Source organism: Allonocardiopsis opalescens, from assembly GCF_003002095.1.
Classification (GTDB): domain Bacteria; phylum Actinomycetota; class Actinomycetes; order Streptosporangiales; family Streptosporangiaceae; genus Allonocardiopsis; species Allonocardiopsis opalescens.
The window spans coordinates 55,844-171,186 of the sequence record NZ_PVZC01000002.1 but is presented as its reverse complement, the minus strand read 5'-3'; the positions used below and the strand labels follow the sequence as shown (position 1 = coordinate 171,186).

The window sequence follows — 115,343 nt, the reverse complement described above, 5'->3', positions numbered from 1 at the left end:
CTTCGTTCGGGGTCGGCGTCACCGGCGACCGTCTCGGCGTCGGTGGCGGGCACGGCGCCGTCCATCCGGCACCGCGGGGCACACGGTGCCCGGCCGGAGCGTTGTGATGTTGGAAGAGCACCGCACGCGGGAAGCATGAGGGCCGGACCGCCACCGGCCCCCACGGCGGCGCCGAGGCGCGTTCCCGCCCCCGGCAGCCGTACCCCGGGGCGGGCACGCACACGAGGGAGGCCCCATGAGCGACCACCAGGAGATCGAGACGAAGTTCGAGGTGGACGCCGAGTTCAACCTGCCCGGCCTCGGCGACCTCCCCGGCTGCGCCGCCGTCACCCTCAGCGACGTGCAGCTGCTCGGCGCCACCTACTACGACGCCCCCGGCCTGCCGCTCGCCGCGCACGGCGTCACCCTGCGGCGGCGCACCGGCGGCACCGACGAGGGCTGGCACCTCAAGCTGCCGGTCAGCGCCGGAGTGCGCCGCGAGCTGGGCGAGCCGCTGACGCCCGCCGCCGACGGCCCGCCGCGCCGACTCCTCGACCTCGCCGCCCACCGGCTGCGCGGCGCCCGCCCCGAACCGGTGGCCACCCTCACCACCCGCCGCTCGGTGCGGCGGCTGCTCGACGGCGACGGCCGGACGCTGGCCGAGATCGCCGACGACTCCGTCGTCGGCACCACGGGGCCCGACGCGCCCGCCGTGTCCTGGCGCGAGGTCGAGGTCGAACTCGGCACCGGCTCCGCCGAACTGCTCGCGGCCGTTGGGGAGCGGCTGCTGACCGCGGGCGCCCGTCCGGCCGCGTCAGCGTCCAAGCTGGCCCGCGTCCTCGGCGACCCGCGCCCGGAGCCGGACCGGTGGCCGAAGGACTCCACCGCGGCGGGCGTGGTCCTCCCAGCGCTGCGCCGCCACTACGAGAAGCTGGTGACCAACGATCCGCTGGTCCGGCTGCGCGGCGCGGACGCCGTCCACCAGATGCGCGTCTCGGCCCGCCGCTCGCGCGCCCTGCTGCGCGCCTACAGTTCGCTGTTCGACCCCGCCGCCGCCCGCCAGGTCGCCGACGAGCTGCGCTGGCTCGGCCGCGCCCTCGCCCCGGCGCGCGACGCCGAGGTGATGCGGGCGCGCATCGCGCACCGCGTCGCGGCGCTGCCCGGCCCGCCACCCGGAGCCGAGGCGCTCGCCGCCGAACTGGACGCCGAACTCGCCGAGCGCGAACGCGACGCGTACGCCGTGGCGGACGAGGTGCTGGCCGGTGACCGCTACCGCGAGCTCCTCGACCGCCTCGACGCACTGATCGCCGACCCGCCGCTCACCCCGCGCGGCCGCGCCAAGGCGCGCCCGGAGCTGGCCCGCGCCGTCGCCGACTCCTGGAAGCGCGTCGAACGTGCCGAGAAGCGCGCCAAGCGCGCCGACACCCAGGACGCCGCCGACACCGCCCGCCACGACGTCCGCAAGGCCGCCAAGCGCGCCCGCTACGCCGCCGACGCCGCCTCGGGCGCCCTCGGCAAGCCCGCCCGCCGCCTCGCCAAACTCGCCAAGCGCGTCCAGACCGCGCTCGGCGACCAGCAGGACGGCGTCGTCGCCCGCGACGAGCTGACCGCGATCGCCGGACACCGCGCCGACTCCCCGAACGGCTTCGCCCTCGGCCTGCTCACCGGCACCGAGTACGTCGAGATCGAACGCGCCCGCACCCACTACCTGGAGGTCCGGCGCCCCAAGCGCGCCAGGAAGCTGGTCGCCAAGATGAAGCGCTGACGGGCGGTGCGCGGCGTCACGGCGCACCGCTGAGGCCCGGCCGGGCGTAGGGGCGGCTCCGGCCACGGCGGCGATCGGTCGCGTACGGGGGGAGGACCAGCACCCGGCGGACACCTACCGGAGCGAGCCGCGCCGCGGTGGGCCGAGCCGACTCAGCGGCCACCATGCCACTGTGGCGGGAGCCGACGACGAGCGGCCAAGGCCGCTCCAAGGGCCGGAACAGCAAGGAGAGGCGCGGCCGGGCGGCGATACCCGCGGGCCGAGTACGGCGATCGCCGCCGGGCCGCAGCCGCTCACGGCGAAACTCTGCGGTGCGCCGCGCCGGGCACGCGTCGACCCGGGCAGCGTCAGGCGTCGGCTCTTCGGGGCGCCTGTCGGCGCGCGAATCCGCTCGCGGAGCCGCCATGCCGCGAAGCGAGCGGCACGGCCGCGACGATCCGGCGCCCACAGCGCGGCTCGGCGCAGGCATGAGACACATCGGGCCGCGCCGTGGGCAGGGCCTCCGCCAGCTCAGGGGGCGGGCAGTGGCGGACTGCCACCCACTATGCGATCCCGATGCCGCCCGCAACGGCGTATGCGCGCCCGTCGCACCAGGCACCGGCGGCCCCGCTCAGCCCTCCGGCACCGGTTGCGTACCAGCCACCCGACCGACGACCTTCACCACCGCCCGCGCCCGGACGCCCGCCGATCACTCGCCCTGCCAGCCGGAAACGTAGGCGATCCTGAACCCACAGGTCAGCCCGTCAGCGGCTGGAGTGCCGCCGTCATGCTCGGCCAATGTTCCATCCCAACGGACAATCAACACAGACCGCCTCCGCCAAGCCCGTCGAGCGCTCCACCGAAAACAGCGCCAACCACTCCTTCCCCCGCCCTCCCTGGGGGCAGCAGATGGGATCACGCTTCGCCTGCGGCGCTCACCGTGTCTTGGACTACGGACGTGTAGGTGCGTGCTGTCCGGCGTGGGTTGGCCCTGGCTGGTCCACGCCGGTCGGCGGAATGTTGGACGGGGGGTTGTTGGGGTGGGGTTCGTGGCCGTTGGTGGTCAGGCCCGGTGCCGAGGTGGCTCGTGGTGTTGTGATGCGGACTATGCGGAGTTTCCTACAGCGGTGGTTCCAGCGTGTTCGGGGCGTTGGCGGGCGGGTCGGTGGGTGGATCGGGGGGCGTCGGGTCTGGTTGTGGGTTCCGGTAGGTGTGGGCTTGGCGGTGGCGGTGCTGTGGTTGGTGCTGGGGCCGGTGACGGATTGGGCGGCCGGGGACAGGGTGTGGACGCTGCCGCCTGATCAGGAGGCGGCGGCGGTCAACGCGGTTCGTCAGACGTTGTTGCAGGCGGTGGGCGGGACGGCGGCGCTGTCGGCGCTGGTGTTCACCGCGACGAACTACCTGCTGAACCGGCGGGGCCAGTTCACCGAGCGCTACGCGGTGGCGATCGGGCAGCTGGCCTCCGAACAGCTGGCCGAACGCATCGGCGGGATCTACGCGCTGGAACATCTGATGCGCGAGTCCGAGCGCGACCACACCACCGTGGTGGAGGTGCTGGCCGCCTTCGTCCGCGAGAACGCCCCCGTGGACGACACCGCCGCACCCGCCCCGAAAGGGGACCGGGACCGGTGGATGCACCCACCGGCGGGAACACCTGATGACCCGTCCGCCGAACGGTCCGCGGCACGGGTGGCCACGGATGTGCAGACCGCGCTCACCGTCCTCGCCCGCCGCCCCAACCGCCCCGAACCCAACCCGGTGGACCTACGAAGCACCGACCTACGCGGTGCGAACCTGGTGGGCGCTCGCCTCGAAGCCGTGCTCCTGGTGGGCGCTCACCTCGAACACGCGTACCTGGGGGGCGCTCGCCTCGAACACGCGTACCTGGGGGGCGCTCACCTCGAACACGCGCGGCTGGGGGGCGCTCACCTCGAACAAGCAAACCTGTGGGGCGCTCGCCTCGAACACGCGTACCTGGGGGGCGCTCACCTCGAACACGCGCATCTGGGGGGCGCTCACCTCGAACACGCGTACCTGGGGGGCGCTCACCTCGAACACGCGTACCTGGGGGGCGCTCACCTCGAACACGCGAACCTGGGGGACGCTCACCTCGAACAAGCAAACCTAGGGGGCGCTGACCTCGCATGGGCGGATCTGTGGAGCGCTCACCTCGCAGGGGCGGATCTGCGGATGGCTCGCCTTGAAGGTGTGCGTGGTTTGACTGCTGAGCAGTTGGCGTCCGCGATCACGGGTGAGGTGTCGGGCGGCGGCGCTGGATAGTAGGGGGAAGTTGTCACACGGTCAAGGCCGGTCCCTGGCGTGAGTGTGCGCCTGGTGGCGTCTCCTCCGCCGGGGCGGGGCCCGGCCGCCGCCCGTGCGGACGGTGCGCATGGCGCGGTCGTACAGCCAGATGTCGAGTCGGGCCGCCGGGCGCGCCCACTATGGGATGTGCGCCCATTCCGGGGTGCCGGGGCGGATCACCGTGATGACGGGGGCGTACTCGGCGACCTTGGTCGCCCAGTGGGCGGCCGCCTCGAACACGAACCGCTCGCCCAACTGGTGATCGTCGGCGACGTGGGCGATCGCGGCGATGCCCGCCAGCTGCTCGCCGGGGGGCGCGCCGGTCAGCGCGTAGTCAAGGGCGGTGTCCAGCAAGCCGCGCAAATGGGCGGTGCCGTAGCGCTCGTTCGGCCACAGCGGCGCCCCGGCTTCACTGGCGCGCTCCAACCGGTCGTCCAGCTCTCGCGCTGCGTCGGGCAGCCGCACGGCGTCCGTGGCGGCGTCGGTCAGTGCGGCGGTGAACGCCCACGTGAGATCTAGGGTGCTGTCGTCGGTCATGACTGGGCCTCCTGGTCGGCCTGGGCGAACACGGTCTTGGTCATCGCGGCGGGGTCGGGGACGGGGCGGAGCCGGGCGGGCTGCGGTTCGGGCTCGGTGGAGTCGTCGTGGCGCTGCTCGTCGTCGTCCTGGTCGTCCTGCTCGGCTTCGATCTGCGCGAGGAAGTAGGCGGCGGCGACCAGGGCGTCATGCCTGAACGCCCGGTCCAGCGACAACAGCAGACGGACGCCGCTCATGATCTCGCCGGGGTCGGCGCTGGTGACGAGGAAGGCGGCTCGGCGCGCGCTGGCCTGTCCGGCTGCGCGCGCACGTGCGGTGATCTGGGCCAGATGACGCTGCTCTAGACGCCCTGCCGCACGACGCCCTGGGCCGACTACTGGACTCGCTGAACCTGCGGGTGGACTTCGACCGCCGGACCCGACGCGCCAAGATCACAGCGACCCTCACCAGCGACCGCCTAGACGAGACATGGTCAGCGAGCAACGTCCTGACCAGGCGCAACGCTAAGAAGAACTGCACCCATCTGCGAACCCCGCCCTCCCTGGGGGGCTCCCCTACAACCATCCTTGCGCTCCAGGGTGCGCCGCGTGCGGGTTACCCACGGGTTGTGGACAACGAAGGGCCAAGGCCGCCGCCTGTGGACGGTCGGCTTGCGCCGCCACCATCCCGCGCCCGGGCACGGAATCGCGGCCCCCGCCCGCCGTGTTGACCTGGGCGGACCTCGACGGACCGGCCCGGTCGGCGGCCGCCGTCCACCGGGCACGCGGACGCCGCCCGCGCACCGTCGCGCCCGGCCCGGCACCAGGGCGGCAGCGGGAATCGGCGCCCGGAGCGGCCGCCACCGCCAGGTCCGATTTCCGCGAGCACGGACCCGGAAGCTGCGGGTTGAATGGGGGCATGGACATCGCGACCGCTGCCGAACCGAGCGCCGCCACGGCGGCCGCCACCCCCGGCGGCACACGCGGCAACGGCCAGGAGCACCTGCTCCGCGACCTGGACTTCGACACCTGCTACCGCGCCATCGTGGCGCGCGACGCGCGCTTCGACGGCCGCTTCTACATCGGCGTCACCAGCACCGGCATCTACTGCCGGCCGATCTGCCCCTCGCGCACCCCCGCCCGCCGCAACGTGCGCTTCTACCCGCACGCCGCGGCCGCCGAGGTGGCGGGCTTCCGCGCCTGCCGCCGCTGCCGCCCGGAGACCAGCCCCGGCTCACCCGACTGGGACGTCCGCAAGGACCTCATCGGCCGCGCGCTGCGGCTGATCGAGAACGGCACCGTCGACGCCGAGGGCGTCGGCGGCCTCGCCGGACGGCTGGCCGTCACCGAGCGCCACCTGCACCGCCTGTTCATCGCCGAGGTCGGCGCCGGGCCGCTCGCACTCGCCCGCACCCGCCGCCTCCAGCTCGCCCGCCGACTGCTCGCCGAATCCGACCTCCCCATCACCGATATCGCCTTCGCCAGCGGATTCGGCAGCGTCCGACGGTTCAACGAGAGCGTCAAGGACGCCTACGGCCTACCGCCGGGGGCGCTGCGCGGCCACCGGACGGGTCGGCCGCTCCGGGCCGCCCAGCCCGGCGGGCCGCTGTCGCTGCGGCTGGCCTACCGCCCGCCCTTCGACGCGGCCGCCCTGCTGGACTTCCTGGCCGCCCGCGCGATCCCCGGCGTGGAGGAGGTGAGCCCGAACCGCTACGCCCGCACCATCGCCACCCCGGGCGGCCCCGGCACCCTCGAACTGCTGCCCGACCCCGGAGCGCCGCAGATCGTGCTGCGCCTCGCCGTGCCCGACCTGCGCGGCACCCCGCAGGTCGTGGCGGCCTGCCGGGCGCTGTTCGACCTGTGCGCCGACCCCGCCACCGTCGCGGGCGTCCTCGGCGCCGACCCGGCGCTCGCGCCGCTCGTCGCGGCCCGGCCCGGGCTGCGGGTGCCCGGCGCCTATGACGGCTTCGAACTCGCGGTCCGCGCGGTACTCGGCCAGCAGGTGTCCGTCGCGGCCGCCCGCACCCTGGCCGGACGGCTGGTCGCCGCCACCGGCACCCCGCTGCCGGAGCCCGTCGGTACCCTCACCCACGTGTTCCCGACCGCCGACGCGCTGGCAGGGGCCGACCTGGACCATGTCGGACTCACCGGGGCGCGCCGCCGCACCCTGCGCGCGCTAGCCGAGGCCGTGGCGGACGGCGGCCTCCACCTCGACTCCGGCGCCGACGTCGCGGCCACCACCGCGGCACTGGAGGAGCTTCCCGGCATCGGCCCGTGGACCTCCGGCTACATCGCGATGCGCGCCCTGCGCGACCCCGACGCGTTCCCCGGCACCGACCTGGTGCTGCGGCGCGCGATGGAGTCAGCGGGCATCACCACCACCGAGCCGTGGCGTCCGTGGCGGGCCTATGCCGCACTGCACCTGTGGACGGCGCCGCCCGAGCAGATCCAGCGGATTCCGCAGCACCACCAGACAGGGAAGACATCATGATCCGATCGCTCGTCATGCCCACCCCGATCGGGCGGCTCAGCCTGCTCGAACTCGACGGCGCCCTCATCGGCGCGGGCTTCTACGACGACCCGGCCGAGCTGCACAACCGGTTGCACAGCTCCATGCGCCCGCTGCCGATGACCCCGGCCGACGACCTCGGCGAGCTGAGCGCCGCCGTCGAACGCTACTTCGCGGGCGAGGCCACCGCCCTCGACGACCTGCCCGTCCACCAGCCCTCCACCCCGGTGCGCGAGCGGATGTGGCAAGCCATGCGCGAGGTCAAGGCCGGGAGCACGGTCACCTACGCCGAACTGGCCGCCAATGCCGGCCACCCCGGCAGCGCCCGGGTCGCGGGCAACGCCTGCGCCGCGAACCTGGTCGCCCCGATCGTGCCCTGCCACCGCATCCTCGGCGCCGGCAACCGGTTGAACCACTACGGCTACGGCCTGGACGCCAAGCTGTGGCTGCTGCGCAACGAGGGCGCGATGATCTGAGCCCGCCCGCCGGACGGCATCGTGCGCGGTGCCGTCCGAGCGGCGCGCAGCGGGTCCGGCGAGCCGTTGACTTTTTTGTTGCCGAGCCATACAAATAGCGGGAGCAGCGATCACGCGCTCTCGACGGAAGGTTCGGCCAGGCCATGCTCGTCGCCGGCATCGACTCATCGACCCAGTCCACCAAGATCGTTCTGTGCCGGGCGGACGACGGCGGAATCGTCGGCGAGGCCACCGCCCCGCACCCCGACGGCACCGAGTGCGACCCCGCCGAATGGTGGCACGCGCTCACCAAGGCGGGTGAGCACCTGCTGGAGCGGGCCGACGCCGTCGCGGTCGCCGCCCAGCAGCACGGCATGGTCGCCCTCGACGCCGACGGCGAGGTCGTCCGGCCCGCCCTGCTGTGGAACGACGTCCGCTCCGCACCCCAGACCCGCGCCCTCACCGCCGAACTCGGCGGGCCCGGGGCGTGGGCCGAGCGCACCGGCAGCGTGCCCGCCGTGTCGTTCACCGTCACCAAGCTGCGCTGGATGGCCGAGCACGAACCCGGCAACGCGGCCAGAACCGCCGGCGTCCTCCTCCCGCACGACTGGCTCACCTGGCGCCTCGGCGGCAAGCGCGAGCGCACCACCGACCGCGGCGACGCATCGGGCACCGGCTACTGGAGCCCCGCCACCGGCGAGTGGCTGCCCGAGTTCCTGACCGCCGCCCTCGGCCACTCCGCCGACACGCCCCGGGTCGCCGCCCCCGGCGAAGTCGTCGGCGAGACCTCCTGGGGCGCGAAGCTCGCCCCCGGCACCGGCGACAACATGGGCGCCGCCCTCGGCCTCGGCCTGCGCACCGGCGACGTCGCCGTCTCCGTCGGCACCTCGGGCACCGCCTTCGCCGTCGCCGAACACCCCACCGCCGATCCCACCGGCATCGTCGCCGGCTTCGCCGACGCGACCGGCCGCCACCTTCCGCTGGTGTGCACCCTCAACGCCGCCCGCATCCTCACCTACACCGCCGGCCTGCTCGGCGTCGACGTGGACGAACTGTCCCGACTGACCCTGGCCGCCGAACCCGGCGCGGGCGGCGTCACCCTGCTGCCGTACTTCGACGGCGAGCGCACCCCCGCCCGGCCCGAGGCGAACGCCGTCATGCGCGGCCTCACCGGCGCCTCGGCCACCCGCGAGAACCTGGCCAGAGCCGCCGTCGAAGCCCTCGCGTGCAGCCTGGCCGACGCCGTCGACGCCCTGGTCGAGCACGGCGTCACCGTCAACCGCGTCCTGCTCATCGGCGGCGGCGCCCGCTCCGACGCCTTCCGCCGCATCGCCCCGGCCGTGTTCGGGCGGCCGCTGGAGGTCCCCGAACCGGCCGAATACGTCGCCCTCGGCGCAGCCCGCCAGGCCGCCTGGGCGCTCCGAGGCGGCCCCACTCCGCCCGAGTGGCCGAGCCCGCCGGCGCTGACCTGCACCGCCGACCCCACCCCGCACGTGCGCGACCGCTACGCGGAGCTGCGCGAGGACACCCGACCCTGGCACGAGAATCGAGAGGCCCGATGAGCGACCGCTACACACCCACCCCGCAGGACCGCTTCTCCTTCGGCATCTGGACGGTCGGGTGGGCCGCCCAGGACGTCTTCGGCGGCCCGTCGCGCGCCCCCATGGCCGCCGACCGCGCCGTGCGCAAGCTCGCCGAACTCGGCGCGTACGGAGTCAACTTCCACGACAACGACGTGTTCCCGTTCGAGGCCGACGACAGCGAACGCAAACGCCTCATCGACGCCTTCCGCACCGCCCTGGACGAGACCGGCCTGGTGGTGACCACGGCCACCACGAACCTGTTCGGCCACCCGGTTTTCAAGGACGGCGCGTTCACCGCAAACGACCGCGACGTGCGCCGCTTCGCGCTGCGCAAGGTGATGGCCAACATCGACCTGGCCGCCGAACTCGGTGCCCGGACCTACGTGTGCTGGGGCGGTCGCGAGGGCGCCGAGTCCGGCGCCGCCAAGGACGTGCGCGCCGCCCTGGACCGCTACAAGGAGGCCTTCGACCTCCTCGGCCAGTACGTGCTCGACCAGGGCTACGACCTGCGCTTCGCCATCGAGCCCAAGCCGAACGAGCCGCGCGGCGACATCCTGCTGCCGACCGTCGGCCACGCCCTCGCCTTCATCAACGAGCTGGAGCACCCCGAACTGGTCGGCCTGAACCCGGAGGTGGGCCACGAGGAGATGGCCGGCCTCAACTACGCGCACGGCATCGCGCAGGCGCTGTGGCACGGCAAGCTCTTCCACATCGACCTCAACGGTCAGCACGGCCCGCGCTTCGACCAGGACCTGCGCTTCGGCGCGGGCAACGTGGGCGGCGCCTTCTGGGTCGTGGACGCGGTCGAGTCGGGCGGCTATGAGGGCCCGATCCACTTCGACTACAAGCCGCCGCGGACCGAGGACGACGAAGGCGTCTGGGAGTCGGCGCGCGCGTGCATGCGCAACTACCTCATCCTGCGCGAGAAGGCCCGCGCCTTCCGTGCCGACCCGGAGGTGGCCGAGGCCCTGGCGGCGGCACGGGTGCCCGAGCTGAGCACGCCGACCGTCGCGGAGGGTGAGACCTGGCGCGAGTTGCGCGAGGTGGAGGTGGACGTCACCGGTCTGGCCGAGCGAGGGATGGCCTTCGAGCGGCTGGACCAGCTTGCCCTGGAGCATCTTTACGGGGTTCGGTGAGGCTCACTTCCTTTCCGTGTTCGGGGGGCGGTCGGATGGATCGCCCTGGTTGAGGTTGAGAGGATCGTCCTTTCCGTCGGCCGTCCTGGGCTCTGTCCCAGGACGGCCGTCTCTCGGTTGGTGTGGTCGGTCACGTTGCCGCGGTCACGCCGCCGGCCGTCGTTCTCGTTGTCGGAACGGGCTGGAACGGTGCTAACCGCTCCGGCCCGTGCTTCCCGTGAAGCCCCGCCGACCCGCGTCGACGGCTTCCGTGGCGTCTGGCCAGCGGGGTGCTTGACGGGAGCGCCAGCGCGCATCGGCACTCCCTCCCCTCGACTGACCAGTGGTGGCGGCAACGTGACCGCCACGGGGAGAGCATCTCCCGAAGGGGGGAGAGCGGTCCATGTGGAGGTGTGCGGCTTGTGGATAAGGTCGCCGGCCGCTTGGGTTGTCCACAGTTCGGGCTGGGAGCTTGCGTGGTCTTGCAGGAGTGGCACGGCCTTTCGGGGTGATCCTCGGGCTGCGGAGTCAGCGCACCACCTGCCCGCCGTTCGGTGCGCGTGCGTCCCGCCCAGGCGCCTTTTCCCCGGACCTTGAAGGTCCGGAGGCTTCTGGTGCCTGCGGTGCTGGCGGGAGGGGCCGACCGCTGAGAATGACGGTCGAGAGGCGTCGGCGCGGGCGGCCTGGACGAGTGGCCGTCGGAGATCTCCGCCACCCGGCGCGGGCGGGTTCGCGGGTTCTGCCGCGGATGATGACGCTCGTCTCGCCTCGGCGGGCGCGGCCTGCGATCACATGACGGTCGTGCCGTCGGCGGCCGGTGGCGGTGGTGAGGCCGGGCGGCGCAGGGTCTGGATCAGGAGGCCGACCAAAGCGTCGGGGGTGGGATCGGCGCCGGACTTGGACATGTGGCCGGTCTGGGAGAGGTCGACGGCGCCGTGGGCGAGTGTCCAGATGAGCGCGGCGGTGGGGGCTGGCTCGCCGGGGAAGGTGCCGTTGTCGCAGGCGGCGGCCACGAGATCGTGCAGGACCTGGCGGGCGGCGGCCGCGGCCTGGCCGAGTTCGTCGGATTCGCCCTCCCAGGGGCCGAAGGTGAGCGTGAAGCGGGCCGGATGCCGCTGCGCCCAGTCCAGGTAGGCGGTGATGGCGGCCTTGACGGCGTCCACTCCCGCGGGGTGGTCGGCCGCGGCCGCTCGCATGCGGTCGGTGAGCGTGCGCAGTTGGTCGGCGGCGATGGCGGCGAGCAGGTCCTGCTTGCCGGCGAAGTGCTTGTACGGGGCGTTGTGGGAGACGCCGGCGCGCCGGCCGACCTCGCGCAGCGTGACCGCGGCCGGACCGCCGGCGTCCAGGAGTCGGGTGGCGGCGTCGATCAGCCTGGTACGGGTCGGATTCATCGGCCTCCTCTAGGTTGACGATGTCAACCTAGGCGGCTAACGTGGTTGACGGCGTCAACCTACCAGTGTGCGCAAGGAGTAGCCAACATGCCCCCCGACTCACTCCCCGCCTCCGCCCGCGGGCGAGCCGTGGTCACCGGCGCAAGCGGTGGCCTCGGCGAGGCGGTCGCCCGCCCCCGCGCGGCCCGGCGGATCCGCACCGCCCTCCCCGGCGCCGGCCTGCCGCTGCCGGCGCGGGTCCTTCGTCGCTCGCGAGCGGTTCCCGAGGGTGCCGCCCACCGCTGACGGTCCGCGGCGACCGGACGGGCGATGAAAGCGCCTGTCTGACCGGCCGCGGTGAGAACCCGCAGATCCGGCCGTAGCCGGCAGAACACGCCCGAGACGACGCCGGTGCCCCCTTCTCGGCGCGGCGCTCATACCGGCGTCGCGCCGCATCCCGGCACGGAGACCGACCTCCCGCAGGGGGACGCACTCAAACCCGCCCGTCGAGGAGGTCGGCCGCCACAGCATCCTATCATTCCTACCTGTTTAATGGAGTTTATCCCTATGTTCATACGGCTGGGGCGCCTCGCCCATGCGCGAAGGCGCGTGATCTTGATCGCGGCGGCCCTGTTCATGGTGCTCGCCGGCGCCTGGGGCGGCGGCGTATTCGGCGCGATGAGCACCGGAGGGCTCGAGCCGCCGAACGCGGAGTCCAGCCGCGCCTCCGAGCTGCTGGAGAGCCACTTCGGGCACCAGCCCGGCGATCGGGACACGGTGGCGCTCTACACCGACCCCACCGGCGAGCTGACCGTCGACGACCCGGCCTTCGAACAGGCGGTGACGGCGGCGCTCGACCGGCTGCCGGAGTCCGAGGTCCTCTCCTGGACCGGCTACTGGAGCCCGGGACTCACCGAGGAGGAGCGCGCCGCCTACGTCTCCGGGGACGGGTCCGCCACGATCGCCACGCTCACCCTGAACGGCGCGGACACCACCGAGCGCCTGGAGTCCTACGGCGAGATCGAGCAGGCGGTCCGGGCCGACGACGGCCGGCTGGAGACCTACCTCGCGGGCGGGCCCACGAGCCTGCACCACCTCCAGGCGGAGGCCCAGCGGAGCCTCGCCGCCGCCCAGCTGATCTCGCTGCCGATCCTGCTGGTCCTGCTGCTGATCACCTTCCGCGGCCTGGTGGCCGCCGCCCTCCCCGTCGCCCTGGGGATCATGGCGATCCTCGGCTCGATGGCGCTGCTGCGCTGGCTGACCCACGTCACGGAGATCTCGATCTTCGCGCTGGAGATCACCATGCTGCTCGGCCTCGGCCTCGCCATCGACTACGGGCTCTTCATCGTCACCCGCTTCCGCGGCGAACTGGACCGCCACGGCGGCGACGTGGGCGCGGCGCTGGCGGCGACGGTGAACACGACCGGACGCACGGTCGCCTTCTCGGGCCTGGTCGTCGTGATCGGCCTCTGCGGGCTGCTGTTCTTCCCGCAGCCGATCTCCCAGTCCTTCGCCTGGGCGGGCATCACGGTGGTCCTCTTCGACATCATCGCCGCGCTCGTGGTGCTGCCCGCCGCGCTGGCCGCACTCGGCCCCCGGATCAACGCGCTCAGCCCCCGATGGCTGCGCCGCCGGCCCGGCACCGTCACCCGCGAGGACCGGGCCTGGGGCGCGCTGGCCGCCTCCGTCACCCGGCGGCCGGTGCCGTGGCTGGCCGGCGGTCTGCTGGTGCTCCTGGCCGCCGCGGCCCCGCTGTTCTGGCTGGAGCCGGGCCTGACCAACCACCGCTACCTGCCCGCGGACAACGAGGCCCAGGTGGTGCCGAGGATCCTGGACGAGCAGTTCGCCGCGGGCCACGCGGGCGAGGCCCGGCTCGACATCGCGATCTCCGGCCCGGTGGAGGAGCGGGCCCTGACGGACTACCTGCGGAGCGTGGACGGTATAGCGGGGGCGCACGACCCTGCCGTCCACCGCGCCGACACCGAGCTGACCTGGGTGAACGTCGGCTACCGGGGCGAGGTCGACGATCCGCGCAATCTGGCGCTGGTGCGCGAGATCAGGGCGCTGGGCGCCCCGGCCGGCGCTGAGGCGGTCCTCGTCGGCGGCGACGGCAGCCCCGCGGTCAGCCTCGACAACAACGAGGCGACGACCGGCGCGCTGCCGTGGGCGCTCGCCTTCGTCGGCCTGTCGACCCTGGTGCTGCTCTTCGTCTGCTTCCGCTCGGTGCTCGTGCCGCTCAAGGCGGTCGCCGTCGCCTTCCTCTCACTGGGGGCCTCGCTCGGCCTGATCGTGTGGGGCTTCCAGGAGGGCGGTTTCCAGGGCCCGCTCGACTTCTACGTGGTGGGCACGACCGACGTGTGGGCCCTGGCGGTCATCATCACCATCGCCTTCGGGCTGGTGACCGACTACGAGATGTTCCTGGTGGGCCGCGTCTACGAGGAGTACCAGGCGACGGGCGACAACCGGCGCGCCATCCGGGTGGGACTGAGCGGCACCGGTTCGGTCATCACCCGGGCCGGACTGCTGATGGTCGTCGTGCTCGCCGCCATGGGCCTCAGCGCCACCTCGCTGTTCGTCATGACCATTGGGGTCGGGCTGGCGCTGTCGGTGGTGATCGACGCGACCCTGGTCCGCTCGGTCATCGTGCCCGCCGCGATGCGGCTGCTCGGCCGGGCGAACTGGTGGCCGGGCGGGCCCCGGTCGTCCAGCGGCCGGCCGGAGCTGCCCGAGGCGGCGAGCGAACCGGCCGGCTACGTGTGACCGCCCGTGACCCCCGGCCGCGGCCGGGGGTCACGGCGTGGCGGGCGCCGAGGGCGGCGCCCACGGTGCCCAGGGCCTGGCCGCCCGGTCCGTCGACGATCGCGGGGCCCGGCCCGCTACGCCGCCGACGGAGCCAGCGGGTCCTCAAGGAGGTCCGTGAAGACCAGTTCGGCGGCGCCCAGCAGAGTGGAGTCCTCGCCGAAGGCGGGGAGGGCGATACGGGCCTGCTCGCGCGGGGCGGGAAGCGCGGCCTCGGTGTAGGCGGCGGTGACGGTGTCCGTCGCCGCGCGGTAGAGGGCGCCGAGCGGGCCGCCGACCAGAACCAGGGCGGGGTTGAAGGTGTTCACCAGCAGGGCGAGCCCGCGGCCGAGCCAGCCGGCGACGCGGGCCACCGCCATCCGGGCGCCGGCCTCGCCCTGGCGGGCCGCGGCCAGCACCCCGGCGGCCGCGACCGCGCCGCCGCCCGGCGGGCGTCCGGCCGCCCGCAGCAGCGCCTCGGCGCCGATCTCGGTCTCCAGGCAGCCGCGCGAGCCGCACCGGCACGGCACCCCGCGCGGGTTCACCATGATGTGCCCGATCTCGCCCGCGTAGCCGCCGACGCCGCGCAGCGGCCGGCCGCCGCTGATCACCCCGGCGCCCACGCCGACCTCGCCGGACAGGTAGACGACGTAGTCGGCGCCGACCGCCGCCCCGCGCAACTGCTCGGCCAGCACCCCGAGGTCGGCCTCGTTGTCGATCCGCACCGGCAGGCCGAGCCGGCGGGTGAGTTCGTCGGCCAGCGGCACGTCCACCCAGCCGAGGTTCGGGGTGAGCCGGGCCACCCCGCCGCCGACCATGCCGGGCACCGCGACGCCCACCCCCACGCAAGCGGCCGCGGGCGGCGCCGCCTCGCGCAGCCGCGCGCAGGCCTGCGCGACGACCGCGACGGCGCGGTCGATGCCGCCGTCGGGCGCGGGGAGTTCGAGCCGCTGCTGGACCCCGCCGCCGAGCCCTACCCGCGCCGCCACCACCTGGCGCACCCGCAGGTCGACGGCGAGGGCGTACCGGGCGTCGGCGCGTGCGGTGACGACCTGGGAGGGCCGGCCGGCCCGCCCGCTGCCGGCGCCGGGCTGCTCGCCGACCAGCCCGGCCTCGGCGAGGGTCGCCACCAGCACGCCGATGGTGCTGCGGTTGACGCCGATCAGCTCGGTGAGTTCGCTGCGGGAGCGCGGGCCGTGCAGGTGGACGGTGCGCAGCAGCGCCGAGAGGTTGCGGGCGCGGATCCCCGCGCGTGAGGCGGCGCGCAGCCCGGGGGGCACGGGCGCCGAGGGGGCGGCCGGTGGTGCCGGAACCGCCGTGCCGAGCCGCGGCCCGGCGACCTCGCCGCCCATGCCCACCAGTGTAGAGGGCCGAGCGGATCGGCCCTGGTCGCGTCGGCGGACGGCCCTGCCTCAGGGCAGCAGGATGCCGCGCAGCCGGCCGACGGACGCCATGCGCCGCTCGGCGATCCGGTCGGCGGCGTCGACGGGGAGCAGGTTCTCCTCGGCCGCGATCCGGTAGACGTCGAGGGTGGTGTCGAAGATCCGCGCCGCCTTGGCCTTGGCGCGCTCGAAGGAGAAGCCGTGGATCTCGTCCTCGACCTGGATCACGCCGCCCGCGTTCACCAGGTAGTCGGGCGCGTACAGCACGCCGTGCTCGGCGAGCTGCTTGCCGACGGCATGGTCGGCGAGCTGGTTGTTGGCCGCGCCGCAGACCAGGCGGGCGCGCAGCGCCGCGGCCGTCTCGCCGTCGAGGACCCCGCCGAGCGCGCACGGGGAGTAGATGTCGAGGTCGGAGCGGACCAGGGTGTCGTTGTCGTCGACCACGTCGACCGCCGGGTACTCGGCGGTGATCCTGTCGACGGCCTGCTCGGACACGTCGGTGACGACGACCTCCGCGCCGTCGTCCAGCAGCAGGCCGACGAGGTGGCGGCCGACCTTGCCCACCCCGGCGACGCCCACCCGCCGCCCGCTGAGGCTCGGGCCGCCCCAAAGATGCTGGGCGGAGGCGCGCATGCCCTGGTAGACGCCGTAGGCGGTGAGGACGGAGGAGTCTCCGGCGCCGCCCGCCTCGACGGAGCGGCCGGTGGTCCAGCGGCACTCGCGGGCGATGACGTCCATGTCGGGGACGTAGGTGCCGACGTCGCAGGCGGTGTAGTAGCGGCCGCCGAGCGAGGCGACGAAGCGCCCGTAGGCGCGCAGCAGCGCCTCGGTCTTGTGGACGGCGGGGTCGCCGATGATGACGGCCTTGCCGCCGCCGAGGTCGAGCCCGGCCAGGGCGTTCTTGTAGGCCATGCCCTTGCTGAGGGCGAGGACGTCGTCGATGGCGTCGTCCTCGTCGGCGTAGGGGTAGAAGCGGGTGCCGCCGAGCGCGGGGCCCAGCGCGGTGGAGTAGATGGCGATGATCGCCCGGAGACCGCTGGGTTCGTCGTGGCAGAAGACGACTTGCTCGTGCCCGGTGTGCCGGCTGAACACGGCTCCTGCACCCGAGCCACGGGTCGCGTGCTCGCTCACGGTGCGCTCCGTTCTTCTTGGTCGTTGCGATGCGGGCGAGATCGTCGCCCACGACCAGGGTGACACAGTCCGGCCGCTTCGCGCCGGATCGGGTGGCACGGGCGCACGCGGCGGCGCGCGGAGCGGGGGCGGGGAACAGCACCTGTGGCGGGGGCGTTTGAATAGAGTCTGACGTATACCGTCACGGCCGGGTCGAACGGAGGTGGCGCCGGTGTCGGACCGTACGGCGCAGGTGCGCGCGGCGCTGAGCGACTGCGATGAGTTCCGCAGCGCCCAGGAGGTGTACGCGCGGCTGCGCGAGAGCGGCAAGCGGGTGGGGCTGGCCACCGTCTACCGGTCGCTGCAGGCGCTGACGGTGGCCGGTGAGGTCGACACCGTGCGCAATGCGCGCGGCGAGGCCGTGTACCGGGCGTGCCGCAGCGACGAGCACCACCACCACCTCGTCTGCCGCGACTGCGGCACCGCGATCGAGGCGGCCAATCCGGCGCTGGAGCGGTGGGCCGACGAGGTGGCGGCGGCGCACGGCTTCGTGGACGTGGAGCACACGGTGGAGGTGTTCGGCACCTGCCCGGCGTGCGCGGCGGCCAAGGCGGCGGCCCAGGCCGATGCCGCCGCGGCGGAGCGGCGCGGCTGAGCTCCGCCCAGAGCATGGGGGCGCCCGGCGGCCCCGCGGTCTCCACCGCGGGCCGCCGGGCGCTCGCGCGTCAGCCGCAGTCCAGGGCGCCGGTGAGGGCGGCGAGGTTCTCGCGCATGGTCGACAGGTAGTCGCCCCCCTCGGTGGGGCCGCCTTCGAGGGTGTTCAGCACGGCCGTGCTGACGCCGATCTCGTCGGCGAGGGTCTGGGCGACCTCGGGGCTCACCGTGGTCTCGGTGAAGACGGTGGAGACGCCCTCGTGCTCGGCGATCTCGGCGACCTCCGCCATCCGGGCCGGGGAGGGCTCGGTGTCGGGGCTCAGCCCGGCGATGCCCACCTGGTGCAGGCCGTAGCGGTCCGCGAGGTAGCCGAAGGCGGTGTGGCTGGTGACGATCGTGTCGGCCGCGCAGCCCTCCAGGGCGGTGGTGAACTCCTCGTCCAGGGCGGTGGTTTCGTCGGCGACCGCCTGGGCGTTGGCCGCGTAGGTCTCGGCGCCCTCGGGGTCGGCCTCGCTGAGGCGCTCGGCCAGGCCCTCGGCGAGCGGGCCCATCCGGGTGGGGTCGAGCCACAGGTGCGGGTCGGCGCCCTCGTGCGCGTGGTCGTGCCCGGCCTCGCCCTCGCCCTCGTGGGCGTGCTCCGCCTCGCCCTCGTGGGCGTGCTCCGCCTCGCCCTCGTGGGCGTGCTCGGCCTCGTCGGTGTGGCCCTCTTCGTGGGCGGGCTCCTCGCCCTCGTGGGTGTGGCCCTCTTCTTCCGCGTGCTCGTCGGCGTGCTCGCCGCCCTCCTCCTCGGCGGGGGCGAGGGGGTCGGTGAGCGTCTGCGCGTCGAGGGCGGTGTCGGGCGCCTCCTGGGCGACGGCGTCGTCGACGGCGGGGGACATGCCCGCGATGTAGAACACGACCGCGGCCTGCCCCAGCTCGCCGACTTGGCGCGGGGTGAGCTCGACGTCGTGCGCCTCGACACCCGGCTCCACCAGGTTCGCGACCTCGGCGCGGTCTCCGGCGACCCGCTCGGCCAGCCACTGCAGGGGGTACACCGCGGTGACGACGGTGGGCCGCCCGTCGTCGGCCGATCCGTCCGCCCCGGTGCCGCAGGCGGCACCCGCCAGCAGCAGTGCGCCCGCGCCGACCAGCGCGAAGGCGTTACGCGCCATTCGTATGCTCATGTTGTTCAGTGTCCAGAAAATGAAAATCGTTGTCAAACTGGACCGGTGTCAAGTCGGCGTCCACAGGCGCGCTCCGATCGGGTGCCTTGTCCACAACGGTCCGCTCGTGGGTGCGCGGCGCATGGCGGGGCGGAAGAATTGACGCAGGGGAGTCCCCCTGGGAGGGCGGGGGACTGGGCTGAGGGCGGTTGTCCACAGCCCGCCGCCACCCCGGAGCCGTTGTCCACAACCGTCCGGTAGGGATCGCGCTGCGCACGGTGGGGCGCGAGGATCGTGTGCAGGGGAAGTCCCCCCAGGGTGGGCGGGGGACTGGGCTGGGGGCGGTCGGGGCGGCGCAGGGGTCCGGGGCAACACCGCTCACGCCTCCCGGAGGGCCGTTCGGAACGGGTCGGTGAGGTGGGTCCAGGCGTCCTCGCCCGCGTGGAGTTCGTCGTCGGTGAGCAGGCAGGAGTCGAGCAGGTCGGTCAGTGCCCGGGCGTCGAGCCCGGTGCCGGTGAAGGAGAGCTGCTGGAGGCGGTCGCCGGTACGGGGCGCCCAGTCCAGGGCGGCGGCCAGGCGCCTGGGCTCGGCCGCCAGTCCGCGGGCGGCGCCGGGCAGCGCCGCCAGCCAGGGCCCGGCCTCGTCCACCGCGAGCCGGTTGCCGGCCGCGTCCCACACCAGCATGGTCGCGGGCCGGCTCGCCAGCCAGAAGCGGCCCCGGCTGCGCAGGGAGCCGCCGACGACCTCGTCGAGCGCGGCGTAGAGGCGCCCGGGGTGCAGCGGCCGCCGGCGGCGCCAGGTCACGGTGGTGACGCCGTCGGCCGCGCAGCTGTCGGGGAACTGCCGGCCGGCCGGATCGGCGCGGGCCGCCGCCGCGTCGGCGTCGAAGCGGCCCCGGGCCAGCGGGAGCAGCCGCCCCCGGCCGGTGGGCAGCAGCATCGCCGCCGGGTTCAGCTGGCCCAGCAGGGCGGCGGCCTGGCGGCGGACGGCCGCGTCGCGGTCGGCGCCGTGCACGGCCAGCGCCGTCGGGTACTCGATCTGGTGCGCCAGCACCTCGGCGACGGGCCGGGAGTCCGTGGCGGAGCCGATGCCCCGTTCGGCGACGTCCTGCTCGCAGCAGAGGTCCGCGACGAGCCGGTCGGCGTCGACGGCGGTGATGACGGCCGCCACGGCGAGGTCGTGCGCGAGCGGGCGCCCGTCGAGGACGGCCCAGCACAGCGACTCGGCGAGGGCGCGCGGTTCCACGGAGTCCCACAGCTCGACCACCAGCAGGGTGTTCTCCGGCTGCTCGGCGAGGCGGAGCAGCACCCCGATCAGGTCCTCGCGCAGCGTGCAGGACGCGCAGCCGTGCGCCGGCTCGAGCGCGAGGTGCTCGCGCACCCCGAAGCGGTCGCGCACGGTCCGGTGCACGATGCCGTCGTCGACGCGCGACAGGTCGTGGCGGACCGCGACCGCGCCGGGGCCCAGGAGTTCGTGTACCGCGGCCGCGCGTGCCCGGCGGTGCAGCCCGCCGACGAGCACGACGGGGACCGGCCGATGACCGCTCATCCTTCTCCGCCTCTCGGAATGTTCTGGGAATGATTATCGTTATCGTAGCTGCCGGCGGATGAGCCCGGCGGTGAACACGGCGAAAGGGGGAGGCCATGGCGCGCGGCGAGACCAGGCCGGTGGTGAGGCTCCGGTCGACGGCCGGCACCGGCTACACCTACGTGACGCGCAAGAGCCGGCGCAACGACCCGGACCGGCTCGGACTGCGCAAGTACGACCCCGTGGCGCGCGGGCACCGGCTGTTCCGCGAGGAGCGCTGAGCCGGCGGCCCGCCGGCGCGAACGAGACGAGAGACGAGGCAGCGATGCAGCGCGACATCCATCCCGAGTACCGCCCGGTGGTCTTCCGCGACCGCTCCACCGGACACGCCTTCCTGACCCGGTCGACGGCCGTCAGCGAGCGCACGGTCGAATGGCGCGACGGCGCCGTCTACCCGGTGGTCGACGTGGACACCTCCTCGGCCAGCCACCCGTTCTACACCGGCCGCTCCCGCGTGCTGGACAGCGCGGGCCGCGTCGAGCGCTTCGAACGGCGCTACCGCCGGCCGAGCACCGGCTGACGGCACCGCGACCGGTGGCACGCGGCCCCGCGCCGCGTGCCACCGGCGTGTCCGGGCGGACGCGCACGGCGGCTCCGGCGCCGGAACGCTTTCGGCGGGCGCCCGGGTGCCCGCCGGCCGGTCGCCGCAGGACGTGACCAGCGCTTCGGCGCCCCGAATGGTCGCCGAACGTGCTCGCGCGGCTCCGTTCCGAAAGTTTTCGCAATTGACACGGCACGATCGCCGGTGTTACCAACTCTTTGGGAGCGCTCCCACGTCTTTCAAGATCACTTGATCGCGGCGTCCCGGCGTGGGAGCGCATCCCCCCGTTCCCCCTTCTGGTCCGTCTCCGGACCGTCCCGCGCCTGCGCCCTCCGGCGGCCTTGCACCTGACACCGTGTGAGGTCCTACACCTGGAGGGGTCATGTTCGGAATCGGAGAGTTCGCCAGGCTCGGCCTCGTCTCGGTGCGCATGCTGCGCCACTACGACGCGGTCGGGCTGCTGCGTCCCGCGCACGTCGACCCGGCCACCGGCCGCCGGTCCTACACGGCCGCGCAGTTGGCCCGGCTCAACCGGGTCATCGCGCTCAAGGACCTCGGCTTCACGCTGCAACAGGTCCGGTCGATCCTCGACGAGGAGGTCGGCGCGGCCGAGCTGCACGGCATGGTCCGGCTGCTGCGCGCGCAGCTCGAGGCGCGCATCGCCGAGGACGCCGTGCGGCTGCGCGGCATCGAGGCGAGGCTCCGGGCGATCGAGAGGGAAGGTCGGATGGACACCGAGGACGTCGTCGTCAAGGGCATCGCACCGGTGCTGGTGGCCGAGCTGCGGGGCACCGCGCCGGATCTCGAGTACGGGCACATCGGCCCGGTCGTGCAGGAGCTGTTCGGGCGGCTCGGCGAGTTGCTCGGCGCGGCCGGGGCCCGCCCGGCGTCAGACTGCGGCGGCATCGCCTGCTACGAGCCGCGGGAGGACGGCAGCGTCCTGATCCGCGCCGGGGTGCCCCTCGCCGGGGATCCGGGCGCCGGGCACCCGTTCGAGGTCGTCGCGCTGCCGCGGATCGAGCGCGCCGCCACCCTCGTGCACCAGGGCCCCATGGACGACGTGGGCCAGGCGCACCAGGCGCTCGCGCACTGGATCGAGCGGCACGGGCACCGGGCGAGCGGGCAGGCCCGCGAGGTGACCCTCCAGGCCGGCGCCGCGCCGGCCGACTGGGTGACGGAGCTCCAGTGGGAGATCGCCGGACCGGCCGAGCCCGCTTCGACGGCCTGACGGTGCGGGGGCGGAGCGGCGCGGCCGGACGCCGGGCGCGCCGCTCCGCGAACCGCCGCGGGCTTCCTGGTCCGTTAGGCCAGAACGATCATGTAATCACTCTTAGTATTTACCCAGTGATCGTATGTGGTTGACGCGCCGTTGAGGGAGTCCCATGGCGGATCGGCGGAACGGACGGCGCAGGCGGCGCGCGGCGCGGCTGGCCGTGCTGGTGGCGCTGCTGGCCTCGGTGGCGGGGCCGGCGCAGGCGGAGCCGGTCGGCGCCGAGCGCGGCGACGGGCACGACCACGACTGGCCGGGCTGGATCTGCTCGTGGTACCCGGACTGGTGGAACGACTCCGAGCTCGTGCAGGCCCACCCCTACCTGGAGCTGCCGCCGTGGTGCCACCAACCGCCCCCGCCGGAGCCCGAGCCCGAGCCGACGCTCCCGCCCCCGCCGGAGCCTGAGCCGGAGCCCGAGCCGCAGCCCGAGCCCGAGCGGCCCGAGCCGGCTCCCCCGGAGCCGGAGCCCGAACCCGAACCGGTGCCCGAAGAGCCCGCGCCCGAGCCGCCGGCCGAGGCGGTGGCCGAGCCGGTCGAAGCGGCCCCGCCGCCCTCGCCGGAGCCGGAACCCGAGCCCAGTCCCGAGCCCGTGGCCGCGGCGGACTACGTGCCGGTGATCGCCGAGGAGCCGGTGCGCGAGTCGGCCGCCTCGGGGCCGATGCGCAAGCCGGTCCTGGTGGTGCTGCTGGTCGTCGCGGTGATCATCGCCGGCACCGTCGGCGCGCGCTCGCGGGGCTGAGCCGGGCGAGCGCGCGCCGCGCCGCTCACTGGGCGCTGACGGCGGCGTCGATCGTGTCGAACCCGTCCAGTGAGTCCTGCAGCGGGCCGGGGCCGACCGGGAACATGCCCGCGTAGGGGTTGTCCAGCGACACCAGGATGACCAGGGTCGCGACGACCAGGACGAAGTTGACGGCGCACCAGAACATGTCGGCGCGCGACCGCCAGTTCCCGCTCGCGAAGGGCAGCACGGCCACGGCCAGGCCGAGCAGGGCGGTCACGATCACCAGGAAGACCGGGATGTTGCTCCCGGCGGTGTTGGCCCGCTCGGTCCGGATGTCGAGCAGTTCGCCGGTCTCCATGATCGCACTGGCGCGGTCGGCGGCGGCGTAGTCGTCGGGGGCGGCCTCGGGGGTCTCCGCGACGGTCGCCCGCAGCCCGGCCAGGACGGAGTCGCCCGCCTGGCTCATGTCGCCGTCGCGCATCCGCGGCCAGTCCTCGTTGACGACGGTGGACAGGTAGTCGCGCACCCCGGCCGCCGCCTCCTCGCGCTGGGGCTCGGGCAGGCGCTGGACGGCCCAGTAGGTGTCGGTGGCGGCCGTCGCCTCGGTGACGGTGAGGTCGCGGGCCGCGTTGTTGGACTCCCAGCCGATGACGATGGCCATGGCCGCGACGAGCAGGTAGACCGAGAGGACGGCGGGGGCCACCATCGTGCCGATGGACCCGCCGAGGTCGCGTTCGGAGATCCGCACCTTCCAGATCGCCAGCGCCCCGGCGAGGAGCAGCAGGACGACGAAACCGATCGTGAACAGCAAGTTGTCCGTCATGGAACTCCGCTTCGCTGTAGAGGGCCCGAGCCGTGGGCGGCGGCCGGGCGGCAGGTAGCTCAGGGTCAGCGTAAGTTGCGGAGGGTGATCATACGGGTTGATCGGCCAAAATGTTCCCGGGCCGGATCGACTGCGGTCCGGGCCTTGTCGGCTCTCCGGCGGCAACTGTAAAGTCTCTTTCCAGAAACGTACGGTAGTGGCACCGGACCCCTGTACTACACGAGCGTGCCCTGCCGTCCGCCCCTCCCCGCCCCCGCCGATCCCCTTCTCTCCCCCTCACCGCCGCAGGCGCCGGAGCCGTCGGCGGGCCGCGACGCGCCCGCCGAGCCGCCGCCCGCGGTGTCCCGCCCGGTGCTGCCCAAGCACCGCCTGTGCCGAAGACAGGTGGACCATGACCGCGACCCGATCCCCCCGCGCCCGCAGACCAAGACCCGTGCTCGCCGCCCTCGCCGCCCTCGCCGTCGCGCTCGGCACCCTGGCGGCCGGCCTCGCCCCCGCCGCGCCCGCGCGGGCCGACGAGCCCGCGGGCGCCATGCCGACCGCCATCGGCCCGCTGGTGTGGGCCGACGAGTTCAACGGCCCGGCCGGCCAGTCGCCCGACCCGTCCCGCTGGCAGATGGAGACCGGCGGCCACGGCTGGGGCAACAACGAAAGCCAGTACTACACGAACCGCCCGAGCAACGCGTCCCTCGACGGCTCCGGCAACCTGGTGATCACCGCCCGCCGGGAGAACCCCGGCGACTACCAGTGCCACTACGGGAGGTGCGAGTACACCTCGGCCCGGCTGAACACCTCCGGCCGCTTCACCCAGGCGTACGGGCGCTTCGAGGCGCGGATGCGGCTGCCGCGCGGGCAGGGCATCTGGCCGGCCTTCTGGATGCTCGGCGACAACTTCGGCCAGGTCGGCTGGCCCGCCAGCGGCGAGCTGGACATCATGGAGAACATCGGCCGCGAGCCGAGCACCGTGCACGGCACCCTGCACGGCCCCGGCTACTCCGGCGGCTCGGGCGTCACCGGCTCCTACACCCTGCCGGGCGGCCGGGTCTTCGCCGACGGCTTCCACACCTTCACCGTCGACTGGACCCCCACCTCGATCTCCTGGTACGTCGACGGCACGCTCTTCCAGACCCGCACCGCCGCCGACCTGCGCGGCAACCCGTGGGTCTTCGACCACCCGTTCTTCATGATCCTCAACGTCGCGGTCGGCGGGAACTGGCCCGGGTACCCCGACGGCAGCACCCAGTTCCCGCAGTCGCTCACCGTCGACTACGTGCGGGTCTACTCCTGGGTGAACGACGGCGGCACCGGCGGCGGCGCCATCACCGGCCTGGGCGGACGCTGCCTGGACGTCGCCGGCGCCAACACCGCCAACGGCACCACCGTGCAGATGTACGACTGCAACGGCACCAACGCCCAGCGGTGGACCCGTCCCGGCGACGGCACCGTGCGCGCCCTCGGCAAGTGCCTGGACATCTCCGGCGGCGCCACCAACGACGGCGCCCGCGTCCAGCTGTGGGACTGCAACGGCACCGCCGCCCAGCAGTGGGTCTACACCGCGGCCCGCGACCTGGTGAACCCCGCCGCCGACCGCTGCCTGGACGTCACCAACGGCACCGCCGCCAACGCCATCCCCGTCCAGCTGTGGACGTGCAACGGCACCGCCGCCCAGAAGTGGACCGTCACCTAGCACCGGTACCGGCCCCGCCCCGCCACCTCTCTGGCCCGGGTGCGCGGGGCGGGGCCGCTTCCGGCCGGGGGCGGGCGGTGCGGCCTGCGGCGGTGCCCGCATCACGGCGCGGGCAGGTCCGGTCCGCCGGCGCGCGGCCGGGCGCCGAGTTCCCGGCCGCCCAGCACGGCCCACCAGACCATGACCGGCAGGTGGAGCGCGTAGCCGAACTGCTCCTGCGCGGGGGACGGGCCGTCGAGCCCGGTCGGCCACGGCAGCGCGACGGCGACCAGGCCCGACAGGGCCGCGACCGCTCCGGCGCGCCGCATGCCGGTCGCCAGGGGGAGGTGGAGCGCGGCGGTCGCCGTCGCGGCCACCCACAGGAGTCCGGCCAGGTTGACGCCCCACTTGGCGGTGAGCAGGACCGCGCCGGCGACGGCCGTCGCCGCCGGGGCGGCCGGGTCGGCCGCCAGCTGGGTCAGGGCCAGGTTGCCGGCGTCGTGGAGCATGCCCGCGAGGCCGGCGGCGGCGAGCAGCCCGGCCGGGAGCAGCGCCGCGCGGGGGGCGGCCGCCGCCATCGTGAGCGCGCCGGCCGCGAGCGCGAGCCAGCCGGCGACGTCGAGGCCCAGGGCGAGCAGGTGCAGCCAGGGGCGTGCCCCGACCGCGGCCAGCGCGGCGGCCGGTTCGGACGGATTCAGGGTCAACCCCGATGGCACGACGATGACCGCCCCGGCGAACATGGTCGCGAACGCGGTCAGCAGCAGGACGCCCGTGAGCCGGGCCGCCGCGGTGCGGTGAGTGGAGTCCATGGCCCGTGACCGTAGGAAGTTGACGCAGGGGCAAGGTCAACCGCGAGGAGGCCGCGATGTGGCGCATCGGACAGCTGGCGCGGATGGCGGGGGTCTCCGGCCGCACCCTGCGCCACTACGACAGGATCGGGCTGCTGCCCCCGGCCGCCGTGGACAGCGCCACCGGCTACCGGTGGTACGGCGCGGCGGAGCTGGCCCGGCTGGAGCGCATCCGCGGACTCCAGCGCCTCGGCCTGCCCCTGCGCGCGATCGCCGAACTCGTCGACGCGCCCGAGCCGCAGGTCCGGCAGGCCCTGGCCGAGGCGCTGGCCGAGCTCCGCCGCGAGATCGCCGCCAGGTCCGCGGCCGTGGCCGCCGCCGAGGACCACCTCGCCGCGCAGAGCCCGATCCTGCCCCAGCGGACCACGGTGGGCCCGCGCCGCCTGCGCGTCCACCGCCTGCGGATCGCCCACCCGTCCGAACTGGGCACCCGCTGCCCGGCTCCCACCACCCTGCTGACCTGGCTGACCGGGCCGCCCGAGGGCCCCTTCGCCGCGGCCGCGGCCACCGCACACGGCGGCGAGCCCCTCACCCTGCCCGCCCGCACCGTGGTCCGCGCGCTGGTCCCCCCGGACCGGGGCGTGGTCCGCACCGGCCAGGACCTGTTCGCCTGGCTCGGCCGCCACGAACTCGCCGTCACCGGACCGACCCTGGAAGACCACCTGGTCGACGCGGACGGCAACGGCGTCACGGTGCTGGAGGTCCCGGTGGGGCCGGTCGCGCCTGATGAGCCGGTACCGGCGCACCGGCCAGGGCACGCGGCGGCCCGCCGACGACCGGCCGCAGCGGCTCGGCTCCCCGGTCAGGGCGAGCGCGGCTGATCCGCCGTGGGGTCGTCCCGCGCCGTGCCCGACGCGCGTGGGCCGGGCTCCAGCACCACCACCGCGGTCTCCGACGGCCGCCGCGCGGCGTAGCCGTCCAGGTTCGCGTCCATCTCGCGCCAGCGAGCCCACAGCCGCGACCGCTCGTCGCCGACCGCGGCGCGCGCTCGTACCGGCCGCCGCCCGTCGACCAGCTCGACGGTCGCGTCCGGGTCCGCCCGCAGGTTCAGCCACCAGGCGGGCTCCCCCTCACCCCACCCGTTCATCGTTAGCACCGCCAGGTTCGGGCCGTCCTCGATGTACGCGACGATGACGCCGCGCCGCCGACCGGTGCGACGCCCCGTCGTGGTCAGCCGGAGCGCGCCCCACCCCGCGCCGCGAGGCCGCCACAGCCCGACCCGCCCCCCGGTCAGCCGGTACACCCCCCGGTGCACCGACCAGGCCAACCGGACGAACCACCGCGGCGGCACCCTCGGCACTCCCGCCCGAACCCCGACCGACATCGCGACCCCCAACACGCCTACCCGGCACGACCGATGACAGGCCGCCAGGCTAGCCACGGCCCCCGGACGGCCACCATGGCCGAAAGGACTACTGGTACGGGGCCGATGGGACCTTGACCTGCCGTACGTCCGGAGTGGACGCCTCCGGGTGACGTGACCTTCGCCCTGCCCGCTCCTCTGGTCCGAGTAGGGGTGGGAGCCCGCGATGCCGGAGCCCTTCTGAGAAACGTCAGAAAACGACCTGAAAGGGGTGCACTGGAAATCCAGTTTCGGTCTGGACGTAGTGGCATTCCGTCGGCTTGTGTGGCCGGATGGTAAGTTGTGCGGAGAGGCGGCTATGAAATACGGTGTTTTCCGGGTTCCCCGAACGCGGACGGACGTGTTGCCATGGTGCGCCCCTGGGAAGTCGATCCGGCCGCCGATTTCAAAAGGCGTCTGGGAAAGTCAGCCGCCGAATTAGGAGAGAGTAGGACGACAAAGGACTGCCCGGACATTTGGGAACTCGACAATGGTGATATCGCGATCGTCGGGCGCGACGCCACCACCGCGTACTCCGGTCGACTGCCGTTGGGCGTGAGTATCGGTGCGGACGAGCGCCTGGTCGTCATTCCCGGGAGCATGCTCCGTGCGGCGAAGCCGGACATCGCGGATGCTTGAGCGGGTCCGTGCCGCACGCGGCGTCCGCCTGAGCCGCACCGAATACCACGCCGACTTCGATCGGGTGGCGGAGTCGGTGACCGGGGTGATGTGGAAACTCGAACGCTCCCAGACCTTCCGCGAACCGGACGATCCCGCGTGGCGCTCCTTCGTGGCCGGTGAATGGGACGAGGTGCTGAGCCTGTTCGACGCGGAGCGCGACGATATCGCGGCCGAGGTCGCCAAAGACGCCGAGCGCGGGGTCCGGTTGCGTCGGCTCCGGGTGGTCGAGGAGCCGGTGAGCGCATATCTGCAGTGGGAGATGCACAGCTTCAAGGTGCTCGCCGAATGCGGCGTGGACGTGCGTGTCGTCGGTGCGCAAGCGATCAGTGAATGGGAAGTCGGTGCTCCGGTTCCCGAAATGGTCGTTCTTGGTGATCGAGTTCTCTATGAGGTTCTCTACGACGAATCGTGGGCGCCGTGCGGGGCGAGGCGGATCGACGATCCGGAGGTCGTCGCCGGTGTGGTCGCCGACATCGGTCGCCTTTATGCCGGGGCCGAGCCGCTGATAGAGTACTTCGACCGTGAGATAGCGCCACTTCCTCCCCCGAAACGGACCGCGATTGGCAGTCAGGTGGAATCGTAGCGAGCGGCACGGTGCCGACCGGGGCGCGAGCCGTACGTCCGTTGTGGTGGCCTTCCTGGGTGTCGCCCTCGTGGGAATCGGGCTGACGGCGGCCTCGCCGCTCGCGCTGGACGCCATCGGCGGGGCCGTCGGGTACTGGGAGCGGCTGAGTCTCATCGGGCAGACCTATGGTGCGGCCGGCGCGTTCCTGTCGGTGCTGGCGCTCGTGGGTGTGGTCGTCACCCTGGTGTTCCAGGCGCAGGAGAATCGGCGGGCGCGCGAGGAGACCCGGCGGCAGGCGATGGCCGGGCTGCTGATGATGGCCATCGAGGATCCGGACCTCGATGCCTGCTGGGGGCCGGTCCCACCGGACGAGGATGTCCGGGAGCGCCGTCGGCAGCTCTACCTGAACATGATCGTCTCGCAGTGGGAGATGTCCTTCGAGACCCGGTCGCTGCCGGAGGCCAGGCTGCGCCCGATCGCCCGCGAGATGTTCGAGGGGGCTCCCGGGCGGCGGTTCTGGGAGAGGGCGGGCAAGGTGCGCCTGGAGACGTCGGACAGCCGTCTGACGCGGCGATTCCACGAGATCCTCGACGAGGAGTACCGCCGTGCGCGACTCGCCGTGCCGCCCGAGCCGGTTCCGTCCGAGCCGGGGCGGTCCGCCACGCCCGCGCTACGGCCCGCCGCAGTGGCGGGTGTGCTGGCCGGTGCCGCCGCGGCGGTCGGCGCCCTCGCTGTCGTGGTGCGGCGATTGCGGGGCGGGGCGGGGCGGGCCTAGGGGCGGAATCCGGTGCCGGGCCCGGCTGTTGCCGTTCGTGTGAGGGACGGGGTGCTGCGGGACGGGAGCCGGTCGGTGGACGCGCGGGTCGACGTCGTGGTGGTCGGGGCGGGGCAGGCCGGGCTGTCGAGCGGGTACTTCCTGCGGCGGGCGGGGTTCGAGCCAGGGGCCGGGTTCGTGGTGCTGGACCGGGGGGACGGGCCCGGTGGGGCGTGGCGGGAGCGGTGGCGGTCGCTGACACTGGGCGAGGTGCACGGGATATACGGGCTGCCCGGTATGGAGCTGGGCGGCGCGGATCCGGCGCGGCCCGCGGCCGAGGTGGTGGCCGGGTACTTCGGGCGGTACGAGCGCGAGTTCGGCCTGGACGTGCGGCGGCCGGTGGCGGTCGGGGCGGTGCGCGAGGCGGATGACGGGCTGCTGGCGGTGGAGACCTCGCGGGGGCGGTGGCTGGCGCGGGCGCTGATCAACGCGACGGGCACCTGGACGCGGCCGTTCTGGCCGCACTATCCGGGCCGGGAGTCGTTCCGGGGGCGGCAACTGCACACGGCCGACTACCGGGGGGCCGAGGAGTTCGCCGGGCGGCGGGTGGTGGTCGTGGGCGGCGGCACCTCGGCGCTCGGGCTGCTGCTGGAACTGGCCGGGGTGGCCGAGACGACCTGGGTGACCCGCCGGCCGCCGGTGTTCGAGGAGGGGCCGTTCACGCCGGAGTGGGGGCGGGCGGCCGTCGCGCGGGTGGACGAGCGGGTGCGGGCCGGGCTGCCGCCGGGCAGCGTGGTCAGCGCCACCGGGCTGGTCGACACGCCGCGGCTGCGGGCCGCCCGCGAGCGCGGGGTGCTGGACCGGCTGCCGATGTTCGACCGGATCACCCCTGACGGTGTCGCCTGGGACGACGGACGCCGGGTGGCGGCCGACGCGATCCTGTGGTGCACCGGTTTCCGCCCCGCCGTGGACCACCTGGCGCCACTGCGGCTGCGCGAGCCGGGCGGCGGCATCAGGGTCGACGGCACCCGCGCCGTCGCGGACCCGCGGATCCACCTGGTGGGCTACGGCCCCTCCGCCAGCACCATCGGCGCCAACCGCGCGGGCCGCGCCGCCGTCCGCGAGATCCGCGCGCTGCTGGAGTCGCGGCGGCCGCTCCCGGCGACGGCCTGAGGGCGGGCCGCCCGCCGACACGTCGCCGCCGGGTGTGCCGGCGGCCGGCGCCGGCAGGGCGTCGAGCCGCGTTCAGGTGCCGGGTGGGAGCGGCGTCGCGATGCTCCACAGGTGGCCGTCGAGGTCGCGGACACCGCATTCGCGCCGGTCGTAGGGCATGTCGGTCGGCGGGTACTCCACGGTCGCGCCGGCCGCGCGTGCCTGTTCGAAGACGGCGTCCACGTCGGCGACGTACATCATCACCAGTGCGTGCAGGGCGGGGAGGCGCTTGGGGGGCACCATGGCGTCCTCGTGCGGGGCCGAGAAGTACACCATGTGCCGCCCGAGCCGGGCGCTCGCGTGCGTGACGGTGCCGTCGGGTCCGGGCCGCGGCTCGTCCGGGGCGAGGCCGAAGGCGCGTGCGGCGAAGTCGAGGCTGGCCGGAACGTCGGCGCAGAACAGGAACGGGCTGATGCTCGGTGTGGCGGTCTCGTTCATGATCGTGACCTTAGGCGGCGGCCGCCGAGGCGTCTTGGACGAATGTCGGCCCCGCTGCCGCCCTGTGCCGGCCGCCGGTGTCGGGTCCGGCGGTCCCGCGTCAGCCGTCCACCACGCCGTGTCCGGACGCGCTGCGCCGCAGGTGGTCGGTGGGGGTGATACCGGCGAACTCCAGGAAGTCGCGGTTGAGGTGGGCCTGGTCGGCGTAGCCGTGGCGGGCGGCCAGGTCGGCGAGGAGCGGGCGGGTCCGGGCTCGGGCGAGGTCGGTCACGACGGCGCGGAAGCGGAGTACCCGGGCGAAGGTCTTCGGCGGTAGGCCGAGGTGGTGGCGGAACGCGCCGCTGAGGTGGGAGCGGTTGCAGCCGAGGTCGGCGGCGAGGGCGGCGATCGGCACGGCGCCGCCCGCCCGGTGCAGCCGGCGCCACGCCTCCGCCACGGCGGGCGGCACCGCGCGTGCGGCCGCGATGCGCGCTCCGATCACCTCGTCGAGCAGGGCGAACCGCTCCGGCCAGCCGGGCAGTGCCCGCAGGCGGTCCACGACGGGGGCGGCGCCGCGGCCGAGCACGTCCTCCAGGGGCACCGCCTGGTTGGTCAGTCCGCCCATCGGCATGTCCAGGAAGAGGCGGGCGGCGAGGGGGGTGAGGTCGATCTGCAGTCCGGTCTGCTCGCCGCCGGAGTCCACGATCCCGACGCGGTCCGCGAGGCCGGCGACCAGTCCGAGTCCGAAGCGCTGGGGCGCGCCGCCGGACGGGCGCAGCACCAGCGGTGATCCGAAGTTGATGATCAGCGGCACGGTGGCGCCCGGCGCCTCGCGCCGGCGGGTGAAGCGGGTGCGCTCCGCGTAGCCGAGGTAGCGGACGACATGGCGGCGCAGCGCGGGGGCCGGTGCGGCGAAGACCATCCGCCCCTCGCCCAGCTCCCCGCTGAACGTCTCGGTCCGCATCGCCCGGTCGGCCGTGTCCGCCTCGCCAGCCACATGACCATGGTACGAAGCCGCGCCGACCTGCGGCACTTGTCCCGTCGGGGGATCTGGGCCAGACTCATTACCGACCGAACGTTCGGTATGGCGGGAGGCGCCGATGACCACCGCGTCCGTCGATGAGCGGCCCGACGAGCGTGCGCTGGCGGCGCACTTCACCGCCCGGGTCGCGGCCGAGCAGCGCATCGAGCCGCGCGACTGGATGCCCGAGGGCTACCGCAGGACGCTGGTGCGGCAGGTGGCGCAGCACGCCCACTCCGAGATCATCGGCATGCAGCCCGAGGGCGACTGGATCGCGTCCGCGCCCAGCCTGCGCCGCAAGAGCATCCTGCTGGCCAAGGTGCAGGACGAGGCGGGGCACGGCCTGTACCTGTACGCGGCCGCCGAGACCCTGGGCGTGGACCGCGCCGACCTCACCGAGCGGCTGATCGGCGGGCGGCAGAAGTACTCGTCGATCTTCAACTATCCGGCCACGGGCTTCGCCGACGTCGGGGTGATCGGCTGGCTGGTGGACGGCGCGGCCATCTGCAACCAGGTGCCGCTGTGCCGCAGCTCCTACGGTCCCTACGCGCGTGCGATGGTGCGGATCTGCAAGGAGGAGTCCTTCCACCAGCGCCAGGGCTACGAGCTGCTGCTGCGGATGATGGCGGGCACCCCCGAGCAGCGCGCGATGGTGCAGGACGCCGTCGACCGGTGGTGGTGGCCCTCGCTGATGATGTTCGGCCCGCCGGACGCGGAGTCGCCCAACACCCGGCAGTCGATGGAGTGGCGGGTCAAGCGGCACACCAATGACGAGCTGCGGCAGCGCTTCGTGGACATGACCGTCCCGCAGGCCGAGCGCCTGGGCGTCACCCTGCCCGACCCCGCGCTGCGCTGGAACGAAGAGCGCGGCCACTACGACTTCGGCGAGCCCGACTGGGCGGAGTTCCGGCGGGTGCTGTCCGGCGACGGCCCGTGCAACGCCGAGCGGATCCGTCGGCGCAGAGCCGCGCACGAGGACGGCGCCTGGGTGCGCGAGGCGGCCGCCGCCTACGCCGCCAAGCGGTCGGCCGGGGAGACCCGGTGACGGCCGGGGCCGAGGGCGCGCCGCCGCGGACCGAGCAGCCGCTGTTCGAGGTGTTCGTGCGGGGCAAGCGGGGGCTGAACCACGTGCACGTGGGCTCGCTGCACGCCGCCGACGAGGAGATGGCGCTGCACGCCGCCCGCGACGTCTACACCCGCCGCAACGAGGGCGTGAGCATCTGGGTGGTGCGCTCCGACGCGATCGCCGCGTCCAGCCCGGACGAGAAGGACCCCTTCTTCGCGCCCAGCCGCGACAAGGTCTACCGGCACCCGACCTTCTACCCGATCCCCGAGGACGTGCCGCACATGTGACGGCGCCGGGCCGTCCCACCGCCGACGAATCCGACCGAGGGGGCACCGATGAGCGGCGACAACCCGTACGAGGCGCTGGCCGGACCGGCCGGCGGCGGGGGCGGCGACGCGCACTGGGCGTTCGGCACCGGCTTCGACGCGCCGCCCGACGAGGTGGGCGCCGAGGTGCCGGCCGGTGCCGACCGCGCCGACCTGGCCGCCTACTGCACCATGCTCGGCGACGACGCCCTGGTGATGGCGCAGCGGCTGGGCCAGTGGTGCACCCGCGCGCCGGAGCTGGAGGAGGAGGTCGCGCTGGCCAATATCGCGCTCGACCTGCTCGGCCAGGCGCGGGTGCTGCTGGCGCGGGCCGGGCACGTCGACGGTACCGGCCGCGACGAGGACGCCCTCGCCTACCTGCGCGGACCCGAGGAGTTCCGCAATGTGCGGCTGGTGGAGGCGCCCAACGGCGACTTCGCCCGCTCCACCGCCCGGCTGCTCGCCTTCTCGGCCTGGCGGCTGGCGGTGTTCACCCGGCTGACCGCCTCCACCGATCCGGCGCTGGCCGCCGTCGCCGCGAGGGGCGCCAAGGAGCTGGCCTACCACCGCGACCACGCCGTCCGCTGGACCCTGCGGCTCGGCGACGGCACCGCGCTGTCGCACCAGCGGATGGCCGACGGCGTCGACGCGGTCTGGCCGCTGCTCGGCGAGCTGTTCGCCGCCGACCCCGCCGAGCGGCGGCTGGCCGCCGCGGGCGCCGCCGTCGATCCCGCCGAGGTGCGCGCCGAGGTGCTGGACGTCCTCGGCCAGGTGCTCACCGCCGCGACCCTGGGCGGCAGACCCGCTCCGCCCGCCCCGTCCGCGCCCGGCGGCCGCGACGGCGCCCACACCGAGCACCTGGCCCCGCTGCTCGCCGAACTCCAGTCCGTGGCCCGCGCCCACCCGGGGGCGACGTGGTGAGCGGCCGCCCGGCCCCCGCCGGGCCCCGGCGCGCCTCCGCCCGGGGAGGTGCCGCGTGACCGGGGGAGCGGTCGACCTGGCGCTCGCGCGGCGGGTGGCCGGGGAGGTGGTGGACCCGGAGCTGCCGATGCTGACCCTTGACGACCTGGGGATCCTGCGGGACGTGCGGGCGCTGGGGGGCGAGGTGGTGGTGACGGTCACGCCGACCTACGCGGGGTGCCCCGCGCTGGGGGTGATCGCGGCGGAGCTGCGGCGGGCGCTCGCGGCGGCGGGCTTCGGGGCGGTGCGGGTGCGCACGGTGCTGGCGCCGCCGTGGAGCAGTGACTGGATCAGCGCCGAAGGGCGGCGCAAGCTGGTCGAGCACGGGGTGGCGCCGCCGGGGCCGGTGCGGCGGGCCGGGCCGGTGCCGCTGGAGCTGGGGCCGCGCCCGGCCGCGGGGCCCGCCTGTCCGCGGTGCGGGGCGCGGGCGACCGAGGAGCTGTCGCGCTTCGGGGCGACCCCGTGCACGGCGCTGCACCGCTGCCGGTCCTGCCTGGAGCCGTTCGAGCACGTCAAGGAGGTCTGATCGCCGCCATGCCCGGTACCGAACGCCTGGCGCGGCCCGAGCGGGAGGGGGCGGCGCGCTCGCGCCGCGCCGTCTTCCACCGGCTGCGCGTCGCCTCCGTGGAGCGGCTGTGCGATGACGCCGCCGCGATCGGTTTCGCGGTGCCCGAGCCGCTGGCGGACCTGTTCGCCTTCGCGCCCGGCCAGTCGCTGACGCTGCGCCGCGCCGTCGGCGGGCGGGAGGAGCGGCGCAGCTACTCCATCTGCGCGCCCGCGGGCGCGCCGCCGCGCATCGGGGTGCGGCGGGTCCCGGGCGGTCTGCTGTCGAGCTGGCTGGTCGACGAGGTGCGCCCGGGGGATGAGATCGAGGTGCTGCCGCCGTCGGGCTCCTTCAGCCCGGACCTGGCGGCCGACGCCCGCCATGTGCTGGTCGGCGCGGGTTCCGGGGTGACGCCGCTGCTGTCCATCGCGGCCTCGCTGCTGCGCCGCACCGGCTCGCGGCTGGTCTTCGTGTACGGCAACCGGCGCAGCGACACCGTCATGTTCGCCGATGAGCTGGCCGATCTGAAGGACGCCTACCCGGCCAGGCTGGAGCTGGTGCACGTGCTGTCCAGGGAGACGCGCGGCGCCGAGCTGCTCAGCGGGCGGCTGGACGCGGCGCGGCTGCGCGCGCTGCTCGCGGCGCTGGTGGGCCCGGTCGGCGAGGTCGACCACTGGTGGCTGTGCGGGCCGTTCGGGATGGTCGCCGACGCACGCGCCGTGCTGGCCGGCCTCGGCGTGCCGCCCGAGCGGGTGCACCGGGAGCTGTTCTACGTGGAGGAGGTGCCGCCCGAGCCGGTCCGGCACGCCGAGGCGCCCGCCGGCGGCCCCAGCAGCGAGGTGACCGTGCTGCTGGACGGCCGCGCCACCGTGCTGACCCTGCCGCGCGACGTGCCCGTGCTCGACGCCGCGCAGCGCACCCGCCCCGATCTGCCCTTCGCCTGCAAGGGCGGGGTCTGCGGCACCTGCCGGGTGCGGGTGCGCTCCGGTGAGGTGCGGATGCGGCGCAATTTCGCGCTGGAGGAGGCCGAGGTGGCGGCGGGCTTCGCCCTGTCGTGCCAGGCGCTGCCGGTCAGTCCCGAGGTGACGGTCGACTTCGACGCCTGAGCCCGCCGGTCGGCCGGAGCGGGCGAGCAGGTCGAGGACGACGTCGCGGGCCTCGGCGGACACGCGGGCATCGTAGGCGACAAGTCCGAAACGGGGCGCGCCCGGTTGGAAACGGGACGGCCGGGCGTCGGATCACGCTGCCGGACCTGGTCGTCAACGGGTTGAACGGCTGCGCCGAGGGGAAGGACCGTGCCAATCTGTTCCGGCGGCCTGTTGCGCCGGCCGGCGCGCACCGGCGCGCCGCGAGTCCCTGCGGAGGTCCTTCCCCACATGAAGACGCACGACGACATCAGGGCGTTCTGGGAGCACCGGCTCGGTGCCGACTGGACGGAGACGGGCGTTGGCTACCGCGCGCTGGGCCGTCCGTTCAACCTGTGGATGTACCGGGTGCGCTGGGAGGCGTTCCTGCGCGAGGCGGGGGCGCTCGAACTGGACCGCCCCAACACCCGGGTGCTGGACGTCGGCTCGGGCACCGGCTTCTACGTGCGCGGCTGGCAGCACCTGGGGGTCGGCTCGGTGACCGGCTGCGACCTCACCGAGGCGGCGGTGGAGAACCTGCGCGAGCGCTTCCCCGACGCCAAGTTCATGCGGCTGGACATCGCCGAGCCGGGCGACGCGATCGAGCCGGCCGGCTATGACGCGGCGTCGTGCATGGACGTGCTGTTCCACATCGTCGACGACGAGCGGTACAAGGCGGCGCTGGCCTCCATCGCCGCGGCGGTGCGGCCGGGCGGCTACTTCGTGCTCTCGGAGAACTTCCTGCACCGCCCGGTGCAGCGCGGCGACCACCAGGTGAACCGCACCCTGGAGTGGATCACCGCCGAGCTCGACCGGGTCGGCTTCGAGGTGCAGCGCCGGGTGCCGATGCTGGTGCTGATGAACGCCCAGGTCGACGCGGGCCCCGTCTGGCGCAAGCTGTGGGGCGGCACCCTGCGCGCGGCCACCCTCACCAATCCGACCGGCTGGCTGGCCGGGGCGGCGCTGTACCCGCTGGAGCGGCGGCTGGTCCGCAGCCGGCGGGAGAGCCCGACCACGGAGCTGATGATCTGCCGCCGCCGCGAGGACTCCGCCGGATAGCGCACCGGCCGCGGGGCCGGTCCGCCGTATCGCCACTGGTCGCGGCGGTGCCGAAATCCGTGCCCAGAACTTAGACCTGTGGTCTGGTCAGAGTGGGAACAGCGAGGTAATCTTCCGCGTGTTCCCTTGATTGTGCTGTTCAGCGTAGTGATCCACGGCGATCCGCAGTGATCCACCCACTGATCCACCAAGACCATTGGTCCGTGAATCGGGACGGGAACGCCGATGGCGGGCCGGAAGGAACGTCCCCGTGTCCCTCACCGACGAACTGCTCGACGCACCGGTGCCCACTCCGCCGGAGACGGTGCGCGACTTCGAGCGCGACGGCTTCGTGAAGCTGCGCGGCGTACTCGACCCTGCCACCGTCCGCGCCTACGAGCCCGAGATCACCGGCACCGTGCTCGAACGCAACACCGTGCACGCCCCCATGGCGGAGCGCTCCACCACCCAGCGGGCCTTCCTCCAGGTGGGCAATGTGTGGCGACATAGCGAACGGGCGCGGCGGCTGGTCTTCTCCAGACGGCTCGCCGCGATCGCCGCCGACCTGCTCCAGGTCGACGCGGTCCGCCTCTTCGCCGACCAGGCCCTGTACAAGGAGCCGGGCGGCGGCATCACGCCCTGGCACGCCGACCAGTACTACTGGCCGCTGTCCTCGGACCGGGTCTGCACGGCCTGGATCCCGCTGCAGGACACCCCGCTGGAGATGGGGCCGCTGTCCTTCGCGGCCGGCAGCCACCGCTTCGAGTTCGGCCGCGACATGCCGATCAGCGACGAGTCGGAGCGCGCCATGCAGCAGGCGCTGAGCGAGCGCGACTTCCCGGTCGAGTGCAGTCCGTACGCGGCGGGCGACGTCAGCTTCCACGTCGGCTGGATCTTCCACCGGGCCGAGCGGAACCTCTCCGAGGCGCCGCGCCGGGTGCTGACGGTCATCTACATGGACGCCGACATCACGGTCGCGCCGCTGGTCCGCCCGCAGCAGCAGCGCGAACTCGACCTGCTGATGACGGGCGCCCGGATCGGCGAGGTGCCCGACACGCCGTCGAACCCGGTGCTGTTCCGGCGCTGAGCGCGCCCCGGCCCCCGCCGCGTGCGGCGGGGGCCGGGCGGCCCGTGCGGGCTAGGGCTTGTAGGCGACGCCGCCGTACATCGCGATGTCCTCGTCCCGGATGCCGGCCTCGGCGGGGTCGGGGTGCCACTTGTGGATCTGGACCACTCCGGGGTCCAGCAGCTCGGTGCCCTCGAAGAACTTCTCGGCCTGCGCCCTGGTGCGCCAGCGCAGCGGCTCGCCGTGGTCGGCGTAGGTGCGGGCCACCTTGGCCAGCACCTCGGGGGCGAAGTCGTCGGTGGCGACGGAGGCGGCGAAGTAGCTGCCCGGGGGCATGGCGTCGATCACCCGGCGCACCACCCGGTACGCCTCGTCGTCGTCCAGGATGAAGTGCACCATCGCGATCATCGTGAGGCCGACGGGCCGGGTCAGGTCCAGGGTGTCGCGCAGCTGGGGGGCCGACAGGATCTTGTCGGGCTCGCGCATGTCGGCGTCGATGTAGTTGATGCCGCCCTCCGCGGAGCCGGTGTCCATGAAGGCGCGAGCGTGCACCAGCACGATGGGGTCGTTGTCGACGTAGACGACGCGGCAGCGCGGGTCGACCTGCTGCACGACCTCGTGCAGGTTGGGGGAGGTGGGGATGCCGGTGCCGATGTCGAGGAACTGCCGGACGCCCTTCTCCGCCGCCAGGTAGCGGACGACCCGGTGCATGAAGGTGCGGTTGGCCCGCATGTGGGTGCGCAGCGCGGGCCACGCCTGCAGGGAGGCGTCGCCCGCCTCGCGGTCCTTGGCGTAGTGGTCCTTGCCGCCGAGGATGTAGTCGTAGATGCGGGCGCCGTGCGCCTGGTCGGTGCGGAGGTCGACGGGTTCCTTCTGTTCGTCCATGTCGAAGGAGTGTGCCCAGTCGATGGGGTCCACCGCACCCCGCTCGCCGCGTGCGCGGCGTCTGCCGGCCTGGTCGCCCATGAGTCGTGCCCCCGTTCCATGGCCGCCGACACCGTGGATCCTATAGGACCCGTCACGTTCCGCGATTATCGCATCGAAGCGGACGGGAAACTGGTTCCGTTCGGGAAGGTCCGGCGCCGTCGACCGATCCTCGCGGTGGATCCGGTCACACGAGCAGAACGCCGCCGCCGGCTCCGCCGTTCCCGCGCCACCGGCTCGGCGGCGTCGGCGCAGCTCAGTGCGGTGGCCGGCGCCGGAACCGGCCGCCGGCCCGCGCGGGCCGCCGCGCCGGCCGGCCGACGCGGCCGGCGGTGGGCGGATGGCACCCCGCCCTTGCCGGAACCGGCCGCGCCGGGATCTTGCGGACCCCTCGGCGTCCTTGGTAATGGAGCGGCGCGTGATGCGGGTGGTGCGCACTCGGCGGGCGGAGCGGCCCGCCGCTCCTGTGCTGTACTGGCCGCCATGAGGATCCGCGTCACCGTGCACCGGGCGAGGCTGGGCCGGGACGCGTACCGGGTCATCCGGCCGGCCCGGCCCATCCGGGGCGTGGCGCTGACGCAGGGCGGCGACTGGCACCGGCTGATGTGCACCGACGGCGGCGAGGCGCTGCGCGTCGCCGCGCTGTGGCACCTCGCGGCCCGGTCCCGGCGCTCGCTGGTGCACCTGCCGCTGCGGGCCGACCCCGGGGCGCGCGCCGTCGCGGCCGAGTGGTGGGAGGGGCCGCCCCTCGACCTGCTGCTGCTGCACCACTCGCTGCGGATGCCGCCCGGCCACTGGCGGCAGGTCCGGGCCCGGCTCGACCAGGGGCGTCCGCACACCGCCGACACCGGCACCGACATGCGGGCCGAGTTCGAGGCGCAGACCGGGCGGCTCCCGCCGGGCGGGAGCGACCGGCTCGACCTCGCCGTGCACGCCGCCACGGCGGTGTTCACCGGCAGTCCGTCCGCGCTGTTCGCCGGGGCCTACCCCTTCATGCGGCTGGCGCTGCGCGGTCCCGGGGCGGTGCGCTCCGGCCGCGGCGGCGACCACCCGGGCGCGCCGTACTACACGACCACCCTGCACCCCTTCGACGGGCTGCTGCGCCGCACCGACCGCCCCGGCGTCCTCCTCGTCTACCGGGACCCGTGGCTGGAGCGGCGGCGCGCGGCCGGAGCCGAGCGGGAGACCGAGGGAACCGGGGCGGCCGAGACCGGAAGCGGCTGAGCCGCCCCTCGGTACGGCGACGCCGCCCGCACCCCGGGCCGGGGTGCGAGCGGCGTCCCTTCTGCCGCGGTGCTAGGCCGCCGGGGCACCCGGCGCCGCGGTCCAGTACAGCGAGCGGGCGACCTGGGCGAAGAGGCCCTTGGGGTGGTTGCGGAACAGCGGCTCGGTGCCGAAGAGCACCGCCGCGCCGCCGCGCTGGGTGGTGCCGCTGACCACCGACGCCTGGCCGGCGGCGGAGTCGGGCCCGCCCTCACCCTCGTCGTCGGCGCGCCAGTGCCCGGCCGCCATCGGCTCGCCGGTGGCGTAGGACTGCTCCACGGCCACGCCCTCGCCGAGCCCGGTGAACCACAGCGGCGAGTAGACGAAGGCGTGGTCGCCGAAGCCGCTCAGCACCTGCCCGTCGCCCTCGGAGACCCGCACCACGCCGTTGGCGTCGGCGCGCCCGGCCTGGGCGGTGACCTCCAGCAGCCCGGCGGCGGCGTTGAAGGCCGCGCCGGTGGAGCCGCGGGTGACCGTGCCGCCGCGCTCCAGGTAGGCGTCGAGCGCGGCGCGCGCCTGGGCGTTCAGCCGGTTGTAGTCCAGGCCGCTGGACACGTACAGGGTGTCGATGCCCGACCAGTCGAAGCCGCCGTTGAGGATGGTGGTGGAGGCGGGCACCACCTCGAAGCCCATCTCCCGCAGGGTGAACAGCTCGTCGGCCGACGCGGCCGCCGCGACGGTGACCGCCTGGAGCGGCCGCGCGCCCGCGTTCTCGGCCGCCGCGAAGCGGACGCCGTACCGGTCGGCCGCCTCCTCGGCCGCCGCCCGCGCCGCGGCCGGGACCACCACGGAGCCCTCGCCGGTCCACGACACCGCGACGCCCTGTCCAAGCAGCTCGTTGAGGGCGGCGACCTCGCCGCCGTCGTCCAGCCGCAGCTCCAGGTCGCCGGCCTGCGCCACCGAGCCGGTCGGGGCGGCCGCCGCCACCGGTTCGGCGCGCACCCGCCCGGGGTCGCCGGAGTCGACGGCGTCGACGGTGGCGCCCCACAGCAGGCCGTGGCTCCAGCCGGAGATGTCGTACATCGCGTCCACGTCGGCGCTGATGTCGCGGCCCGCCTCCAGCATCACATTGGCCAGCCCGCGCTTGGCCTGGTGCATGTCGACCAGGTAGCTGCCCGCCGGGTAGCGGGTGCCGCCGAGCCGGAAGTCGCCGGTGGCGCGCAGCACCGCCACGTCGTTGGCGATCAGGTGGTCCACCAGCCGGGCCGCGGCCGTGGCCGAGCGCTGGCCCTCGCCGGCCGGGATCACGTAGGCGCGCGGGAACTCGGTGGTGTACACGTCGTCGCGGCCGTAGCCGGGCACCCAGCCGTCCTCGGGCACCACCTGCGGCTCGCCGGCCTCGCCGCGCCGGAAGACCTCGATCTGGTCGGCGATCAGCTCGCCGCGGTTGTCCAGCGCGTAGTCCAGGGTGGCGTCCATCGTGGCGGCGGAGATGTCGGTGTTGATGGCGGAGCGGCGGCGCAGCTCCTCCACCGGCAGCCCGGTGTAGTCGGCGTTGTTCACCCGCATCGGGAACTCGATGGTGGCGGCGGCCACCGCGCCCTGGTACGGCGCGTACATCGGGGTGAAGATCGGCGGCCAGTCGTCCCAGCCCTCCTCCCAGTCGCGGAAGGGGATCTGCGGCGCGCTGACGCCGTCGCCCTCGGGGGTGTAGCCGAGGTCGAGGATCGCCTGCTCCATGCCGAGGGCGTTGGCGTAGGTGTGCTTGATGTAGAGGTCGTACTCGTAGTTCTGGCCGTGCGGGATGGTGGCCGGCTCGATGAGGGTGCCGTTCACGTAGCCGTGCTGGTCGATCAGCATCGTCGGCTGCGTGTCGATCAGCAGCTCGCGCACGGCCCGGGTCTCGGGCTGCGAGGCGGTGATGAAGTCGCGGTTGAGGTCGAAGCCGACCCCGTTGGCCCGGGTGCCGCCCGAGCGGCCGTCGGGGTTGTTGGTGATGTTGAAGTAGACGCGGGTGCGGCTCAGCAGCTCGGCCACCTCGGGGTCGTCGCTGGTGGCCAGCTCCTCGATGGTGCGCAGCGCCGCGTCGGTGCCCTCCCACTCGTTGCCGTGGATGTTGTTGTTGACGAACACCGGCATCTTGTAGCGGTTGGGGATGCGGCGGTCGCGGGCGGCCGCCGCGGGCCGCTCCTCGATCGAGGCGCGCATCCGCTCCTGCTCGGCGGTCTGCTCGGGCGTCTCGGGCGCGGTGAGGGTGACCAGGTAGAGGTCGCGGCCCTGGTGCGACTCGCCGACGACCTCCACGCTGATCCGGTCGGAGCGCTGCTGCAGCTCGTTCAGGCGCGGAGCGATCTCGTGGTACGGGGTGAGCCCGAGCCGGATCGCGCGGTCGTCGGGGTTGTCCGGGTACACCGGCAGCTCGGTCTGCCTGGGGTAGCCGGCCTCGGCCTCGGCGCGCCGGGTGGCCGCCTCGGCGGCGGATCCGGTCTGCTGGACCGGCAGCTCGGCCGGCGCCTCGTAGGTGTTGCGCTCGGCGCCGTTGCCGAAGTCGCGGACGGGTGCGCCGCCGGGCGCGGGCTCGGGCTCGGCCAGGGCCGGCCCGGCGGGCGCGGTCAGCGCGGCGGCCGTGACGGCGGCGACCGCGGCGGCGGAGAGCAGGGCTGAGAGGGGGGAACGGGGGGACAGGCTGTCGACCCGGGACTTCACGCGGCCTCCTGGGATCAGGGTTCCCTGGTTCTATCGGGCCCTCCGCACCGGGACAAGGGCTGCCCCGCCCGCGCGGATGTGGCGCTCGCCACCTGGTGGCACGGGCCGGACCTGAAGTGACGCTAGCCGCGGCCGATGTCCGGATCATCGCTGCTTCGTCAAGAATGCGTCGCATTCGCCCGGATCTGCGCGCCGGTGCGCCGGGTTCGGCCGGGCGCGAAAAGGGCTTGCCGCCGGCCGGTGCGCGCCGGGAGGCTGGGGGCGTGGACGGCCCGCGAGGCGCCGGCCGGCCCCCGGAGCGGCAGATCCGGGCGCACGGCACCGAGCGCACCATCACCGTGTACCAGGCGTACCCGCCCGGGATCGGGCTGCCCGCCGTGCGCGAGGGGCGCTTCCCGGCGGCCTGGAAGCGCGACCGGATGACCTGGATCAAGCCGTCGTTCCTGTGGATGATGTACCGCTGCGGCTGGGGCGCCAAGGACGGCCAGCAGACGGTGCTGGCGGTGGAGATCACCCGCGCGGGCTTCGAGTGGGCGCTGGGCGCCGCCTGCCTGTCGCACTACGACCCCCGGGTGCACGCCGACACCGCCGACTGGCGGCGCCGGCTCGCCGCCGCGCCCACCCGGGTGCAGTGGGACCCCGAGCGCGACCTGCGGCTGCGGCCGCTGCCGTACCGCTCGCTCCAGCTGGGGCTGGCCGGTGAGGCGGCCCGCGCCTACGCCGACGAGTGGATCGTGTCGATCACCGACGCCACCCCGCTGGCGCACCGCGTGCACGCGCTGGTGCGCGCGGGGGAACTCCAGGAGGCGGCCCGGCTGCTGCCCGAGGAGGCGCCCTACCCCCTGGCGCGCGGGCTGCCGGCCCACCTGGGCGGCTGAGCGCGGCGGCTACTCGCCGAAGCGCTCGATCCTGATCCGGGTGGGCGACGCGCCCAGGCCGACCAGCAGGGCGGCGACGTGCTCGCAGAAGCCGTTGGAGCCGCAGACGTAGAGGTCCCAGCCGCCCGGCGGCGCCTCGGCCAGCAGCGGCCGCAGGGTGCCGGCGGTGATCCTGCCGACCCGCCCCGGCCAGGCCGGCGGGGCGGCGCGGGTGTACACGACGGTGGTCTCGGCGCCGTACTCGCCGGCGTACAGCAGGTCCTCGGGGCGCGAGACCGACACCAGCAGCCGCAGCGGGGTGGCGATGCGCTCGGCGCGGCGGTGCCGGAGCATCGAGGCGAGCGGCACCACTCCGGAGCCGCCGCCGATCAGCAGCGCGGGGCGCTCGCCCGTCCAGACGAAGTAGCCGCCGACGGGGCCGCGCAGCTCGATCTCGTCGCCGGGCTCGACCACGTCGGCGAGGTGGGAGGAGACCTCGCCGTCGTCGACCCGCAGCACGGTCAGCTCGATCGCGCCGGTGTCGGCGGGCGGCGAGGCGACGGAGTAGTCGCGCTGCGCGGTGTAGCCGTCGGGCGCGGTCAGCCGCACCATGTAGTGCTGGCCGGGCAGGTGCGGCCGCCAGTGCGGGAGTTCGAGCCGGAGCGTCACCGAGGACGGGGTCTCGTGCCGGACGGCGGCGACCCGGCCGTACTGCCAGCGCACCGCGCCGCCGGGCGGGACGGTGCCGCCCGGCGCCGGACCGCCGAAGGGCCCCGAAGGCCCGCTCACCGGTGCGCCTGCGGCCCGGGCCGTCCGGCGGTCCGCGCGGCATCGCGCCGTGAGCGCCCCGGTCCGGGCGCCGCCCGCCCGCCGGTCCTGCCGATCCCGTCCATCGCCGCCTCCGTCGCGCCGCGGCCGCCCGCGCGGCCCCTGCAGACCCAAGCCTCCGGGGGCCGCCGCGCATTCCCGGCGCCCCGCTACCCGTCCGGCCCGGCCCGACGCGGGGCCCGGCCGGGCCCTCAGTCGTCCGGGCTGGCCAGCGGGCCCCGGTCGCGCAGCGGCGCCCACCAGTGCCGGTTCCGCTGGTACCAGGAGACGGTGTCGCGCAGCCCGTCGTCGAAGCCGACCCGCGGCCGGTAGCCCAGCTCGCCCGCGGCCTTGGCCCAGTCGACCGAGTAGCGCCGGTCGTGGCCCTTGCGGTCGGCCACCGGCTCGATCATCTCCGGCCCGGCGCCGAGCAGCTTCAGGATCATCAGGGTCAGCTCGTGGTTGGACAGCTCGGTGCCGCCGCCGATGTTGTACACCTGGCCGGGCCGGCCCCGCTGCACCGCGAGCTCGATCCCGCGGCAGTGGTCCTCCACGTGCAGCCAGTCGCGGACGTTGAGCCCGTCGCCGTACAGCGGGACCCGCCGGCCGAGCACCAGGTTCGTCACGAACAGCGGGATGATCTTCTCGGGGAACTGGAAGGGCCCGTAGGTGTTGGAGCCGCGGGTGATCCGGACGTCCATGCCGTGGGTCCGGCCGTAGGCCAGGCAGAGCAGGTCGGCGCCGGCCTTGGTGGCCGAGTACGGCGAGTTGGGGGCCACCGGCTCGGTCTCCTGCCAGGACCCGGTGTCGATCGAGCCGTAGACCTCGTCGGTCGACACGTGCAGGAAGGTGCGCACGCCGTGCCGCAGCGCCGCGTCGAGCAGGGTCTGGGTGCCGCCCACGTTGGTGGTGACGAACTCGGCCGGGACGGCCAGGGAGCGGTCGACGTGCGACTCGGCGGCGAAGTGCACCACCTGGTCGTGGCCGGGCAGCAGCCGCTCGACCAGCGCGGTGTCGCAGACACTGCCGTGGACGAAGCTCAGCCTCGGGTCGGCCCGCACCGGGTCGAGGTTGCGGGGGTTGCCCGCGTAGCTCAGCTTGTCCAGCACGGTGACCGCGATCGCCTGCCGGGGGTCGGCCAGCAGCATGCGCACGTAGGCCGAGCCGATGAAGCCGGCGCCGCCGGTCACCAGCACCCGCCGGGTGGTGGCTTCAGCCGCCATGGCCGCCCCCTGCCCGGCGGGCCGGCGCGCTCGGCCGGTTCCGCACCCCGGTCACCTGGGGCTTCGCGCTGCTTCGTGCCGCGGCGGCGGGGCGCCGCGGGGCCTGCTGCTCGGTGGTGGGACGGGGACGGGACTCAGGGGAGCCGACTGGATTCACGGCAGAATAGTGGCATTTCTGCCACAATTTGCCTAGGGGTGCCCGGTGTCGGGCGGCTTGCCGGCGCGTGTCGAACGGGGAACGCGGACGGGGCCGGCCGGCCCCCGCTCGACCGGCCCCGCGCCCCCCGGCCTACGGCGTCAGCGCGTTCGCGGCGGTGAACCAGCGCTCGATCAGCTCGGGCACCGGCACCTGCTCCTTGGCGAACTCCCTGGCCAGCCCGAGGTAGAGGGCGACCAGCACGTCGGGGCGCAGGTCCTCGGCGGGGTCGACGCCGAGCCGGGCGGCGAAGGCGGCGCGCAGCCGGGTGCCGAGCGAGTCGTACAGGTGGGCGAGGTGCCGCTCGATGACGGGCCGCTCGCTGAACTTGCGCCGCAGTGCCTGGCGGCGCCGGTCCAGCGGGGTCGCCTCGTAGTCCATCAGCTCGGTGACGGCCCAGCGCAGCGCCGCCATCGGGTCGAGCCCGGCGGGCGCCTCGGTGACCAGCGTGGCGAGCCGGCCGGAGATGTCCTCGCTGAAGAGGGTGAGCTCCTTGTTGGGGAAGTAGCGGAAGAAGGTGCGCGGCGCCACGTCGGCGCGGCGGGCGATGTCGTCCACCGTCGTCGCGTCGTAGCCCTTCTCCTCGAACAGTTCCACCGCGGCGAGCTGGATGGCCAGCCGGGTCTCGGCCTTGTTCTGCTCTCGCGAGCCGGTCTGCGCGGCCATGGTCTCACTTTCTCGGTACGCCGGTGCGGTGCCGGGCCTGGTGGAAGTCAACGCTCTCGCGGCCGCGGCGCCAGATATTCGGGCGGCGTTCGGCTCCCGTTAATACTCGCACAAATTGGCAGTTCTGCCACTTTGTGAGAATCTGAGTCGTGTGCCGACCGGAGAAGCCCCCCAACTGGCGTCCCGTCCTGCTGCGGGGCGACGGCGCGGCCGACCTGCGCCCGCGCGGTGATCGACTGTACCGAGCCGCCGCCCTCTCGCTGGCGACCGACGACGAGCTGACCGGCTGCCCCGGCGGCCTCACCTGGTTCGACCTGCGGGTGGACGAGGAACGGGCCCGTGACCGGGTCCGGCCGCTGCCGCCGGGCTGGCGGATCGTGAGCTTCCCGCTGGCCGGCGCCGACGCCGCCTTCGACCGGCGGCAGGCCGCCGCGTCGGTGGCCGAGATCGCGGCCGGCCGGGCGAGCTGGGGCAGCCTCTACCGCGCCGCGCTCACCCGCGCGCCCGCGTCCTTCGCCGGCGCGCTGCGGGCGCTGGCCGCGATCCCGGGTCCGGTCGTCATCGCCTGCCAGGGCGGGCGCGACCGCACCGGCATGCTGGTGGCGCTGCTGCTGGCACTGGCCGGCGCGAGCCGCGAGCAGATCGTCGCCGACTACCTGCGCACCAACCAGGACCGCTCCGAGACCCAGCGCCGCCAGCCGCCCGACGGGACGCTCGCGGCGCCCGACCTGACCTGCCTGGCCTCCGACATCGAGGACGTGCTCGACCTCCTCGACGAGTTCGGCGGCGCGCACGCCTACCTCGGCCGGGTGCTCCCGGCCGACGAGGTCACCGCGATCGCCCGGGCGCTACGCCCCCGCCTGCTGCCCTGACCCGGCGAAGACCAGTGCCGGCGCAAGACCCAGTGAGAGAAGGACCGCCGATGCTTCGACGCCTCGCCGCGAGCGCGCTCGCGGCCGTCACGCTGACCGCCTGCGGCGCGCCCGCCGCCGCCCCGTCCGGGCCGTCCGGCCCGCCGGTGCCGGGCGGCACGATCACCATCGGGATCAACTCCGAGGTCTCCACGCTCGATCCGGCGGCCAACGAGATCGCCGCCCAGGCGACGCTCGTCGTCGCGCACGCGCTCTACGAGCCGCTGTTCACCGACGGCCCGGGCGGCGCGCTGGAGCCGCGGCTGGCCGAGTCGCTCACCAGCGAGGACCTGCGCACCTGGACGCTGAGCCTGCGGCCGGGCCTCACCTTCTCCGACGGCTCGCCGCTGGACGCCCAGGCCGTGGTCGACCACGTCGCCCGGCTGCGCGACCCGGAGTCGCAGTGCCAGTGCGCGCAGCTCGCCGCCGAGATCACCGACATGGCGGCGGCGGACGCGACGACGGCGGAGTTCACCCTGGCCGAGCCGAACGCCGGCTTCCCGCGCTACTTCACCCGGCAGCTCGGCATGATCGCCAGCACGACCGCGCGGGCCGACGACGGCAGCCCGCTGGGCGCCGGGCCCTACCGCTTGGAGTCGGCGGCCCGCGGCTCCTCGCTCACGGTCGTCCGCAGCGAGCACTACCAGGGCACGCCGGGCCACGCCGACACGCTCGTCTTCCAGTTCCTGCCCGACACCGACTCCCGCTACCAGAGCCTCGCCTCCGGCGCGGTCGACCTGGCCTGGATCGACACGCCGAACCTGATCGCCCAGGCCCGCGGCGAAGGCCGCATCGTGGCCGTGGCCAACGCGTCCACGGCCACCGCCGTCCTCAACACCCGGACCGAGCCCTTCGACGACATCCGCGTCCGGCAGGCGGTGCAGGCGGCCATCGACCGGGAGGCGCTGCTCGCCGTGGTCGACCAGGGCCAGGGCGTGGTGGCCGAGGGGCCGATCCTGTCCCGCTCGCCCTACGCCTCCGGCACCCGGCATCCGGAGTTCGACCCGGAGCGGGCGCGGACCCTGCTCGCCGAGGTCGGCGAGCCCGTCTCCTTCGCCTACACCACCGACTCGCGGCCGCAGTCCATGCAGCGGGCCACCGCGATCCAGCAGATGCTCGGCGACGTCGGCATCACCATGACGATCGACGTCGTGGACACCGCCACCTGGGGAACCCGGCTGTACGACGGCGACTTCGCCGCCATCGAGTTCGTGACCAGCGCCTACGCCGACACCGACGCGGTGCTCGGGATCTTCGCCCCCGACGCGACGGGCAACTTCGGCGGCTACGCGAACCCCGAGGTCGGGGAGCTGGTGGAGCAGGGCCGCGGCAGCGTCGACGAGGCCGCGCGCCGGGAGATCTACGCCGAGGTCGCGCAGAGGGTGGTCGAGGACGCGCCGGTGCTGTTCTTCACCGAGAGCCCGGCCGGCTTCGCCGCCGCCCCGCACATCGGCGGCATGCCCGACCTGAGCGACCGCAACGTCATCTCGCTGCTGCCGTCCGAGCTGTGGACGGCCCGGTGAGGACGCTGCTGACCAGGGCCGTGCGGGCGCTGGCCGTCATCGCCCTGCTCGGCATGCTGACGATGGCGCTGCCCCTGCTGCTCACCGGCGACCCCGCGGTGGCGGTGCTCGGCGTCGAGGCCACGCCCGAGCAGCTGGCCGCGTTCACCGCCGCGCTGAACCTGGACGCCTCGCCGCCCGAGCGCTTCGCGCACTGGCTCGGCGGCGCCGTCCGCGGCGACCTCGGCACCTCCCTGGTCACCGGCGCCCCGGTGACGGCGGAGATCGGCGAGCGGCTGCCGGTCACCCTCGAACTGCTGCTGTGCGGCCAGCTGCTGGCGCTGGCGATCACCGTGCCGGTGGCGATGCGCTCGGCCTGGCGGCCCGGCGGGGTGGTGGACCGGATCAGCACGGTGCTGGCGTACCTGCTGCTGTCCACGCCCGCCTTCGTGCTCGGCCTGGCGCTCATCCTGGTGCTGGCCGTCGGCCTGGCGGTGCTGCCGGCCACCGGCTGGGCCGCCCCGGACGACCCCGTCGAGCACCTGCGCCACCTGGTGCTCCCGGTGCTCACCATGGGACTCACCGAGGCGGCCGTGCTGGTCCGGGTGCTGCGCGCGGACCTGATCGCCACCCTGCGCACCCCCTACATCCTGGCCGCCCGCTCCCGCGGGCTGTCGCCCTGGCGGCTGCTGTGGACGCGGGCGCTGCGGCCGTCGTCCTTCTCGACGGTGACGCTCGTCGGGCTGGGCCTGGGGCTCGCCTTCGGCGGCTCGGTGCTGGTCGAGACGATCTTCGCCGTTCCGGGGATGGGGCGGCTGGCCGCGAGCGCGATCGAGGCCCGCGACTTCCCGGTGATCGAGGCGGTCGTGCTGCTGTCGGGGGTCACCGTGGTGCTGGTCGGGACGCTGGTCGACCTGGTGTACGGCGTGATCGATCCGAGGGCGCGCCATGCTGCGGCGCACTGAGACCCGCCGGGACGCCCTGGTGCCGGCGGCCTGCGTCGCCGTGCTCGCGCTCGTCGCGATCGGCGCGGTGCTGGCGCAGCTGCTGCCGCAGCTGGACCCGCTCCGCGCCGACTTCCAGGCCCCGCTGCGGCCGCCCGGCCCCGAGCACTGGTTCGGCACCGACGCCACCGGCCGCGACGTCTTCGCGCGCACACTGGCCGGCGGGGCGTCCTCGATCGTGGTCGCGGCGATGACGGTCGCCGTCGGGCTGGTGGTCGGCGGCGGGCTGGGCGTGCTGGCCGGCTTCGCCCGCGGCTGGGTCGACGCCCTCATCGGGACCCTGCTCGACGTGGTGCTCGCGCTGCCCGGCCTGATCACGGTGATGGTGGTGGTGACGATGGTCGGCCCCGGGCGGCTCACCATCGGCGCGCTGATCGGCCTGATCATGGTGCCCGCCTTCGCGCGGATCGCGCGCTCGGCCACGCTGACCGTGCGGGGGCAGGAGTTCGTGCAGGCCGCGCGGATCATGGGCGCCCCGCCGCTGCGCATCATCGGCTCCGAGGTGGTGCGGTGCGTGCTCCCGGCGGTGGCGGCGTACTCCTTCACCGCCGTCACGGTGGCGATCGTCGCCGAGGGCTCGCTGAGCTTCCTCGGCTTCGGGCTCGCGCCGCCGACGGCGTCGTGGGGCGGCCTGATCGCGGAGGGGCGCACCCACATCGCCACCGCCCCGTGGATCTGCCTGGCGCCGGCCGCGGTGCTCTGCGCGACGGTGCTCGCGGTCAACGTGCTGGGCGAGCGCTGGGGAAGGAGCCGGCCATGAGCGCCCCGCTGCTGGAGCTGGACGGACTGAGCCTGCGCTTCGACGGGCCGGCCGGCAGCCTGCACGTCCTGGAGTCGGTCTCCCTCGCGGTGGCCGAGGGGGAGAGCGTCGGCCTGGTCGGCGAGTCGGGCTCGGGCAAGTCGGTGCTGGCCCGCGCGGTGCTGGGCGTGCACCCCGGGCCGGCCGCGCCGTCCCTGACCGGCCGCATCCTGCTGGAGGGCCGCGACGTGACCGACGGCTCCTCGCGCCGCCGCGCGGTCTCGATGGTCTTCCAGGATCCGTCGGCCTCGCTGAACCCGGTGGTGCGCATCGGCCGCCAGGTCCTGGAGGCCGTACCGCCCGCCGAGCGCGGATCGCGGGCGCGGCAGCGCGCCGCCGCCACCGAGCTGCTGCGCGCGGTCGGGCTGCCCGACCCGGGGCGGCGGCTGCGCAGCTACCCGGCGGAGCTGTCCGGCGGGCAGCGCCAGCGGGTCGGCATCGCGGCGGCTCTCGCCGCACAGCCCCGGCTGCTGCTCGCCGACGAGCCCACCACCGCGCTGGACGTGACCGTCCAGCAGCGCGTCCTGGACCTGATCGGCGAGCTGCGCCGCGAGCGCGGCATGGCGCTGCTGCTGATCACCCACGATCTGGGCCTGCTGGCGGGGCGCACCGACCGGATCGCTGTCATGTACGCGGGCCGCGTCGTCGAGGACGGGCCCACGGAGCGGGTGCTCGCCGAGCCGAGGCACCCCTACACCCGCGCCCTGCTGGCCGTCACGCCGCGCCTGTCGCCGCGGCGCCGACCGCCGCTGCCGCAGATCCCCGGCGGGCTGCCCGACCTGCGGGAGCCGCGGACCGGCTGCCCCTTCGCGCCGCGCTGCGAGCGGGCGCTGCCGGAGTGCGCGACCCGGCCGCCGCTGCTGCGGGCCGGCGCCGGCCACACGGTGAGCTGCTGGGCGGCGGAGGGGGTGCCGGTATGACGCGGCCGCGCGGCGCGGAGCTGGTGGTCGACCGGCTCCAGGTGCGCTACCGGGTGCCGGGCGGCTGGATCGAGGCCGTGCGGGGCGTCTCCTTCACGGTGCCGGCCGGGCGCACGGTCGGGCTGGTCGGCGAGTCCGGCTCCGGCAAGAGCAGCCTGGCCAAGGCCGTCACCGGACTGGTCGCCCCCAGCGGCGGGAGCGTCGCCTTCGCCGGCGGGCCGGTGCGCCACCGGCCCGGGCCGGGCGGCATCCAGATGGTCTTCCAGGACCCGGTGGCCTCGCTGCACCCGCACCGCACCCTGGTCGACCTGGTGGCCGAGCCGCTGCGCTGGGCCGGCGTCGCGCGGGCGCGCCGCCGCGAGCGGGCCGCCGCGGCCCTGGCGGACGTCGGCCTGGACCCGGCGGTCTACGGCGGGCGCCGGCGCCACCAGATCAGCGGCGGCCAAGCGCAGCGGGTCGCGATCGCCAGGGCCGCGCTCGCCGAGCCCGAGCTGATCATCGCCGACGAGCCGGTGGCCGGCCTGGACGTGTCCGTGCAGGCCGGCGTGGTGAACCTGCTGCACCGGGCGGTCGCCGACCGCGGCGCCTCCCTGCTGTTCATCTCGCACGACCTCGGCGTGGTCAGCGCGCTCTGCGACGAGGTGGTGGTGCTCTACCTGGGGCGGGTGTGCGAGCGGGGGCCGACCGAGTCGGTGCTGGCCGCTCCGCGCCACCCCTACACCCGGGCGCTGCTGGACGCGGTGCCCGAGGTCGGGCGGGTACCGCCGCCCTCGCGGCTGCCCGCCGCCGAGCCGCCGTCACCGCTGCACCCGCCGCCCGGCTGCGCCTTCCACCCGCGCTGCCCCGACGCCGTGGCGGCCTGCCGCACCGCCGTCCCGGCACCCCGCGAACTCGGCGGTGCGGTGGTGTCCTGCCACGCCGCCGCGCCCCAGACGCCGAGCACCGAACCGGTGACGAGTCCACCGCCCGACAGGAGTCCGCCGTGAAAGGCATCGTCCTCGCCGGAGGCGCCGGCACCCGACTGCACCCGATAACGCGCGGCGTATCGAAGCAGCTGATGCCGGTCTACGACAAACCGATGATCTATTACCCGCTTTCCGTGCTGATGCTGGCCGACATCCGCGAGATATTGATCATCACCGTTCCCGATGAGAAAGCGTCCTTCGAGCGCCTGCTCGGCGACGGCTCGGACTTGGGGGTCTCCTTCACCTATGTGGTGCAGGAAGCGCCGCGCGGTATTGCGGAGGCGCTGCTGATCGGCGCCGATCACATCGGCGACGGACCGGTGGCGCTGATCCTCGGCGACAACATCTTCCACGGGCATGGATTCGGCGCACTGTTACGCTCCTGCGTCGCGGACTTCGTCAGGGGGCAGCGCGGCGCCACCCTCTTCGGCTACCCGGTGCGCGACCCCGAGCGCTACGGCGTGTGCGTGGTGGACGGCGCCGGGCGGCTGGTCGACATCGTCGAGAAGCCGGAGCGGGCCCCCACCAACCTGGCCGTCACCGGGCTCTACCTCTACGACGCCCAGGCCGTCGGGATCGCCGGGCGGCTGAGCCCGTCCGACCGCGGCGAACTGGAGATCACCGACGTCAACCGGGCCTACCTGGCGCAGGACGAGGCCCGGCTGATCGACCTCGGCCGCGGCTGCGCCTGGCTCGACACCGGTACGCCCGACTCGCTGCTGGAGGCCGGGCAGTACGTGCAGGTGCTGGAGCACCGGCAGGGCGTGCGGATCGCCTGCCTGGAGGAGATCGCGCTCGACCGCGGCTTCATCGACGCCGCGGCGTGCGCCGCGCTCGGGCGGGCGCAGAGATCGGCGTACGGCGATTACGTGCAGGCAGTGGCATTGGCACGTGATCAACAGTCGGAATCGCGCGGAGCGTCGACCGCGCTCGTTGGTTGATCAGTCACCTGTTGTTCCTTTCAAGGCATTGTGGCACCCCTGCCACATAGTGCAGAGTAATTGTGGCAGTCCTGCCACAAGGCCGGCTTGATGATCAACCAATGGTTCACATCTCGGGGGTGTGATGCGTGGTGGATTCGGATTTCGGCGTGCCCGGATCGGAGAGCGTCGCAGTTATCGGAATGGCCTGCCGCCTGCCCGGTGCCGACAATCCCGGCGAACTCTGGGAGCTGCTGCGAAACGGTCGTGACGCGGTCGGGCCGCTGAGCCCGCGCCGCCGTGCCGACCTGGTCGGAGCCGCCGGGACCGAACCGCCCCCCGCCGGCCTGCTGGCGCGGATCGACCACTTCGACGCCGGATTCTTCGGGATATCCCCGGCCGAGGCCGCCGCCATGGACCCGCGCCAGCGGCTGATGCTCGAACTCGCCTGGGAGTCCTTCGAGGACGCCGCCGCCGACCCGCACCGGCTCGGCGCCGAACGCGCCGGGGTCTTCGTGGGCACCGCCGGCGACGACTACCGCGCGGTGGCGCCGGCCGCGGACCGCTACGCCTTCACCGGCCTGGCCGGCGGGCTGATCGCCAACCGGGTCTCCTACGCCCTGGGCCTGCGCGGGCCCAGCCTCACCGTCGACGCGGCCCAGGCGTCCTCGCTGGTCGCGGTGCACCTGGCCGTGCAGAGCCTGCGCCGCGGCGAGAGCGATCTCGCGCTGGCCGGCGGCGTCAGCCTCTTCACCACGGCCGCCGGCTTCACCGCGGCGCGGGAGTTCGGCGGCCTGTCGGCCACGGGCCGCTGCCGGGCCTTCGACGCCGGCGCCGACGGCTTCGTCCGCGGCGAGGGCGGCGCGGTTGTGCTGCTCAAGCCGCTCGCCGCGGCGCTGGCCGACGGCGACCCCGTGCGCGCGGTGGTGCTGGGCAGCGCCACCAACAACGACGGGGCCACCGGCACGCTCACCGCGCCGAGCCGCCGCGCGCAGGAGGCGGTGCTCCGGGCGGCCTGCGCCGACGCGGGCGTCGCGCCCGGCGCCGTCGACTACGTCGAACTGCACGGCACCGGCACCCCGATCGGCGACCCGGTCGAGGCGGCGGCGCTCGGCGCCGTGCTCGGGGCGGGCCGGGGCGGAGGAGCCGAGCTGCGGGTCGGCTCGGTCAAGACCAACATCGGCCACCTGGAGGCCGCGGCCGGGATCGCCGGCCTGGTGAAGGCGCTGCTGATGCTGGAGCGTGGCGAGCTGGTGCCGAGCCTGCACTTCACCGCGCCGCCGGAGACGATCCCGCTGGACCGGCTCCGGCTGCGGGTGCAGACCGCGCCGGAGCGGCGCGCCCTGGCGGTGGCGGGCGTCAGCTCCTTCGGGATGGGCGGCAGCAACGCGCACGTCGTACTGGGCCGGGCGCCGCAGCGCCCGGCGCCGCCCGCGGCCGCCTCCGGCGGCCTGCCCTGGATCCTCACCGCCCGCGAGCCGGCCGCCCTGGCCGCCCTCGCCGCCCGGCTCGCGGAGCGCGGCGCGGAGGCCGAGCCCGACGACGTCGCGGCCACCCTGCTGCGCGGCCGCGCGCAGTTCGAGCACCGGGCCGCCGTGTTCGGCGGCCCGGCGGAACTGGCCGAAGGGCTGGCCGCGCTCGCGGCGGGCCGCCCGGCCCCCGAGCGCGTGGTGGCCGGTGTCGCGCCGGGCACCGGCCGCCGGGTGGCGATGGTCTTCTCCGGCCAGGGCGCGTACTGGCCGGGGATGGCTAGGGAGCTGCTGGACGCCCCGCCCGAGCTGGTGCCCGGCTTCGCCGAGGCGGTCGACGAGTGCGCCGCCGCGCTGGCGCCGCACGTCGACTGGTCGCTGACCCAGGCGCTGCGCGCCGCGGCGCCGCCCGACCGGGTGGAGGTGGTCCAGCCGGCCCAGTGGGCCGTGATGGTGGCGCTCGCCCGGCTCTGGCGCGGCCACGGCGTGGAGCCCGCGGCCGTGCTCGGGCACAGCCAGGGCGAGATCGCGGCCGCCTGCGTCGCCGGCGGGCTGTCACTGGCCGACGGCGCGCGGATCGTGGCCGAGCGGGCGCGGGGCTTCGCGGCCATCGAGGGCGCCGGGCTCGGCATGGCCGCCGTGGCGGCGCCGCTCGCCGCCGTCCGGGCCCGGCTGCGTCCGTACGGCGAGCGGCTGTCGGTGGCCGCGGTCAACGGGCCGGCCGCGGTCGTGCTGGCCGGCGAGGCCGCGGCGCTGGCGGCGGTCGTCGCCGAGTTCGACGCGGCCGGCGCCTGGACCCGCGTCCTCCCGGTCGGCTACGCCTCGCACTGCCCCCAGGTCGAGCCGGTGTGCGCCGCCCTGGACGAGCCGCTGCGCGCGATCGCGCCGCGCTCCTCGCCGGTGCCCTTCTACTCCACCGTCACCGGCGGCTTCATCGACACCGCCGAGCTGGACGGGCGGTACTGGCGGGAGAACCTGCGCCGCACCGTGCGCTTCCAGGACGCGGTCCGCGGGCTCGCCGCCGCCGGCTTCGACGCCTTCGTGGAGTGCGGCCCGCACCCGGTGCTGACCGGCGCCGTCCGCGACACGCTGGCGGAGCTGGGCGCCGAGGCCGCGGCCTTCGGCACCCTCGCCCGCGAGGCCGGCGGCCCGGCCGGCTTCCGCACCGCGCTCGCAACGGCCTACGTGCACGGCCTCCCGGTCGAGCCGGAGCGGCTGCTCGGCGGGCGGCCGCACCGCCCGGTCGCGCTCCCGACCTACCCCTTCCAGCGCCGGCGGCACTGGCCCGCCGGGGCGCCCGCCACCCCCGCCGCCGCGCCCGCGGCGGCCCGAGCGGAGGCCGCGGCGCCGGCCGCCGGGCCGCGGCCGCGCTCGCGGCGCGAACTGCTCGCCCTGGTCCGCACGCACACGGCCGCGATCCTCGGCCACCAGCGGGCCGAGGAGGTCGCCGCCGAGCGGACCTTCCGCGATCTCGGCCTGGGCTCGCTCGCGAGCGTCGACCTGCGCACCGCGCTGGGGGCGGCGCTGGGCCGCCCGCTGGCGCCGACCGTGCTCTTCGACCACCCGACTCCGGCCGCGCTCGCCGCCCACCTGCACGACGGCCCTGCCGCCGCCGACGAGGGCGCGCCGGCGCCGTCCGGCCCGGTGGGCGACCCCGTCGCGATCGTCGGCCTGAGCTGCGCCCTGCCCGGCGGCGTGACCGGCCCGGACGGGCTGTGGGAGCTGCTGCGCTCGGGCGCCGACGCGGTCTCGGGCCTCCCGGGCGACCGGGGCTGGACGCTGCCGGACGACGCGTACTGCCGCTCCGGCGGCTTCCTGGCCGGTGCGGGCGACTTCGACGCCGCCTTCTTCGGGATCTCGCCGCGCGAGGCGCTGGCGATGGACCCCCAGCAGCGGCTGCTGCTTGAACACTCCTGGAGTGCGCTGGAGGACGCGGGGATCCCCGCGTCCGCGCTGCGCGGCACCGCCACCGGCGTCGTCATGGGCACCTGGGACACCGGCTACGCCGCGCTGTGCCGGGGGCACGGCGACGAACTGGAGGGCCACCTGGCCACCGGTGCCTCGATGGCCGTCGCCTCCGGCCGGGTCGCCTTCGCGCTGGGCCTGTCCGGCCCGGCGCTGACCATCGACACCGCCTGCTCGTCCTCGCTGGTCGCCCTGCACACCGCCGCGGCCGCGATCCGGCGCGGGGAGTGCGAGCGGGCCCTGGTCGGCGGCGCCACCGTGATGGCGACACCGCAGACCCTGGTGGGCTACGCCCAGCAGCGCGGCCTGGCCCCCGACGGCCGCAGCAAGGCCTTCGGCGCGGCCGCCGACGGCTTCGGGCCCGCCGAGGGCGTGGTGGTGCTGGTCCTGGAGCGGCTGTCGGCGGCCAGGGCGGCCGGCCGCCCGGTATGGGGCGTGCTGCGCGGCTCGGCGGTGAACTCCGACGGCGCCTCCAACGGGCTGACCGCGCCCAGCGGGCCCGCCCAGGAGCGGGTCATCCGCGCCGCGCTGCGCGACGCCGGGCTGACCGAGGCCGACGTCGACCTGGTCGAGGCGCACGGCACCGGCACCCGGCTGGGCGACCCCATCGAGGCGGGCGCCCTGCTGGCCACCTACGGGCGCTCCGGGCGCCCGGTCCTGCTCGGCTCGGTCAAGGCCAACCTCGGCCACACCCAGGCGGCGGCCGGGCTGGCCGGGCTGGCCAAGGTGCTGCTGGCCCTCCGGGAGCAGACCGTGCCGCGCTCCCCGCACACCGAGGAGCCGACGCCCCTGGTGGACTGGTCCGCGGGCTCCCTGGTGCCGGCCGCGCGGCAGCGGCCGTGGCCGGCGGGGGAGCGCCCGCGCCGGGCGGCCGTGTCGTCCTTCGGCATCTCCGGCACCAACGCGCACGTGATCGTGGAGGAGCCCCCGGCCGGGCCCGCCGCCCCGGCGGACGAGGGCCCGGCGGCCTGGCCGGTGTCCGGGCGCACCGAGGCGGCGCTGCGCGCGCAGGCCGGGCGGCTGGCGGAGTGGGTGCGGGCGCATCCCGGCGCGTCCGTCGCCGACATCGGGCGCACCCTGGCCCTCGGCCGCGACCGGCACGAGCACCGCGCCGTCGTCACCGAGGGCGGCCTGGCCGAGCGGGCCGCCGCGCTGGAGGGGCTGGCCGCGGCCGGCACCCACCCGGCGGCGGTCACCGGGCGGGCCGAGCCCGATCCCGCGGTGGTCTTCGTCTTCCCCGGCCAGGGCACCCAGTGGGCCGGGATGGCGCTGGACCTGGCGGATTCCGAACCGGTGTTCGCCGCCGCCCTGGACGAGTGCGCCGCCGCGCTGGCCCCGCACCTGGACCGGCCGCTCCGCGAGGCGCTGGCCGACGCCGCCGCGCTTGAGCGGGTCGACGTCGTGCAGCCCGCGCTGTGGGCGGTCATGGTGGCGCTCGCCGCGCTGTGGCGGCACCACGGGGTGGTCCCGGACGCCGTCGTCGGGCACAGCCAAGGCGAGATCGCCGCCGCCTGCGTCGCGGGCGCGCTGTCGGTCGAGGACGCCGCCGCGGTGGTCGCCGTCCGCTCCCGGCTGGTGCGCCGGATCGCCGGCGCCGGCGCGATGGCGTCGGTCGCCGCCCCCCTGGCCGAGGTGCTGCCGCACGTCGAGCGCTTCGCGGGCCGGGTCTCGGTGGCGGCGGTGAACGGCCCGGCCGCCGTGGTGGTGTCCGGCGAGCGCGCCGCCCTCGGCGGCTTCCTGGCCGGCTGCGAGGACGCCGGGCTGCGCACGCGGCGCATCCCGGTCGACTACGCCGCGCACTCCGCCCAGGTGGACGAACTGGCCGATGAACTGGCCGAGGCGCTGGCCCACATCCGGCCGGCGGCTCCGGCGGTGCCGATGCGGTCGACCGTCGACAACGCCCCCGTCACCGGCCCGAGCCTGGACGCGGCCTACTGGGTGCGCAACCTGCGCGAGACCGTCCGCTTCCACGAGGCCGCCGAGGCGCTGCGGGCCGAGGGGTCCACCGTCTTCATCGAGTGCAGCGCCCATCCGGTGCTCGTCCCGGCGCTGGCCGAGGGGCAGCCCGGCCTCGGCACGCTGCGCCGCGACGACGGCGGCCCCGGCCGCTTCCGCCGGGCGCTGGCCGAGGCCCACGTCCTGGGAGTGCCGGTGGACTGGCGGCCGGGCGGCTCGCGGCTGCTGCGGCTGCCCGGCCACCCCTTCCAGCGCGAGCGCTTCTGGCCCGCCGCCCCGCCGCCCGCCACCGCGGCGGACGGCCCGCTGTGGGCGGCCGTCGACGCGGGCGACCCGGCCCGCTTCGCCCAGATGGTGGGCCTGGATCCGCAGGTCGCCGAGCAGGCGCTGCCGGCCCTGGCCGACTGGCGGGCGGGCGAGCGCGAGCGGCGCGCCGCCGCGGACTGGCGCTACCGGACCGAATGGGTCCGCAGGCCGGAGCCCGCCCCGGCCGCCCTGGCGGGCACCTGGCTGCTGGCCGCCCCGGCCGAGCCGGCCGGGCCGGTGCGCGCCTGGGTCGCGGCCGCCGCGGCGGCGATCCGCGACGCGGGCGCCCGCGCGGTCCCCGTCCACCTCACCGCCGACCGGCTCGCCGACCGCACCGCCACCGCCGCGGTGCTGCGGGCCGCCGCCGGCGGGCCGGCCGCCGGCGTCGTGTCCTTCCTCGCCATGGCCGCCGCCGGCCCGGCCGCCGACGCGGCGCCCGGCCTGGCGGCCACCGCCGGCCTCGTGCAGGGCCTGGCCGCGGCCGGGTTCACCGGCGCGCTGTGGCCGGCCACCACCGGGGCGGTCGAACCGTCCGGCGCCCGCAACCCCGCGCAGGCCGCGGTGTGGGGGCTGGGGCGTGTCCTCGCGCTGGAGTCGCCGCAGCTGTGGGGCGGGCTGGTGGACCTGCCCGAGCAGGCGAGCGCCGAGGCCGCCCGGCGGCTGGCCGCGGCGCTGGCCGCCGCCGACGGCGAGGACCAGCTCGCACTCACCGCCACCGGCCGCTGGGCCCCCCGCCTGCGCGCCCGCGCGGCGCCGGCCGGCCGCTGGAGACCGCACGGCACCGTGCTGGTCACCGGCGGCGGCGGCGCGCTCGCCGGACACGTCGCGCAGGTCCTGGCAGCCGGCGGCGCCGAGCACCTGGTGCTGGCCGGCCGCCGGGAGCCCGACCCGGAGGCGACCGCCGCACTCGACGCGCGGCTGGCCGCGGCCGGCGCCCGGGTGAGCCGCCGCAGCTGCGACGTGGCCGACCGCGCCGCGCTCGCCGCGCTGCTGGACGAGTTCGGCGACGGGCTCACCGCCGTCGTGCACACCGCCGCCGAACTCGACGACGGCCTGGTGGACGAGCTGACCGAGCCGCGGATCCGGCGGGCGCTGCGCGCCAAGGCGGTGGGCGCGGCGAAGCTGCACGAGCTCACCGCCCACCTGGACCTGGACGCCTTCGTGCTGTTCTCCTCCGTCTCGGCCGGCTTCGGCATCCCCGGGCAGGGCAACTACGCGCCGGGCAACGCCTACCTGGACGCCCTCGCCGCGCACCGCCGCGCCGAGGGCCGCCCGGCCACCTCGATCGCCTGGGGGCCGTGGGCCGGCGGCGGCGTCGCGCGGCCGGGCTCGGTGCTGGACAACATGGCCCGGCACGGCCTGCGGCCGATGGACCCCCGCACCGCCGCCTCCCTGGTGCTGGAGGTGCCGGACGAGGCGGCCGTCGCAGTGGTCGACCTGGACCCCGAGCGCTTCCTGCCCGCCTACACCGCCGCCCGGCACCGGCCCTACACCGCCGAGCTCCCGGCCGCGGCCCGGGCGGCGGCGCAGCCCGCGCCGGACGGGCTCCGCGGCCGGATCGCCGGCCGGGCGGGCGCCGAGCGGTCGGCCGCCGTCCAGGAGGCCGTGCGCGCCCACGTCGCCGCCGTGCTCGGGCACACCCGCCCGGAGGCGGTGGACGACGGGCGGTCCTTCTCCGCGCTCGGCCTCGACTCGCTGACCGGGGTGGAGCTGCGCAACCGCATCGGCCGCGACGCGGGCGTCTGGCTGCCCGCCACCGCCGTCTTCGACCACCCCACGCCCGCCGCGCTGGCCCGCCGGGTGCTGGCCGAGCTGGACGGGGCGGCGCCGCAAGCCGCGACCGCGGCGCGGGCGCCGGAGCGCGCCGACGCCGACCCGGTCGTCATCGTGGGGGTGAGCTGCGCGCTGCCCGGCGGGGTGCGCGGCCCGGAGGACTTCTGGGAGCTGCTGCGCACCGGCACCGACGCGGTGACGGAGTTCCCCGCCGACCGGGGCTGGGACCTGCCGGCGCTGTTCGACCCGGACCCGGACCGGCCCGGCCGCTCCTACAGTCGCTCCGGCGGCTTCCTGGCCGGTGCGGGCGACTTCGACGCGGCCTTCTTCGGGATCTCGCCGCGCGAGGCGCTGGCGATGGACCCCCAGCAGCGGCTGCTCCTTGAACACTCCTGGGGTGCGCTGGAGAACGCCGGCATCGCCCCCGCCGAGCTGCGCGGCAGCGCCACCGGCGTGTTCGTCGGGATGAGCCCGCAGGACTACGCCGGCGCCGCCGCGGCGGCGGCCGCGAGCGTCGAGGGCTACGCGCTGACCGGCACCGCCCCCAGCGTGGCCTCCGGGCGGATCGCCTTCGCGCTGGGCCTGTCCGGCCCGGCGCTGACCATCGACACCGCCTGCTCGTCCTCGCTGGTCGCCCTGCACACCGCCGCGGCCGCGATCCGGCGCGGGGAGTGCGAGCGGGCCCTGGTCGGCGGGGCGGCCGTGATGGCGACACCGCAGGTCTTCCTCGGCTTCTCCCGCCAGCGCGGGCTGGCCCCCGACGGGCGGTGCAAGTCCTTCGGCGCCGGGGCCGACGGCTTCGGGCCGGGCGAGGGCGTCGTGGTCTGCGCCGTGGAGCGGCTGTCGGCGGCACGCGCGGCCGGGCGGCGGGTCCTGGGCGTGGTGCGCGGCTCGGCGGTGAACTCCGACGGCGCCTCCAACGGGCTGACCGCGCCCAGCGGCGCCGCCCAGGAGCGGGTGATCCGCGCCGCGCTGCGCGACGCGGGCCTGACCGAGGGCGATGTGGACGTGGTGGAGGCGCACGGCACCGGCACCCGGCTGGGCGACCCGATCGAGGCGGGCGCCCTGCTGGCCACCTACGGGCGCTCCGGGCGCCCGGTGGCGCTGGGCTCGGCCAAGTCCAACATCGGGCACGCCCAGGCGGCGGCCGGGCTGGTCGGCGTGCTCAAGGTGCTGCTGGCGCTGCGGCACGGCACCGTGCCCCGCTCGCTGCACTGCGCGGAGCCCTCCCCGCTGATCGACTGGTCGGCCGGCTCCCTGGAGCCGGCCCGGACCGAGACCGACTGGCCCGCCGGGGAGCGGGTGCGCCGCGCCGCGGTCTCCTCGTTCGGGATCTCCGGCACCAACGCGCACGTCATCATCGAGGAGCCGCCCGCCGAGGCCGGGCCCGCGCCCGCCGGCGGCGGACCCGTCGCCTGGCCGGTGTCGGCCCGCACGGCCGAGGCGCTGCGCGCCCAGGTGCGGGCGCTGGCCGGATGGCTGGCGGCCCACCCCGAGGCGGCCGTCGCCGACGTCGCGCGCACCCTCGCCGCCCGGGAGTCCTTCGAGCACCGGATCGTCGCCGTCGGCACCGACCGGGCCGCGCTGCTCGGCGAGCTGACCGCGGCCGCCGCCGACGCGCCGGCCACCCCGCGGCACCGGGTCGGCATGGTGCTGCGCGAACCGGACGACCCGGCCGCGCTGGCGGAGCTGCTGGCCGGGGCGCCGGCCTTCGACGAGACCTACGCGCGCTGCCGCGCCGCGCTCCTTGAGCCGAGCGGACGCGGGCTCGGCTGGGCCGCGCTGGTCGGGCTCTGCGCGGTGTGGCGGGCCCACGGCGTGACCCCGGAGGCGGTGGCCGGCACCGGGGTAGGGCGGCTCGCCGCCGCCTGCGCGAGCGGCGCCCTCACCGTCGAGGAGGCGGCCGCGGCCGTGCGCGGGCACGACACCGGCGGCACCGCGGAGTTGCCCGCCGGGATCACCGCCGTGCTGGACGGCGCGCCGGCCGCCGACCGGCTGCCCCTGATCCACCCCCGGGAGCGCCACGGGCTGCTCGGCGCGCTCGCCGCGGCCTTCCGCCGCGGGCTGCCGGTGGACTGGCGGCCCGCGTCCCGGGCCGGCCGGCTGCTCGACCTGCCCGGCTACGCCTTCCAGCGCCGCCGCTACTGGCTCACCCCGCCGGCCGCCGCGCCGCGGCCGCCCGCGGACTGGCGCTACACCGTCGACTGGGAGCCGCACCCGGCGCCGCCGAGGGGCTCGCTCCGCAGCAACGGCTCGCCCGCCCGGTGGCTGCTGGCGGCGGCACCCGGCGACCCGCTGGCGGCCGCCGTGGCCCGGGCGCTGGCCGAGCGCGGCGCCACGGCCGTCCCGGTCCCGCTGGACCCCGCCGCGCCCGACCGCTCGGCCTGGGCCGCCGCGCTCGCCGGGCACCGCGGCGCCACCGCCGTCCTGTCGCTGCTGGACGGCGCGCCGGCCGTGCTGACGATCGCCCAGGCGCTGCTGGACCTCCCGGCGCCGCCACGGCTGTGGTGCCTGACCCGGGGCGCGGTCGCCGCCGCCCCCGGCGAGGCCCCCGACCCGTCCGCCGCGACGGTGTGGGGGCTCGGCCGGGTGGTCGGCCTGGAGCACCCGCGGCTGTGGGGCGGGCTGATCGACATCGCGGGCACCGCCGACCTGGACACCGCGATCGGGCTGGCCGCCGCCGGCGGGGACGAGGACCAGCTCGCCGTCCGGGACGGCCGGGCGCTGCGCCGCCGGCTGGTGCGCGCCGCCCCCGCCGCGCCGCCCCCGGCGGCCGCCCCGGGCGGGACCGTGCTGGTCACCGGCGGCACCGGCGGCATCGGCGGCCACCTGGCCAGGTGGCTGGTGGGCGCCGGCGCCGAGCACGTCGTGCTGCTGAGCCGGCGCGGCCCGGACGCCCCGGGCGCGGCCGCGCTGCTCGCCGAGCTGGCCGCGCTCGGCCCGGCCAGGGTCTCGGTCCGCGCCTGCGACCTGGCCGACCGCGAGCGGCTCGCCGCCGTGCTCGCCTCCCTCGGCGAACCCGTGTCGGCGGTCTTCCACACCGCCGGGCTGCCGCAGGTCGGCTCACCGCTCGCCAAGATGCCGGCCGACGAGCTGGAGCGGGTCTGCGCGGCCAAGCTGCGCGGCGCCCTGCACCTGGACGAGCTGGCCGGCGGCGCCGAGACCTTCGTGCTCTTCTCCTCCGTCGCCGGGGTCTGGGGCGGCGGCGGGCAGGCCGGCTACGCCGCCGCCAACGCCGGCCTGGACGCGGTCGCCCAGGCCCGGCGGGCCCGCGGCCGCCCGGCCGTCAGCATCGCCTGGGGCGTCTGGGACGGGCCCGGCATGGCCGCCGAGGGCGAGGGCAAGGCGGAGCTGGCCCGCCGGGGGGTGCGGCCGATGGACCCCGGCGCGGCACTGGCCCACCTGCGCGCGGCGCTCGGCGCCGGCGATCCGTGCCCGGTCGTGGCCGACATCGACTGGCCGGTGTTCGGGCGGAACTACGCCGCCGCGCGGCGCCGGCCGCTGCTGGACCGGGTGGTCCCGGCCCCGGCCGCCCAGCCCGCCGCGGAGCCCCCGCGGCCGCCGCGGCCCGAGGAGCCAGGGGCGGGCGAGCTGCTCGCCCGCGTCGTCGCCGAGCTGGCCGAGACCCTGGGGCACGACGACGCCGGCGAGATCGTGCCGGACCGCTCCTTCGAGCAGCACGGCGTCGACTCGATGGCCGCGCTCGAACTGAGCGGCCGGCTCACCGCCGCGCTCGGCCGCGACGTGCCCATCACCGACGTCTTCGACCACCCCAGCCCCGCCGAGCTGGCCGCGCACCTGGCCGCCCCGGCGCCCGAGGACCTGCTCGACCGGCTGCGCGCCGCCGTGGACGGGCTGGCGGCGGAGCTGGCCTCGGCCGCCGCCGCGGGCGTGGACGCCAAGGAGCTGAGCACGCTGACCCGCCGGCTCGCCGCCGCCGACCGCCGCGACGAACCGCTGCCCGGCGAGTCGATCGACGCGCTCATGGGCGAACTCGGCGCCGAACTCGACCGCCCCTGACGACGACACCACCGCACCCACCGCAGGAAGGGACCGCACCGGATGGCGACCGAGGACGAGATCGCGCGCTACCTCAAGCGCGCGGCGGTCGACCTGCGCGACGCCCGCGCCCGCATCGCCGAACTGGAGTCCGAGCCGATCGCGATCACCGCGGCGGCCTGCCGCTTCCCGCGCGGGATCGGCGACCCGGAGCGGCTGTGGGAGCTGCTGGACTCCGGCGGCGAGGTCGTCGCGCCGCTGCCCGCCGACCGCGGCTGGCCGCTGCCCGGCCTGGTCGACCCCACCGGCGGGCGGCCGGGCACCAGCTACGTCGGCCACGGCGGCTTCCTGGACGAGGCGACCCTGTTCGACGCGGAGTTCTTCGGGATCTCGCCGCGCGAGGCGCTGGCCATGGACCCCCAGCAGCGGGTGCTGCTGGAGGCCGCCTGGGAGCTGACCGAGCGGGCCGGGCTGCTCCCCGGCGAGCTGCGCGGCAGCCCGACCGGGGTGTACCTGGGCGCCGCGAGCATGGGCTACGGCTTCGGCGGCGTCCCGCCCGAGGCCGAGGGCATGATGCTGACCGGCACCGTCACCGCGGTCGCCTCCGGCCGGCTCGCCTACGTGCTCGGCCTGACCGGCCCCGCGCTCACCATCGACACCGCCTGCTCCTCCTCGCTGGTCGCCCTGCACCTGGCCGCGCAGGCGCTGCGCCGCGGCGACTGCGCGCGGGCCATCGTCGGCGGCGTGGCCGTGATGGCCGACCCCTTCGTCCTCGTCGAGTTCAGCCGGCAGCGCGGCCTGTCCCCGGACGGGCGGTGCCGCTCCTTCGCCGCGGCCGCCGACGGCGTCGGCTTCGCCGAGGGAGCCGCGCTGGTGCTGGTGGAGCGGCTCGCCGACGCGCGGCGGGCCGGCCGGCCGGTGCTGGCCGTCGTCCGGGGCAGCGCGGTCAACCAGGACGGCGCCTCCAACGGACTCTCGGCGCCCAACGGCACCGCGCAGCAGCGGGTGATCCGGGCGGCGCTCGCCGACGCCGGGCTCGCCCCCGCCGACGTGGACGCGGTCGAGGCGCACGGCACCGGCACCCGGCTCGGCGACCCGGTCGAGGCGCGGGCGCTGCTCGCCGTCTACGGGCGGGACCGGGACGCCGGGCGGCCGCTGCGGCTCGGCTCGGTGAAGTCCAACCTCGGGCACACCCAGGCGGCGGCCGGCATCGCCGGCGTGCTGAAGATCGCGCTCGCCCTGGAGCACGGCTCGCTCCCGCGCACTCTGCACGTGGACGAGCCCAGCCCGTTCGTGGACTGGGCGTCGGGCGCCGTCGCGCTGGTCACCGAGCCGGTGGACTGGCCGGCCGGCGAGCGGGTCAGGCGGGCCGGCGTGTCGGCCTTCGGCATCAGCGGCACCAACGCGCACGTGATCATCGAGGAGCCCCCGCCCGCGGACCCGCCCGCGCCGCGCCCGCGCGGCGCGGTGCCGCTGGTGCTGACCGCCCGCGAGCCCGGCGGCGTCCGGGCGCAGGCGGCGCGGCTGGCCGCCTGGCTGCGCCGCGAGCCGGCGGCGGACCCCGTCGAGGTCGGCGCCACGCTGGCGCTGCACCGCGCGCCCTTCGCGCACCGGGCGGCGGTGGTCGGCGAGGACCCGCCCGAACTGGCCGCGGCGCTGGACGCCCTCGCCACCGGGCCGGTGGCCGACGCCGGGACCGCGCCGCCGCGCACCGCGCTGGTCTTCCCCGGCCAGGGCGCGCAGTGGCCGGGGATGGCGCTCGAACTGCTGGAGCGCTCCCCCGAGTTCGCCGCCGCGCTCGGCGAGGCCGAGGCGGCGCTGGCGCCCTACACCGACCGGCCCGTGCGGGAGCTGCTGGGCGACGCCGCGGCGCTGGAGCGGGTCGACGTCGTGCAGCCCGCGCTGTGGGCGGTCATGGTGGCGCTCGCCGCGCTGTGGCGCCACCACGGGGTGGAGCCCGACGTCGTCATCGGGCACAGCCAGGGCGAGATCGCGGCGGCCTGCGTCGCGGGCGGGCTGAGCCTGGCGGACGGCGCCCGGGTGGTCGCGCTGCGCTCGCGGGCGGTGCGGGCGCTCAGCGGGGCCGGCGGCATGCTGGCCGTGGCCGCGCCCGCCGCCCGGGTCGCCGAGCGAATCGCCGGCCACGGCGACCGGGCCGCCCTCGCGGCGGTCAACGGCCCGGCCGCGGTGGTGGTGTCGGGCGACCCGGCCGCGCTGGCCGAGCTGGCCGCGGGCTGGGCGGCCGAGGGCGTCGACACCCGGCTGCTCCCGGTGGACTACGCCTCGCACTCCGCGCAGGTCGACCGGCTGGCCCCGGAGCTGCGGGAGGCGCTGGCCCCGATCCGGCCGCGCACCGGCCGCGTCCCCTTCCACTCCACCGTCGACGGCGCCGTGATCGACACCGCCGGGCTCGACGCCGACTACTGGGTGCGCAATCTGCGCGCCACCGTCGGATTCCACGACGCGGTGCGGGAGACGGCCGCCCAGGGCCCCACCGTGTTCGTCGAGTGCAGCCCGCACCCGGTGCTGGTGCCCGCCGTCGACGCCGCGGGCGCGGCCGCGGTCGGCACGCTGCGCCGCGGCGAGGGCGGGCCGCGCCGCTTCCGCGCGGCGCTCGGAGAGGCGTATGCCCGCGGCGTGGCCGTCGACTGGGAGCGGGTGTTCGGGCCGCGCGGCGCGCGCCCGCTGCCGCTGCCCACCTATCCGTTCCGGCGCGACCGCTTCTGGATCGAGCCGGGGAACCGGGCCGAAGCCCGCGCCGACCTGGGCTACCGGCTGGCCTGGGCGCCCGCGCCGGAGGCCGGCGAGGCGGCCCCGGCGCGGCACCGGGTGCTGGTGGTGCCAGCGGGTACCGCCGTGCCGGACGGGCTCGAAGCACTGGCGGGCCCCGATCCGCGCGTCCTCGCCGTCGACACCGCGGCACCCGACCGGGCCCGCTACGCCGCGGCGCTGCGGCCGCTGCTCGGCGGGCCCGGCACCGAGGTCCTGTCGCTGCTCGCCCTGGACGCCGCGTCCGGCCTGCCGGCCACGGTGGCGCTGCTCCAGGCGCTCGCGGACCTGGACGCGCCCGCCCCGCTGCGGGTGCTCACCCGCGGCGGCGTCGCGGCCGCGCCGGGGGAGGAGCCCGTGCCCGAGCAGGCGCGGTACTGGGGCCTGGGCCGCACCGCCGCGCTGGAGGAGCCCGAGGTGTGGGGCGGGCTGATCGACCTGCCGGCCGCGGGCGGGGTACCGGCCGGGCCGCTGCCGGCCGGCGAGGACCAGATCGCGCTGCGGGTCGGCGGGCCGCTGGTTCCGAGCCTGGAGCCGGTGCCGCTGCCGCGTGCGGTGTGGCGGCCGTCGGGCCGGGCCGTCGTGGTCGGCGGGACGCCGGCCCAGTGCGAGGCGCTGGCCGGCTGGCTCACCGGGCACGACGCCGTCGAACAGGTCCTGCTCACCGGGGTGCCCGGCCGGCCGGCCGAATCGGTGCGGCGGCTGCGCGCCCTCGGCGGCCGCGTCACCGTCGAGGACGTCGACGCCGCCGAGCCCGGCGCGCTCGCCCGGGTGCTCACCGGCCCGGTCCGCGCCGCCTTCCACCTGCCCGCCCCGGCCGAGGCCGCCCCGCTGGCCGGCGCGGACCCCGCCGAGCTCGCCGCGGCCACGGCGGCCAGGACGGCCGGCGCCCGGGCCCTGCACGAACTCCTCGCCGCCGAGCCCGCCGGCACCGTCGACGCCCTGGTGTACTTCTCCTCGGTCGCCGGGCTGTGGGGCACCGCCGGCCGCGCCGGCTACGCGGCCGGCAACGCCTACCTGGACGCGCTGGCCGCCGCCGGCCGCGCCGCCGGGCTGCCGGCCACCGCGATCGCGTGGACGCCCTGGGAGGGCGCCGAGACGAGCTACCCCGGGCTCAGGCCGCTGCCGGCGGAAACAGCCCTGGACCTGCTGGCCAGGGCGGTCGGCGGCGGGCTCGACCGGCTCGCCGCCGTCGACGCCGACTGGCCGGCCTTCCGCGAGGTCTTCGCGGCCCGGCGCGACTCGGGCTTCGCGCGCCGGCTCCCGGGGGCGCCGGCCCCCGACGCCGTCGCCGCCGCCGGATCGGAGTTCGCAGACACCCTGCGCGGGCTCGCCGAGGACGACCGGGTCCGCGCGGTCGAGTCGGTCGTGCAGGCCGAGCTGGCCGCCGCGCTCGGCCGGGCACCCGGTTCCTCGGCCGCCCCCACCCGGGCCTTCCGCGAGCTGGGCCTGGACTCCCTCACCGCCGTCGAGCTGCGCGACCGGCTGCGCGCCCGCACCGGGCTGCCGCTGGCCAGCACGGTGATCTTCGACCGGCCGACCGTCCGCAGGCTGGCGGCCCACCTGCTGGACGAGATGCTGGGCCGGTCCGCCGCGCAGCCGCCGGCGGCGGTGGCGGCCGCCGACGACGACCCGGTGGTGATCACCGCGGCGGTGTGCCGGCTGCCCGGCGGCATCCGCGACCCCGAGTCCTACTGGTCCTTCATCGACGCGGGCCGGCACACCGTCTCGCCCTTCCCCACCGACCGGGGCTGGGTCCTGCGGGCCCTGTGCGCCGACGACCCCGCCGCCCCCGGCGCGTCGAGCACCCGCTTCGGCGGCTTCCTGGACGGTGCCGCCGACTTCGACCCCGGCTTCTTCGGGATCTCCCCGCGCGAGGCGCTGGCGATGGACCCGCAGCAGCGGCTGCTGATGGAGACCGCCTGGGAGCTGTTCGAGCGGGCCGGCATCGACCCGTCGACCCTCCAGGGCGGCGACACCGGCGTCTTCGTCGGCAGCAACGGGCAGTTCTACTTCCCGGTCGCCACCCGCAGCGCCGAGGACGTGTGGGGGCACCTCGGCACCGGCAACACCGGCAGCGTCATGTCCGGCCGGATCGCCTACGCGCTCGGGCTGGAGGGGCCGGCGCTCACCGTCGACACCGCCTGCTCGGCCTCGCTGGTGGCCCTGCACCTCGCGGTCCAGTCGGTGCGCCGCGGGGAGTGCGCCATGGCCGTGGCCGGCGGGGTGACGGTGATGTCCAGCCCCGACACCTTCGTGGACTTCACCCGCCAGGACGTGCTCAGCCGCGACGGCCGCTGCCGCGCCTACGCCGAGGGCGCCGACGGCGTCGGCCTCGCCGAGGGCGTGGTCCAGGTGCTGGTGGAGCGGCTGTCCGCCGCCCGGGCCGCCGGCCGCGAGGTGCTGGGGGTGGTGCGCGGCTCGGCCGTCAACTCCGACGGCGCCTCCAACGGGCTGACCGCGCCCAGCGGCGCCGCCCAGGAGCGGGTGATCCGCGCCGCGCTCGCCGACGCCCGCCTCGCCCCGCACGACGTCGACCTGGTCGAGGGCCACGGCACCGGCACCCGGCTCGGCGACCCGATCGAGGCCGGCGCGCTGCGCGCGGCCTACGGCCGCGGCCGGCCCGCCGACCGGCCGCTGCTGCTGGGCTCGGTGAAGTCCAACATCGGGCACACCCAGGCGGCGGCCGGGCTCGCGGGCGTGCTCAAGGTACTGCTGGCGCTCCGCCACGAGCGGATCCCGGCCACCCTGCACGGCGCGCGGCCCTCGGAGCTGATCGAGTGGGACGGGGTGCGGCCGGTCGCCGAGCCGGCGGCCTGGCCCGCCGGTGACCGGGTCCGCCGGGCCGGTGTCTCGTCCTTCGGGATCAGCGGCACCAACGCGCACGTGGTCATCGAGGAGCCGCCCCCGGCCCCGCCCGCGCCGGAGCCCGCCGCCGCGGCCGGCCCCGTCCCGTGGGTGCTGTCGGCGCGCAGCCCGGCCGCGCTGGCCGCGCAGGCCGAGCGGCTGGCCGAACGCGTCGCGGCCGAGCCGGAGCTGGACCCGGCCGCAGTCGGGCACGCGCTGGTGCGCACCCGCACCGCCTTCGAGCACCGGGCCGTGCTCATCGGCTCCTCGCGGGCCGAACTCCTCGGCGGGCTGGCCGATCTCGACGCGGCCGCCGTCACCGGGCACGCGCCCGCGCCCCGCAGGGTCGCCTTCGTCTTCCCCGGCCAGGGCGCCCAGTGGCCCGGCATGGCCGCGCGGCTGCTGGCGGAGTCGCCCGTCTTCGCCGAGCGGATGGAGGAGTGCGCGCGGGCGCTGGCGCCGCACCTGGACTGGTCGCCGCTGGACCTGCTGCGCGAGGGCGGCGAGCTGGACCGGGTCGACGTCGTCCAGCCCGCGCTGTGGGCGGTGATGGTCTCGATCGCCGCGCTGTGGCGGCACCACGGCGTCGTCCCCTCCGTCGTGGTCGGGCACAGCCAGGGGGAGATCGCCGCGGCCTGCGTGGCGGGCGGGCTGTCGCTGGCCGACGGCGCGCGCGCCGTGGCGCTGCGCTCGCGGATCGCCACCCGCATCGTCGGCTCCGGGGGGATGCTGTCGGTCGCCGCGCCGCTCGCCGAGGTCCGCGAGCGGATCGCCCCCTTCGGGGCGGCCCTCGACATCGCGGTGGTCAACTCCTCCCGCTCGGTGACCGTCGCCGGAACGCCGCAGGCGCTGGCCGCGCTGGCCGCCGCCTGCGAGCGCGACGGGCTGCGCACCCGCACGGTCCCGGCCGCCTACGCCTCGCACAGCGCCCAGGTGGACCCGCTGGTGCCGGAGCTGCGGGAGGCGCTGCGCGGGCTCGCGCCGCGCCCGGGCGAGCTGGCCTTCCACTCCACCGTCCGCAACGAGCGGGTCGACACCGCCGAACTGGACGCCGAGTACTGGGTGCGCAACCTGCGCGAGCCGGTCCGCTTCCACGACGCCGTCCAGGCGCTGGCCGCTCAGGGCGTGACGGCCTTCGTCGAGTGCAGCCCGCACCCGGTGCTGGCGCCGGTGATCGAGGCGGGCGAGGACGCCGTCGCCCTCGGCACGCTCCGCCGCGACGAGGGCGGGCTCGACCGCTTCCTGCGCTCGCTGGCCGAGGCGCACGTGCACGGCGTCGAGGTCGACTGGACGCCGGCCTTCCCCGGCCCGTACCGGCGGCACGTCCCCCTGCCGGTCTACCCCTTCCAGCACCGCAGGTTCTGGGCGGCCGCCGCCGAGGGCGCGGGCGGGGTGCGCGCCGCCGGCCTGGACGCGACCGGGCACCCGCTGGCGCCGGCCCTGGCCGAGCTGCCCGAGACCGGCGAACTGCTGCTGACCGGCGCGCTCGGGCGCACCGAGCAGCCGTGGCTGGCCGACCACGCGGCCGGCGGCACCGTGATCCTGCCCGGCACCGCCTTCCTGGAGTTGGCGGTCGCCGCCGGTGACGGCTGCGGCGCGGCCGTGGAAGAGCTGACGCTGCTGGCGCCGCTGGAACTGCCCGCCGAGGGCGCCACCCAGGTCCAGGTGCGGGTGGCGCCCGCCGACGCCCAGGGCCGCCGGGCCCTCGCCGTGCACGCCCGCCCGGAGGGCGAGCCCGACTGGACCCGGCACGCCACCGGGACGCTCGCCCCGGACCCGGGCGGGCCCGCCGCCGGCGCCCCGGCGGCCTGGCCTCCCGCTGGCGCCGAGCCCGTCGCGCTGGACGGCCACTACGCGGCGGCCGCCGCGGCCGGCTACGGCTACGGCCCGGCCTTCCGCGGCCTGCGGCGCGCCTGGCGGCGCGGCGGCGAGGTCTTCGCCGAGGCGGCCCTCCCCGAGGGGCTGCGCCCGGACGGCTACGTGCTGCACCCCGCGCTGCTGGACGCCGCCGTGCAGGCGGTGGCCTGCGGCGACTTCCTGGCCGAGCCGGAGCGGCTGAACCTGCCCTTCGCCTTCAGCGGGGTCCGGGTGCACGCCGCCGCGGCGACGGAGCTGCGGGTGCGCGTGGCGCCCGCCGGACCGGACGCGGTGGCGCTGACCCTCACCGATCCGCTGGGCGCCCCGGTCGCGCACGTGGACCGGCTGCGGCTGCGGCCCGCCTCGGTGGCGCCTCCGCCCGGCGCGCACCGCCTGGACTGGCAGCCCGTCACCGCCGCCGCCCCCGCGGCGCTGCCCGAGCCGGTGCCGCTGGAGCGCGCCCGCGAGGCCGCGTCCGCCGGCGGGCCGCTGGTGGTGCGCTGCCCGGAGGGCGCGGACGGCGATCCGGGACCGGTGCTGGACGCCGTGCTCGCCCTGCTGCGGGATCTCGCCGCCGACGAGCGCTTCGCAGCCGCCGACCTGGTGCTGCTCACCCGCGGGGCGGTGGCCGCCGAGCCGGACGACCCGGCGCCCGACCCCGTCCAGGCGAGCGTGTGGGGGCTGGTCCGCTCCGCCCAGGCCGAGCACCCCGGCCGCTTCACCCTGGTCGACCTCGACGGCGAAGCGGCGTCGGCGCAGGCGCTCGGCGCGGCGGTCGGCACCGGCGAGCCGCAGGCGGCCGTCCGGTACGGACGGGTGTCGGTGCCGCGGCTGACCGCCGCGGCAGACCCCGAGCTGCTCGACCTCCCCGCGCACCGGCAGTGGCGGCTGGCTCCGGCCGAGCCGGGCACGATCGGCGGGATCGCGCCGGTGCGGGTGCCCGAGCGGCCGCTCGGCCCGCTCGACGTGCGGGTCGAGGTGCGCGCCGCCGGGGTGAACTTCCGCGACGTGCTGATCGCGCTCGGCATGTACCCGGGCGAGGGCACGATGGGCGTCGAGCTGGCGGGCGTCGTCACCGCGACCGGCGCCGGGGTCACCTCACTCACGCCGGGGGACCGGGTGTACGGCCTGGCCGCCGGCGGCTTCGCCGCCGAGGCCGTCACCGACCACCGGCTGCTGGCGCCGATCCCCGAGGGGTGGGGCTTCGCCGAGGCGGCGAGCGTGCCGGCCGCCTTCCTCACCGCCTGGTACGCGCTGCGCGACCTGGCGAAGCTGCGGCCGGGGGAGACCGTGCTGGTGCACTCCGCCGCGGGCGGCGTCGGCATGGCCGCGGTGCAGGTCGCGAACCACCTCGGAGCGCGGGTGCTCGGCACCGCGAGCCCGGCGAAGTGGCCGGCGCTGGCGCCGCTCGGCCTGACCGCCGACCGGCTGGCCTCGTCGCGGACCACCGAGTTCGAGCGGGTCTTCGCCGAGGGCGCCGACGTGGTGCTCAACTCACTGACCGGCGAGTTCGTCGACGCCTCCGCCCGGCTGCTGCGGCCGGGCGGCCGCTTCGTGGAGATGGGCCGCACCGACCTGCGCGCGGGCCTGCCGGGAGCCGAGTACCTGCCCTTCGAGCTGATGGACGCCGGCCCCGACCGGATCGCGGCGATGCTCGCCGAGCTGGGCGAGCTGTTCGAGCGGGGCGCACTGGCGCCGCCGCCGCTGCGCGCCTGGGACATCAGGCAGGCCAGGCACGCGCTGACCCACGTCAGCCGGGCCCGGCACGTCGGCAAGGTGGTGCTGACCCTCCCGCGGGCCCTGGACCCCGGCGGCAGCGTGCTGATCACCGGCGCCGGCACACTCGGCGGCCTGCTCGCCCGCCACCTGGTCACCCGGCACGGCGTCCGGCACCTCACCCTGGCGAGCCGCTCGGGGCCGCCCCCCGAGCTGGTCGACGAGCTGACCGCGCTCGGCGCCGACGTCCAGGCCCGCGCGTGCGACGCGGCCGACGCGACGGCCCTCGCCGAGGTGCTCGCCGGGCTGCCGCGGCCGCTGACCGCGCTGGTGCACACCGCGGGCGTGCTCGACGACGCCCTGCTGGAGTCGCTGACCCCGGAGCGGGTGGCCGGCGTGCTGCGGCCCAAGGTCGCCGCGGCCCGCCACCTGGACGCGCTCACCTCCGCGCACGACCCGGCCGCGGTGGTGCTGTACTCCTCGTCGGCCGCCGTGCTCGGCGGCCCCGGGCAGGGCGCCTACGCCGCCGCCAACCAGTACCTGGACGCGCTCGCCGCCGCCCGCTGCGCGCGCGGCCGGCCGACCCGCTCGCTCGGCTGGGGCTTCTGGGCGCACAGCAGCGGGCTCAGCGGCACCCTGTCGGAGCGCGACCGCGAGCGGATCGCGGCGGCGGGGCTGCGGGCGATGCCCACCGGGACCGCGCTGCGGCTGTTCGACGCCGCCCTGGCCGGCCCGGAGCCCGTCAGCTACCCGATGCTGCTGGACCGGGCCGCGCTCGCCGCGCGGTCGCGCGAGGGCGGGCTCTCGGTGGTGCTGCGCGGACTGGTCGCCGCCGGGCCCGCCGGCCCGGCGCGCCGCACCGCGGGCGCCGCCGCCGAGGAAGCCGACGCGGCCGCCGCGCTGCACGGCAGGCTCGCCGCCGCACCCGACCCGCTGCCGGTGCTGGTCGACCTGGTCCGGCGGACGGCGGCCGCGGTGCTCGGCCACCGGGACACCGACGCCGTGCGCGCCGACGCGGCCTTCCGCGAGCTCGGCTTCGACTCGCTGACCGCCGTCGAGATGCGCAACCGGCTGGCGCGGGCGACCGGGCTGCGGCTCCCGGCCGCCCTGGTCTTCGACCGGCCGACCACCGCGGCGGTGGCGGCGCACCTGGCCGGGCTGCTCGCCGTCGACCGCGAACCCGAGCGGCCGGCCGGCCCGGCGCTGCCGCCGGAGCTGGCCCGGCTCGCCGAGGCCGTCGACACCCTGGCGGTGGACGCCGGCACCGCCGCGCTGGTCGAGCGGCGGCTGCACGAACTGGCGGCCGGCCTGCGGCGGCGGCACGCCCCGCCCGAGGCGGCGGAGCCGGCCGAGCCGGCCGAGGCGGACTGGACCTCCGACGAGGAGCTGTTCGCCTTCCTCGACAACAGGCGCGCCGAGCGAGGGGAGCACCCGTGAGCGAGACCGAGCAGGCCCGGCTGCGCGACTACCTGTGGCGGGCCACCACCGAGCTGAAGGACGTGTCCGCGCGGCTGGAGCGGGAGCGGGCGCGGACCGCCGAGCCGATCGCCGTCATCGGCACCGCCTGCCGGCTCCCCGGCGGCATCGAGCGGCCCGAGCAGCTGTGGGAGCTGCTCGACTCCGGCGCCGACGCGATCGGCGGCCTGCCCGCCGACCGCGGCTGGGACCTCGCCGGGCTGGTGGACCCCGACCCCGACCGGCCCGGCACCACCTACTGCGCGGCCGGCGGCTTCCTGAGCGGCGCCGACCGCTTCGACCCCGCCTTCTTCGGCATCTCGCCGCGCGAGGCGCTGGCGATGGACCCCCAGCAGCGGCTGGTCCTGGAAACCTCCTGGGAGGCGGTCGAGCGCGCCGGGATCGCGCCGCCGGCCCTGCACGGCACCGGGACCGGCGTGTTCCTGGGCACCTGGTCCACCGGCTACGCCGCCACCCCCTACGACACCGTCCACGAACTGGAGGGCCAGCTCGCCATCGGCACCGTGCCGAGCGTGGCCTCCGGACGCGTCGCCTACCTGCTCGGCCTCACCGGGCCGGCGCTGACCGTCGACACGGCCTGCTCGTCCTCGCTGGTCGCGCTGCACCTCGCCGTGCAGTCGCTGCGCCGCGGCGAGTGCGCGCTGGCCCTGGCGGGCGGCGCCACCGTGATGGCCTCCCCGGCCACCCTCACCGCCTTCTCCCGCCAGCGCGGACTGGCCGCCGACGGGCGCAGCAGGCCCTTCGCCGCCGGCGCCGACGGCTTCGGCCCCGGCGAGGGCGTGGGCATGCTGCTGCTGGAACGGCTCTCCGACGCCCGCCGCGCCGGCCGCCGGGTGCTCGGCGTCGTCCGGGGCACCGCCGTCAACTCCGACGGCGCGTCCAACGGGCTGACCGCGCCGAGCGGACCGGCGCAGGTCCGGGTGATCCGGGCCGCGCTCGCCGACGCCCGGCTCGGCCCGGCCGACGTGGACGCCGTCGAGGCGCACGGCACCGGCACCCGGCTGGGCGACCCGATCGAGGCGGACGCGCTCATCGAGGTCTACGGCCGGGACCGCCCGGCCGGGCGGCCGCTGCGGCTGGGCTCGGTCAAGTCCAACCTCGGGCACACCCAGGCCGCCGCCGGCGTCGCCGGGGTGCTGAAGATCCTGCTGGCGCTGGAGCACGGCACCCTGCCCGCGTCCCTGCACGCCGAGCGGCCGACGCCGCTGGTGGAGTGGGCCGGCAGCGGGGTGGAGCCCGCCGCCGCGGCCGCGCCGTGGCCGGCCGGCGGCCGGGTCCGGCGGGCCGGGGTGTCCTCGTTCGGCATCAGCGGCACCAACGCGCACGCGATCCTCGAGGAGGCGCCCGACGAGGCGCCCGCCCCGGAGGACGAGAGCGCCGCCCCCGCCTGGGCGCCGTCCGCGCCGGTGCCCTGGCCGCTGGGCGCGCGCACCGAGGGCGCGCTGCGCGCGCAGGCCCGGGCGCTGGCCGACCGGCTCGCGGCCGCCCCCGAGCGCGCAGCCGACGTCGGCTTCTCGCTGGCCGCCGGCCGCGCCCCCTTCGAGCACCGGGCGGTCCTGCTGGACCCCGGCGACGCGAGCGCGGCCCGGCGGCTCGGCCCGCTCACCGGGGCGGTGCGCGGCACCGCCGCGCCGGACCGGCGGGTGGCGCTGGTCTTCCCCGGGCAGGGCGCGCAGTGGGTCGGGATGGCCACCGAACTGGCCGCCGCCTCGCCCGCCTTCGCCGCCGAACTGGACGCCTGCGCCGCGGCGCTCGCCCCGCACGTGGACTGGCGGCTCCCCGACGTGCTCGACGACGAGGCCGCGCTGCGGCGGGTCGACGTGGTGCAGCCCGCGCTGTGGGCGGTGATGGTGGCGCTGGCCGGGCTGTGGCGGCGGCACGGCGTGGTGCCCGAGGCGGTCGTCGGCCACAGCCAGGGCGAGATCGCCGCCGCCTGCGTCGCCGGCGGCCTGTCGCTCGCCGACGGCGCCCGGATCGTCGCCCGCCGCTCACGGGCGGTCACCGCGATCGCCGGGGCGGGCACCATGCTCGCGGTCGCCGCCCCGCTCGCCGCGGTGCGCGGCCACACCGAGCGCCGCCCCGAGATCTCCGTCGCCGCCGTCAACGGCCCGGCCGCCGCCGTGCTGTCGGGGCCGGTGGCGGCTCTCGGCGCGCTCGCCGCCGAACTCGCCGCCGAGGGGGTGAAGGCCACCCCGGTGCCGGTCGACTACGCCGCGCACTCCGCGCAGGTCGACGCGCTCGCCCCGGAGCTGACCGCCGCCCTGGCCGGGCTCGCGCCCCGCTCCGGCAGCGTCCCGTTCTTCTCCACCGTGCGGACGGCCTTCACCGACACCGCCGAGCTGGACGCCGGCTACTGGGTGGCCAATCTGCGCGCGACCGTGCGCTTCAAGGACGCCGCCGAGCGGCTGGCCGAGCACGGCATCACCACCTTCGTGGAGTGCAGTCCGCACCCGGTCCTGGTCGCGCCGCTGCTGGACACCCTGGGCGGGCGGGCGGCGGCCATCGGCACCCTGCGCCGCGGCGACGGCGGCGCCGAGCGCTTCCTGACCTCCCTGGCCGAGGCGCACGTCGACGGCGTCGCCGTGGACTGGACCGCCGCCTTCGCCGGGCGCGGCGCCCGGCGCGTCGAGCTGCCCACCTACCCCTTCCAGCGCGACTCCTTCTGGCTCGAACCGGAGCGCCGCGCCGGCCCGGCCGACGACTGGCGCTACCAGGTGGGCTGGACCCCGCTGCCGCGACCGCCGGCCGGCACCGACCCGGGCCGGTGGCTGCTCGTCGTCCCGAGCGGGCGGACCGCGGCGGCCGCCGGGCTCACCGACGACGCCGCCGTGAGCGTGGTCGAGCTGGACCCGGCCGAACCCGACCGCAAGCGCTACGCCGCCGCCCTGGCCGACGAGCTCGCCGGGGCGACCGGGGTGCTCTCCCTGCTCGACGCCGCCGTCTCCGGGGCCGATCCCGCCGCCGCCCTGGCCCCGACACTGGCGCTGACCCAGGCGCTCGTCGACCTGGGCGGCACGGCACGGCTGTGGCTGCGCACCAGCGGCGGGGTGCGCACCGGAGCCGAGGCGGAGCGGGTCGAGCCGCTTCAGGCCCTGCTGTGGGGCTTCGGGCTGGCCGCGTCCTTGGAGCACCCGCAGCGCTGGGGCGGGCTGGTCGACCTGCCCCCGGACCGGCCCGCCGGGCCGCTGCTCGGGCTGCTCGCCGGGGCCGGCGCCGAAGACCAACTGGCGGTGCGCGGCGAGCGCGTGCTGGCCCGCAGGCTGCGCCCGGCCGGCCCACCGGCGGACGCGGCGCCGTGGACGCCCCGCGGCACCGTGCTGGTCACCGGCGGCACCGGCGGGGTGGGCGGGCACGTCGCCCGCTGGCTGGCCGCCGGCGGCGCCGAGCACGTGATCCTGCTCGGCCGCCGCGGCCCGGACGACCCCGCGGTCCGCGCCCGCCTGGCCGAGCTGGCCGGCGCCGGCCGGGCCAGGGTCAGCGCGGTCGCCTGCGACGTGGCCGACCGCACCGCCCTCGCCGAGGTGCTGGCCGGCATCTCCCGCGCCGGGGAGACGGTCACCGCGGTCTTCCACGCGGCCGGCGCCGGCCAGTGGAGCGCGCTGGCCGACACCGGCGCCGACGAGCTGGAGTCCGTACTGGCGGCCAAGGTCCGCGGCGCCCGGAACCTCGACGCCCTGCTCGACCCGACCGCGCTGGACGCCTTCGTGCTGTTCTCCTCCAACTCCGGGGTGTGGGGCAGCGGCGGGCAGAGCGTGTACGCGGCCGCCAACGCCTACCTGGACGCGCTCGCCGCCGACCGGCGGGCCCGCGGGCGGGTCGCCACCAGCGTCGCCTGGGGGCTGTGGGCCGGGTCCGGCCTGGCCACCGTGGCCGACGCCGAGGCCGAGCTGGCGCGGCGCGGCGTGCTGGCGATGGAACCCGAGCGGGCCGTGGCCGAACTCGCGGCCGCGATCGGCCGCGGCGACACCTGCGCCGTCATCACCCGGATGGACTGGCCGCGCTTCGCCGTCGGCTACACGGCGGCCCGCGAGCGGCCGCTGCTGGCCGAACTCCCGCAGCTGCGGGCGGCGCCCCGCCCGGCGGCCGAAGCGGCCGCCCCGGCCGCCGAACGAGACCGGCTGGCGGCACTGCCCGCGGCCGAGCGGCGGCGGGAGCTGACCGCGCTGGTCCGGCGGACGGCGGCGCTGGTGCTCGGCCATCCCGGCGCCGAGAGCGTGCCGGCCGACCGGCCCTTCGCCGCGCTGGGCTTCGACTCGCTCACCGCGGTGGAGTTCCGCAACCGCATCCGCGCCGCCACCGGGGCCGCGATCCCCGCCACCGCCGTGTTCACCCGCCCCGACGCGGCCGCGCTCGCCGAGCTGATCGGCGCCGAACTGGGCTCCGGCGGCGAGCGCGCGCCGACCGGGCTGCTGCGCGAGCTGTACCTGGACGCGGCCAGGGCCGGGCGCTCCCGCGACTTCCTCGGCCTGCTCGCCCGGACGGCCGGCTTCCGGCCGGTCTTCCGCGACCCGGCGGAGCTGCCCGCTCCGCCGCGGCCGGTGACGCTGGCCGAGGGCGGAACGGGGCCGCTGATCGTCTGCTGCAGCGGAGCCGCCGCGATCAGCGGTCCGCACGAGTTCGCCCGGCTGGCCGCCGGCTTCGGCGGCCGCCGGCCCATGGCGGCGGTCTCACTCCCCGGCTACCAGGCCGGCGAGCCGATCGCGGCGAGCGTCGAGGCCGCGGCGGGCGCGCTGGCGGCGGCCGTCCTCCCGCTGCTGGCCGACCGGCCCTTCGTCGTGCTCGGCTACTCCGCGGGCGCCCTGTTCGCCAACGCCCTCGCGGCGCACCTCGCCGAGCGCGGCACCGCCCCCAGCGGCGAGATCCTGGTCGACGCCTACCCGCCCAAGGCCCAGGACGCGATGCGGCACTGGCAGGACGCGCTCACCTTCGGGCTCTTCGCCGACGAGCTGGTGCCGATGACCGACGCCCGCCTCACCGCGCTGGGCGCCTACGAGGCACTGCTCGCGGAGTGGACGCCGCGCCCGTCCGGCGCCCCGGTGCTGCTGCTGCGCGCCAGCGAGCCGATGGGCGAGTGGGCGGGGGACTGGCGGGCCAGCTGGCCGTTCGAGCACCGGGCCGTGGACGTGCCCGGCGACCACTTCACCGTCATGCGGGACTTCGCCGAGGTCACCGCGCACGAGATCGACACCTGGCTGGACGGACTGTGCGGACGGAGCTGACCATGCGGAACGAACGGGACCTGGCCGACCACGAACTCGGCCGGCGGCTGCAGCTGGCCCAGGCGCTCAGATGGGTGCACGGAGCCCACGGCGACCACTACGCGCGCCTGCTCACCGGCTTCGACGACGACCCCTACCCGCTGGCCGCGGCGGTCCGCGAGGCGGACCCGCTGGTGCGCAGCGCCGTGGGCGCCTGGGTGACCGCCCGGTACGAGGTGGCCGCCGCGGTGCTCGCCGACGGCCGCTTCGGCGAGCACGCGCCCGACGGATCCGATCCCGGCCCCGTGGTGCAGCCGCTGGACCTGGCCCCGCCGGGACCGGCCGTGCGCCTGGACCCCGGCGCGCTGGCCGCGGTCTGCGCGGACCGCGCCGAGCGCCTGCCGCCCGCCTTCGACCTCGTCGCCGACTACGCGCGGCCGTGCGCCGCCGCGATGGCCGCCGGACTGCTCGACCTGCCGCCGGCGCCGCTCGCCGCGCTCAGCGCCGAACTCGCGCCCGCCCTCAACGTGGAGCTGGCCGCGCAGCGCCTGGCCACCGCGGTGAGCGTGCCCGCCGCGCTGCTGCGGCTGAAGGAGCTGGGCGCCGCCGAGGACGCGGTGGCGCTGGTCGTCGCGCTGACCGAGCCGGTGGCGGCCGCCGTCGGCAACGCCGTCGCGGCGCTGCTGCCCGACCGGTGGCCGGGCGGCTGCGCCGAACCGGACGCGGCCGCCGCGGTGGCCGCCGAGACCCTGCGCTTCGACCCGCCGGTGCAGATCCGGGCCCGCGTCGCGCAGCAGGACGTCGAACTGGCCGGGCGGGCGGTCGCGGCGGGCGAGCAGGTGGTCGTGCTCGTCGGCGGCGCCAACCGCGACCCGCGGGCCTTCACCGAACCCGACCTGTTCCGGCCCGACCGCGAACCCGGACCGGCCGAACCGATCGGACCGGGGGCGGCCGGGAGCACCGTGCACCGCCTCACGGCCCTCGCCCTCGCCGCCCTCGCCGCGCACCGCCCCGACCTCGCCCCCGCCGGCGCGCCGCTGCGCCCCCGCCGCTCCCCGGTGGTGCGCGGCTGGCACTCCTTCCCGCTGGCGGTGGCGGCATGAGCGGCCCCCGGCGCCCGCTGCGCTTCCTGCTGGCCTGCTTCGCCTGGGACACCCACTTCCACACGCTGGTGCCGCTCGCCTCGGCGCTGCGCAATGCCGGGCACGAGGTCCGCGTCGCCAGCCAGCCCGCGCTGATGCCGGCCGTCACCGGCGCCGGGCTCACCGGGGTCCCGGTCGGCGCCGACACCGCCTTCGTCGAGCTGATGGGCGAGATCGGCCAGGAGATCCAGATCTGGGCCTCGGGCATCGACCTGGACGACCCCGCCAAGGGGCGCAGCTGGGAGTACCTGCTCGGCCAGCAGAGCGTGCTGGTGCCCACCTTCTACTCGATGGTCAACGACGAGCCCTTCGTGGCCGGCCTGATCGAGTTCACCCGCCGCTGGCGGCCCGACCTGATCATCTGGGAGCAGTTCACCTTCGGCGGCGCGATGGCCGCCGCCGCCACCGGCACCCCGCACGCCCGGCTGCTGTGGGGCCCCGACGTGCTCGACTCGATGCGCCGCCACTTCCTCGACGCGGCCGCGGCGCAGCCGCCCGCGCACCGCGAGGACCCGCTGCGCGAATGGTACGAGTGGAGCGGCGCGCGGCACGGCTTCGCCTTCTCCGAGGAGCTGACCGTCGGCCAGTGGTCGATCGACACCACGCCGCCCAGCCTGCGGCTCCCCGGCGAGCTGCGCAGGATCGGGATGCGCTACATCCCCTACAACGGCCCGTCCGTGCCGGAACCGTGGCTGCTGGAGCCGCCCGAGCGGCCGCGGGTCTGCCTGACCGTGGGCGTCTCCGCCGAGCGGACGATCGGCCACGGCCTGGTGCTGTCCGAACTGCTCGACGAGTTCGCCGACCTGGACGCCGAACTGGTCGCCACCGTGCCCAGCGCGCAGCGCGGCTCGGGGCCGGTGCCGGACAACGTGCGGCTGGTCGACTTCGTCCCGCTGCACGCCCTCATGCCGAGCTGCTCGGCCATCGTGCACCACGGCGGCACCGGCACCTCCGGCACCGCGGCCGTGTACGGGGTGCCGCAGGTCCTCGTCGGCGAGATGTACGACGTGAGCGTGCGCGGGCGGCAGATCACCGCGAACGGCAACGGCGTCTACGTCCACCCCTCGCGGGCCGACGCGCGCAGCATCCGGCAGGCCGTGGAGCAGGTGCTGACCGACCCCTCCTACCGTGCGAACGCCGAGCGCATCGGCGCCGAGATGCGCGCCCAGCCGACACCCAACGAGGTCGCCGCCGAGCTGGCGCGGCTCGTGCGCGCGGAAGGACCGGCCGATGTACGACGGTGAGTTCGCCGAGATCTACGAGCTCTTCTACACCAACCGGGGCAAGGACCACGCCCGCGAGGCGGCCGACGTCGCCGCGCTGGTCCGGGAGCGCTGCCCGGGGGCGTCCTCGCTGCTCGACGTCGCCTGCGGCACCGGCGCCCACCTGCGGCACTTCACCGGGCACTTCGCCCGCGCCGAAGGGCTGGAGCTGGCCGAGGACATGGCGGCGATCGCGGCCCGCCGCGCCCCCGGGGCCCGCGTCACCGTCGGCGATATGCGCGACTTCGCGCTCGGCCGGCGCTTCTCCGCGGTGACCTGCATGTTCAGCTCGATCGCGCACCTGTCCGGCCAGGCCGAGCTGGACGCGGCCTTCGCCTGCTTCGCGCGGCACACCGAGCCCGGCGGGGTGCTCGTGGTGGAACCCTGGTGGTTCCCCGAGACCTTCATCGAGGGCTACGTCGCCGCCGACATCGTCCGCGCGGGCGAACGCACCCTCGCGCGGGTCTCGCACTCCGTGGAGAAGGACGGGGTGACCGTCATCGACGTGCACTACGTGCTCGCCGACCCGGTCGGCGGCGCCCGCCACCTCGCCGAGCGGCACCACCTCACCCTCCACCCCCGGGAGGGCTACGAGCGCGCGGCCGCCCGGGCGGGCTACCAGGCGCGCTACCTGGAGGGCGGCCCGTCCGGGCGCGGCCTGTTCGTCGCGATTCTCCCGGCGGCCCGGTGAGCGCCGGGCCGCGGCGGCCGCCCGGCACGGCCGCCGAGCCGACCCGCCTGGTCGAGCTGCGCGAGCACGCCGACGCCCGCGGCGGGCTGGCGGTGGTGGAGACCGGCACCGACGTGCCCTTCCCCATCGAGCGCGTCTACTACCTCTACGGGATCCCGCAGGGCGCGGAGCGCGGCGGGCACGGGCACCGCGAGCTGCGCCAGCTGATGATCGCCGTGCACGGCCGGCTGCGGGTCACCGTCGACGACGGCTACCGGCAGGCGAGCTACGAACTGGACCGGCCCGGCCTCGGCCTCTACATCGGCCCGATGATCTGGCGCCGGCTGACCCACTTCTCCCCGGGGGCCGTCGCCGTGGTGCTCGCCTCGGCCCACTACGACGAGAACGACTACTTCCGCGAGTACACCGAGTTCGCCCGTGCCGTGAGGGAGCGCCCGTCATGACCGCCGCCTCCCCCGAGATCCCCTTCCTCGACCTGGTCGCGCCCTACGAGGAGCTGCGCGCCGAGATCGACGCGGCCGTGGCGCGGGTGCTGCGCTCGGGCCGCTACCTGTTCGGCCCCGAACTGGCCGCCTTCGAGTCCGCCTTCGCCCGCTACTGCGGCCGCCCGCACTGCGTCGCCGTCGGCAGCGGCTCCGACGCCATCGAGCTGGCCCTGCGCGCCCTGGACGTGGGCCCCGGCGACGAGGTGATCGTCCCCTCGCACACCTTCATCGGCACCTGGCTCGCCGTGTCCGCGACCGGCGCCCGCCCGGTACCGGTCGAGCCCGACGGCGAACTGTACGTCCTCACCGGCGACACGGTCGAGGCCGCGATCACCCCCCGGACCGCGGCCGTGCTGCCCGTCCACCTCTACGGGCACCCGGCCGACCTGGACGCCATCGCGGCCGTCGCCGGCCGGCACGGCATCCCCGTCGTCGAGGACGCCGCCCAGGCCCACGGCGCCCGGCTGCGCGGCCGCGCCATCGGCTCCGGACCGTCCGCGGCGGCGGCCTTCAGCTTCTACCCGGCCAAGAACCTCGGCAGCCTCGGCGACGGCGGCGCCGTCGTCACCGGCGACCCCGCCATCGCCGACCGGCTCCGCCTGCTGCGCAACTACGGCTCCCGGGTCAAGTACGTGCACGAGCTGGCGGCCACCCACTCGCGGCTGGACGAGCTCCAGGCGGCGCTGCTGCGCGTCAAGCTGGACCGCCTGGACGAGTGGAACGCCCGCCGCCGCGCCATCGCCCACCGCTACCTGCGCGGCCTGGCCGGCCTCGACGGACTGGTGCCGCCCCGCACGGCCGAGTGGGCGGACCCGTCCTGGCACCTGTTCGTGGTGCGCGCCCGCTCGCGCGCCGAGCGCGACCGCGCGGCCGCCGCACTCGGCGCCGCCGGCATCGGGACGGTCATCCACTACCCGACCCCCGCGCACCGCTCCGCCGTCTACGCCGCGGACCACCCGGCACCCCAGCCGATCGCGGAGGCGCTCGCCGACCAGGTCCTCAGCCTGCCGATCGGCCCCCACCAGAGCAGCGCGGCCACCGACCGCGTCGTGGCCGCCACGCTGGAGTGGCATGCCCGCCGCTGAGTCCGGCCGCCCGGCGCGCGCACCGGCCACCGGGAGCCGCCCGACGGCGAGGCGCGACCGGCGCGCCCGCGCGGGCGGGGCCGGGGCGCCGGACGGGCCGGCTCAGTCGCCCGTGTACCGCTGCTCCTGCCAAGGATCGCCGCGGTGGTGGTAGCCGTTGCGCTCCCAGAACCCGGCCTCGTCGTGGTCCATCAGCCGCAGCCCGGCCACCCATTTGGCGCTCTTCCAGAAGTACAGGTGCGGCACCAGCAGCCGGGCCGGCCCGCCGTGCTCGGGCGGCAGCGGCGCGCCGTCGTACTCCCAGACCACCCACGCCTTCCCGCCGGTGATGTCGGCCAGCGGCAGATTGGTGGTGTAGCCGGTGTGTGAGAAGGCCATCGCGTGCGTCGCCTCGGGCAGCGGCCCGGCCCGGTCGAGCAGTTCGTCCACGCTCACACCACTGAAGGAGGTGTCGAACTTCGACCAGGACGTCACGCAGTGGATGGCGCCGCTGTAGGAGCCGGGCGGCAGCCGGTGGATGCCCTCCCAGTCCCACTCGACCGCCTCGCGCACGGCACCCTCGATCCGGAAGCTCCACCGCTCCGTGTCGATCCGCGGCGTCGCCTCGGCCGACAGCACCGGAAACTGCGGCCCGACGTCGTACTGCCCCGGCGGCAGCCGCCGCTTCCCGCCCCGCCTGCGCCCGGTGAAGCCCCGCGTCACGCGTCCGCCCGACCCCATCACCCGTCCCCCTTCGCGAACGTGCCGCCCGCGGCGGCGCCCGAGCAGGGCAAGCCGCGCGGACGGCCGAAAATTCCCTTGCCGCAAGCCCGGTCACCGCGTCCCCCGTGCGGTGAGCCGTCCGGTCACCCAACCCGCCTGCGGTCGGCGGGCCGCTACCCGGGCGCGGTACGGCGACTCCAGCCGAGCGCCGACCACTCCCGCGCCGCCACCCGTCACAGCGGCCTGCGCGATCATGGATGGCGCACATCACCACCAGGCCGCACCGCGGCCGTGACGGCCGCGTCGGCGGCCGCCCCGGTCGGCTGCCGGAGCGCCCGACCGAACGAGGGCGGGTGGCGTGTCGATTCCGCGGATCGCCGTTCGACCTTGTAGTGAAGGCACACCGCACCGGGCGCCCGTCCGGACCGAAGAAGGAGCACGAGATGGGTTTCATCAAGTCCAGCCTGTTCATTTCCCTCGATGGCGTCATCGAGGCGCCGGAGACCTGGCACTTCCCCTACTTCGACGACCAGATGGGCGCCGTCGTCGGACAGCTCATGGGCGAGGCCGAGGCCACCCTCCTCGGCCGGACCACCTACGAGGGCTTCGCCGAGTACTGGCCCAAGGCCGACCCCGGCGACCCGATGACCGAGGCCATGAACAGCGCCCGCAAGTACGTCGTGTCCTCCACCCTCACCGAGGCCACCTGGCAGAACTCCACCTTGATCAACGGCGACATCGCCGCCGAGCTGACCAGACTCAAGGCCGACACCCGCCTCGGCACCACCGGCAGCGCCCGCCTGGTCCGCTGGATGCTGGAGCACAAGCTCGTCGACGAGCTGCACCTCCTCGTCCACCCCATCGTCGTCGGCCACGGCCAGAAACTCTTCACCGACGGCGCCACCGTCCCGCTCAAGCTCCTCTCCTCCACCACCTTCGACGCCACCGGCGTCGTCCACCTCGTCTACACCAAGGCCGACGCGCCCCCCGCACCGACCGGCGACACCGAGGCGTGAGCGGCACATCGGGCCCATGAAGGCCGGTCTTGGACCGAACGCTACCGCCCGTCCGTCCGCTCGCCGATCCCGTCGACCGCCCGCAGGACCGCCTCGGCCATCGCCGGGCTGCCGGTGTGGCCGGCGTCCTCGACGATGTCGAGGCGCGCGTCCGGCCAGGCGCGGGCCAGGTCCCAGGCGACCGACAGCGGGCCGCCCAGGTCCAGGCGGCCGTGCACCAGCGCGCCCGGGATGCCGGCCAGGCGGTGCGCCTCGCGCAGCAGCTCGCCCTCCTCCAGCCACGCGCCGTGCGAGAAGTAGTGCGCGCACACGCGGGTGAAGGCGAGCAGGGCCCTGGGCGGGCGGTCGCCGTAGGCTCCGCGGCGGCCCTTGGGCTCCTGGGAGATCACGGTGTCCTCCCAGTCCGCCCAGGCGGCCGCCGCGCGGGTGTGCACCCGGGGATCGGGATCGTTGAGCAGCCGGGTGTAGCGGGCGGGCAGGTCGGTCCCGTCCCCGCCCGCCAGTGCGCGGAAGCGCTCCCACTCCCCGGGGAAGAAGCGCCCGACGCCCCGGTAGAGCCAGTCGATGTCCGAGCGCCGGGTCATGGTCACGGCGACCAGCACGATCGCCGACACCCGCTCCGGGTGCCGCTGGGCGTAGGCGAGGCTCAGCGTGCACCCCCACGAGCCGCCGTACAGCGCCCACCGCTCGATGCCCAGGTGCGCGCGGAGGCGCTCCATGTCGGCGATCAGATGGTGCGTGGTGTTGGCCGCGAGGGCGGCGGTGGTGTCGCCCGCGTGCGGCGTGCTCCGCCCGCAGCCGCGCTGGTCGAACAGGACGATCCGGAACCGCTCGGGGTCGAAGGCACGCCGGCTGTTCGGCGTGCACCCCGACCCGGGCCCGCCGTGCACCACCACCACGGGCCGTCCCTCGGGGTTCCCGCACAGCTCCCAGTACACGCGGTGCCCGTCACCCACGTCCAGCATCCCGTGGTCGTAGGGCTCGATCGGGGCGTACGGCCCGGCCATGGCGCATCCTCCAGCCTCGCCGACGGGTGGGCGCTGCGACGGTAGCAGCCGCGCGGACTCGGCCGGAGGGCCCTCAGCACCGATCCCCGCTCGGGCCGCCGGGGCGGGTACGAGGGTCTGGTGGTCCTGGGCAAGGGCTGCGCCCGAGCCGGGCAGGTGCGCGACTGCGGCGCCGACCGGCATGAACGCCGCCGCGGGCCCGTACAGCTGCGTCGACGTCCACGACGCTTTCAGCGGCACACCTGCGATCAGCGGCGCGACGATCACTCCCGCCCGGCCCCGATCGTCCGGCCCACCCCGGCCGCTCGCACCGACGGCGCGTACCGCGGCGGTGCGATGGCGTACCGCCCGGCCGCGCAACTGTTGCTGAACAGCCCGGTCAGCGCACCGATCGTAACGGCCGCGGACAGGGAGCCGGTCGACGGGCCGAACACGAATAGCGTCACCGCCGCCGACACTCACTTGAGTGCGACGTGTGCGGCCACCACCCCGAGTACTGCGGCGTCGAAATGCCCCGGAGTTGAGCAGCGTGCAACCGGTCGGCCCGTCCGTCGCCGACAGCCCTGCGTCGAACAGCAGCGTGGGTCCACGGGGTGACGACGTAGCAGCCGTACATCACCGCGAAGGACGCCACCCGGATCAGCAGCGCGCACCGTGCTGACCCCAAAGGCGGCAGTCGCGCCGGTCGCCCCGGTCGGCCGTACGCTCGGAGCGCGGCGGTGGTCGGGCATAAGCGGGGAGTGTGTCGGCCAGGTCGAAGGGCGTCCAGTGACGGTCCAGGCGTGCAGTACGAGCGGGCTGCGGCCATGGTCGGCCGGGAGGCTGTAGCCGCCGGGCCGTGCGGGACACTCCCTCGTCGACCGCACGAGTCCCCGGCAGTGTTCGGCCGCGCGCAATCAGGGCAGCGTCGGCCACGACGACCTTGCCGCATCAGTGGTCGCGGCCCAGGCCGATGCGGAGCCCGGTCCGACGATTCGGCGGCAACCGGTTGCGGTGTGGACGCAGCGATCGTCCGTGCTGAGCGGCCGTCCGAGATCAATCCCAAATCAAGCGGCTCCTGTGGCAACCGACGTCCCTGCGTGCCCTCTCCGCAGCAGACGGGATCCGACTCATCAGGTCATCCTGTACTGCGTTCCGGTCGGCCGGACCGTGGTCGCATCTGTGGAAGGCGGCCGTGTGACGCGGGTGGGTGGCACCGTCGCAGGTCGCCATCCGATGCCTGGTCGGGCGTCAGCACTCGCGTCTGCGCGCTGGACCGGCGCGACCGCAGCGGCCGAAGCCGTGGGCGGCCTCCCGGGCGGGGACAGGGCCGGAGCCTGCTCGCCCGGCACGCCCCGGGAGTGCCTGCGGGTGCGAGACGGACGCGTCAACCGCCATGCGGACGACCCGCGGGTCCGGCTCACCCCCCGTGTGCGCGGAGTGGACCAGGTCAGGGCTACGGCCATGGTGTAGTCGATCGATTCACCCCGAGTGCATGGAGCGGACGGTGTACCCGAGCAGCGTGCGGCGCGGGGCGGGGAGAGCCCTGTGCGCGAGGGCCGGGCGGGCGTGGGTGATCGTTGAATCCGGCCGGTCACCGTCGCACCGGCTCCCCTGGGGGCGGGGTGTCGGCCGGGGTGGCGGGTGCGCCGGGGCCGCCGGTACGGATCGCGGTGAGGGTGAGTGCGATGACGTTGACGGTGAGCAGGCCCAGGCCGATCGGTGGGCCGGTCGCGTACTTGGCCACCGATAGCCAGGACTGGGTCACGGTGAGGGTGTGCGGTACGGCGTTCGGGTCGCTGAGGACGGTGTTGAGCATGGCGAACTCCAGGACGTTCTCGATCGCGTCGAGGAGTGGCGAGAGCGGCATGATCCAGACGCAGATCAGGTCGAGTGCGCGCAGCCGGGATCCGGGGGGCTGGAGCCGTGCGTAGATGATGGGGGCCAGGGTGGTGGTCAGCGCGAGGCCGAGGATGAACACGTAGTCCAGGCGGCGGGAGGTGATGAAGGCGTCGAGCGTTCCCTGGGCCTGCATTGTCAGATAGTGGTCGCGCACCGTCGCGCCGTCGAAGGTGAACTGGGCGGCGAAGGACGAGACCGGGTGGCGGGCGAGCGCGAAGCTGTTCGCCACCAGGAGCTGTCCGACGAAGAGCAGGACGAGGCCGATCGGGAGCAGGACCGGGATCCAGTGCGGTGCGGGGCGGCGTTCGAAGACCGCGAGTGCCGCGGGCAGCGGGCGGCCGCCGGTCATCGCGTCGCGAGCCGTCGGACTCGCGGTGCCTGCCACAGCAGCACTCCGACCAGGGCGATGGCGGGGAACAGGCCGAACTGCGTGAGAGCGCGCAGCGCCGGTTCGTCGGTCCATGGGCCGTACACGTGGACGCCGAGCCCGAGGGACAGCAGCAGGTGGGCGGCGCGGAGCCGCCGTCTGTCGGTGACGATCCGGATGAACAGAGGCGGGCGGCGTGCCGTGCCGGGTTTGTGCGGAGAGTACTCTGAACTGGTCATAACTTAGTAATAACTTAGTTATAGGAGCAATGTCCAGTGGTCCAGCCCACGCATTCCCGGCCCGGCCGGGACGCCATGCTCGACGCCGCCCTCGCGCTGCTGCGCGAGCACGGTCCCGAGGCGCTGACGGTGCGGCGGATCGCCCAGGCGGTGGGCGCCTCCACTCAGGCCGTCTACAGCAGCTACGGCGGCAAGCAGGCGCTGGTCGCCGCCCTGTACCACGAGGGTTTCCGCCTCCTGCGCGAACGCTTCGAGCGGGCCTCGCACGCCGGCGGACCGATCGAGCGGCTGCGTCGCATGGGGCAGGAGTACCGCGCCTTCGCCGGGGACGAGACGGAACTGTTCCTGCTCATGTTCGGCCGCTCGGTGCCGCACTTCCGGCCGGACCCCGACGCCCTGGCCGGCGCCTGGCCCGCCTTCCTCGCCCTGGTGGAGGGCGTGCAGGCGGCGATCGACGCGGGAGAACTGAGCGGGGACGCCTACCGGGTGGCCCGCATCCTCTGGCAGGCCGTGCACGGCCTGACGCATCTGGAGATCGGCGGCTACCTGGGACGCGGCCCCGAGGGCGCCGCCCAGTTCGACGACCTGCAGGAGACCATTCTGGCCGGACTGCGCGTGCGCACCTGACCCGGTGCGCGGGCCGCGCGGCCGCCGGTTGAACGCGTCCGCCCTCGTGGTCCTATCGACGTTCCGGCCCTGTCCGCTGAGACGGCATGGGCGGGCGTGCCGCCTCATTGAGGCCATGCTCAAGGACTCATAGAATCCCGAGCGCCGAAACGTCGGCACGTATTGGGCACGACCAGCCCTAGGAAGCTGAATTCTGCCGGACTGAACCGGACTGGCGAGCAAGACTCCTCACAGCATCTGTGTTGTTGAGAGGGTCTTTCGCTGCTACTTGAGGGTGCCCCTGGCAGGAATCGAACCTGCGACGCACGGTTTAGGAAACGATCGGCGTTGTCGGGTGCGGTGGGGTGCTGACCTGTGTGAAAGTGGGGTGTGGGTGGTGGCAACACCAAGAACATTCCGCGCATATTCCGCAGCCCCAGATCGTGCCGTTCTGTTATGCGACCGCACCAAGGGGGCAACCACCAAGGCACCTGAGCCAGCCTAGGAGCCTTCCCCTGCCTTGGTGACCAGCGCCGGAGGGCGACCACCGTCCCGTGCCGTGGTGCTCGATCGCGCGACGGCGCGCAACCAGCAACACCGCGTCATCGCGCCCGGCCGCCCCGTCCAGGTGTTCCGCGACGAACCGCCGCACCTCCCCAACCTGGTCAAGCTCCCCGGCGAACGTCCGTCGGCACACCTGGTATCCAAACGTCTTGCAACGGGAGGAGACCGCAACATTGACTCCCCTACTTATCTGTATAAGTCCTTTCCTGTTTCTATACTGAGGCTGTGTGTCGCGTACAACGTGCGAGCGCATGTCGGCGATCGAGTCGGTCTGGCGGCAGGCGCGGACGCTCGCGCTCACGCCGGCTCAGGTGGCGTCTCCGCTCGGGGCGACGCCGTACGCCCTGCGGCACGCCGCGGTGACACTCTGGCTCAACGGGAGAGTGCCGGCGCCCGAAGTGGCGGACCGGGCGGGCCACTCGGTCAAGGTGCTGCTCGACATCTACGCCGGCTGTCTCGACGGCGAGTCCTAGACGATGAACAGCCGCATTGACGGGGTCCTTGGCGAAGATCGAGACGACGACTGACCGTGTGCGCTGCTCCCCGAAGGCCCCAGGATGCCCCTGGGGCCTTCGCTGCTGTCCGGGCTGACCTGCGCGGACGCCTCGGAATCCATTCCGCTGTTACTAACCTTGGTATCTGTCTCCGCCCATGGTTGACGAGAAGGGGAGCAGAGTGTGATGATCTGGCCAGAACTACGCTGGCGTCTGTTTTGCGTCGTGTTCCGTCCTGGAGGACAACGCATTGCAGGTGCTGCAGTCGCGTCTCCGCAAGATTCGCGAGTGTAGCATTTTGGGCCAGCGACAGACGCATTGAAAGGTGTTCTGTCGTGTCTTTTGCTCTTCCTGTGCTGCTCATGCTCGTGCCGTGGCTCGTACTGGGAGTTATTGCACTACTCCGGGCTCGAACTGAGGACATCCCCGCCGTTATTCGGGCTCTCGCCAGGTGGGGGCGTCGCTGAGCAACATGGTGCTCCGCCGCTTGGGCGGCCTTCATGGCATTTCAGACGACGTCGTCACAGGCCTCGATGGTTGCTAAAGAGCCCGTCAGTTGGTCGGAACCAGGCGCTCCCATCGTCTCGGGTTCGGTCGATCGGGGAGGGGCAAGACGTGGCAGTGACTCAAAAGCTGAGAGCTCGTCCTAAGGACGCGGCGGGAACTTAAGCCCGCATGAGGTGTCGTCTCCTGCGCGGGGAACCTTCACGCCTCCGGCGCTGCCAAGGTCAGGGACACCCTGGGGACGCGCCGCTGTTGCCCGGCTGACCTGCGTGGACGCCTCGGAATCCATGCCGCGCATATTCCGCAAACCCTCGCATCGGACCGCTTCTGGCGGCATCTGGCTGCACACGCACGAAACCCCAGGGACCAACGTATCCGCTGGTCACCTGAGGTTCTGGCTGGTCTGTGGGGTGCCCCCGGCAGGAATCGAACCTGCGACGCACGGTTTAGGAAACCGACGCTCTATCCTCTGAGCTACGAGGGCGTTCGTGGGCCGAGTCTATCGAATCCCGGCCGGGCGGGCGGCTGTGAGCGCCTGCCGTGACCGGCTCAAGTCTGGCACAGGTGGGTGGCGGGTCGCCTGGCTTTTGCGTCCGCGGCTGGGTCGGGGCTGGAGGCGGCGTCGGCGAAGGGCCGGTGGTGCTGACGTATCGGTGGGCCTTGGTGGGTCTGGTCGCGGATCTGGCGCCGTCCGGCCGGTGATTTTGGCGTTTCGTGTCCGGGGTGCGCGGTTCTGGGGTTCGGGCACGGTGCGTATGCGTTTAGCATGGGTCTGCTCGCGGTGGAGGTGACCCGTCTGCGCGCCGCACGATACGTCCCGTGCGTGGCTCCGTACGCTGGGTCGCCCGCTGGGGCGGTATCGCGTCCGGACGAACCGGGAACCGCGTACGATCCACTCGCAAAGTGCGGGCGCGGGCGTGCGCCGAGCCGGTGAGACGTCCCCGGTCGCTCTGCACGACGACGTCCCGCGGAGGGGATTGGGTGTCCATTCGGAGACTGGCGACACGTCTGGTGGTCCTCGGGGCCCTGACGTCGCTGCTCCCCGGTGCCCTCGGTGCCGGCGCTCCGGTGAGCGCCGCGGACCGGCTGAGCGAGCTGCGTGAGAACGCGACCGCCGCCGCCGAGGAGCTGGAGGCCGCGCAGCGGGAGTACCGCGAGCGTGAGCAGAGCCTGGAGGAGGCGCAGGAGCAGCTGGTCGGCACGCTGCACGAGCTGCAGCAGGCCGAGACGCGGCTGACCGAGCTGCGCGAGCCGATCGGGGCGATCGCCAATGCCGCCTACCAGCAGACCGACCTGGGCGGGGTCGCGGGCATCCTGACCTCGTCGGAGTCCGAGGAGGACCTGCGGCTGGCCGCGGACTTCCAGAAACTGAGCGAGAACCAGCAGGCGATGATCGAGGAGGCGGCCGAGCTGCAGGAGCGGCAGCGCGAGCTCGCCGGGGAGGCGCAGGAGCTTCAGGCGAGCACCCAGCTGGAGCGGGTGGAGGTCGACTCGCAGGTCGACGCACTGCGCGAGCAGTCCGAGGCGTCGACGGACGAGCTGCTGGCCGAGCTGGAGGAGCGCGGGCTCAGCAGCGAGCGGTACATGCCCTACACCAACGACTCCTGCGATCCCGGCCTCGCGGCCGAGGCGGACCAGTATCCCAACGGGCTGATCCCCAGCGAATACCTGTGCGAGCTGCACGAAGAGGGCGAGCTGCTGCGCCCGGACGCGGCCGCCGCCTTCATCGAGCTGAACAACGAGTACCTCGACCACTTCGGCGAGACGATCTGCATCACCGACGCCTACCGGCCGCTGTCGGAGCAGCAGTCGGTGTTCTACAGCCGTCCCGGCTTCGCGGCGGTGCCCGGCACCAGCAACCACGGCCTCGGCATGGCGCTCGACCTCTGCGGCGGGATCCAGAACTTCCGCTCGGAGCAGTTCAACTGGCTGGAGGAGCACGGGCAGCGGTACGGCTGGATCCACCCGGACTGGGCGAAGTCGAACCCCTTCGAGCCCTGGCACTGGGAGTTCGTGCCCGAGCAGGCCGACTACTGACCCGTCGTCCGTGGCCGTGCCGGGTCCGGCCCCGCGGCGGCCCGTCGGGGCCGGACCCGGGCGGGCCGGGTCAGGAGGTGATCGCAGCGGCGACCTCGCTGGTGCAGAACTTGCACCGGGTGGCGGCCAGCGGGATGAGGCTCCGGCACTCGGGGCACTCGTGCTCGGTCGCCTCCTCCTTCTTGGTGATCCGCTCCAGAACCTTGGAGATCGGCAGCACCACCAGGAAGTAGATGATCGCGGCCATGATCACGAAGTCGATCAGCGCGTCGACGAAGAGGCCGTACTGGAACACCGCGTCGCCGACGGTGAAGGCCGCCGCGCTGAAGTCGGGGAGGCCGCCCATGAGCAGGGCCAGCAGCGGCGAGATGAAGGCGTCGGTGAAGGACGTGACGAGTCCGCTGAAGGCCGCGCCGATGACGACGGCGACGGCGAGCTGAACGAGATTGCCCTGGAGCAGGAACTTCCGGAAGCCGCTCATGAGGTCGTTCGGCCTTTCGTTTCGGGGAGTCGGGACGCGCGTGGTCGCGTGGGACCGGGGGTACGCGCAGTGGATACGTTGAGATATGAATCAGTTACGTATGGTAACGGAGAGATGGGAGTGGATGGTCTGGGCGGCGAGTTGGGCGGCCTGCTGCGGGGTCAGGGCCAGCACGATCAGCGCTCCGTCGACCGCGTCGGGCTGCGCCTGCGGCACCTCCAGCACGGGCGCGCGCTCGGCGAGCCGTACGGCGGCGCCTTCGGTGGCGTCGCCGGCCGCCAGTAGATCCACCCGCTGCCCGGGGCGGAGCAGCGCGGCGACGCCGCCGTCGGTGAGCCGGACCGGCGCCGCGACGAGGCCGGGACCGAAGTCGTCGGGGTGCGGCCGCGCGTCGAGGCGGGCGTCGGTCAGCACCTCGCCGCGGCGGACCGGCCCGGCGACGCGCTCGCCCGCGCGGCGGGAGCCCGGCCGCAGGGCGCCGTCGGGCAGCAGGGCGGTGGGGACGCGGACCGTGCGGACGGCGCCCGCGGCGATGACCTCGCCGGCCGCGAGATCGCGGTCGGCGGCCAGCACCGCGGCGGTGGGCTCGGGCGGCGGCCGGACCAGGTAGAGGGCGGCGAGCGCGGCGCCGGCGCACAGGGCGGCCGCGGCGGGGCGGCGGTAGCGGGCGACGGTGAGCGCGCCGCGCTGCCATGCGCTGCCGGGCGGCCGGTTCGCGCGGGCGGGACGGGGGCGCGGGGACGGCGGTGTGGTGTGCATGCCGGGACGGTAACGCGGAACGGCGGCCGGCCGCCTCGCACTGTCCACAGGCGCGGGCGCCCGGGCGGAGTTGTCCACAACCGGCGGGTAGCCCCTGGCGGCGGCGGTGTCGGCCGCGAAATTCTGGATGTGGGGTCGTCCCCCCTTGGGAGGGCGGGGGTGTGTGTGGGTGCCTGCGAGGGGAGAGCGCGTGCGGGGGAGAGCGCGTGCGGGGGAGAGCGCGTGCGGGCGGCCGGGGCCGTAGGAGTCGTCCCCGCTTCCGCCGCCCGGGCCGTCAGGCCGTTCCCGCCAGGGCGATCTGGGCGGCGCGGATGGCTACTTGGGGGACGGTCTCCGGGGCGCCGCGGCGGACGGCGGACATGGCGGTGCTGATGACGGCGCCGACGACGGAGCCGATGACGGCGTGGGCGGCGATGTCGTCCAGTTCGTCGGGGAACGCGCGGGCGAGTGTGCCGGCCAGTTCGTCCTGGATGTCGAAGAGGCGGCGCAGCGCGGCGGCGCGCAGGGACGGCTCCTCGGCGACCAGGCGGGCGCGGACGGCGGACAGGCCGGTGTCGGACTCGATGCTCCAGTCGTCGGATTCGAGCAGCAGGCGCGCGCCGCGGAGCAGGACGTCGGCCACGGAGTCGCCGGGGGCGCGGTCCGCGATGGCGGCGTGCAGGGCCTGGAGGCGTTCGGGCTGCTGGGCGAAGACCAGGTCCTCCTTCGCCGGGAAGTAGGTGAAGAAGGTCGCCGGTGCCACCTCGGCCGCCGCGGCGATCTGGGCGACCGTGGTCGCGTCGTACCCCTGCCGGTCGAAGAGGCGCAGCCCCGTCTCGACCAGGGTGCGGCGGGTCCGCGCCTTCTTGCGCTCCCGGAGTCCCTGCGGCTGTTCCATGGCGGCGAGCCTACCGGATCGACCCTGGAAACAGATAAGCTCTAAAAATAGAGTCAATCTGATTTTCGACAGGGAAGAGGTTCGGCATGGAGGACGTAAGGGGCGCGACCGCCTTCATCACCGGCGGGGCGCAGGGCATCGGACGCGGGATCGCCCGGGCCTTCGCCGGCGCGGGCATGCGGCTGGCACTCGCCGACGTCGACGCGGACGCCCTCGCCGAGGCGCGGGCGGAGCTGGCGGAGGTCACCGACGTCGCCGTCTTCGAGTTGGACGTGCGCGACCGCGAGCGCTACGCCGAAGTGGCCGACGCGGCCGAGCGCAGCGTCGGGCCGGTGTCGGTGCTGGTGAACAATGCGGGTGTGGGCGTCGGCGCGCTCCAGTCCATCTCCGCGGAGCTGAGCTACGCCACCTGGGACTACGTCGTGGGCATCAACCTGGACGGCGTCAACAACGGCATCCAGACCTTCCTGCCCCGCATGATCGAGCGGGGCGGGCCCGGGCACGTGGTGAACACATCCTCGGCCGCGGGGCTGGCGGTCTTCCCCGAGCGCAGCTCGGGCTACACCTACCACGCGTCGAAGTTCGCCGTGACGGGCCTGTCGGAGGCGCTGCGGCGCGGCCTGGCCGACGAGGGGCGGCCGATCGGGGTGAGCGTGCTGATCCCCGGCATGGTCGGCACGAAGGTGGGGGAGAACAGCGTGCGAATGCTTCCGGCCGGAGTGGTGTCCGACCGCGAACTGGCCGCGATGAACGAGCTCGCCGAGGCGGGCGACGCGGCGCTGCGCACCTACGGGCGCGACCCCGACGAGGTCGGCGCGATGGTGCTGGCGGGCGTCCGGGCCGACCTGCTCTACCTGCCCACCGACCGGCTCGCCGCCGACGTGGTCGTCAAGCGCGCCGAGGCGCTGGTGGCCGCGATGCCCGCCGAGGAGTCGCGCTATGACAGCGCCCTGGCCGACGCCATGCGGGAGCGGCGGGCCGCGCGCTGAGCGCAGGCGCGCCGGGCCGCGGCCGACCGCTGTGCGGAGTGTCACACCGCCGCGCGGCCGGCGGCGGCGCCACGACGGTGCCCGCGGGCGCCGCCGTGGCGGTCAGGAGACGGGGGCGGCGGGCTTGCTGGACGAAGCGCCCGACGACGAAGACGACGAGGCCGAGGACGAAGAGGACGACGAGGTCGAGGACGCGTCCGAGCCCGAGCTCTCCTTGGCCGAGGACGAGCCGGAGTCCGCGGAGCCGCCGGAGTCCTTCGAGCCGCCGTTGGCCGACGACGAGACGCTGCTGGAGCCGGACCGGCTGTCGGTGCGGTAGAAGCCCGAACCCTTGAACACGATGCCCACCGCGGAGTAGAGCTTGCGCAGCCGCCCCTCGCACTCCGGGCAGGTGGTCAGCGGGTCGTCGCTGAACTTCTGCACGACCTCGAGCTTGGTGTCACATGACGTGCATGCGTACTGGTACGTGGGCACGGACTCCTCCTTGCTGGCACTCGGGCCTCAAGACTGCTAAATCTTACGCACTGCGCGACGCAGGTGCGACATCCGGGCCGCCGGTGCGGACCGCGTCGGCGCACCTCGTCTCCTCCGCGGCTACTCCGCGGCAGGGCCCGAGCCCGGCCCGCGCGGTGCCACGGAGCACAACGGCGCCGCGGCCGCGGACATTTCCGGCGCGGCCCCCGCCGCCGGACCTCAGCCCAGCCGCCGGAAGCCGCCGCCCGGGGTGACCACCGCCGCCACCGGCCGGTCGTGCGGCTCGACCGGCACCTCGTCGACCAGCTCGCCGTCGTAGATTGCGGCGATCGTCAGCGCCCCGGCCGGCATCCGCGCCAGCGCGCGGTCGTAGCTGCCCCCGCCGCGCCCCAGGCGCCGCCCGGCGCCGTCGACGGCCAGCGCGGGCACGATCATCGCGGCCACCCGCCGCACCGCGTCCACGCCGTACCGCGGCCCCGTGGGCTCCAGCGCCCCGGCCGGGCCGGGCGCGAGCGAGTCGGGGCCGTCGTAGGCCGCCCAGTCCAGATCGCCGCCGGGCAGCAGCACCGGCAGCAGGACGTAGGCGCCCCGCTTCCACAGGCCGTACAGCAGCCGGCCCGTCGGCGGCTCGGTGCCCATCGCGCTGAAGGCGGCCAGGGTGCCGCCCATCGTCAGCTCGGGGCGCTCCAGCAGCGTGTCGCGCAGCGCCGAGCCCGCGAAGGACCGCTCCGCCTCGGTCAGCCCCTGCCGGGCCGCCAGCATCCGGCGGCGCAGCGCCGCCTTCGCCGCCGCGCTCTCCGCGCCCACCGCCACCGCGCCTCCCGAGCCCGTCCGCGCCGCCCTGGGCGCGGCGCGTGTGTCGTGTTGCCCACGCTAACCGCGCCGTACCCGTCGTGAGGGCACCACCATGGCCTAAGGTTCCGGGCATGGTGGACTACCAACAGGTTTCCAAGGCCGTGGTTCCCGCGGCCGGGCTCGGCACCCGTTTCCTTCCCGCCACCAAGGCGACGCCGAAGGAAATGCTGCCCATCGTGGACAAGCCCGCGATCCAGTACGTCGTCGAGGAGGCGGTCGGCGCCGGCCTCGGCGACATCCTGCTCATCACCGGGCGCAGCAAGCGGTCCATCGAGGACCACTTCGACCGCGCCTACGAGCTGGAGGAGGCGCTGCGGGTCAAGGACGACCTCGACCGGCTCGCCTCCGTCCGCGAGTCCAGCGAGCTGGCCAATGTGCACTACGTGCGCCAGGGCGAGCCGCGCGGCCTCGGCCACGCCGTGCTCTGCGGCGCGCAGCACGTCGGCGACGAGCCCTTCGCCGTGCTGCTCGGCGACGACCTGATCAGCTCCGACGACCAGCTGCTGCGCCGCATGATCGACGTGCGCAAGCAGCGCGGCGGCAGCGTCGTCGCGCTGATGGAGGTGGAGCCCGAGCACGTCTCCCGCTACGGCTGCGCCGCCATCACCCCCACCGAGGACGACGACGTCGTCACCGTCACGGACCTGGTGGAGAAGCCGGCCCCCCAGGACGCCCCCAGCCGCTGGGCGATCATCGGCCGCTACGTGTGCGACCCGGCCGTCTTCGACGTGCTGCGCCACACCCCGCCCGGCCGGGGCGGCGAGATCCAGCTGACCGACGCGCTCAAGACCCTCAGCGGCCGGGGCCCGGCCGAGGGCGGCCCGGTGCACGGCGTGCTCTTCCGCGGCCGCCGCTTCGACACCGGCAACAAGCTCGACTACCTGCGTACCGTGGTGCAGTTCGCGTGTGAGCGCCCCGACCTGGCCAAGGAGTTCGTACCGTGGCTCCGGGAGTTCCTGGACAGCTACCAGCTGACGGCCGACTCCCGTTAGCGCGCCGGTGCCCGGCGCGGACGGCAGGGTGGACAGGGCGGTAGGGAGCGGGCCATGAAGACGGTCGAACAGCACATCGCGGACATCCTGTCGGTGGTGCAACCGGTGTACCCGATCGAACTCGACCTGCTGCGCGCCTACGGCGGGGTACTGGCCGAGCCGATCACGGCCGACGTGGCGCTGCCGCCCTTCGACAACTCCGCGATGGACGGCTACGCGGTGCGGATGGCCGACGTCGCCGCGGCCGGCCCCGGCAGCCCGGTGAAGCTGCCGGTCGTGGCCGACATCGGCGCCGGCGACGGCGGCGTCTACGCGATCCGCGACGGCATGGCGGCCCGGATCATGACCGGCGCGCCGCTGCCCGCCGGGGCCGAGGCCGTCGTACCGGTGGAGTGGACCGACGGCGGCATCGCCGAAGTGCTGATCAGGCGGGCGCCGCGCCCCGGCAACGCCGTGCGCAGGGCCGGCGACGACGTGCGCCCCGGCACCGTCGTGCTGCGCCGGGGCACCCGGGTCGGCTCCGCCGAACTGGGCCTGCTCGCCTCCGTCGGCCGCAAGGCCGTGAAGGTGCACCCCAGGCCGCGCGTCGTGGTGCTGTCCACCGGCACCGAACTGGTCGAACCGGGCCGGCCCATCGGCCCCGGCCAGATCTGGGAGTCCAACAGCTTCGCGCTCACCGCCGCCGCCATGGAGGCCGGCTGCGCCGGCAGCCGGCACGGCTTCATCAGCGACGACCCCGGCGGCGTGCTCGGCACGATCGAGGACCTCCTCGCCCACGCCGACGTGCTCATCACCACCGGCGGCGTCAGCATGGGCGCCCACGACGTCGTCAAGGACGTGCTCTCGCGGCTCGGCACGGTCAGCTTCGAACGGGTGGCCATGCAGCCCGGCATGCCGCAGGGCTGGGGCACCGTCGGCGAGGCCGGCACCCCGATCTTCACCCTGCCCGGCAACCCCGTCAGCGCCTACGTGTCCTTCCAGCTGTTCGTCCGCCCCGCGCTGGCCCGGCTCCAGGGGCTGGCGCCCGAGCCGCTGCCGTCGGTGCGGGCCCGGCTCACCGCCCCCGTCAGCTCGCCGGAAGGCCGCCGGTCCTACCTGCGGTCCATCCTGGAGTACGGGCCCGACGGCTACGTCGTCGCGCCCGTCACCCGCCAGGGCTCCCACCAGTTCTCGGCGCTGGCCGAGACCAACGCCCTCATCGTGGTGCCCGAGCCGGCCACCTCGATCGGGGCCGACCAGACCGTCGAAGTGATGAAGCTGCCGAACCGATGACCGAACCCCGACTCACCCACCTCGACGCCGCCGGCGCGGCCCGCATGGTCGACGTCTCCGGCAAGGACGTCCAGGCCAGGACCGCCACCGCCAGCGGCACCGTGCTGCTCGCGCCCGCCGCCGTGGCCGCGCTGCGCTCCGGGAACGTGCCCAAGGGCGACGCGCTCGCCGTGGCGCGCATCGCCGGGATCCAGGGCGCCAAGCGCACCCCCGACCTCGTCCCGCTCTGCCACCCCATCGCGATCCACGGCGTGGACGTGGGCCTGGAGGTCACCGACCACGGCGTCTCGATCACCGCCACCGTGCGCACCGCCGACCGCACCGGTGTGGAGATGGAGGCGCTGACCTGCGTGATGACCGCCGCGCTCGGCCTCATCGACATGGTCAAGGCCGTCGACCCCGCCGCCGTCGTCACCGACGTGCGGGTCGAGGAGAAGACCGGCGGGAAGACCGGGCACTGGACCCGCCCCCGAGAGGACCCGGACCGATGAGAGCCATCGCCATCACCGCCTCCAACCGCGCCGCCGCCGGCGTCTACGACGACACCTCGGGACCCCTGCTGGTCCGGCTGCTCACCGAGGCCGGCTGCACGGCCGACGGCCCCCGGGTCGTCCCCGACGGCCCCGAGGTGGCGGCCGAGATCGCCGCCGCGGCCGAGGCCGGCTACGACATCGCCGTCACCACCGGCGGCACCGGCATCAGCCCCACCGACGCCACCCCCGAGGTCACCCGCCCGCTGCTGCGCTACGAGATCCCCGGCATCGCCGAGGCCCTGCGCGCCAAGGGCGTCGAGGCGGGCGTGCCCGCCGCCGTGCTCTCACGCGGCCTGGCCGGAGTCGTCGAGCGCGGCGGCCACCGCACGCTGGTGGTGAACCTCCCCGGCTCCACCGGCGGCGTACGCGACGGCATGGCCGTGCTCGGTCCGCTGCTGGCGCACGCCGTCGGGCAGATGCGCGGCAGAGACCACGAGCGCGGGGCCGCCGCCGACCCACCCCCGGCGGCGGGCGGGTGAATTATCGTTGGCATGTCCCCGCCGGTCCCGTTTCGCCGGTTCCGGCCCGCACCGCGCCCGCCGATCCCGGCGGGCGGTGGCGCGGCCGGGGAAATGGCGGAATCATCGAGGAGTGGATCGATTGCGCGGCTGGCCGGTCACCCTGGAAGAAGGACCGGTGCGCCTGCGACCGCTGCGGATCCGTGACGCGGCCGTCTGGCGCGAGGTCCGGCTGCGCAACGCCGAGTGGCTGCGCCCCTGGGAGCCGACCAACCCCGAGACCCCGCTCTACCGCACCGGCATCACCCCCTACGTCGCCATGGCGCAGGTGATGCGGCGCGAGGCGCGCCAAGGGGTGGCCCTGCCGTGGGTGGTGACCTACGAACGCCAGTTCGTCGGCCAGCTCACCATCGGCGCCATCGTGTGGGGCTCGGCCAGATCCGCCCAGGTCGGCTACTGGATCGACCGCCGCTTCGCCGGGCGCGGCGTCACCCCCACCGCGCTCGCCCTCGCCGTCGACCACTGCTTCTTCCACGTCGGACTGCACCGGATCGAGGCCAACATCCGGCCCGAGAACCTGCCGAGCAGACGGGTGGTGGAGAAGCTCGGCTTCCGGGAAGAGGGGGTACGCCGCCGCCAGCTGCACATCGACGGAGCGTGGCGCGACCACACCTGCTACGCCCTGACGGTCGAGGACGTGCCGACCGGACTCCTCACCCGATGGCGCAACGCACGCGGCGCCCAGACCTGAGCACGCGTTTCGCCAAAAGCGAACGGTGCGGCGAATGTGGCCGAATGGCCGGATCCGGCAGCAACTGGAAGGATCCTTGACCATTCCCTGAGCTCCGTCCCCGGAATCGGGAAATGGCAGCTGAGACCCTACGCAGCAGTAGTTTTCCGCCGCCAAGGGGATCTGCCGGGCACAACGCACGCGTCGCGATCTCGCGACACACCGGGCGCAATGCTCGTCTTCTGCCAACAGCGGGTTTTACCGTGCGGAGCGTGAGCGCGCCCGTGACGGGCCTGGCCGGAGCCTCCGAGCACGGTCGACGCGAGCGGGAACGGCAGTGGTCACGACAGTGCGAAAGGGGACCGTCCGTACCTCGCTGCAACGACGACCTGCCCGTCAGGCCGGACTCCGAGTCCGGAAGCGGATGTGCCACGAACGGTGGCCGGTGCACGAACGGATGCGCGAGGAGGGGCGATGAGCAGCTCTCCGCTCTACCTCGCCATCGTCGCGGTCTGGGCCGTCGTCCTCGTCCCCATGCTGCTGCGCCGCGACGCCGACGGCGAGCGCCGCGTCTTCGGGCTCCGGCTCCGCCGCGGCACCGGCACCGAACTCCACGACACCGAGACCGACGGGTACCCCGCCGACGGTGAGGAGCAGGCCGACGCGACCGACGACGCCGCCGCCGACACGTACCCCGGCGACGGCGCCGCCCACCGCACCGACCGGCGGCCCGCCGACGACGCCGCCTACGCCGAACAGCGCCGCACCAGCCGGGCCCGCGTCATCGCCCGCAGGCGCCGCCGCACCGCCGGCCTGGTCCTGCTGCTCGCCGCCACCGCCGTCGCCGTCGCCCTCGGCGCCGGCCCCTGGTGGGTCCTGGTGCCGCCGGTACTCCTCTTCGCCGGCCACCTCGCCCTGCTCCGCACGGCGGTGCGCGTCGACGCCGAACGCCGCGCCCGTGAGGCCGAGCGCGCCCGCGCCGCCGCCGAAGCCCGCAAGCGTCGCGCCCGCCGGGCCAGGGAGGCCGCCCAGGCCGAGGTCATCGACCTCGACTCCGCCCGCGACCAGCCCTACGACCAGTACGCCGACGCCCAACTGCGCGCGGTGGGGGACTGACCGCCCCCGCCGCGTGCGGCGGAAATCCGGGCGCGTCCACTCTTCGGCGAGTGCTAATCTGGTTCTCGTTGTTCCAGGGGCTGTAGCGCAGTCCGGTAGCGCACCTCGTTCGCATCGAGGGGGTCAGGGGTTCAAATCCCCTCAGCTCCACCAGCAGAAACGGGCCGGTCGCGGTGTTCGCGACCGGCCCGTACAGCTACGGAGTACAGCAACGCTAAGGGCCCGACTCCCTGCGGGGAGACGTCAGGCGGTCCCCCAGCTGCCGCAGGGCTGCGCGGGTCTCCTTGCTGGACACCTCGGCGTAGACCTCCATCGTCACGCTGATCTGGCTATGCCGGAGGACTTGCATGGCCACGCGCGGGTGTACGTCCAGGGCCACCAATAGCGAGGCGCACGTCTTGCGTGTGGTGTGGACCTTGATCCGGCGAACCCCTGCCTTCCGGCAACGAGCCTCGAAGCTCCGGTTGAAGTTCCGAGGCTCGATCGGCCGGCCGGTCCGCGTGGTGAACAGCAGATCCAGCGCCCCCGCCGCCCACTCCGTGGCGTGCTTCCGGGCCCTGTCCTGCTCGGCGAGCCGTAGACGCAGGGCAGCGGCACAGATGTCCGGCAGCGGAAGCGGGGCCTCCGAGGACTCCGTCTTGACCTCCCGGTGCAGCAATTTCCCGTTGACTCGCTGAATCTGCCTTTCCACTCGGAGTTCAACAGAGCGCTCGCTCAGGCACTCAGGACAGAACTGCTTATTGTGATCGTCGCACGGCTCGTTCCATCCGTCCCAGTCGATCGAACTCCTTTGCACTCCTAGTGCCTCACCGCGTCGGAATCCCATCACGAGAATCAAAACGTACGCCGCATAGAATGGGTCGCCTTCGGCACGAGCCGATTCAAGGAACTGACGCGCTTCCTCGACTGACCACGGCTTTTCTTTCCGTCGCCTGCCCTTGGGTACGCGCACGAGGGCGGCGGCGTTTCGCGTGATCAGTTCTTCTCGGATGGCGTTGTTCAGCGAGTTCCGTAGTGTGGTCCATGCGTCGCGAACGGTTCGCGTGGAAATGGGTGTGTCACAGCACCTGCCGATAGCACAGCATCGCTGGTTTTTCTCCGACCGCTGGGCGTCTTTACCCTGAACGCAGCATTGGCACTCTTCGGCGAGCTGATTGATCCACATCTGCACTTCGCGGACCGTCAGCTTGTCGAGTCGCTTCTTTCCCAGCTTTGGGGAGATGTACAGTCGGACGAACATCTCGTAGTTGCTGCTCGTCATCGGAGCCAGGTGCGGCGTGACGACCTCGGCGAGCCAGTACGTGAGGTACTGGGCTAGCGTCGGTATCGACGTGGCGACGGGCCCTGCCTTCGCCTGCTGGTGCAGCTTCAGCCAACGATCGTGGGTCTCTGCCCGTGTTTTTCCGTACACCCACTTCCGCTTTTTCTCTCCCGTGGGCGTAGTGATCCAAACGTAGGCAGCGTAACGGTTGCGGTAGGGGAAGATGGACCCCTCTCCATTCGCGCGCTTCCCCCCGCGCTTTTTGCTCGGCTTCGGCTCGTCGTCCGGAGCGATCGGAGGGGTGCTGTTCATGCAGCTTCCTCGGCTTCCTTCTCAAGCAGGTTGACGTACTCGCGAATGGCGGATGACGGGATAAGGCGAGCGCGTCCCTCCTTGACGCTGCGCAGTCGCCCGGAGTTCATCAATCCGTAGATCTTGCTGCGGCGAAGACCGAGAATCTTCATCGCGTCGGGAAGCCGGTATAGGGTTTCCGTTTCCATGGGAATCGTCTCCTTCGGCTGAGTTGAGTTCCGGCGTGTGTGTTTGGCGGCTATGCGCCGGAACCGCTGATGTCGGGGTGTGTGCTGTAGGTGGGGGCGGGCGGGCGTCCGCGTCCTTTCTGTTCGGGGGTGGGGTTTTGGCGTATCCATCCGTGTTGTTCGAGGAGGTCGAGGGCGGGTGCGAGGTCGGCGACGGTGCTGCACCGTCCTTTCGGTGTGGCGCGGACGATGGCGCGGGCGGTGAACTCACGGACGGGGTTGCGGCGGAGCCAGCCGAGCAGGAATCGAGCGTCGGCCATGCCGGGGGTGGTGTGCATGGAGTCGAAGGCGGCGATGGCGTGGGCGGCGTAGTAGTCGCCGATGCGGGCGGCGGCGGTCATGGTGGCGCCGTCGATGAGGTGGCGGTGTCCGTCGCCGCCGTGGGCGGCTAGGTGCAGCAGGCCAGCGATGCGGCACACGGCGCCGACGTGCTTGCCTGCCCAGTCGGCGACGTGGCCGAGGTCGCCGGTGTCGGGATGAAGCCGTGGCTCCATCGCGCGGGACAGCTCCGCGCGCAGCTGGGCGGCGTCGGCCGACAGCTGTAGCCGCATGGGGTCGTCCCACCCGTACAGGTCGTTGACCAGGGATTGAACCTGGGTGTCGTAGCGAGCGGCGAGTACTTCGGGCACGATGGGCGGGTCTTCGTCACGGCTGCCGATGTTGCTGGCCGGCATCGCGTACAGGATGCGCCCGAGCAGGCCCTTGCCTCGGAAGCCCGGCATGTCGGCGATATCCCGGACGACCTCGGGCTGTACGGCCAGTCCGAGGGTCAGCGCGGGGTGTTCGACGTGCAGGGGCGGCTGGCTGCGCCGATCGACCCGCAGCATGTCCCCGGCGTGGCCCTTCAGGAACAGGTCAAGGTTGGGCACGCCGGAGTAGCGTCCGGCGAGCGTGGCGAAGATGCCGCCCTCGGCCGACAGCACCGCGAGGCGCCCGCCCTGCTCGGCGAGCAGCGATGCCGCCGGTTCAGGGGTGATGTCGTCGGCGACCAGCACCGGGCGGACGGGCACGGTGATGTCCTCGGCGGCCACGGCTGCGCTGGTGGCCTCGGCGAGCGCGTCGGTGTCCCCGCCGCCTCGCCCGGCGGCGGCGCGGGCGGCCTTCTCCGCCACTGCGTTGGCGATGCGGCGGGCCTGCTCGGCTTCCATGATCTGGGGTTCGATGCGGTCTTTGAGGGCCTTCTCCGCCCGCATCAGGGGCGCGGTCAGCGCCCGGAACACCGCCGACTTACGAGAGGCGGGCGGCATGGCCACCACGGTGAAGATGTTCACCGGCTCCACCCAAGAACCCCGCACGTGCACCACGGCGCGGCCCCCGCCCGCCGTGGACAGCACCGCCAGGGCGATGGACCCGGCCAGGTCAACTGGGGTTTGGGTCTCGGTCGCCACGGCGGCCACGAAGTCAGCGAGCCAACCAGGGAAGGCATCGGCGGGGAAGGCGGGCAGCCGTGTGCGGTCGCTGCCGAGGGGCGCGGGCGGTTCCCACTCTTCGCCGTGGGTGGCTGAGTTGGGCATGGGTGGGCCTTCCATAGGTGTGCGGGTCGTGAGGCGTTGAACGGGTCGCCCTTGGCGCCGGAGGGTTGGAAGCTTCAGACCGGTCGTGGTGAGGCGGGAAGGCTTCCAACCCTCCGGTGGGTCGGGCGGCGGTGGGTCAGGCGGCGGTGGTGCGGGGGCGGGCCATTCCGGCGGTCAGGCCGCTGCGGATGATGGCGTTGATCTCCCGCACCGTGTTGGGGTCGCCGTACCGGTTGGCGGCCAGGGCGGCGTCCCGTAGGGCGTCTTCGACGGCCTCGCGGGGCAGGGTGCCCGCGCCTACCAAGGTGCCGAGGGAGAACGCCGCCCGGTTGAGGGTGTGGTGCCGCGCCCCGGGTTTGGTGTCGGCGACCTGCTCGGCCTCGCGGCGGAGCGCGGCGGCGGCGTAGGCGGGCACGTCGCGCAGCTGGGCTGTTTGCCAGGGCCAGCCGCCGGCGGGGCGTGTCGGTGCCGGTGTGGGGGTGAGTAGGCGGGTGAGCCAGTCGGGGAGCGGGGCGGGGTCAGTGCGGTCGATGACGGTGTAGCGGCCGGCGCCGTCAGGCTGGTCCACGCGGCTGCCGGGGCCGACGACGAAGCCGCCGTTGGCGCGGGTGTCGATCATCCACCCCAACCCACCGCCGTCCCGCCCGGACGTGTTGCGCAGCTGCACCCGCTCGGGCGCGGTGAAGTACAGGTGCAGCCCGCCCCTGCCGGTCCGCACGGTGAAGGTCTCCAACGGCAGCGCTTGCCCGTGGTTGTGGGCGAGCACGGTGAGCGTGTCCAGCCCCCACCGCACGTCCAGCTCGGCCAGCTCCGGCGGCGGCACCTGCCCCGGCTTGGGGACGTCCAGGTCCACCACCATCAGGCGCGAGGGGCCGCAGGCGATGCCGACGTTGGCGGCGGGGCGCCGCGCCCAGTGGCCACGGATGAGGTCGACATCGGTGGTAGCCTCCCCCTCCCAGTCGCGCACGGCGGGGCGCTTGTCCCCGGAAACCACGGGGAACACCGACCAGCCCCGGGCGGCGGCGAGCAGGGCGAAGGACACCGGCCGACCATGCGTGGCGCGGGCGAGGTTGCGGGCCAGCGCCGCATCCACATTCACACCGCACCCCCGCCATCGATGTCGCGCACGACGCGCGGGAGATGCACATGGAGGTGTTCGGTGGTGGCTGCACGGCCGATGAGCCGCAGGCGGCGGGCGAGCAGTTCGACCAACGCGACGGATCGGTGCCTGCCGCCGGCGCAGCCGATGGCGATGGTCAGCGGCCGGTCGCGGCGCTGGCGTGCGACGTGGGCGGCCAGACCCAACAGCAGGCGGCGGGCGCCGGGGGTGGCGTGCACGGCGCGCTGGACGGCGGGGTGGTGGCCGGTGAGGTCGAGCATCCCGGCGACCCGCGCGGGGTCGCGCAGCGCCTCGCGGACGTTGGCGGTGAGGTCGGCGGCGGGCGGGGGGCTGTGCAGGTAGCCGAACGAGATCAGACGGACTGCGGGCGGGGTGGTGTTCATGCGGCGGCTGCTCCTTCCGCGGGAGGGGTGGGGAGGTTGGTGAGGAGTCGGGTGCGCCAGGCCAGGGCGTAGCGGGGGCAGTTGGCGCAGTTGATGTGGGTGGTGCAGCCCGGGAGCGGGGGGCGGCGGCGTGCGTCGTAGGACCAGGCCATGGAGTCGGCGGAGGCGATGAGGTGGCCGATACGGCGCAGGCCGAGGGTCTTGACCCCGAAGCCGTGCAGTTGGCGGATGCCCCGGGCGTGCAGGGCGGTGACGATGGTGGTGATCTCGCTGGTGGCCTGGCGGCGGCATACCGACCCCAGGCCGACCACCGGGGCGGCGGCCAGGTCGACGCCGGCGGCCTCATAGCGGTCCGCGCACCCCAGGTAGTCGGCGACGGTGGCCCCTTGCAAGGGGATGGCCCAGGGCAGGTCTGGGGCGCGGTGGCGCAGTTCCAGGTAGTTGGCGACGGTGCGCCGTTGGTGGTCGGCCACGCTCAGCCCGGTGCGAGCGAGCATCACCGACTCACACATCCAGTCCTGGGTGGCGCACCACTCCAGTTGTCCGATCTCGGTGCGGTAGCGGCGCACCGCCGTCACGTACTCGGCCGGGGTGGTGCGCCACTCCCCGAACATGCTGATCTCGGTGAACCCGCCACTGTCGAGCGCCCAGGGTGCGGCGGCGCGGGGCAGGCTGCGACGCCCGGCAAGGCGGCGGTGGGAGACGAACAGCGGCACACCGGCGGTGTTCAGCCAGTTGGGCATGTGGGTGCCCAGGTAGAACCTCACCCGGTCACCTCGCCGAGGTCGAACAAAGCATCGGTGGTCGGTGCGGCGCGGAGGGTGCGGGTGTGGTGGGTGTCGCGGCGGGTGTGGCAGGGGGCGCACATCGCCATCAGCTGCTCGGCCCCCAGCGCGGCGCCCTGGGAGGGGGGCACCGGGGTGCGCGGGACGGCGTGCAGGGGCCGGCCGGGCCGCTGCTCGGCCGGGCAGCGCCCCCGCCCACGCGCGTAGTCGTCGGAGTCGGCGAGGGGGTGGGGCCGTGCGCATTCGCCGGTGCACTCGCACCGGCCACCCGCGCGGGCGGTCACCGCGGTCCATACCGAGGCACCCAGCAGCGGCGGACGCACCTGCTCGGCGTACTCGGTGTCGGTGTCGTGGTCGGGGGTGTGGAGTCGGCTGTGGTCGGTCATGATGGATGGGCTCCTTCGCATTCGAGGGGTGGTGGCCCCGACGCTGCGCTGCCAGGCATTGCGTCGGGGCCGCGCTGTGTCGGCGACCGCGATCACGCGGCCGTGGCGGGCTGGTGGGCGGTGCGGGGAAGGCAGGTCCACACCCGCACCGACAGGCCCTGGTAGGTGCCGGTGGCGGCGATGAAGGCCGTGCGGGGGATGTCGGGACTGGGGGTCTCGGTGACAGTGGCGCCGTCCAGGGCGTTGGCCCAGGCAGCGATGCGGGCGCGGACCTCGGCGGCGCCGCCACCGACGCTGCTGAGGTGGCCGTCGAGGTCGGCGTAGGAGGCGAAGGAGAAGACGGCGGAGGTGTCGATGCCCAGCCGCCAGCTGGCCATCGACGGCAGGTCGGGGCGGTCGGCCAGGTCGGCCAGCAGCTCGGCCAGGGCGGCGGCGCGGCGGGCGAACACGGCGGCATTGCGGTCGGTGGTGGGCATGGCGAAGACTCCCGTCGTCGGGTCCGGTGGGATCGGTGATGGTGGAGGTGGGGGGTGCCCGCCCCGGGCGTCGCACCCGGGGCGCCGGCGTCGGTTACCGGGCGGGCGGTGGGTCGGTCAGTTGGGGTGGTCATTGGTGCAGATCAGCCCTCCGCCAGCGGGGCGGACCGGGGCGCCGCACTTGTCGCACGCCGACCCGAAGAGGGCGCGCCCGCTCAGGGCGAAGGCGGGGTGCGCGGCGGTGTAGCCGGCGTGGCGTCCGCAGTTGATGCAGACGGTGGCGCCGTCGGCGCGGGTGTAGTAGCTGTGGTCACCGCGTTCGCACGGCGTCACACCGAGCACCGGGAGGACCGGCAGCGCGAAGACAGCGGGCGGCGGGTTGGCTGCGGGGGCGGTGGGTGTCATCATCGGTGGTGCCTCTCTGTGAGGTGCCCGGACGCCGGATCTGTGGAAGGTGAGGCGTTCGGGCTTTTGGTGTGTTACGGGGTGGGTGTGAGGAGGTCGGTGAGGATCGCGGCGTGGTCGAAGGCCAGCGGCGGCAGGTTGGTCAGCGGCCACCAGCGGGCGTCCGCTGCGTCGTCGCCGGGGTCGATGGGGGTGGGTGCGGGCAGGGTGGTGGTGTAGACGGCGGTGACGTAGCGGCCGCGCGGGTCGCGGTCGGGGGTGTCGTAGACCCCTGCCTGCCGCAGCCGGGCGGCGGCCACGAATAGGCCGGTCTCTTCGGCGAGTTCGCGGGCGGCCGTGGCGCGGGAGGTCTCGCCGGGTTCGACGTGCCCGCCGGGCAGCGCCCACCGGCCCTGGTAGGGCGCCCACCCGCGTTCGATGAGGAGCAGGTGCCCGGTGGCTGCGAACACCACAGCGTCGGCGGTGTAGCGGATCGTCTCGGCGTCGGTCATGAGGTGACTCCTTCGGGTTCGGGGGTTACAGGCCGGTGGCGGTGAGAATCGCGGCGAGGGTGAAGGCGGCCAGGGCGGTGATGAGGCAGTTGGTGGCGTGGCGGATGGCGGTCTGCTTGTCGAGCAGGACGGCGCTGAGGTTGCGCAACTGGACGTAGGGTTCGTCGGGGTGGAGGGTGGCCAGGAGGTCGGCGACGGCGGGTCCGGCGGTGTTGGCCATCCGGGTCCACAGCAGCCGTACGGTGCGGGGCCGTACCGCGAGCAGCAGCCGTAGGACGGCCAGGCCGGTGGCGGACCCGCCGACGCCGGCGGCGATGGCCGCCCACAGGGGCAGGTCGATGGTGGCGAGCGCTCCGGCGGTGGCGGCGAGTACGGCGGTGGCCAGGGCGAGCAGTGCGGCCGTCTTGGTGTCGGTGCGGACGAGTTCCCAGCGGACTTCGGCGGTCAGGTCCGCACAGCGCTGCTCGGCGGCGGTCGGTGGGACGAGCGTGGCCGCGATGTCGGTCAGGGCGTTGCCGAGGTCGATGCGGGTCTCGGTCATCTCGCCGACCACGGCGGCGCGGGCGGCGGCGATCTGCTCGGCCACGGCGGCCGCGCGGGCGGCGGAGTCGGCCGGGGTCGGCGGCTTGCAGGAGTCGGGAAGGTGACGGATGGCGGCGGTCGCCTGCTCGGTCATGGTGGCTCCAAGCGGTTTCAGGGATGGCTTCGCGGGCGCCCCGGCGCGTATGGGCGCCGGGGCGGCGCGGGTGAGGTGGGGTCGCTAGACGGCGGTGAGGCGGCGCGGCGTCGTGCCGGTGTCGGTGTCGTCGGCGCGGAGCTGGTTGATGAGTCGCTGGCCGGTGCGGGTGTGCACGCCGAGGGCGGCGGCCAGACCGGCGCCGGTGATGTCGGGGCGCTCGGCGAGGATGCGGGCGGCGCGCTGTCGCCGGTCGGTGTCGGTGTCGCTTGCGGCGCGGCGCGGGCGGGTGGTGTGTCGCTGTCGCTTGGCGGGGCGCCGCTTGGCCGTGTCGGTGTGTGCGGCGCCGCTGTCGCCTCCGGTGTCGGTGCGGTTGTCGCTGTCGCCGCTGTCGTGCGACACGGGGGTGTGGCCGGGCAGGGCCAGCAGGGGCAGGGTGCGGATGGTGTCGGCGGGATCGGCCAGCTCCCGCGCGGCCTCTGGGGTCATGGCCACCGTGGCGGCGGTCATGGCGGTGACGATGTCGTAGGCGCGGCTCATGGTGGCGTCGTCGCCGTGGTCGAGCATCCACCGCAGGTGACGCGGGGTGGCCACGCTCCACGTGCTGCCGTAGTGCTGGCGGAGCATGGCGTAGGCCAGCTGGCGGCGGCCCTCGGTGGCCAGGGCGGCGGCGTAGTCGGTCTGCCCGGTGCCCACCATGCGGCGGGCGACCTTCGCGGTGCTGATGGGGTGGGCGAGCCAGCGGCCGAACGGGATGCGGTCGGCGACCCGACCGGCGGCGAGTCCGGCGAGGTGGCGCACCCACAGGCTGACGCACTCACTGATCAGGATGATCGCCAGCGGCGGGCCCGCGTGGCCGAGGTAGGAGGCGGCGCCGTCTCCGGCGTGTCCGGCGCTCACGTTGAGCACGATGGTGAGGACTGACAGCCCGAGTGCGGACCACCGTGCCAGCGGGGCCCGCCTGCCCTGCCACTCCATCAGCAGGTCCAGGGCGAGCATCCACACGATCAGGGCGTCGATCCCGATCGGGAACATCCACCGCAGGTCCCCGAACGGCGTGCGCTCCAACCACGTCGCCAGGTCGTACAGGGTCGCGAAGGACATGGTGAACGCCACAGTGACCAGGGCGAGGGCCCCGGCGAGGATGCCCGCGGTGGCGACACGATGCGTCCAGGTCACCCGCGAGCGCCCCTCAGCGCTGCTGCTCGCCGCAGCCGCGCGGCGCCGCTCGGCGCGGGCGAACAGGCGGCGCACCCACCACACGGCGGTCAGCGCCACCACCACGGCCAGCGCGGCGTAGATCCACCACGGGATGGCGGGGACGGTGTCGAGGTTCATCAGGGGTACCTCCCTTCTCAGGCGTTGGTGAGGTGGCGGCCGGCGCCGGGGGTGATGGTGTACACGCCCTTATCGGCGTGGTCGATGACCCCGGCTTCGGTGAGCTTGCGCAGCTGCTTGAAGAGCCACGGCTTGGACTTGCCGGCGCCGACCCACAGGTGTCGGATGTCGGCGGGGCGGAACTCCCGCTTGCCCTGGTCGTCCCACTCTTCGAGCTGGCGGCGGAAGGCGGCGCGGGCGTCCTCATCGCTCAGCGGCCGGTCGGCGCCGGGGGTGGGCAGGGTGATGGTGTCGGTGGGTTCGGTGATGTCGGAGTCGTGGTCGAGGTGGGCTTCTTCGGGGTCGGGCGGTTCGATGGCCTGTAGGGCCTCGTGGACCTCCATCGACAGCTCACCGTCGCCGGTCGGGGCGGGCGGCTCGGGCTGGGCGGCCGTGGCCTGCTGCTCGGCGGCGGGCGCCGGGGCGGCGCGGCCGTTGCGGATGAGGACGTCGGCGAGGATGTCGGCGTGCCGGTTGCGCTGCGCGTAGGCGGCGCCCGCTGCGGCGGCGGTCACCTCGTCCAGCGGGGTGCGCAGGTGGGCGTAGTCCAGCGCGATCTGGGTGAGGGTGGCGCCCTCGATGAGGTAGGTGCGCAGCGGCATCGCCTGACGGTCCTCGGGGATGCCGGGGGCGCACAGGTAGGCGTAGCCGGGCCGGTTGGCTCCCCATACCTCGGGGCGCGCGCCCGCTTCGATGACGGGTTCGGGCAGCACCTTGCCGGCGTCCTCGCCGTCGCGCACGCCGTAGCACATCTGGATGCCGATGTTGGCGCGCGCGTCGGTGTCGAGGTTGGTCCAGGTGGCGCGCTGCAACGACGCGCACAGGTGGATGCCGGCCGACCGGGCGACCTGGGTGAGCTTGGTGAAGCTCTCCAGGTCCGGAATGAGCTGTGCGGCTTCTTCGATCAGCACGTACATGAAGTTGATGCCGCAGCCCGGCTTCCACTGCTCAAGGCCGAGCCGCCCGAGGTGGTCGGCGCGCGCCGTGGCGACCGTGTACAGGGTCTTGAGCATCGCGGTCGCCTCGGTCTTGGTCAGGGCGAGCCAGTCGATGCCGGGCAGGGCGGCGCCGAGGGTCTGGCGGCCCTTGGCGGTGTCGATCGCCCACACGGTGACCTCAGGGCGGGTGAACAGGTCGGCGAGGCGCACCCATTCGCCCTTGGACTTGCCCGATCCGGTGGTGCCCACGGT

At 75.1% G+C, this 115,343-nt stretch carries 92 protein-coding genes and 2 tRNA genes (1 of these 94 cut by a window edge); 54 read left to right on the top strand and 40 right to left on the bottom strand.

Features of this window, described 5'->3' with window-relative positions; genetic code table 11:
• The first annotated feature begins 235 nt into the window (after positions 1–235).
• Together CLV72_RS07485 and CLV72_RS07475 are read left to right on the top strand one after the other, a co-directional pair.
• A complete protein-coding gene (locus tag CLV72_RS07485) occupies positions 236–1,744 on the top strand; it encodes a CYTH and CHAD domain-containing protein (RefSeq protein ID WP_106241994.1) in 1,509 nt (502 codons plus the stop codon).
• 1,203 nt (positions 1,745–2,947) lie between these two features.
• Positions 2,948–4,003, top strand: a complete 1,056-nt coding sequence (locus tag CLV72_RS07475; protein WP_245930056.1) for a pentapeptide repeat-containing protein — start codon at positions 2,948–2,950, stop codon at positions 4,001–4,003.
• A 159-nt stretch (positions 4,004–4,162) separates the two neighbouring features.
• Here CLV72_RS07475 and CLV72_RS07470 read toward each other — a convergent pair whose 3' ends face one another.
• Positions 4,163–4,561, bottom strand: coding sequence for a hypothetical protein (locus CLV72_RS07470; protein WP_106241988.1), 399 nt, complete (start codon positions 4,559–4,561; stop codon positions 4,163–4,165).
• Entirely contained in the window at positions 4,558–4,797 is a 240-nt protein-coding gene (locus CLV72_RS07465) for a hypothetical protein (protein ID WP_146159378.1), read from the bottom strand. Before CLV72_RS07465 ends, CLV72_RS07470 begins: the two co-directional genes overlap by 4 nt.
• Positions 4,798–5,458: 661 nt before the next feature.
• On the opposite strand from CLV72_RS07465, the gene CLV72_RS07460 reads away from it, so the two are divergent.
• From CLV72_RS07460 to xylA, 4 genes are all read left to right on the top strand, one after another.
• On the top strand, positions 5,459–7,030 hold the full coding sequence (locus CLV72_RS07460) for a DNA-3-methyladenine glycosylase 2 (RefSeq protein ID WP_106241982.1): 1,572 nt from the start codon (positions 5,459–5,461) through the stop codon (positions 7,028–7,030).
• A complete protein-coding gene (locus CLV72_RS07455; protein ID WP_170140907.1) occupies positions 7,027–7,524 on the top strand; it encodes a methylated-DNA--[protein]-cysteine S-methyltransferase in 498 nt (165 codons plus the stop codon). The genes CLV72_RS07460 and CLV72_RS07455 overlap by 4 nt, the downstream gene beginning before the upstream one ends.
• Before the next feature lie 143 nt (positions 7,525–7,667).
• Positions 7,668–9,065 carry a xylulokinase gene (gene xylB, locus CLV72_RS07450; RefSeq protein WP_106241977.1) on the top strand — a complete coding sequence of 466 codons (1,398 nt, stop codon included), beginning with the start codon at positions 7,668–7,670 and terminating at the stop codon, positions 9,063–9,065.
• Positions 9,062–10,222 (top strand): xylose isomerase, encoded by a 1,161-nt coding sequence (xylA, locus tag CLV72_RS07445; protein WP_106241974.1) that lies wholly within the window; start codon positions 9,062–9,064, stop codon positions 10,220–10,222. The genes xylB and xylA overlap by 4 nt, the downstream gene beginning before the upstream one ends.
• Before the next feature lie 767 nt (positions 10,223–10,989).
• On the opposite strand, the gene CLV72_RS07440 is transcribed toward xylA, so the two are convergent.
• Positions 10,990–11,592, bottom strand: a complete 603-nt coding sequence (locus CLV72_RS07440) for a TetR/AcrR family transcriptional regulator (protein ID WP_106241970.1) — start codon at positions 11,590–11,592, stop codon at positions 10,990–10,992.
• A 588-nt stretch (positions 11,593–12,180) separates the two neighbouring features.
• On the opposite strand from CLV72_RS07440, the gene CLV72_RS07430 reads away from it, so the two are divergent.
• Positions 12,181–14,331 carry an MMPL family transporter gene (locus tag CLV72_RS07430; protein ID WP_245929974.1) on the top strand — a complete coding sequence of 717 codons (2,151 nt, stop codon included), beginning with the start codon at positions 12,181–12,183 and terminating at the stop codon, positions 14,329–14,331.
• Positions 14,332–14,447: 116 nt separating this feature from the next.
• Here CLV72_RS07430 and CLV72_RS07425 read toward each other — a convergent pair whose 3' ends face one another.
• Together CLV72_RS07425 and CLV72_RS07420 are read right to left on the bottom strand one after the other, a co-directional pair.
• Complete coding sequence (locus tag CLV72_RS07425) at positions 14,448–15,701, bottom strand: ROK family transcriptional regulator (protein ID WP_211302768.1); 1,254 nt, start codon at positions 15,699–15,701, stop codon at positions 14,448–14,450.
• A gap of 60 nt (positions 15,702–15,761) precedes the next feature.
• The gene (locus CLV72_RS07420) at positions 15,762–16,862 is read right to left on the bottom strand and encodes a Glu/Leu/Phe/Val dehydrogenase dimerization domain-containing protein (protein WP_245929972.1); all 1,101 of its coding nucleotides are present in this window, start codon (positions 16,860–16,862) and stop codon (positions 15,762–15,764) included.
• A 211-nt stretch (positions 16,863–17,073) separates the two neighbouring features.
• On the opposite strand from CLV72_RS07420, the gene CLV72_RS07415 reads away from it, so the two are divergent.
• Positions 17,074–17,496 carry a Fur family transcriptional regulator gene (locus CLV72_RS07415; protein ID WP_245929971.1) on the top strand — a complete coding sequence of 141 codons (423 nt, stop codon included), beginning with the start codon at positions 17,074–17,076 and terminating at the stop codon, positions 17,494–17,496.
• Positions 17,497–17,566: 70 nt separating this feature from the next.
• Here CLV72_RS07415 and CLV72_RS07410 read toward each other — a convergent pair whose 3' ends face one another.
• Together CLV72_RS07410 and CLV72_RS07405 are read right to left on the bottom strand one after the other, a co-directional pair.
• Positions 17,567–18,658: a metal ABC transporter solute-binding protein, Zn/Mn family gene (locus CLV72_RS07410; RefSeq protein WP_106241952.1), complete on the bottom strand. Its 1,092-nt coding sequence runs from the start codon at positions 18,656–18,658 to the stop codon at positions 17,567–17,569.
• A gap of 357 nt (positions 18,659–19,015) precedes the next feature.
• The gene (locus CLV72_RS07405) at positions 19,016–20,185 is read right to left on the bottom strand and encodes a CobW family GTP-binding protein (protein ID WP_106241947.1); all 1,170 of its coding nucleotides are present in this window, start codon (positions 20,183–20,185) and stop codon (positions 19,016–19,018) included.
• A gap of 95 nt (positions 20,186–20,280) precedes the next feature.
• On the opposite strand from CLV72_RS07405, the gene rpmG reads away from it, so the two are divergent.
• The 4 genes from rpmG to CLV72_RS32750 all read left to right on the top strand — a co-directional run bounded on the left by rpmG (position 20,281) and on the right by CLV72_RS32750 (position 22,774).
• Positions 20,281–20,445 (top strand): 50S ribosomal protein L33, encoded by a 165-nt coding sequence (gene rpmG / locus CLV72_RS07400; RefSeq protein WP_106241943.1) that lies wholly within the window; start codon positions 20,281–20,283, stop codon positions 20,443–20,445.
• A gap of 44 nt (positions 20,446–20,489) precedes the next feature.
• The gene (locus CLV72_RS07395; RefSeq protein WP_106241940.1) at positions 20,490–20,744 is read left to right on the top strand and encodes a type B 50S ribosomal protein L31; all 255 of its coding nucleotides are present in this window, start codon (positions 20,490–20,492) and stop codon (positions 20,742–20,744) included.
• 403 nt (positions 20,745–21,147) lie between these two features.
• Entirely contained in the window at positions 21,148–21,993 is an 846-nt protein-coding gene (locus CLV72_RS07385) for a MerR family transcriptional regulator (RefSeq protein ID WP_106241933.1), read from the top strand.
• 154 nt (positions 21,994–22,147) lie between these two features.
• A complete protein-coding gene (locus tag CLV72_RS32750) occupies positions 22,148–22,774 on the top strand; it encodes a hypothetical protein (RefSeq protein WP_211302766.1) in 627 nt (208 codons plus the stop codon).
• A 25-nt stretch (positions 22,775–22,799) separates the two neighbouring features.
• Here CLV72_RS32750 and CLV72_RS07375 read toward each other — a convergent pair whose 3' ends face one another.
• Positions 22,800–23,579 (bottom strand): bestrophin-like domain, encoded by a 780-nt coding sequence (locus CLV72_RS07375; protein ID WP_106241930.1) that lies wholly within the window; start codon positions 23,577–23,579, stop codon positions 22,800–22,802.
• A 391-nt stretch (positions 23,580–23,970) separates the two neighbouring features.
• Between CLV72_RS07375 and CLV72_RS07370 the strand changes: the two genes are divergently transcribed.
• Positions 23,971–25,266, top strand: a complete 1,296-nt coding sequence (locus CLV72_RS07370) for a glycoside hydrolase family 16 protein (RefSeq protein ID WP_106241927.1) — start codon at positions 23,971–23,973, stop codon at positions 25,264–25,266.
• Between the two features lie 101 nt (positions 25,267–25,367).
• On the opposite strand, the gene CLV72_RS07365 is transcribed toward CLV72_RS07370, so the two are convergent.
• On the bottom strand, positions 25,368–26,054 hold the full coding sequence (locus tag CLV72_RS07365; RefSeq protein WP_106241924.1) for a hypothetical protein: 687 nt from the start codon (positions 26,052–26,054) through the stop codon (positions 25,368–25,370).
• A gap of 56 nt (positions 26,055–26,110) precedes the next feature.
• Between CLV72_RS07365 and CLV72_RS07360 the strand changes: the two genes are divergently transcribed.
• Positions 26,111–26,914, top strand: a complete 804-nt coding sequence (locus CLV72_RS07360) for a MerR family transcriptional regulator (protein ID WP_106241921.1) — start codon at positions 26,111–26,113, stop codon at positions 26,912–26,914.
• Here CLV72_RS07360 and CLV72_RS07355 read toward each other — a convergent pair.
• A complete protein-coding gene (locus tag CLV72_RS07355) occupies positions 26,896–27,384 on the bottom strand; it encodes a nitroreductase/quinone reductase family protein (RefSeq protein WP_245929969.1) in 489 nt (162 codons plus the stop codon). The genes CLV72_RS07360 and CLV72_RS07355 overlap by 19 nt on opposite strands.
• 420 nt (positions 27,385–27,804) lie before the next feature.
• On the opposite strand from CLV72_RS07355, the gene CLV72_RS07350 reads away from it, so the two are divergent.
• From CLV72_RS07350 to CLV72_RS07335, 4 genes are all read left to right on the top strand, one after another.
• The gene (locus tag CLV72_RS07350) at positions 27,805–28,074 is read left to right on the top strand and encodes a hypothetical protein (RefSeq protein WP_106241918.1); all 270 of its coding nucleotides are present in this window, start codon (positions 27,805–27,807) and stop codon (positions 28,072–28,074) included.
• The gene (locus tag CLV72_RS07345) at positions 28,067–28,699 is read left to right on the top strand and encodes a DUF6879 family protein (RefSeq protein WP_106241915.1); all 633 of its coding nucleotides are present in this window, start codon (positions 28,067–28,069) and stop codon (positions 28,697–28,699) included. The genes CLV72_RS07350 and CLV72_RS07345 overlap by 8 nt, the downstream gene beginning before the upstream one ends.
• A 46-nt stretch (positions 28,700–28,745) precedes the next feature.
• Positions 28,746–29,456 carry a DUF6082 family protein gene (locus CLV72_RS07340; protein ID WP_211302765.1) on the top strand — a complete coding sequence of 237 codons (711 nt, stop codon included), beginning with the start codon at positions 28,746–28,748 and terminating at the stop codon, positions 29,454–29,456.
• Positions 29,457–29,531: 75 nt separating this feature from the next.
• Positions 29,532–30,608, top strand: a complete 1,077-nt coding sequence (locus tag CLV72_RS07335; protein ID WP_106243504.1) for an NAD(P)-binding domain-containing protein — start codon at positions 29,532–29,534, stop codon at positions 30,606–30,608.
• 72 nt (positions 30,609–30,680) lie between these two features.
• Here the strand turns inward: CLV72_RS07335 and CLV72_RS07330 are convergent, their stop codons facing one another.
• Positions 30,681–31,085, bottom strand: coding sequence for a VOC family protein (locus tag CLV72_RS07330; RefSeq protein ID WP_106241907.1), 405 nt, complete (start codon positions 31,083–31,085; stop codon positions 30,681–30,683).
• A 100-nt stretch (positions 31,086–31,185) separates the two neighbouring features.
• Positions 31,186–32,061 (bottom strand): AraC family transcriptional regulator, encoded by an 876-nt coding sequence (locus tag CLV72_RS07325; RefSeq protein ID WP_146159376.1) that lies wholly within the window; start codon positions 32,059–32,061, stop codon positions 31,186–31,188.
• Positions 32,062–32,164: 103 nt separating this feature from the next.
• Here CLV72_RS07325 and paaA point away from each other — a divergent pair, with 103 nt between their 5' ends.
• The 7 genes from paaA to CLV72_RS07290 all read left to right on the top strand — a co-directional run bounded on the left by paaA (position 32,165) and on the right by CLV72_RS07290 (position 38,209).
• Positions 32,165–33,130 carry a 1,2-phenylacetyl-CoA epoxidase subunit PaaA gene (gene paaA / locus CLV72_RS07320; RefSeq protein WP_106241901.1) on the top strand — a complete coding sequence of 322 codons (966 nt, stop codon included), beginning with the start codon at positions 32,165–32,167 and terminating at the stop codon, positions 33,128–33,130.
• The gene (gene paaB / locus CLV72_RS07315) at positions 33,127–33,438 is read left to right on the top strand and encodes a 1,2-phenylacetyl-CoA epoxidase subunit PaaB (protein WP_106241898.1); all 312 of its coding nucleotides are present in this window, start codon (positions 33,127–33,129) and stop codon (positions 33,436–33,438) included. Before paaA ends, paaB begins: the two co-directional genes overlap by 4 nt.
• 48 nt (positions 33,439–33,486) lie before the next feature.
• Complete coding sequence (gene paaC / locus CLV72_RS07310) at positions 33,487–34,377, top strand: 1,2-phenylacetyl-CoA epoxidase subunit PaaC (RefSeq protein ID WP_106241894.1); 891 nt, start codon at positions 33,487–33,489, stop codon at positions 34,375–34,377.
• Positions 34,378–34,432: 55 nt separating this feature from the next.
• Positions 34,433–34,942, top strand: coding sequence for a 1,2-phenylacetyl-CoA epoxidase subunit PaaD (gene paaD / locus CLV72_RS07305; RefSeq protein ID WP_245929968.1), 510 nt, complete (start codon positions 34,433–34,435; stop codon positions 34,940–34,942).
• Between the two features lie 8 nt (positions 34,943–34,950).
• Positions 34,951–36,066, top strand: coding sequence for a 1,2-phenylacetyl-CoA epoxidase subunit PaaE (gene paaE, locus CLV72_RS07300; protein WP_106241890.1), 1,116 nt, complete (start codon positions 34,951–34,953; stop codon positions 36,064–36,066).
• A gap of 270 nt (positions 36,067–36,336) precedes the next feature.
• Positions 36,337–37,143, top strand: a complete 807-nt coding sequence (locus CLV72_RS07295) for a class I SAM-dependent methyltransferase (protein ID WP_106241887.1) — start codon at positions 36,337–36,339, stop codon at positions 37,141–37,143.
• Positions 37,144–37,393: 250 nt separating this feature from the next.
• The gene (locus tag CLV72_RS07290; protein WP_106241882.1) at positions 37,394–38,209 is read left to right on the top strand and encodes a phytanoyl-CoA dioxygenase family protein; all 816 of its coding nucleotides are present in this window, start codon (positions 37,394–37,396) and stop codon (positions 38,207–38,209) included.
• A 51-nt stretch (positions 38,210–38,260) separates the two neighbouring features.
• Here the strand turns inward: CLV72_RS07290 and CLV72_RS07285 are convergent, their stop codons facing one another.
• Entirely contained in the window at positions 38,261–39,073 is an 813-nt protein-coding gene (locus tag CLV72_RS07285; protein WP_106243497.1) for an SAM-dependent methyltransferase, read from the bottom strand.
• Between the two features lie 522 nt (positions 39,074–39,595).
• Between CLV72_RS07285 and CLV72_RS07280 the strand changes: the two genes are divergently transcribed.
• Complete coding sequence (locus CLV72_RS07280; protein WP_106241879.1) at positions 39,596–40,336, top strand: hypothetical protein; 741 nt, start codon at positions 39,596–39,598, stop codon at positions 40,334–40,336.
• A 72-nt stretch (positions 40,337–40,408) separates the two neighbouring features.
• Here CLV72_RS07280 and CLV72_RS07275 read toward each other — a convergent pair whose 3' ends face one another.
• Entirely contained in the window at positions 40,409–43,021 is a 2,613-nt protein-coding gene (locus CLV72_RS07275; protein WP_245929966.1) for a M14 family zinc carboxypeptidase, read from the bottom strand.
• Between the two features lie 263 nt (positions 43,022–43,284).
• Here CLV72_RS07275 and CLV72_RS07270 point away from each other — a divergent pair, with 263 nt between their 5' ends.
• Complete coding sequence (locus CLV72_RS07270; RefSeq protein ID WP_245929964.1) at positions 43,285–43,899, top strand: DUF4291 domain-containing protein; 615 nt, start codon at positions 43,285–43,287, stop codon at positions 43,897–43,899.
• 9 nt (positions 43,900–43,908) lie between these two features.
• Here the strand turns inward: CLV72_RS07270 and CLV72_RS07265 are convergent, their stop codons facing one another.
• From CLV72_RS07265 to CLV72_RS07255, 3 genes are all read right to left on the bottom strand, one after another.
• Positions 43,909–44,667, bottom strand: a complete 759-nt coding sequence (locus CLV72_RS07265) for a ferredoxin reductase (RefSeq protein WP_211302764.1) — start codon at positions 44,665–44,667, stop codon at positions 43,909–43,911.
• 230 nt (positions 44,668–44,897) lie between these two features.
• Positions 44,898–45,908, bottom strand: coding sequence for a dTDP-glucose 4,6-dehydratase (rfbB, locus tag CLV72_RS07260; protein WP_106241872.1), 1,011 nt, complete (start codon positions 45,906–45,908; stop codon positions 44,898–44,900).
• Between the two features lie 289 nt (positions 45,909–46,197).
• Positions 46,198–46,770 carry a TetR family transcriptional regulator gene (locus CLV72_RS07255; protein WP_106241869.1) on the bottom strand — a complete coding sequence of 191 codons (573 nt, stop codon included), beginning with the start codon at positions 46,768–46,770 and terminating at the stop codon, positions 46,198–46,200.
• Positions 46,771–46,919: 149 nt separating this feature from the next.
• Here CLV72_RS07255 and CLV72_RS07250 point away from each other — a divergent pair, with 149 nt between their 5' ends.
• The 15 genes from CLV72_RS07250 (at position 46,920) to CLV72_RS07140 (ending at position 85,787) form a co-directional block, all read left to right on the top strand.
• Positions 46,920–47,642, top strand: coding sequence for a tyrosine-protein phosphatase (locus CLV72_RS07250; RefSeq protein WP_106241865.1), 723 nt, complete (start codon positions 46,920–46,922; stop codon positions 47,640–47,642).
• A gap of 50 nt (positions 47,643–47,692) precedes the next feature.
• On the top strand, positions 47,693–49,204 hold the full coding sequence (locus CLV72_RS07245) for an ABC transporter substrate-binding protein (protein WP_106241861.1): 1,512 nt from the start codon (positions 47,693–47,695) through the stop codon (positions 49,202–49,204).
• The gene (locus CLV72_RS07240) at positions 49,201–50,148 is read left to right on the top strand and encodes an ABC transporter permease (protein WP_146159375.1); all 948 of its coding nucleotides are present in this window, start codon (positions 49,201–49,203) and stop codon (positions 50,146–50,148) included. Before CLV72_RS07245 ends, CLV72_RS07240 begins: the two co-directional genes overlap by 4 nt.
• Positions 50,132–50,947, top strand: coding sequence for an ABC transporter permease (locus tag CLV72_RS07235; RefSeq protein ID WP_106241855.1), 816 nt, complete (start codon positions 50,132–50,134; stop codon positions 50,945–50,947). Before CLV72_RS07240 ends, CLV72_RS07235 begins: the two co-directional genes overlap by 17 nt.
• On the top strand, positions 50,944–51,906 hold the full coding sequence (locus CLV72_RS07230) for an ABC transporter ATP-binding protein (RefSeq protein ID WP_106241852.1): 963 nt from the start codon (positions 50,944–50,946) through the stop codon (positions 51,904–51,906). The genes CLV72_RS07235 and CLV72_RS07230 overlap by 4 nt, the downstream gene beginning before the upstream one ends.
• A complete protein-coding gene (locus tag CLV72_RS07225; RefSeq protein WP_106241848.1) occupies positions 51,903–52,892 on the top strand; it encodes an ABC transporter ATP-binding protein in 990 nt (329 codons plus the stop codon). The genes CLV72_RS07230 and CLV72_RS07225 overlap by 4 nt, the downstream gene beginning before the upstream one ends.
• Positions 52,889–53,812 carry a glucose-1-phosphate thymidylyltransferase RfbA gene (gene rfbA / locus CLV72_RS07220; protein ID WP_106241845.1) on the top strand — a complete coding sequence of 308 codons (924 nt, stop codon included), beginning with the start codon at positions 52,889–52,891 and terminating at the stop codon, positions 53,810–53,812. Before CLV72_RS07225 ends, rfbA begins: the two co-directional genes overlap by 4 nt.
• A gap of 128 nt (positions 53,813–53,940) precedes the next feature.
• Positions 53,941–65,280, top strand: a complete 11,340-nt coding sequence (locus CLV72_RS07215) for a type I polyketide synthase (RefSeq protein WP_342755657.1) — start codon at positions 53,941–53,943, stop codon at positions 65,278–65,280.
• 42 nt (positions 65,281–65,322) lie between these two features.
• Positions 65,323–75,885, top strand: a complete 10,563-nt coding sequence (locus tag CLV72_RS32745) for a type I polyketide synthase (RefSeq protein WP_211302763.1) — start codon at positions 65,323–65,325, stop codon at positions 75,883–75,885.
• Positions 75,882–81,143, top strand: a complete 5,262-nt coding sequence (locus CLV72_RS07165) for an SDR family NAD(P)-dependent oxidoreductase (RefSeq protein WP_211302762.1) — start codon at positions 75,882–75,884, stop codon at positions 81,141–81,143. The genes CLV72_RS32745 and CLV72_RS07165 overlap by 4 nt, the downstream gene beginning before the upstream one ends.
• A 2-nt stretch (positions 81,144–81,145) precedes the next feature.
• Positions 81,146–82,225 (top strand): cytochrome P450, encoded by a 1,080-nt coding sequence (locus CLV72_RS07160; protein ID WP_106241837.1) that lies wholly within the window; start codon positions 81,146–81,148, stop codon positions 82,223–82,225.
• Positions 82,222–83,508 (top strand): activator-dependent family glycosyltransferase, encoded by a 1,287-nt coding sequence (locus CLV72_RS07155; RefSeq protein WP_106241835.1) that lies wholly within the window; start codon positions 82,222–82,224, stop codon positions 83,506–83,508. The genes CLV72_RS07160 and CLV72_RS07155 overlap by 4 nt, the downstream gene beginning before the upstream one ends.
• Complete coding sequence (locus CLV72_RS07150; RefSeq protein ID WP_106241831.1) at positions 83,495–84,217, top strand: class I SAM-dependent methyltransferase; 723 nt, start codon at positions 83,495–83,497, stop codon at positions 84,215–84,217. Before CLV72_RS07155 ends, CLV72_RS07150 begins: the two co-directional genes overlap by 14 nt.
• The gene (locus CLV72_RS07145) at positions 84,214–84,660 is read left to right on the top strand and encodes a sugar 3,4-ketoisomerase (RefSeq protein ID WP_106241827.1); all 447 of its coding nucleotides are present in this window, start codon (positions 84,214–84,216) and stop codon (positions 84,658–84,660) included. Before CLV72_RS07150 ends, CLV72_RS07145 begins: the two co-directional genes overlap by 4 nt.
• Positions 84,657–85,787, top strand: a complete 1,131-nt coding sequence (locus tag CLV72_RS07140; RefSeq protein WP_106241824.1) for a DegT/DnrJ/EryC1/StrS family aminotransferase — start codon at positions 84,657–84,659, stop codon at positions 85,785–85,787. Before CLV72_RS07145 ends, CLV72_RS07140 begins: the two co-directional genes overlap by 4 nt.
• 102 nt (positions 85,788–85,889) lie before the next feature.
• On the opposite strand, the gene CLV72_RS07135 is transcribed toward CLV72_RS07140, so the two are convergent.
• Positions 85,890–86,489: a sulfite oxidase-like oxidoreductase gene (locus CLV72_RS07135; protein ID WP_425428045.1), complete on the bottom strand. Its 600-nt coding sequence runs from the start codon at positions 86,487–86,489 to the stop codon at positions 85,890–85,892.
• Positions 86,490–86,932: 443 nt separating this feature from the next.
• Between CLV72_RS07135 and CLV72_RS07130 the strand changes: the two genes are divergently transcribed.
• On the top strand, positions 86,933–87,505 hold the full coding sequence (locus tag CLV72_RS07130) for a dihydrofolate reductase family protein (RefSeq protein ID WP_106241815.1): 573 nt from the start codon (positions 86,933–86,935) through the stop codon (positions 87,503–87,505).
• Between the two features lie 41 nt (positions 87,506–87,546).
• On the opposite strand, the gene pip is transcribed toward CLV72_RS07130, so the two are convergent.
• From pip to CLV72_RS07110, 3 genes are all read right to left on the bottom strand, one after another.
• Entirely contained in the window at positions 87,547–88,512 is a 966-nt protein-coding gene (gene pip / locus CLV72_RS07125; RefSeq protein ID WP_106241812.1) for a prolyl aminopeptidase, read from the bottom strand.
• Positions 88,513–90,085: 1,573 nt separating this feature from the next.
• Positions 90,086–90,778 carry a hypothetical protein gene (locus tag CLV72_RS07115; RefSeq protein WP_146159374.1) on the bottom strand — a complete coding sequence of 231 codons (693 nt, stop codon included), beginning with the start codon at positions 90,776–90,778 and terminating at the stop codon, positions 90,086–90,088.
• Positions 90,739–90,999: a hypothetical protein gene (locus CLV72_RS07110; protein ID WP_106241800.1), complete on the bottom strand. Its 261-nt coding sequence runs from the start codon at positions 90,997–90,999 to the stop codon at positions 90,739–90,741. Before CLV72_RS07110 ends, CLV72_RS07115 begins: the two co-directional genes overlap by 40 nt.
• 36 nt (positions 91,000–91,035) lie before the next feature.
• Here CLV72_RS07110 and CLV72_RS07105 point away from each other — a divergent pair, with 36 nt between their 5' ends.
• Both CLV72_RS07105 and CLV72_RS07100 read left to right on the top strand, forming a co-directional pair.
• The gene (locus tag CLV72_RS07105; protein ID WP_106241795.1) at positions 91,036–91,626 is read left to right on the top strand and encodes a TetR/AcrR family transcriptional regulator; all 591 of its coding nucleotides are present in this window, start codon (positions 91,036–91,038) and stop codon (positions 91,624–91,626) included.
• Between the two features lie 770 nt (positions 91,627–92,396).
• The gene (locus CLV72_RS07100; protein ID WP_281262397.1) at positions 92,397–92,642 is read left to right on the top strand and encodes a site-specific integrase; all 246 of its coding nucleotides are present in this window, start codon (positions 92,397–92,399) and stop codon (positions 92,640–92,642) included.
• A gap of 936 nt (positions 92,643–93,578) precedes the next feature.
• Here the strand turns inward: CLV72_RS07100 and CLV72_RS07095 are convergent.
• Positions 93,579–93,651 (bottom strand) — tRNA-Arg (locus tag CLV72_RS07095).
• Positions 93,652–94,235: 584 nt separating this feature from the next.
• Here CLV72_RS07095 and CLV72_RS07090 point away from each other — a divergent pair.
• Entirely contained in the window at positions 94,236–95,204 is a 969-nt protein-coding gene (locus CLV72_RS07090) for a D-alanyl-D-alanine carboxypeptidase family protein (protein WP_245929962.1), read from the top strand.
• Between the two features lie 70 nt (positions 95,205–95,274).
• On the opposite strand, the gene mscL is transcribed toward CLV72_RS07090, so the two are convergent.
• From mscL to CLV72_RS07075, 3 genes are all read right to left on the bottom strand, one after another.
• Complete coding sequence (gene mscL, locus CLV72_RS07085) at positions 95,275–95,685, bottom strand: large conductance mechanosensitive channel protein MscL (RefSeq protein ID WP_106241788.1); 411 nt, start codon at positions 95,683–95,685, stop codon at positions 95,275–95,277.
• 90 nt (positions 95,686–95,775) lie between these two features.
• A complete protein-coding gene (locus tag CLV72_RS07080) occupies positions 95,776–96,444 on the bottom strand; it encodes an SAF domain-containing protein (protein WP_106241784.1) in 669 nt (222 codons plus the stop codon).
• A 274-nt stretch (positions 96,445–96,718) separates the two neighbouring features.
• Entirely contained in the window at positions 96,719–97,321 is a 603-nt protein-coding gene (locus tag CLV72_RS07075) for a TetR/AcrR family transcriptional regulator (protein WP_106241780.1), read from the bottom strand.
• Positions 97,322–97,407: 86 nt separating this feature from the next.
• On the opposite strand from CLV72_RS07075, the gene CLV72_RS07070 reads away from it, so the two are divergent.
• Complete coding sequence (locus tag CLV72_RS07070) at positions 97,408–98,310, top strand: SDR family NAD(P)-dependent oxidoreductase (RefSeq protein ID WP_106241776.1); 903 nt, start codon at positions 97,408–97,410, stop codon at positions 98,308–98,310.
• A gap of 102 nt (positions 98,311–98,412) precedes the next feature.
• On the opposite strand, the gene CLV72_RS07065 is transcribed toward CLV72_RS07070, so the two are convergent.
• Positions 98,413–98,784 (bottom strand): FmdB family zinc ribbon protein, encoded by a 372-nt coding sequence (locus CLV72_RS07065; protein WP_106241772.1) that lies wholly within the window; start codon positions 98,782–98,784, stop codon positions 98,413–98,415.
• 219 nt (positions 98,785–99,003) lie between these two features.
• On the bottom strand, positions 99,004–99,591 hold the full coding sequence (locus CLV72_RS07060; RefSeq protein ID WP_170140935.1) for a 5-formyltetrahydrofolate cyclo-ligase: 588 nt from the start codon (positions 99,589–99,591) through the stop codon (positions 99,004–99,006).
• 119 nt (positions 99,592–99,710) lie between these two features.
• On the opposite strand from CLV72_RS07060, the gene galU reads away from it, so the two are divergent.
• The 7 genes from galU to CLV72_RS07025 all read left to right on the top strand — a co-directional run bounded on the left by galU (position 99,711) and on the right by CLV72_RS07025 (position 104,893).
• Positions 99,711–100,631 (top strand): UTP--glucose-1-phosphate uridylyltransferase GalU, encoded by a 921-nt coding sequence (gene galU, locus CLV72_RS07055; RefSeq protein WP_106241769.1) that lies wholly within the window; start codon positions 99,711–99,713, stop codon positions 100,629–100,631.
• A gap of 54 nt (positions 100,632–100,685) precedes the next feature.
• Positions 100,686–101,903 carry a molybdotransferase-like divisome protein Glp gene (glp, locus tag CLV72_RS07050; protein ID WP_106241765.1) on the top strand — a complete coding sequence of 406 codons (1,218 nt, stop codon included), beginning with the start codon at positions 100,686–100,688 and terminating at the stop codon, positions 101,901–101,903.
• The gene (gene moaC / locus CLV72_RS07045) at positions 101,900–102,394 is read left to right on the top strand and encodes a cyclic pyranopterin monophosphate synthase MoaC (RefSeq protein ID WP_106241762.1); all 495 of its coding nucleotides are present in this window, start codon (positions 101,900–101,902) and stop codon (positions 102,392–102,394) included. Before glp ends, moaC begins: the two co-directional genes overlap by 4 nt.
• The gene (locus tag CLV72_RS07040) at positions 102,391–102,915 is read left to right on the top strand and encodes a MogA/MoaB family molybdenum cofactor biosynthesis protein (protein ID WP_106241758.1); all 525 of its coding nucleotides are present in this window, start codon (positions 102,391–102,393) and stop codon (positions 102,913–102,915) included. Before moaC ends, CLV72_RS07040 begins: the two co-directional genes overlap by 4 nt.
• A 112-nt stretch (positions 102,916–103,027) precedes the next feature.
• Positions 103,028–103,645: a GNAT family N-acetyltransferase gene (locus CLV72_RS07035; protein ID WP_106241754.1), complete on the top strand. Its 618-nt coding sequence runs from the start codon at positions 103,028–103,030 to the stop codon at positions 103,643–103,645.
• Positions 103,646–104,098: 453 nt separating this feature from the next.
• Positions 104,099–104,740 carry a divisome protein SepX/GlpR gene (gene sepX, locus CLV72_RS07030; RefSeq protein ID WP_106241751.1) on the top strand — a complete coding sequence of 214 codons (642 nt, stop codon included), beginning with the start codon at positions 104,099–104,101 and terminating at the stop codon, positions 104,738–104,740.
• 76 nt (positions 104,741–104,816) lie between these two features.
• A tRNA-Ala gene (locus tag CLV72_RS07025) sits at positions 104,817–104,893 on the top strand.
• Between the two features lie 61 nt (positions 104,894–104,954).
• On the opposite strand, the gene CLV72_RS07020 is transcribed toward CLV72_RS07025, so the two are convergent.
• The 13 genes from CLV72_RS07020 to CLV72_RS06960 all read right to left on the bottom strand — a co-directional run.
• Positions 104,955–106,313 (bottom strand): tyrosine-type recombinase/integrase, encoded by a 1,359-nt coding sequence (locus tag CLV72_RS07020; protein WP_106241748.1) that lies wholly within the window; start codon positions 106,311–106,313, stop codon positions 104,955–104,957.
• On the bottom strand, positions 106,310–106,501 hold the full coding sequence (locus tag CLV72_RS07015) for a helix-turn-helix domain-containing protein (protein ID WP_106241744.1): 192 nt from the start codon (positions 106,499–106,501) through the stop codon (positions 106,310–106,312). Before CLV72_RS07015 ends, CLV72_RS07020 begins: the two co-directional genes overlap by 4 nt.
• A 50-nt stretch (positions 106,502–106,551) precedes the next feature.
• A complete protein-coding gene (locus tag CLV72_RS07010; protein ID WP_170140906.1) occupies positions 106,552–108,054 on the bottom strand; it encodes a YfjI family protein in 1,503 nt (500 codons plus the stop codon).
• Between the two features lie 136 nt (positions 108,055–108,190).
• The gene (locus CLV72_RS07005; RefSeq protein ID WP_245929960.1) at positions 108,191–109,153 is read right to left on the bottom strand and encodes a bifunctional DNA primase/polymerase; all 963 of its coding nucleotides are present in this window, start codon (positions 109,151–109,153) and stop codon (positions 108,191–108,193) included.
• Positions 109,150–109,557 carry a RapZ C-terminal domain-containing protein gene (locus CLV72_RS07000; protein WP_106241738.1) on the bottom strand — a complete coding sequence of 136 codons (408 nt, stop codon included), beginning with the start codon at positions 109,555–109,557 and terminating at the stop codon, positions 109,150–109,152. The genes CLV72_RS07005 and CLV72_RS07000 overlap by 4 nt, the downstream gene beginning before the upstream one ends.
• Positions 109,554–110,324: a deazapurine DNA modification protein DpdA family protein gene (locus tag CLV72_RS06995; RefSeq protein WP_211302761.1), complete on the bottom strand. Its 771-nt coding sequence runs from the start codon at positions 110,322–110,324 to the stop codon at positions 109,554–109,556. Before CLV72_RS06995 ends, CLV72_RS07000 begins: the two co-directional genes overlap by 4 nt.
• The gene (locus CLV72_RS06990) at positions 110,321–110,728 is read right to left on the bottom strand and encodes a hypothetical protein (RefSeq protein ID WP_106241735.1); all 408 of its coding nucleotides are present in this window, start codon (positions 110,726–110,728) and stop codon (positions 110,321–110,323) included. The genes CLV72_RS06995 and CLV72_RS06990 overlap by 4 nt, the downstream gene beginning before the upstream one ends.
• Positions 110,729–110,820: 92 nt before the next feature.
• On the bottom strand, positions 110,821–111,204 hold the full coding sequence (locus tag CLV72_RS06985) for a hypothetical protein (RefSeq protein ID WP_106241732.1): 384 nt from the start codon (positions 111,202–111,204) through the stop codon (positions 110,821–110,823).
• Positions 111,205–111,321: 117 nt separating this feature from the next.
• Positions 111,322–111,612, bottom strand: a complete 291-nt coding sequence (locus CLV72_RS06980) for a hypothetical protein (protein WP_106241729.1) — start codon at positions 111,610–111,612, stop codon at positions 111,322–111,324.
• Positions 111,613–111,683: 71 nt separating this feature from the next.
• Complete coding sequence (locus tag CLV72_RS06975) at positions 111,684–112,100, bottom strand: NUDIX domain-containing protein (protein ID WP_106241726.1); 417 nt, start codon at positions 112,098–112,100, stop codon at positions 111,684–111,686.
• A 25-nt stretch (positions 112,101–112,125) separates the two neighbouring features.
• Positions 112,126–112,776, bottom strand: a complete 651-nt coding sequence (locus CLV72_RS06970; protein ID WP_106241722.1) for a Pycsar system effector family protein — start codon at positions 112,774–112,776, stop codon at positions 112,126–112,128.
• Positions 112,777–112,860: 84 nt separating this feature from the next.
• A complete protein-coding gene (locus tag CLV72_RS06965; protein ID WP_106241719.1) occupies positions 112,861–114,114 on the bottom strand; it encodes a DUF2637 domain-containing protein in 1,254 nt (417 codons plus the stop codon).
• Positions 114,115–114,131: 17 nt separating this feature from the next.
• On the bottom strand, positions 114,132–115,343 hold the 3' portion of the coding sequence (locus tag CLV72_RS06960) for a type IV secretory system conjugative DNA transfer family protein (RefSeq protein ID WP_106241715.1). 822 nt of this gene lie beyond the right edge of the window; only the last 1,212 of its 2,034 coding nucleotides appear in the window; its start codon lies beyond the right edge, outside the window; its stop codon occupies positions 114,132–114,134.

Excerpts from the sequence above, each read along its gene's own strand:
- CLV72_RS07075 (WP_106241780.1), bottom strand. The coding sequence starts at position 97,321 with ATGGAACAGCCGCAGGGACTCCGGGAGCGCAAGAAGGCGCGGACCCGC.
- CLV72_RS07425 (WP_211302768.1), bottom strand. The coding sequence starts at position 15,701 with ATGGGCGGCGAGGTCGCCGGGCCGCGGCTCGGCACGGCGGTTCCGGCA.
- moaC (WP_106241762.1), top strand. The coding sequence starts at position 101,900 with ATGACCGAACCCCGACTCACCCACCTCGACGCCGCCGGCGCGGCCCGC.
- CLV72_RS06970 (WP_106241722.1), bottom strand. The coding sequence starts at position 112,776 with ATGACCGAGCAGGCGACCGCCGCCATCCGTCACCTTCCCGACTCCTGC.
- CLV72_RS06980 (WP_106241729.1), bottom strand. The coding sequence starts at position 111,612 with ATGATGACACCCACCGCCCCCGCAGCCAACCCGCCGCCCGCTGTCTTC.
- rpmG (WP_106241943.1), top strand. The coding sequence starts at position 20,281 with ATGGCGCGCGGCGAGACCAGGCCGGTGGTGAGGCTCCGGTCGACGGCC.
- CLV72_RS07015 (WP_106241744.1), bottom strand. The coding sequence starts at position 106,501 with ATGGAAACGGAAACCCTATACCGGCTTCCCGACGCGATGAAGATTCTC.
- CLV72_RS07370 (WP_106241927.1), top strand. The coding sequence starts at position 23,971 with ATGACCGCGACCCGATCCCCCCGCGCCCGCAGACCAAGACCCGTGCTC.
- xylB (WP_106241977.1), top strand. The coding sequence starts at position 7,668 with ATGCTCGTCGCCGGCATCGACTCATCGACCCAGTCCACCAAGATCGTT.
- paaC (WP_106241894.1), top strand. The coding sequence starts at position 33,487 with ATGAGCGGCGACAACCCGTACGAGGCGCTGGCCGGACCGGCCGGCGGC.
- CLV72_RS07350 (WP_106241918.1), top strand. The coding sequence starts at position 27,805 with ATGGTGCGCCCCTGGGAAGTCGATCCGGCCGCCGATTTCAAAAGGCGT.
- paaE (WP_106241890.1), top strand. The coding sequence starts at position 34,951 with ATGCCCGGTACCGAACGCCTGGCGCGGCCCGAGCGGGAGGGGGCGGCG.
- galU (WP_106241769.1), top strand. The coding sequence starts at position 99,711 with ATGGTGGACTACCAACAGGTTTCCAAGGCCGTGGTTCCCGCGGCCGGG.
- CLV72_RS32750 (WP_211302766.1), top strand. The coding sequence starts at position 22,148 with ATGGCGGATCGGCGGAACGGACGGCGCAGGCGGCGCGCGGCGCGGCTG.
- CLV72_RS07150 (WP_106241831.1), top strand. The coding sequence starts at position 83,495 with ATGTACGACGGTGAGTTCGCCGAGATCTACGAGCTCTTCTACACCAAC.
- CLV72_RS07365 (WP_106241924.1), bottom strand. The coding sequence starts at position 26,054 with ATGGACTCCACTCACCGCACCGCGGCGGCCCGGCTCACGGGCGTCCTG.
- CLV72_RS07405 (WP_106241947.1), bottom strand. The coding sequence starts at position 20,185 with ATGAGCGGTCATCGGCCGGTCCCCGTCGTGCTCGTCGGCGGGCTGCAC.
- CLV72_RS07395 (WP_106241940.1), top strand. The coding sequence starts at position 20,490 with ATGCAGCGCGACATCCATCCCGAGTACCGCCCGGTGGTCTTCCGCGAC.
- CLV72_RS07460 (WP_106241982.1), top strand. The coding sequence starts at position 5,459 with ATGGACATCGCGACCGCTGCCGAACCGAGCGCCGCCACGGCGGCCGCC.
- CLV72_RS07455 (WP_170140907.1), top strand. The coding sequence starts at position 7,027 with ATGATCCGATCGCTCGTCATGCCCACCCCGATCGGGCGGCTCAGCCTG.
- paaA (WP_106241901.1), top strand. The coding sequence starts at position 32,165 with ATGACCACCGCGTCCGTCGATGAGCGGCCCGACGAGCGTGCGCTGGCG.
- CLV72_RS07040 (WP_106241758.1), top strand. The coding sequence starts at position 102,391 with ATGAGAGCCATCGCCATCACCGCCTCCAACCGCGCCGCCGCCGGCGTC.
- glp (WP_106241765.1), top strand. The coding sequence starts at position 100,686 with ATGAAGACGGTCGAACAGCACATCGCGGACATCCTGTCGGTGGTGCAA.
- CLV72_RS32745 (WP_211302763.1), top strand. The coding sequence starts at position 65,323 with ATGGCGACCGAGGACGAGATCGCGCGCTACCTCAAGCGCGCGGCGGTC.
- CLV72_RS07385 (WP_106241933.1), top strand. The coding sequence starts at position 21,148 with ATGTTCGGAATCGGAGAGTTCGCCAGGCTCGGCCTCGTCTCGGTGCGC.
- CLV72_RS07330 (WP_106241907.1), bottom strand. The coding sequence starts at position 31,085 with ATGAACGAGACCGCCACACCGAGCATCAGCCCGTTCCTGTTCTGCGCC.
- rfbB (WP_106241872.1), bottom strand. The coding sequence starts at position 45,908 with ATGGCGGCTGAAGCCACCACCCGGCGGGTGCTGGTGACCGGCGGCGCC.
- xylA (WP_106241974.1), top strand. The coding sequence starts at position 9,062 with ATGAGCGACCGCTACACACCCACCCCGCAGGACCGCTTCTCCTTCGGC.
- pip (WP_106241812.1), bottom strand. The coding sequence starts at position 88,512 with ATGGCCGGGCCGTACGCCCCGATCGAGCCCTACGACCACGGGATGCTG.
- CLV72_RS07345 (WP_106241915.1), top strand. The coding sequence starts at position 28,067 with ATGCTTGAGCGGGTCCGTGCCGCACGCGGCGTCCGCCTGAGCCGCACC.
- CLV72_RS07230 (WP_106241852.1), top strand. The coding sequence starts at position 50,944 with ATGAGCGCCCCGCTGCTGGAGCTGGACGGACTGAGCCTGCGCTTCGAC.
- CLV72_RS07280 (WP_106241879.1), top strand. The coding sequence starts at position 39,596 with ATGAGGATCCGCGTCACCGTGCACCGGGCGAGGCTGGGCCGGGACGCG.
- CLV72_RS07070 (WP_106241776.1), top strand. The coding sequence starts at position 97,408 with ATGGAGGACGTAAGGGGCGCGACCGCCTTCATCACCGGCGGGGCGCAG.
- CLV72_RS07000 (WP_106241738.1), bottom strand. The coding sequence starts at position 109,557 with ATGAACACCACCCCGCCCGCAGTCCGTCTGATCTCGTTCGGCTACCTG.
- CLV72_RS07140 (WP_106241824.1), top strand. The coding sequence starts at position 84,657 with ATGACCGCCGCCTCCCCCGAGATCCCCTTCCTCGACCTGGTCGCGCCC.
- CLV72_RS07130 (WP_106241815.1), top strand. The coding sequence starts at position 86,933 with ATGGGTTTCATCAAGTCCAGCCTGTTCATTTCCCTCGATGGCGTCATC.
- CLV72_RS07255 (WP_106241869.1), bottom strand. The coding sequence starts at position 46,770 with ATGGCCGCGCAGACCGGCTCGCGAGAGCAGAACAAGGCCGAGACCCGG.
- CLV72_RS07160 (WP_106241837.1), top strand. The coding sequence starts at position 81,146 with ATGCGGAACGAACGGGACCTGGCCGACCACGAACTCGGCCGGCGGCTG.
- CLV72_RS07080 (WP_106241784.1), bottom strand. The coding sequence starts at position 96,444 with ATGCACACCACACCGCCGTCCCCGCGCCCCCGTCCCGCCCGCGCGAAC.
- CLV72_RS07485 (WP_106241994.1), top strand. The coding sequence starts at position 236 with ATGAGCGACCACCAGGAGATCGAGACGAAGTTCGAGGTGGACGCCGAG.
- CLV72_RS07225 (WP_106241848.1), top strand. The coding sequence starts at position 51,903 with ATGACGCGGCCGCGCGGCGCGGAGCTGGTGGTCGACCGGCTCCAGGTG.
- CLV72_RS07020 (WP_106241748.1), bottom strand. The coding sequence starts at position 106,313 with ATGAACAGCACCCCTCCGATCGCTCCGGACGACGAGCCGAAGCCGAGC.
- CLV72_RS07245 (WP_106241861.1), top strand. The coding sequence starts at position 47,693 with ATGCTTCGACGCCTCGCCGCGAGCGCGCTCGCGGCCGTCACGCTGACC.
- sepX (WP_106241751.1), top strand. The coding sequence starts at position 104,099 with ATGAGCAGCTCTCCGCTCTACCTCGCCATCGTCGCGGTCTGGGCCGTC.
- CLV72_RS07110 (WP_106241800.1), bottom strand. The coding sequence starts at position 90,999 with ATGACCAGTTCAGAGTACTCTCCGCACAAACCCGGCACGGCACGCCGC.
- CLV72_RS07465 (WP_146159378.1), bottom strand. The coding sequence starts at position 4,797 with ATGAGCGGCGTCCGTCTGCTGTTGTCGCTGGACCGGGCGTTCAGGCAT.
- CLV72_RS07440 (WP_106241970.1), bottom strand. The coding sequence starts at position 11,592 with ATGAATCCGACCCGTACCAGGCTGATCGACGCCGCCACCCGACTCCTG.
- CLV72_RS06965 (WP_106241719.1), bottom strand. The coding sequence starts at position 114,114 with ATGAACCTCGACACCGTCCCCGCCATCCCGTGGTGGATCTACGCCGCG.
- CLV72_RS07375 (WP_106241930.1), bottom strand. The coding sequence starts at position 23,579 with ATGACGGACAACTTGCTGTTCACGATCGGTTTCGTCGTCCTGCTGCTC.
- CLV72_RS07235 (WP_106241855.1), top strand. The coding sequence starts at position 50,132 with ATGCTGCGGCGCACTGAGACCCGCCGGGACGCCCTGGTGCCGGCGGCC.
- CLV72_RS07155 (WP_106241835.1), top strand. The coding sequence starts at position 82,222 with ATGAGCGGCCCCCGGCGCCCGCTGCGCTTCCTGCTGGCCTGCTTCGCC.
- CLV72_RS07470 (WP_106241988.1), bottom strand. The coding sequence starts at position 4,561 with ATGACCGACGACAGCACCCTAGATCTCACGTGGGCGTTCACCGCCGCA.
- CLV72_RS06990 (WP_106241735.1), bottom strand. The coding sequence starts at position 110,728 with ATGACCGACCACAGCCGACTCCACACCCCCGACCACGACACCGACACC.
- CLV72_RS07410 (WP_106241952.1), bottom strand. The coding sequence starts at position 18,658 with ATGAGCATACGAATGGCGCGTAACGCCTTCGCGCTGGTCGGCGCGGGC.
- CLV72_RS07285 (WP_106243497.1), bottom strand. The coding sequence starts at position 39,073 with ATGGACGAACAGAAGGAACCCGTCGACCTCCGCACCGACCAGGCGCAC.
- mscL (WP_106241788.1), bottom strand. The coding sequence starts at position 95,685 with ATGAGCGGCTTCCGGAAGTTCCTGCTCCAGGGCAATCTCGTTCAGCTC.
- CLV72_RS06975 (WP_106241726.1), bottom strand. The coding sequence starts at position 112,100 with ATGACCGACGCCGAGACGATCCGCTACACCGCCGACGCTGTGGTGTTC.
- CLV72_RS07010 (WP_170140906.1), bottom strand. The coding sequence starts at position 108,054 with ATGCCCAACTCAGCCACCCACGGCGAAGAGTGGGAACCGCCCGCGCCC.
- CLV72_RS07360 (WP_106241921.1), top strand. The coding sequence starts at position 26,111 with ATGTGGCGCATCGGACAGCTGGCGCGGATGGCGGGGGTCTCCGGCCGC.
- CLV72_RS07295 (WP_106241887.1), top strand. The coding sequence starts at position 36,337 with ATGAAGACGCACGACGACATCAGGGCGTTCTGGGAGCACCGGCTCGGT.
- CLV72_RS06985 (WP_106241732.1), bottom strand. The coding sequence starts at position 111,204 with ATGCCCACCACCGACCGCAATGCCGCCGTGTTCGCCCGCCGCGCCGCC.